Below are 112511 nucleotides of genomic sequence, written 5' to 3' on the forward strand. Positions count from 1 at the left end.
GACCCACTCACCCTGTACACGAGGCGGTGCTCGCTCGAGATACGACGAGACCACCAGCCCTTGAGCTTGAATTTCAAAGGTTCCGGCTTGCCGGCTCCCTTGAATGGCGTCCGCTTGATCTCCTTGATGAGGCTGTTGATGCGCGCGAGCGTGCCGTCACGCTGGTCCTGCCAGAACAGATAGTCGTCCCAGGCCTCGTCGGAGAAGACGATCCTCATTTCTCGACGGTCACGTCGGGCTCGTTCGGCTCGATCAGCGTCCGCTCGACGCCCTGTCCCGCTTCGAGCTGAGCGACCGACCGTAACAGCCGTCGCGCGTTGGCGGGCGTGCCGAGCAGGTGCAGCGTCTCGCGCAGGCTGTTCAACTCGGCGAGCGGCAGGATTGCGAGGGGCTCGTGACCCTGACGTGTCACCACCAACTCCTCCCGATCGCGCTCGACCTGGTCGAAGTGGCTGGCGATGTTCTGGCGGAGATCCGTGAGGCTGACGTGAGCCATATGCGACCTTATCTGTACATAAAGTTGTACATAAGGCGAAGTGCGCCCGGCAGCAAGCCAATCGTACTCAATCGTCGATTGAGCCGCATTTTTTCGACGAGCCGGTTTCCATCTCGTCGATGAACACCCTATCGCACCTGCCCCCAGCGCCGGACCGTCACCCGCTCCAGGCTCGCGAACACCACCGTCTCGACCACGAGGCCGATGGCGATGACGAGGAGCAGGCCGGCGAAGACCCGGTCGGTGTAGAGCTCGTTGCGGTTCTGGAAGATGTACCAGCCGAGGCCGCCCCGGCCCGACGAGGCGCCGAAGACCAGCTCCGCCGCGATCAGCGTGCGCCAGGCGAAGGCCCAGCCGATCTTGAGGCCCGACAGGATCGCCGGCAAAGCCGCCGGGACCAGGATCCGGCCGACGTAAGCGAGGCCTTCGAGTCCGTAGTTGCGCCCGGTCATGCGCAGCGAATCCGGTACGGCCTGGAAGCCCGCATAGGTGTTGAGCGCCAGCGGCCACAGCACCGCGTGGACCAGCACGAAGATCAGGCTGCCCTGGCCGAGCCCGAACCACAGCAGCGCCAGCGGCAGGAGCGCGATCGCCGGCAGCGGGTTGAACATCGCGGTCAGCGTCGAGAGCAGGTCGCGGCCGAACTGGGTCGAGACCGCCAGCGAGGTCAGCCCGAAGGCGAGGAGGACGCCTAAGCCGTAGCCCTGCGCCAGCACGGTCAGCGAGATCCGGGTCCGCTCCAGGATCTCGCCGGTGGCGAGCCCGTCGACCAGGGCCGACAGGGTGGCACCGAAGCCCGGCAGCAGCAGGTCGTTGTCCTGCCAGCGCGCCAGCCCCTCCCAGAGGAGGGCGAGGGCGACGAGGATCAGGCCGCGGCGCAGCCAGCCCTGCTGCCACAGGCGGGTCGGCAGCGGCAGGCGGCGCTCGACCGGGGCCTCGACGAAGGGCGCCAGGACCCGGTCGTATTCCGGACGGATCGGCGGCGAGAGAACCTGGTTCATCGGGCCGTCGCCTCGGGAACGGGCTCGAACAGCCGGTCGTGCAGGCGCTGCACCGCGGCCTGGAAACCCCGGCTGCCGAGGCTCGACAGGTCGAACTCGTGGCAATTGTACTCGCCGCGGACCCGGCCGGGATGGGGCGAGAGCAGGGCGACCCGGTTGCCGATCACCAGGGCTTCCTCGATCGAGTGGGTGACGAAGAGCAGCGTCATGCGGGCCTCGTCCCACAGCGCCAGCAGCTCCTCCTGCATCTTGCGCCGGGTGAGCGCGTCGAGGGCCGCGAAGGGCTCGTCCATCAGGAGCACCTTCGGCTGCATGGCCAGCGCCCGGGCGATGGCCACGCGCTGCTTCATGCCGCCGGAGAGCTGGTGCGGGTAGCTGGCGGCGAAGGCCGTGAGACCGACCTTGTCGATCGTGGCGCGCGCCCGCTCCAGCGCCTCGGCACGACCGAGCCCGCGGGCCGTGCGCAAGGGAAAGGCGACGTTCTCGACCACGGTCTTCCAGGGCGGCAACTGGTCGAATTCCTGAAACACCACGATCCGGTCGGGGCCGGGCTTGCGCACCGGCACGCCGCCGAGCGTGATCTCGCCCTCGACCGGGGCGATGAAGCCGGCCACGGCCTTGAGCAGGGTGGACTTGCCGCAGCCCGATGGTCCGAGCAGCACGAAGCGGTCGGCCTCGTAGACGTCGAGGTCGATCCGGTGGGCCGCCCGCACCACGCGGCCCGGGGTGCGGTACTCGAGCGACACGCCGGCGATGCGCAGGAGCGGGTCGGGCAAGGGGTGCGGCGTCTCGCGCGGTGCCGCGAGCGGTTGCGCCGCCGCCACGGGCGCATCGCGTTCCATCACCAGCGCCATCGGATTTGTCCTCAACCGCCCGCCGCGACGCGCGGATTGACGAAGAAATAGTCGCTCAAGGACTTGGGCTCGTTCTTGATCGCGCCGACCCGGTGCATGAACTGGCCGAGGCCGAGCGTGTTCTGCGGCTCGATCTTGAAGCTCACCTCGGGGCTCTTGATCACCTTGAGCAGCAGGGCGCGGTCGATGCGGCTGCCATTGGCCTTGAGGTAGATGTCGGCGGCCCGCTCCGGATCCGCGGTGATGAAGCGCGCGGCCTCGTCCAGGGCGTCGACGAAGGCCCGATAGGTCTTCGGGCTATTTTGATAGAACTTCTCGGTGGCGTAGAGCACGGTCGAGGAGGCCGGGCCGCCCTGGACGTCGTAGGAGCTGAGGATCACCCGGGCGTTCGGGTTCTCGGCCAGTTCCTGCTCCTGGAACGGCGGATTGCCGAAATGCGCCGTGATCTCGGTGCCGCCCTTGATGATCGCGGCCGCCGCCTCGGGGTGGGGCACCGCCACGCTGTTGCGGTCGAGGCGGGCGAAGTCCTTGTCGCCCCACAGCTTGGCCGAGGCCATCTGCAGGATGCGCGCCTGGACCGAGACGCCGACCGCCGGCAGGGCGATGCGGTCCTTGTCGGTGAGGTCGGCGATCGACTTCACCTCGGGGCGGTTGCTGACGAGATAGTACGGAAAGTTGCCGAGCGAGGCGACGCCGTGGACGTTCTGACGCCCGCGGGTGCGGTCCCAGAGCGTGAAGAGCGGGCCGATTCCGGCGCTGCCGATGTCGACGCTCCCCGAGAGCAGCGCATCGTTGACCGCCGAGCCGCCGGAGAGCTGGAGGTACTCGACCTTGATGTCGAGGCCGGCCTCTTTGCCGTGCTTCTCGATCAGCTTCTGGTCCTCGGCGACGTTGAGGAGCAGGTAGACGACGCCGAACTGCTTGGCGATGCGCAGCTGTCCCTCGGCCGCGGCAGCCGGGCCGGCCGGCAGCGCCGCCAGCAGGACCAGGCCGCCGAGCAGGACGGCGGCGTGCCGGCGCAGGAGCCGGGCGCGTTGCTTCATCATCACCATGGTCTCGTCGCTGGCGGGGGCCTGGATACGCTCGATCCGGCACGCAATATCTGGCGTTCTCCGGTCATGTCGTCAACCGGAAGCTTGTTTTACCTTTTCACCGATGAAGAGATCGGACTTGTTCTCTTGGCGTGCCTTGCCAGAATATTATTTTTATTTCTGCGCCGCTTGCAGCGCGTCACGCCAGAAGCCGGAGCCTGCGGCCGAGGCGGAGCGTGACGGTGATGCCGACGAGCATCGCGATCCCGAACACCCAGCCCGACACTGCGCCCGCCATGATGCCGGAGAGCAGGGTGCCGATGCTGCAGCCGAGCCCGGTCATCGCACCCCAGCCGAGGAGGAGCCCGCCGGACGGGCCGCGCAGCCCGTGGCCTCGCCCGGGCCGGGCCGGACGGAACCGGCCGGCCGCGAGCGCCGCCGCGAAGGAGGCCACCACGAGCCCGCCGACGAACAGGCCGTTCGGGGTGAGGAGCCCGTCGCGGAAAGCCGTGGCGCAGCCGCGGAACCCGTCGGGCCCTTCCGGAAGCGCGCTGTCATGCCAATGGCGGCGACCAAGCCATGGCCACCTGACCCACGACAAACAGCCTCCGACAAACCCGGAGCGATTCAAGCCTGATCCGCCCTCACCTCGGGCGGCACCGCGTCGGTCGGGCCGTGTCGAGCGTACTCGCCGACGCCGCGTCGGCCCTCCGCCACAGCCGCGGCCTGCTCACCCGCGCACAGGCCGGCCGGTGTCGGGGAGCGCCAGAAGATCCCGGTGCCCGATCTCCGCTCCGGTGCCGGGCCGCCGCCGGGCCGCCGCCCACTCCGCCGCGTCCGCGGCGCGGACCCGCCCGGTCTCCGCCGCCGCCCGCGCCGTGCCCGCGGCGAGCTCCTGCAGCAGCGCGGCCTCGCCCGCGCCGAGGCGCCAGGGGCTCGCGGCAGTCGAGACGGCGTAGCCGTGGTGCTGGAAGGCCGTGGCGAGCGCCGCCGTCGCGCCCGGGCCGGCGGCCGGCCCGAAGCCCTTGTCGCCGGCCTGATGGGCGAGGAAGGCGGCGTGGATCGCCGCGTCGGCCGGATGCGGCGGAGTCCAGCTCTCCTGCCCGTCATAGGTGAGGGCGGTGTAGAACGCGGCGCCGGCCCGCGCGACCGCGCGCGCCACCTCGGCGATCCAGGCCTCCGAGGCGAGGTCGAACAGGGCCGCTGCGGTGACGAGGTCCGGCCCCTCCGCGAGGGCCGCCGCCGGGTCGGCGGCGAGGTCGAGGGCGCGCAGGCGCACGGCGATCCGCGCTCCGCCGCGATGCAGGACCAGGCCGTCCCCGGCCTCCTCCACCCGCTCCGCCCAGGCCGACAGGCGCTCGGCTGCGGCAGAGAGCAGGGCGGGGTCGTGGTCGACGAGCAGCCACTCCTGCCGGGAGCCCAGATGCGGCGCCAGCGCCCGCAGGTTCGAGCCGGTGCCGCAGCCGAGATCGACCGCCCGCATCGGCTCCGGCAGCGCCCGCGCGAGGGCGGCGACGAGGCTCGCGTCGCGGGCGGCGTGGTCGGCGGGCTCGCGCAGGGCGAGCCAGTCGGGGCTGAAGCCGCTCATGCTGTCCTCGGGGTCGGGTCGCGCAGGGCCGCGGCGACCGCCGCTGCGGTATCGGGCCAGTCCGGCAGGTGCCGGCCGGCGGCCCAGGACGCGGCGGCGGCCCCGGCGCGGCGGGCCGGATCGGCGATGAGCGCGCGCAAGGCGCCGGCGAGGGCGGGGGCGTCGCCGGGCGGCACCGCGAGGCCGGCCCCCGCCGGTACCGTCTCGGCCGCCGCTCCCCCGGAGGTCGCGACGAGGGGCAGGCCCCGGGCCAGGGCTTCCGCGAGCGCCATGCCGTAGCCCTCGAACAGCGAGGCCGAGACCGCGAGGTCGGCCTCGGCATAGAGGCGCTCGAGCGTCCCCGGCGTCACCGCGCCGGCCAGCGCGACACGGGCATCGAGGCCGGATGCGGCGATCTGGTCGCGGAGGGACGCGGCGCAATCCGGCGCCCGGTCGAGGCTGCCGGCGACCGTCAGCGACCAGTCGAGGTCGGTGAGTGTCGCGAGCGCCCGCACCAGGACGTCGTAGCCCTTGCGCGGGGAGACGGTCCCGACCGAAAGGAGCCGGACCGGCGGGCCGGGCCGGGCTGCGACCCGGGGGGCGGGGGGCGTGCCGGGCTCGGCGACGGCGATCCGCTCCGGCGCCACGCCGAACTCGGCCGCGAGCAACCGTGCGGTGTAGCGGCTCGTCGCGACGATGCGGGACGCGAGCGCCAGAGCGGCGCGCTCGCCCGCGACCAGCGCCGCCGCCCGCTCCGGCGGCAGGCCGGTCTCGTAGCCGAGGGGATGGTGCACCAGAGCCGCCACCGGGCGCCCGGCGGCGCGGATCACCTCCGGCGGCAGGGCCCCGTAGGCGAGGCCGTCGACGAGGAGCGCGGCGTCGGCCGGCACCGCCGCCAGGAGGGCGGCGGTGCGGGCGAGGTCGTCGGAACTTGGATCCGGGAACCCGCCCGGCAGGGCGAGATGCGTCGCCGCCACCCCATGCGCCGGCAGGTGCGCCAGGAGCTGGCGGGCATAGGCGTAGCCGCCGGTCGGCGCCGACAGGTCGCCCGGGACGGCGAGGACGAGGTGCATCAGGCGAGCGGAGCCTCGAACCAGGCCCGGGCCAGGTGGGATTCGTGCAGGGTCACGCGCAGGCGGCTCACCCCCTCGCCGCCGGGGCCGAGGGCGCCGGCCCGGGTCGCGGCGGCCATCGTTCGGTGGATGTGGCCGCACAGGAACTCGGTCGTGGTGTTCTCTCCGGAGAATTCCGGCAGGTCGTCGAGGTTGCGGTAGTTGAGCGGGGCCAGGATCGCCTTCAGCGCCTCGCTCGCCCGGCCGATATCGACCACCACCCCGTCCGGGGTCAGGCTCTCGCGGAAGAACGCCACGTCGACCACGAAGGTCGCGCCGTGCAGGGCTTGCGCCGGCCCGAACAGCTCGCCGCGGAAGCTGTGGGCGATCATCACGTGGTCGCGGACCTCGACGGCGTACATGGGCGGCTTTTCCTTCAGTAGCGGATCACGGTGCACAGGCCCGGCGCGCCGGGACCGAGCAGGCGCGGCAGTGCGGCGGGCAGGTCGTCGAAGGCGACCTCCTCGGTGAGGAGGGCGTCGAGGCGGTCGTCGCGCAGCAGGTCGAGGGCCTTGAGGAGGCGCCGCCGGTGGCTCCAGCGCGGGCGGCGCGAGGCCGCCACCGCCCCGACCTGGCTGGCGACGAGGCGCAGGCGCTTCGCGTGGAAGGCGAGGCCGAGGGGGGCAGCCACCGGGGTCTCGCCGTACCAGCTCAGCTCCACGATCGCCGCCTCCTCCCCGGCGAGGGAGAGGGCCAGCGCCAGCCCGGCCTCGCTGGCGCTGGCATGGAAGACGATGTCGGCCTCGGGCGGCGCCGCCTCCGGCAGCGCGAAGGCGAGCCCGAGGGCCCGCGCCGTGTCCGCCCGGGCGGGATCGCGGTCGATCAGGCAGACCTCCGCCCCCGGCAGTCCGGCGCAGAGATGGGCGACGAGGAGCCCGACCACGCCGCCGCCGACCACCGCGATCCGGTCCCCCGGCCCGGCGCCGGACTCCCACAGGGCGTTGAGCGCCGTCTCCATGTTGGCGGCGAGCACCGCGCGGCGCGGCGGCAGGCCCTCCGGCAGCGGGCAGAGGGCGGCCCGGGGGGCGTTGAACGCCTCCTGGTGCGGCTGGAGCGCGAAGACGCGCTCGCCCGCTTCCGTCTCCGCCACCGCGCAGTAGCCGTACTTGACCGGGAACGGGAACTCGCCCTCTTGCGCCGGCGCCCGCATCCGCCCGGCCACCGCGTCCGGCACGCGGCCCTCGAAGACCAGCCGCTCGGTGCCCCGGCTCAGGGCCGTCCACAGGGCGCGCGCCCGCACCTCGCCCTCGCCCGGTGGGGACAGGCGCTCTTGCCGCAGCTCCGCCTGGCCGGCTGCGCTATACCAGAGCGCCCGCACGACGTCCGCCGTGCCGCTCCCGGATGCCTGACGATGCCGCAAACCGACTCCTCGGTGGTCACCCTCGCGGAGGGAGCGTCCCGCGCTCCTCTCACGACGCCGACGGGCCTGCAAGCCTGCATCGCCTTGCGTCGCCGGCGCTGGCTGGTGCTCGGGCTCGTCCTCGCCACCACCTTGGGCCTCGCGGCGGCCCTGGCGGTTGTGCTGGCGCAGGACGGGTTCGACGCCCTCGACCTCGCGCTCCTCGCCTGCGGCCTCGCCACCCTGCCCTGGACGGTACTGGGATTCTGGAACGCCGCGATCGGCTTCCTGCTCCTGCGGGCCGGGCCGGCGGGCGTGCTGGCGGCCGCCCCCCACGCCGCGGCGGGGGAGGGGGAGGCCCCACTCCATCTCGCGACCGCCGTGGTGATGACCCTGCGCAACGAGGACCCGGCCCGGGCCCTGGCGCGCCTCGCCCTGGTGCGCGAGAGCCTGGAGCGCACCGGCCACGGCACCGCCTTCCGCTACCACGTGCTGAGCGACAGCGACGATCCGGGCGTGATCCGGGCCGAGGAGGCGTGGGTCGCGGGCTGGCGCGCCGGGCTGCCCGACGGGGAGGCGGCCCGGATCCATTACCGCCGGCGCACCGACAATGCCGGCTACAAGGCCGGCAACCTGCAGGAGTTCTGCGCCCGCAGCGACGCCGACCTGATGCTGCCCCTCGACGCCGACAGCCTGATGACCGGACCGGCGATCCTGCGTCTCGTGCGGATCATGCAGGCGCATCCGCGCCTCGGCATTCTGCAGAGCCTGGCGGTCGGCGCGCCGGCGGGCAGCGCCTTTGCCCGGCTGTTCCAGTTCGGCATGCGCCACGGCATGCTGCCCTACACGCTGGGGGCGGCCTGGTGGGGGGCGGAATGCGGCCCGTTCTGGGGCCACAACGCGCTCGTGCGCATCGCTCCCTTCGCGGCCCATTGCCGGCTGCCCTCCTTGCGCGGCGGCGGGGCGGTCCTGTCGCACGACCAGGTCGAGGCGGTGCTGATGCGCCGGGCCGGCTACGAGGTCCGGGTGCTGCCGCTCGAGGAGGGCAGCTTCGAGGACAACCCGCCGACGCTCCTCGACCACCTCACCCGCGACGCCCGCTGGTGCCGCGGCAACCTCCAGTATCTGCGCCTGCCCCGGCTCCCGGGCCTCATGCCGATGAGCCGGTTCCAGCTCGCCTGGGCGGTGATGATGTTCCTCAACCCGCCGGCCCTGACGCTCGCCCTCCTGCTCCTGCCCTGGCGGGCCGCGACGCAAGGCGGCCCCGCGACGGGCGCCGCCGCCCTCTATCTCGTCTGGCTCCTCCTCTCGCTGGCCCCGAAACTCGCCGGCTACGCCGCCGTGCTGGCGGACCGCGAGGCCCGGGCGGCCCATGGCGGAGGGATGCGCTTCCTCGCCGGGATGGCGGCCGAGATCGCGGCCTCGTTCCTGTTGCTCGGCGCCTCGTCGGTCCGGCTCACCGGAGTGATGATCGGGCTCGCCCTCGGCCGCGCCGGCTTGTGGAACGCGCAGGACCGGGATGCGCGGGGCGTGCGCTGGGGCGAGGCTTTTCGCGCCCTGGGCGGCGTCACCCTGTTCGGGATCGTCGTGTGCGGGGCGCTCGCTCTCGTTTCGCCGGCGCTCCTCGCCTGGAGCCTGCCACTCACCCTCGGCAGCCTGCTCGCGGTGCCGTTCTGCGTCCTCACGGCGGCGCCGGAGGTGGGGCGGGCGATGGTCCGGGCGGGCTTGTGCGCGACGCGCGAGGAGATCGCGCCGCCGTGGGAGATCGCGGAGCTGTGCGAGGGGGGCAGCGGTGTCGCGATGGCTTCGGTCCGGTGAGCCGGTGGCCGAGACGTCCGGCGCTCCCCGGCGCTCCCGCAAGGGGCCGCCGAGGGCGGGGAGCGGCGCGTGCGCGCCATGTCCAAGACTGAATGTCCCGCGTCCAGCCCGGCCGTGACGTCACGTTGACTGCTGCACCAGGCTGCGCGCTCCCGTTCGGCAGATCGTATCGCCGGTGTAGGTCGGGCGAGCTCTACAAGGCGTGGCGCAGCGCCTTGACGCAGCGCTTCACGTCACCCTCGTCGGCCCAGACATGCGGGCTGAGGCGCAGGGCCCCGGATCGTTCGCTCGCGAAGATCCCCGCCTGCCGCAGCTGGTCCGCCAGGCCGGGTGGCAGGCCGCCCGCCGCGCGGAGGCCGAGGATGTTCGGCGAGCGGAGGTGCCTCGCCGCCGCGGAGACGCCGAGCCCGACGACGCCCTCGGTCAACTGGTCGGTGAGGCGTCGCAACCGGGTCGCCACCGCCGACGCGTCCCAGGACAGGACCAGCTCCAACCCGGTCGCCGCCATCGGCAGCAAGATCGGATCGTTCAACTCGCCCCGGTCGTAGCGCCGGGCACCCGCCGCGGGCGGGCGGTTGCCGATGTTGTCCTCGATCGGTGCGCCGCCCTGCCGGTGCGGTGCGGCATACAGAAAGGCGAGCCCATAGGGACCGAGCGCCCACTTGTAGGTCGGGAAGGCCAGGAAGTCGGGGCGCCAGCGACCGACGTCGACCGGCAGGGCTCCCGCCGCCTGGGTCGCGTCGATCACCAATGCGGCACCCGCGGCGTGGACGGCCGGTGCGAGCCGATCGAGGTCGATCAGCCCGCCGTCGGTCCAATGGAGGGGCGTCAGGGTTGCGACCGCGACGGGCGGTGCTCCTGCGCGTCCGAGCGCCGCGAGCAGCGCCGCCGTCCAGTCGCCGTCCCCGGGGCGCGGCACCTCCTCGACGATCAAGCCCCTGGCCGTGGCGAGCCGGTCGAAGGCGTAGCGTAGCGACGGGAACTCGTCGGCGACGCGCAGCACGCGCCCGCCCGGCGCGACGGTCAGGTTCGCGGCGGCAGTGGCCATCGCGTGGCTGACGGACCCCATGATGGCCACGTCGTCCGTGGTCGCGCCGATGAGCCGAGCCGCCGCCCTCCGCGCCCGCTCGGCCTGGGCCGGCACCGCCTCGCGCGGGTGATCCCAGGGCCGGGCCTTCACCAGCAAGCCCGCTTCCCCGGCCTCGCGCACGGCCCGCGGCAGCGGCGACCACGCTGCCGCGTCGAGGTAGCTGATGTCGTCCGGGATCTCGAACAGGTGCCTCTGGCAGGGCAGGTGGTCAGTCGCGTCCATGCTAGCGCACCTGTATCCGCGCTCCCGGATCTGGGCGCGGGCTGCGCATGGTCGTCGAACGGAGGAGGGCGGCCGAGCCCGTCGCGATCCTGCCGCAACGAGGTCCGGAGCGGTTCATGGTCTCGCCGGGGGCCTCCGGTCCACCCGCGACACTCCACGAGCAGGAAGAAGCGGCTTGCGCCCGTTGCACGACGATCCTAGCCCTCGAAGTCCCGCTTCAACCCCCGCCGCGTCCGGTGCCGCTCCAGCGCCAGCTCCACGAGCCGCGTCAGCAGTTCCGGATAGGGAACGCCGGAGGCCTCCATCATCTGCGGGTACATGCTGATCGAGGTGAAGCCCGGCAGGGTGTTGACCTCGTTGAGATAGAAATCACCCGTCTGTCGGTCGAGGAAGAAGTCGACGCGGGCCATGCCGCTGCATTCGAGTGCCTCGAAGGCCTGGAGCGCCAGCGCGCGCACCCGCTCCATCTGCGCCGGCGTGATGTTGGCCGGGAGATCCACGCTGGCGCCCTCGGGGTCGAGATACTTGGCGGCGTAGGAGTAGAAATCGTGGTGGGGCTGCGGGTTCAGCTCGCTCGCGACGCTGACGAAGGGCGGGTCGCCGTCGAGCACCGCCACCTCGACCTCGCGGGCGTCGATGCCCTGCTCGACCAGCACCTTGACGTCGTACCGGAAGGCGTCGGCGAGCGCCGCGGGCAGGTCCTTCCACTCCTTGACCTTATGGATGCCGACGCTGGAGCCCATGTTGCAGGGCTTGACGAAGACCGGCAGCGTCAGGGTCGCGGCGATGTCGTCGAGGGAGACCGCGCCGCGCTCGTAGGCGCGGCGGGTGAAGGCGTGGTAGGGCGCGATCGGGATGCCGGCGAGGCCGGCCAGCCGCTTGGTGACGTCCTTGTCCATGCCGACCGCCGAGGCCATCACGCCCGAGCCGACATAGGCGGTCTCGGTCAGCTCCAGCAGGCCCTGCAGGGTCCCGTCCTCGCAGAGCGGCCCGTGCAGGACCGGGAACACCACGTCGATCTCGGCGCGCGCCGGCGCGCCGTCGAGGGCGACCACGGCGGCACGTCCGCCGGCTCCTTCGCCGATTCCTGGCGCCAGCCGCACCTCGGGGCTTTCCGGCGGGATCGACAGGCTCTCGTCGCCGGTCTGGGTGATGCGGCGCAGGTCGTGGCGCTGCCAGCGGCCGGCCTTGTCGATGCTGACCGGGATCACCTCGAAGCGGTCGCGGTCGAGGTGGCGGATCACCGAGGCGGCGGAGCGCAGCGAGACCTCGTGCTCGCCGGATCTGCCGCCGTACAGGACGGCGACGCGGGTCTTCTCGGTCATGCGCGAACCCTCGATCACCTGGAATCCAACAAACCTCACGCCGCGCGGGCCCCGCGCGGCGGCCCTGATTATCGCCGGATGAAGATTTCAGAAACCCTACGGGGCGGCCAAAGGGTCCCGGGGCAGGACCCCGGGGTCCAGGCCCGCACCGCCCGCAGGGCCGGATCCTCCGGGGATCTTGGATGTTCAGCGGCGCCGGCCCCTGGGGTGAGGGTGTGATTTACCGCTCGCGTCGACCAAGGGGCGGCTGGACAGCCCTCCGCCTCGGCCATACCCCAATTCCGCTGAATCCCCGGAAGCCCGCCGAATCCCTGGGCCTCGATCGGACCCGACCGCCATGCCGCACGACCGGCCGCTTGACCAGACGTCCCCCGGCCAGACCGCCCTCGGCGCCGCCGTGATGGCGCGCCTCGACGCCCTCGCCGCTTTCAGCGCCGACGCGGACGGGCTCACCCGCCTCTACCTCACCCCCGCCCATGCGGCGGCCGCCCGGCAGGTGGCGGCCTGGATGGAGGAGGCCGGGATGACGACCCGGCTCGACGCCGCCGCGACCGTGGTCGGCCGCTACGAGGCGGCGGTGCCGGGCGCCCCGACCCTGCTCCTCGGCTCGCACATCGACACCGTGCGCCATGCCGGCCGCTACGACGGCAATCTCGGGGTCGTGACGGCGATCAGTGCGGTCGCGGAGCTGCACCGGCTCGGCGAGCGCCTGCCCTTCGCGATCGAGGTGCTGGCCTTCGGCGACGAGGAGGGGGTGCGCTTCCCCGTGACCCTCACGGGCTCGCGGGCGCTCGCCGGGCTCGTCTCGCCCGACGCCCTCGCGTGCTGCGACCGCGACGGGGTGAGCCTGGCGCAGGCGCTCCGCGAGTTCGGCGGCGATCCCGACGGCGTGGCGGGCCTCGCCCGCGATCCGGCCTCCGTGCTCGGCTACCTCGAGGTCCATATCGAGCAGGGGCCGGTCCTGGAGGCGGAGGACTTGGCCGTCGGCATCGTCACGGCGATCGCCGGGGCGAGCCGCCTCGTCGTCACGGTCGAGGGCCGGGCGGGCCATGCCGGCACGGTGCCGATGGCCTTGCGCCACGATTCCCTGGCGGCGGCGGCCGAGATGGTGCTGGCGATCGAGGCCGAGGCGAAGGGCACTCCCGACCTCGTCGCCACGGTGGGCCAGATCGAGGTGCCGCGGGGCGCCGTCAACGTCATCCCGGCGCTCACCCGCTTCAGCCTCGACCTGCGCAGCCCGAGCGACGCCGTGCGCCACGCCGCCCTCGCGCGCCTCTCCGCCGCCTTCGCGGCCATCGCGGAGCGCCGCGGCGTCGCGGCGAGCGCTCAAGGCAGCTACGACGAGCCCGCCGCTTCCTGCGCGCCCGGGCTGATGGCGGCCCTCGCCGAGGGCATCGCGCGCCTCGGCCTTCGCCCCCTGCACCTGCCGAGCGGGGCTGGCCATGACGGCCTGGCGCTCGCCGGCCTGTGCCCGATCGGCATGATCTTCGTGCGCTGCGCCGGCGGGCTCAGCCACTCCCCAGCGGAATCCGTCACCGCGGCCGATGTCGACGTGGCGACGCGCCTGCTCGTCGACGTGCTGCGCCGCCTGCGGCCCGAATCCTTGGCCCGGCCCTCGCTTGAGGGGCCGGGTCCGCTTCTCGACCACCCACCAGGAGACATCCCGTGAAGGAACTGAAGATCAAGGCCGGCCCGTTCGACCTCGTCGGCCGGCTCGAGCTCGAGAAGGCGCCCCAGACCTGCGCCGCCTTCCTCAAGGCGCTGCCCTTCGTGAGCGAGGTGATCCACGTGCGCTGGAGCGGCGAGGGCGTGTGGATGCCCCTCGGCGACCTCGATTTCGGCGTCGGCTACGAGAACCACACCAGCTACCCGGCGCCGGGCCAGATGATCCTCTATCCGGGCGGCATCAGCGAGACCGAGATCCTGCTCGCCTATGGCGGCGTGCACTTCGCCAGCAAGGTCGGGCAGCTCGCCGGCAACCACTTCCTGACCATCACCACCGGCATCGAGCACGTGTACGACCTCGGCCGCATGACGCTGCTGAAGGGCGCCCAGCCGATCCGCTTCGAGGCGATGTAGTCCACTTACCGCTACGCTTGCTCTCACAAGATCCACTTGCGGCGGGGCTGTCCGCCCCGTACGCCTGACGGACGGCCCGCCCGGTCGGGCCGTCCGCGACTCCCGGAGGGGGCGCGGGGCGCGGGGCGCGTGTGAGATGAACCTGAAACGGTCCTACCGTTCTCTCGTGGGCGGCGTCTGGGCGGGCGTGCTCACGACCTGCCTCGGCCTCGCCACGGTCACGGTCTGGACCGACACCCGCGACTACGAGCGCACGATCCGCGACGCGCAGAGCACCGCCGAGGCGGTGGTGCAGGCCCTCGGCCAGGAGGCGAACCGCCTCGTCTCCTCCGTCGACATGCTGCTCAGCGCCGCCGCCGCCCGGGTCGACGCGCACACCTTCGGGGCGAGCCAGAACTACACCCGTCAGCTCCTCTCCGGCCTGATGGCCCACATCCCGGCGGTGATGGCCGTGCGGGTGCTCGACGCCAGCACCACCGGCGTGCTGTTCGCGCAAGGCGGGGCGGCGGCCGAGGGTCGCGCCACCGATGCCGAGCTCGTCCGCGCCGCCCTGTCGGTCGGCCAGTCCGAGCTCGCGGTCGGCTCGCCGACCCGGGTCGGGCCGGCCGATTCCTGGTTCGTCAGCGTCGCCCGCCTGGTGGTGCCGCGCCCCGGCGAGACGCCGCTCGTGGCGGTGGCCGACCTCTCGCTCTCCGAGCTGCAGCGGCTCTACGGGCGGCTCGACCTCGGGCCCAACGGCGCCATCGGGCTCCTGCGCAGCGACGGCGTGATCCTGGTGCGCCATCCCTACGTGCCCGACAAGGTCGGCCGCAGTGTCGCTGGCGGCACCCTGATGCGGGCCGCTGCCAGCGCCGCCGGCGGCACCTTCGGGGGCAACGCCTCGCCGATCGACGGCGTGCCGCGCTACGGCAGCTTCCAGCGCGTCGCCGGCGCCCCGCTCCTCGTCACCACCGGCGTCGCGAAGGACGAGACCCTGGCGGCCTGGCGCGAGGGCGTGCAGCAGGACGCCGCGGTGGTGCTCGGGATCAGCACCGTGCTGGTCGGCCTCGGCTTCGGGCTGACCCGGGCGCTGATGCGCCACCGCGACCTCGAGGCGGAGGCGCGGCGCGCCGCCGGCATGCTCTCGGCCGGCGAGGCGCGCTACCGGCTGCTCGCCGAGAACACCAGCGAGCTGATCGTGCTCGCCCACGACGACGGCCGGCGCAGCTACGTCTCGCCGGCGGTGCGGCGCCTTCTCGGCTACACGCCGGAGGAGGCCGTGGCGATGCGCCTGCGCGACTGCGTCCACCGCGAGGATCTCGCCCTCCTGGTGACCCAGGCCCGCCGCCTCGCCGCCGGCGAGACGCAGGTGAGCGTCGTCTGCCGCGCCCGCCACCGCACCGGGTCCTGGGTCTGGGTCGAGGGGGCGTTCCGGCGCATCCCGGGCGCGGCGCCCGGCGAGCCCGCCATCATCGCGACCTTCCGGGACGTCGGCGAGCGCCAGCGCCACGCGCGCGCCCTGGAGGAGGCGCGGATCACCGCCGAGCGGGCGAGCCAGGCCAAGACCGACTTCCTGGCCTCGATGAGCCACGAGATCCGCACGCCGCTGAACGGCGTCATCGGCTACGCCGACCTCCTGCTCGCCGACCGCACCCTGCCGGGCCGGCACCGGCGCTACCTCGACCGGATCGCCTCGGCGGGCGGGGCGCTGCTCACCGTCGTCGACGACATCCTCGACTTCTCGCGCATCGAGGCCGGCGGCATCGCGCTCGCCGAGGTGCCGTTCGCGCCGGCGGCGCTCGTCGACAACGCCGCCTCGATCGTGCGCGGCCTGTCCGAGCCCAAGGGCCTCGCCCTCGACGTCACCCTCGGCGACACGGTCCCGGACTGGGTCCGGGGCGATCCCGACCGCCTGCGCCAGATCCTGCTCAACCTGCTCAACAACGCCGTCAAGTTCACCCCCGCCGGCCGGATCGCGCTGCGGGTCGAGGCCGAGGACGACGCCTTGCGCTTCTCCGTCTCCGACACCGGCATCGGCATCGCCCCCGAGCAGCACGGCCGCCTGTTCCAGCGCTTCAGCCAGGTCGACGGCTCGATCCGCCGGCAATACGGCGGCAGCGGCCTAGGCCTGGCCATCTGCAAGGGCCTCGTCGAGCTGATGCACGGCACGATCGGTCTCGAGAGCCGGCCGGGCGCCGGCTCGACCTTCTGGTTCCGGGTGACGCTGCCGGCCTGCCCGGCGCCGGCGGCGGAGGCCGCGGAGGGCCGGCCGGAGCCGGTGCGCCCGGCCCGCCTGCTCCTGGTCGAGGACGTGCCGATCAACCAGGACCTCGCCCGGGCGGTGCTCGAATCCGAGGGCCACAGCGTCGACGTCGCGGGCGACGGCGCGGCCGCGATCGAGGCGGTGCGGGCGAAACCCTACGACCTCGTGCTGATGGACGTGCAGATGCCCGGGATGGACGGGATCACCGCCACCCGCACCATCCGGAGCCTGCCCGGCCCCACCGGCACCGTGCCGATCGTCGCGATGACCGCCAACGTGCTGCCGGCCCAGCTCGAGACCTTCCGGGCCTCCGGGATGGACGGCCATGTCGGCAAGCCGTTCAAGCGCGCCGAGCTCGCCGCCGCCATCGCCCGCCACCGCGCCGACGGCGGGCCCGCGCCGCTGCCGGCGCTGATCGATTTCGAGGCCTTCGCGGCCGCCCGCACCCTGATGGGCCCGGAGCGGATCGACGGCCTGCTCGGGATGCTGGCGGCGGAACTGGAGCAGCGCTTCCGCGCCCGCAGCGGCGACCGCGCCGGCCTCGCCCGCGACGCCCACGCGATGATCGCCGCCGCCGGGCTCCTCGGCTTCACCGGCCTGTCCGACCTCTGCCGCGAGATCGAGGGCGCCTGCCTCGCCGGCGCCGACCTGCCGGAGCTCCAGCGCCGGATCGAGGCCGCGCGGGCGGCGGCTTTGGAGCAGATCGAGACGTTGCGGGCGGCGTAGAAATCAGAACCACATATAAAATATACTATATGCGATTTTTGCCGCCCGTGTCACTGTCCGATGGGAGGGCAAATTGCTTGATGCCTACTCGGAACCATGGATTATTTTAAGTTCCTGTCGACGCCTGCTCTCGCCGGCTAGCAAAATGCTCTTTGCTGCTTTTTCTGCCGCCTCTTCAGGGGATGGGGTCTGCTCGCGTCTATTAATTAATCCCATGGCGGATCTAGGGCTGCGCTCGGGGTATTCGATGCTTTTGCGCTTTCCTGATACCATTGCCGCCTCCACCGCTGAACGATCTTCTTTGCAGGAAATCAGGGTTTAAGTCAAGATCGAAATAATGTTTCCTGTTTATCCACACAAAGCCATCGCTTTTCGATATTATTGCTACATCGATCTCTCCTCCTACCGACTCGACAGCGGAGGCAAATCTTCGCCGCAATGCTGTTATTTCGACCATCGCTCTAGCCATGTATGCCATTTCTTCTTTAGGAAGTGCGCGAATGGTATCTAAAATTGGTTTTATAAAAGCTTGCCGTCGATAATCCTTGAATTGCTTTCCAAAATCTTCAATCATAGATTTAATTTCTTTACTTTGTATAAATTTTTCAACTATTCTTTCGTCTGCATCTAAAACCAAATCATCTATCATTTTATCAGTCTTACCTCTTAAAACTTGCACGAAAGTTTTTGAAAGGAATCTTAAATACTGAGGCGCAATTCCCTCAAGAAATAATTGAGCAATATCTGCTTGTGCAAAAGGTATGATCGCAGCATCTTGATTACGTTTTTTATTTAAGTCAAAACATTTGTTTGATCTCCATGTTCTAGTAAGCCCCATGCATTTACCATCGAAGACATGATGAGATATACTTGGAAATAACTCTTCCCGTCCATATCCTGCGATGACAACTCCCGTATAATATTCTGACTCTATCTCGTGGCTTATGACAAGATATAGATATCTTATCACGGCTTCCAGAGGATAATTGCCAATACCCATACCAAATTCTTCGATAACAAGATCCTTTATCAATTTCTTAAAATATCTTTTAAATTTCAAATAATCGAAGGGAACATTTATCTCTGTCGAATTATGAATATTCCTTTCGAGTCTGCTAATTTTATTTAAAATATCATCTTGTATTTCTGATCTAGCATTATATTTATTCTCACCCCTTAGATCTTCGAGAGATTCTGCAAATATAAGTGCAAAACTTACCTCCTCGAAATCATGAGATGCAAATTTATCTGATTTAACAAAACTTACAAACTCATCAGCAAAATCATTAAGATTATCAAAAATTCTATCTTTGACTTTATACTTAAATTCCTTCACAATAACTTCCCATGGAACGCTCAAAAAATCTCCGCTATTGTAGATCATTACTCCTATGTCATTGGCAGGTCCGAAAGAAAACAATTTATTTGCGTGTTTCCAGACTCTATTTTTTCCGATTGTAACTGCACTATCTGCAGCAAGCGCAACTGCTTGCTGATTGATAATAACGATTTCTGCCGTCATGTTTTCTCACAAAAATTACCGACCGGAAGAGCTGGTGATGATTTTCTTTGTGATTGTTTTTAAATCGGGATACCTCGCTTTATTTTACCTGTGCCTCAAGACTGCCGAATGTGCAGTTTGTCGCATAAATATCTTAATGTCGAGTCCGGTATGTTTACCAAAAAAAGCAGCGACAAGAGATTTTTTATAGTATTGCGACAGATTAGATATATTTACTTATAAGCATAAAATAGATAAAAAAATATAATAATAATCTATTAATTTAATATTAAATATGTACACAAGTAGTGATCCTGTAATTTTTATCAACTCAGATCATACGCTGTCAGATCCCGTCGCACCGCCCCCGCCCCCGCCACCGTCCCCCCGGCCGCCTCGATCGCCCGCCGCGCCGCCTCGACCCAGTCCCGGTTGCTCCACGCACTCCCCCAAGGCGCGTCCTCCAGCCCGACCCGGACGTGACCGCCCCGCGCCACCGCCGCCGGCACCAGCGGCAGGATGTCGACGCCGAGGCCCGCCACCATCCAGGGCGCGCCCGGCGCGCATTCGGCCAGCAGCGCCAGATGCGCGGCGAGATAGGCCTCCCGCGGCGGAAACCCCCAGGCGAACTCGTCGGAGAACATGAAGCGGTAGACCGGCACCGGCGGGCGCGGCTCAAGGGCGGCCAACGCCGCGCCCAGCCGCGTGAAGCCCGGCTCGTAGATGGCGTAGCCCGGGCGGATGCGGTGGGTGCGGGCGATGCGCAGGCCCTCGCGGATGTCGGCCATCGGATTCTGGTAGAGAAAGCCGCTCGCCTCGGCCGAGACCTCGTCGTAGCGCAGGAAGGTGGTCGAGCCGGGATCGCACACCGCCCACTCGATCAGGCCGCGCCGGGCCAGCTCCTCGGTATGGGCGTAGCGCTTCGCCGCGCTCGCAGCGTAGTCCGAGCCGGCGAGCGGGATCGTCGGGTAGACGATCACGTCGGCCTTCGCCCGGATGCCCTCGATGATGCGGGCATAGGTCTCCCAGGCGTCGTTCTGGCGTCCGGTCTCGGGGTCGTAGGCGTGGACGTGGACGATCGCCGCCCCCGCCTCGGCGGCGGCGAGCCCGTCGGCCACCACCTCCTCGACCGTGATCGGGATGCCGGGCTGGCGCTCGCGCCCCCACGGCCCGTTCAGGGCCGCCTCGATCCAGATCTCCGCCATCGCGTACCTCCCGTCATTTTGCCGGCATCATGCGCCGGCCGCGGGGCGCTGTCTCCCGTGGCGGCTCGGCTCTTGCCCTCGGCTCGGCTCTTGCAGGAGTCGAGGAGCCAACACCCCGGGAGGATCCATGCCGACGCACCACGAGATTCCCGCCACGCCCGACACGATGGTGCTGGGCTACTTCGACGCCGCCCTGCCGCCGGTGCTGACGGTGGAATCCGGCGACACCGTCACGCTGCATTCCCATCCGGCCGGCGGGCGGGCCTCGCTCCATCCCGATCCCGCCCGCCACCCGGCCGATTACCTCGCCGCCCTCGACGCGCTCTCGCCGGGAATCGGCCCGCACTTCGTCACCGGGCCGGTCCATGTCCGCGGCGCGGTGCCGGGCGACGTGCTGCAGGTCGACATCCTCGACCTGAAGTTCCGGATGGATTGGGGGTTCGTGGCGATCCTACCGCTCCTCGGCACGCTCCCGGACGAGTTCGAGGATTACGAGACCATCCACCCGGACATCGATGCGGAGCGCGGCGTCGCGGTGCTGCCCTGGGGCACGGAGCTGCCGCTCGATCCGTTCTTCGGCATCCTCGCCACCTCTCCGCCGCCGGCCTGGGGCAGGGTCACCTCGCCGGTGCCGCGCCGCTTCGGCGGCAACATGGACAACAAGGAGCTGAAGGCCGGCACCACCCTCTACCTGCCGGTCCTCGCCGAGGGTGCCGGGTTCTATGCCGGCGACGGCCATGGGGTGCAGGGCGACGGCGAGGTCTGCATCACCGCGCTCGAGACCGGGCTGACCGGCACGTTCCGGCTGACGTTGCGGAAGGATCTCGCCTTCGACTGGCCCTTCGCCGAGACGCCGACCGACCTGATGTCCATCGGCCTGCACGAGAGCCTGGACGAGGCGATGCGCCAGGCGGTGCGCGAGATGATCCGCCACGTCTGCGCCCGCACGCACCTCACCCGCAACCAGGCCTACATGCTGTGCTCGCTCGCCGGGAACCTGCGCATCACCCAGACGGTGGACGGCAACAAGGGCGTGCACATGCTGCTGCCGAAGAGCGCCTTGCCCGCAAACCCTTCGCCCGCAAGCCCTTCGCCCGAAAACTCCTTGCCGAACGGCGCGAATCCCGGGACGCTGTGAGCGCATGGACCTCCGCTTCGACGAACTCCCGCCCCGCGACCGCTACCGCCTGCTCACCGCCCTGGTGACGCCGCGGCCGATCGCCCTCGTGACCACGCGCTCGGGCGACGGCACCGACAACGCGGCGCCGATCAGCTTCTTCCAGGTGCTCGCCGAGGAGCCGCCGATCGTCGCCTTGAGCTTCAACCTGCGCTCCGACGGCACCCAGAAGGACACCCCCCGCTACATCGCCGAGACGGGCGAGTTCGTGGTCAACCTCGTCGACGAGGCGATGGTGCCGGCGATGAACATCTGCGGCGCCGAGTTCCCGCACGGGGAGAGCGAGATCCCGGCGGCGGGGCTGACGCTTCGGCCCTGCACCGGCGTCGGGCCGGGGCGGATCGCCGAGGCGCCGGCGAGCCTCGGCTGCCGCACCCACACGGTGATCGACCTCTCGCCCGAGCGCCGGATCGTGCTCGGGCAGGTGGTGTCGCTGCACGCCCGCGACGATCTCTTCACCCCGGACGGGCGCCACCTGCGCGATGGTGCCTTCCTGCCGGTCGCCCGGCTCTACGGCGACCTCTACGCCCGCACCGGGGACCGCTTCGCGGTGCCCCGGGTCACGCCGGAGGACGTGAGGGCGTTCCGCCTCAGCCCCTGACCGCGTCCGGCACCCCGAACACCGCCAGCGTGGTCTCCCCGGCCGAGAGCCGCTTCTCCCAGCCGATCTCGGCCTGGGCCCGCTCCTCGGCCCTGGCGATCAGGTCTTCCGCCGCCTCGCGCGGGATCACCACGACGCCGTCGTCGTCGCCGAGGATCAGGTCGCGCGGGCGCACCGGGGCGCCGCCGATCGTGACCGGGGCATCGACCGTGCCGCCGTCCTTCGAGGCCGGGCCGCGCGCCGTGACGTGGCGGGTGAACACCGCGAAGTCGCTCCAGCCGCCGAGGATGCCGGTGTCGCGCACCGCCCCGTCGGCGACGAGCCCGACGATGCCCTTGCGCCGCGCGGCCGTCGAGAGCAGGTCGCCGATCATCGCGACGTCGCCGCGCCCGCCGGCATCGATCACCACCACGTCGCCGGCCTCGGCCACCGCGATCGCGTGGTGGACGGCGCCGTAATCCTTCGGATCGCAGGACGCGGTGACGGCGCTGCCCAGCAGGCTCGGACCGCCGGCGATGCGCCGCAGCGGCCGGATCGCCGGATCGACCTGGGTGCGGCCCTCCAGGAGGTCGACCACCACCGCCACCGGCACGGCGGCGAAGCGCTTGATCAGGTCGGCGGACAGGCGGGGCGGGGTCTCGGCGATGATGCGGGTCGGCATGGCGTCTCCTCTCGCGGCCGTCTTCGCTTTGCGGCCGGTCTCCGATCTCTATAGGCTGACCCGCAACGCGCCGACAGGCGCGAGGACAACATGGCCCCCTCAGGGAGCCGCAAGGGAGGACGACATGGCGGAGGGCGGAAGCGCCCCGGGCTCGCGGCGGCTCGAGGGCAAGGTGGCTCTGCTGTTCGGCGCCGGCTCGGCGGGGCCGGGCTGGGGCAACGGCAAGGCCGCGGCGGTGACCTTCGCGCGCCACGGCGCCCGGGTGGTCTGCGTCGACGTGCGCCGCGAGGCGGCCGAAGAAACCGCCGAGATCATCCGGCGCGAGGACGGCGCCGCCACGGCCGCGTCGTGCGACGCCACGAACTCGGAGGCGGTCGCGGCCCTCGTCGCCGAGGTGATGGCGGCGCAAGGGCGCATCGACGTGCTGCACAACAACGTCGGCTACGCGCAGATGGGCGGCCCGGTCGAATTGAGCGAGGCCGACTGGCACCGCACCCTCGATCTCAACCTGACCACCTGCTTTCTCACCTGCAAGCACGTGCTGCCGCACATGCTGGCGCAGCGCGCGGGCAGCATCGTCAACATCTCGTCGGCGGCGGCGATCCGCTACACCGGCTATCCGTACGCCGCCTACTATGCCGCCAAGGCCGCGGTGAACAACTTCACCTTGGGACTGGCGCTGCAATACGCGAAGGACGGAATCCGGGCGAACGCGATCATGCCCGGGCTGATGAACACGCCGCTGATCCACCAGCAGATCTCCGGCCAGTACCAGGATCCGGAGGCGATGGTGCGCGCCCGCGACGCCGCCTGCCCGATGGGCCGGATGGGCACCGCCTGGGACGTCGCCAACGCGGCGCTCTTCCTGGCCTCCGACGAGGCCGCCTACATCACCGGCGTGGCGCTGCCCGTCGATGGCGGCCTGACCGGGAGAGTCGCGTGACACGTCAGGCCGCCTCGGACCTGCTCTGGCGCCACTGGCGCGAGGGCCGGTTGCTTGATGCGATCCCGCCGGACCTCGCGCCGACCGATCGCGGGGAGGCGTACCGGATCCAGGCGCTCCTGGAGCCGCGCAGCGCTGAACCCCTCTACGGCTGGAAGATCGCCGCGACGAGCCTCGCCGGCCAGCGCCATATCGGCGCCGACGGGCCGCTCGCCGGGCGGCTCCTGGCCGAGCAGGTCCTGAGCGCGGACGCGGTGGTGCCGCTCGCCGGCAACCAGATGCGGGTGGCCGAGCCCGAGGTGGCCTTCCGGATGGGATCCGACCTGCCGCCGCGGCCGGAGCCCTACACCGTCGACGAGGTGATGGCGGCGGTGGCCGGCGCCCATCCGGCGATCGAGTTCCCGGATTCGCGGCTCGCGGCCTTCGAGAGGGCAGGGGAGGCGGCCTTGATCGCCGACAATGCCTGCGCCCACCTCTTCGTCCTCGGCCCACCCGCGCCCGAGGGCTGGCAGACACTCGACCTCGCCGCCATGCCGACGCGGATCGGGGCCGAGGGGCGGGCGCCCCATGAGGGCCGCGGCGGCAACGCCCTCGACGACCCGCGCCTCGCGCTGACCTGGCTCGCCAACGCCTTGTCGGGGCAGGGCATCACCCTGCGGGCTGGGGAGATCGTCACCACCGGCACCACCACGGTGCCGCTGCCGATTGCGCCGGGGGACGTGGTGCGGGCGGAGCTCGGGGGTCTCGGCGAGCTGACGGTGCGTGTCGGGGCGTAGCCGCCGGTGCACGGGGTTGCATGGGGCTGCAACCTTGGATCGATGGCATTCGGTGGTCGACGATGTCGGCGCCGTCCCCGCGCCTTCGTGCTCGCGCCGGACGGGTCCTGGGGCTCCGCCAATTCCGGGACCGATCCGCTCCCGGCGCTCCTCGCCGGGTGCCGCGCCAAGGACCCGGCCTGCCGCCCCTACGCCGTCGACGGCGACGTCGTCTGGACCGCGAATGCGGGCGGGCCCCCGCAATGAGAAAGGGGGATGCGGCGCCGGCCGCATCCCCCTTGCTGCATTCTCGTCCGTGAAGGCCCGGCCTCAGGCCGCCTTCACCCCCTTCAAGAACTCCGCCACCTCGCGCTCCAGTTCCCCGGCATAGCGCCCGAGCCGATCCGCCGCGCCGAGCACCTCGGCTGCGGCAGCGCCCGTGCTGCCGGCCTCGCGCTGCACCGCCACGATGCCGGTCGTCACGGCCTGCGTGCCTTGCGCCGCGTGCTGGACGTTGCGGGCGATCTCCTGGGTCGCCGAGCCCTGCTGGTCGACGGCGCCGGCGACGCCCTCGGCGATCTCCGACATCCGCTCGATCACCCCCGAGATGTCCCGGATCGCCTGCACGACGCCGCCGGTGGTCTCCTGGATGTGGCCGATCTGCTGGGCGATCTCGGCGGTGGCGCGGCTCGTCTGGCTCGCCAGGTCCTTGACCTCGGCGGCGACCACCGCGAAGCCGCGGCCCGCCTCGCCGGCCCGGGCCGCCTCGATCGTGGCGTTGAGCGCGAGCAGGTTGGTCTGGGAGGCGATCGAGGAGATCAGCGCCACGATGTCGCCGATCTGGTCGGCGGACTTCACCAGCCGCTGCACCGTCTCGTCGGTGCGGCGCGCCTGGTCGACCGCGTCGCGGGCGATGTCCGAGGACTGCGCCACCTGGGCGGCGATGCCGCCGATCGAGACCGAGAGCTCCTCGCTCGCTGCCGCCACCATCTGGACGTTGGCGAGCGTCTGCTCGGCGGCGCCCGCCACCTCGACCGAGCGGCCGTTGGTGGTCTCGGCGGCCTGGGTCATGGCCCGCGCCGTCGTCTCCATGCCGGAGGCGGCCTCGGCCAGGGTCTCGGTCATCGCCACCACGTTGGCCTCGAAGGAGCGGGTCACGGCGTCGAGCCGCTCGGCCCGCTCGGCCTTGGCGGCGGCCTCGGCGGCCGACGTCCGGTCGGCCTCGTCCTTGGCGATGAGCGCCTCGCGGAACACCCGCACGGTGCCGGCCATCGCGCCGATCTCGTCGCGGCGGTCCTGCGCCGGCACCTGGGTGCCGAGGTCGCCGCCGGCCAGCGCCCGCATGGCGCCCGACAGCTGGTCGATCGGCCGGGTGATGCCGCGCCCGATCAGGAGGGCGAGCGCCGCCCCGATGGCGCAGGCGAGGCCGACGCCGCCGGCGAGCAGCCACACGGCCCGCTCGCGCTCGGCGGCGAGCTGGGCGAGCTCGCTCGCGCCGATGCCCTGGGCCGCCGAGACCAGCTCGGCCGCGCGCCGGTCGAGGTCGGCGAAGATTTTTGCCTGCGCCTCGTTGGCCTTGACGATCTCCGGGATGCTGTCCTTGAACGCCCGCACCTTGGCGCCGAGGTCGCGCAGGACCGCCTGGGCGGCGGTGTCGATGTCGCCGTACTGGATCGTCTCGGCCTGGTCGATCAGCGCGGCGGCGGTCTCGTCGAGGGCCTTGGCGGCCTCGGCGTCGCGGGCCAGGATCAGGCGCTGCTCCAGCCGCTCGGCCTCCTTGGCGGCGGTGATCGCCTTGCCGCTGGCGACGAGCAGGCTCGTGCCCGAGGCGACCTTGTCCTGCTGCTGGCGCAGCGTCACCTGGGCGGCGGTCTGGGCGTTGTTCTGCGCCTGCTCGACCTGGCGCAGGCCGACGATCAGCCCGCCGAACAGCGGCGCGAGCTCCTCCGACCGCTCCGCCTTGCCCCCCGGTCCCAGCGGCTCCTCGAGCTTGGCGCGATACTCGTCGAGGGCCTTCACCGCCGGCTCGACGGCCTCGGTCGAGGTCATGGCGCCGAGACGGCGGAGCAGCACCGCGACCGAGTTCACCTTCGACTGGATCTCGAGCTTGCCGTCGTCGCCGTCGCCCGCGAGGTAGCCAACCTGCAGCACCTGCATCTCGAGGGCCGAGCGGATCGCGAAGGCGACCACGACCCCGGTGTTGGTGGCGCTCTTCTGGTCGGCCAGCGCCCGTTCGAGCGCCTTGCCGGCCTCCGCGAGCTGGGCTTCCTGCGCCGCGCCGATGCCGGCGACGTTCGTCTGCAGCTCGGTGATCAGGGCGGCGTGGCGGTCCTGGAGCCCGCTTTTCTCGCTCTTCTGCGCGCCGAAGGCCTTCACGGCGGCCTCGAACCCGTCGAGGGCGCTGCCGATCCCGGCGGCGGCCGCCGCCGCCTTCGGGTCGCCCGCGAGGCGGCCCGAGAAGGCGCCGGCGCTCGCCCGCACCCGGCCGATCGCCGCCTTGAGCGCGTCGTCCCGGCGCGCGTCGTCGCTCTTGAGGGCGCGGTCGGTGGCGAGAGCGAGTTCCCCGATCTCGCCGGCCAGCAGCTGTGCCGCGTTCGCCGTGTCGACCCGCCGGGCGAAGCCCGTCAGGCTCTGCCAGCCGATCGCCGCGACCGCGACCGTCAGAAGGAGGATCAGCCCGAACCCCCCGAATACGCGCGCCCTGATGGACATTCTCACATGTCTCCTTGTCAGAGCCACGGTACCGACAGGGTCTGAAGCAATCCCTACTATATCGCAACAACCTAAGGTTGATCTGACGTATTCTGCTGCCGAGGATCCGGCGCCGGGGGCGCCGGATCCTGTCAGGGGATCAGCCGGTCGGCGCGCAGGCGCCCGAACAGGTCGAAGAAGGCGTCGTCGGTGGGCTGGTAGTCGAGGAAGCCGAGGCGGCGGCTCTTGCTCATGTCGGTGACGACCTCGATCGGCCGGCCGAGATCGGCATCGGTGTGCCAGGGCGAGGCGAGGCGGTCGAGGTCCGGCTCGGCGAGGCCATGTTTCCTGGCGATCTCGGCCCAGAGGGGAGCGTCGCCGGCCATCTGCTGCTCCAGCGGCCGCACCGTGCCGTCGAAGGGCGCCGGCTCGATCCCGAACCAGGCGGCGATGCGGCCCCACATCCAGCTCCAGCGGAAGACGTCGCCGTTCACCACGTTGAAATCCTGGTTCTCGGCCTGGGGGGCGGTCGAGGCCCAGAGCAATTGGCGAGCGAGGAGCCGCGCATCGGTCATGTCGGTGAGCCCGTTCCATTGCATGGGCGAACCGGGAAAGCGGAACGGCCGGCCGGTCTCGCGGCAGAGCGTGGCGTAGACCGCGAGCGTAGTGCCCATGTTCATCGCGTTGCCGACCGCCTTGCCGATGATCGTGTGCGGGCGGTGCACGCTCCACGCGAAGCCGTCGCGCTTGGCCGCGGCGAAGACCTCGTCTTCCTGCGCGTAGTAGAAATTCTCGACCGGCAGCCGGCCCTGCTCCTCGCGGAACGGGGTCTGGGGCACCGCGCCCTTCCCATAGGCCTCGAACGGGCCGAGATAGTGCTTCAGCCCCGTCACCAGGGCGACGTGGCGCACGCTGCCGGCCGGTTGCAGGGCGTCGAGGAGATTCTTCACCATCGCGCCGTTGACCCGGATCATCTCGGCCTCGGTCGGCCGGCGCATCCAGGTCGAGAGCACTACCCGGGTCGGCCGATGCGGCGCGAGGGCCTGTTTCAGGCTGTCGGGATCCTGGAGGTCGGCGGCGACCGGCACCACGCCGTCCTGCGCCGGCGGCTTGCGGGCGAGCCCGAGCACGCGCCAGCCGGCCTCCCCCATCACCGTCGCCGCGGCGCTGCCGACGATCCCGCTTGCGCCGACGATCAGCACGGTCTCCGTCATGTCCGGTTCCTCTGTTCGTTCCTGGTCGGCGGGACAACGCCCGTCGGGCGGGTGGGTCCCGCGGGAAATTCCGCGTTGCGGTCGGCGGCCGTGCCGAACCGTCTCGCCGTCGTCCTTGTAGGGTCCGCCGAACGCGCCTATCTGGAGACAGCGCCGAGTGTTTCGGCCGGTCGAGAGGCCGTCATGGTCGATGTGGCAACGACAGTGCTGTCGACGGTGAATGCTCCCTACGGAGCCGACCTCTCCGCGCGGCAGCTCGCCGCCAGAATCGTCGATCCGGCCAGCGTCAGCGCCAACGATGCCTCGGTCTTCGCGTTCTTCTCGGAGGTGCGCGAGGATCTGCAGAGGCAGTTCGTCGATGCGATGGGCATCGATCGGGACCAGGTGCAGACGGTGGCCACTCAGTTCGCATCCAAGGCGGGTTACCGGCTGCCTCTCGCCGGTTGAGACCGTGCCCGTCCCGCGACAGAGCCAGTGGGGGCGGCTGCTCGATCTGGCGCTCGGCATCCTCGACCAGGCCATATCCGCAACCTACCCGTTCGATTGGACGTTTGGCGGCGGTACGGCGTTGATGCTGCAGATCGATCATCGTGAGAGTCACGATATCGATCTTTTCTTCGACGACCCGCAGCTGCTGCCGTTTCTGAATCCGGCAACGCTAGACTATCGGTTGAGCAGGCAGCCGGACGGCTATCGGAGCGACGGCTCGCGTGTTGCGAAGCTGATCTTCGACGGCATGGGCGAGATCGATTTTATCTGCTGTGGCTCCGTCACGACCGCGCAGGCTCGTCCGCATGAGATCGCCGGGCGGACCATTCGTCTCGAGACGCCCGGCGAGATCGTCGCAAAGAAGATCCGGTACAGGGGATCTCGGCTCCAGCCCCGCGACATGTTCGATGTGGCGGCCGTCATCGACCGTTGCGGTGAAGGGTACGTCGTCGATGCGATGAGGGCGTGCGGACCGGAGCGTTGCTCCGATGCCCTCTCCGTCGTCGATGCGATGGACCCGACCTTCGCATCCGCCGTGATGGCGCAGCTCATGCTGAGAGAGCAGAGTCGGCATCTGTTGCCCAAGGCCCAGTCAGCGACCCGGGCCGTCCTTCACGCCGCACTCGGCCCTTGAGACCGGCGGCCGTCTCTGATCATCGGCGGCGGGACAAGGGTTGCGCCCTGCCGCCAGGGCATAGCTTCTTCGCCCTAGGCCATGACCGGGTGGAGCCCGGCGCCGAACTCCGCGTTCCTTGACGCGGCAGCGGGGCCTTGAGCGCCCGGGCATGCCGGCGGAGGCGACCCGTGGGCCAGCTCATCGGCACGGAGGACGAAACCTCGTCGAACGCGGCGTCGGCCCAAAGGGCTTCGGCACACGAGCCGAAGCGGCGGCTGAAGCCCGCCCTGCTCCTCGGCGCCCTCGGGGTCGTCTACGGCGATATCGGCACGAGCCCGCTCTACGCCTTCAAGGAGGCGGTGCGGGCGGCCGGGCACGGCCAGGCCGAGCCGGCCGCGGTGATCGGCGCGGTGTCGCTGATCCTGTGGGCGCTCATCATCGTGGTCTCGCTCAAATACGCGGTGCTGATCCTGCGCGCCGACAACCACGGCGAGGGCGGCATCGTGGCGATGCTGGCCCTGCTCGGCGCCCGCCACGCCGAGCCGCGCAGCTGGGGCGGCCTCCTCCTCATCGTCGGCCTCGTCGGCGCCGCGCTCCTCTACGGCGACGGGGCGATCACCCCGGCGATCTCGGTGCTCAGCGCCGTCGAGGGCCTGAAGGTCGAGGCACCCGGCCTCGCCCGCGCGGTGCTGCCGATCACCCTCGTGATCCTGGTCGGGCTGTTCCTGATCCAGAGCAAGGGCGCGGCCTTCATCGGGCGGATCTTCGGGCCGGTGATGCTGGTCTGGTTCTGCGTCCTGGCGCTGCTGGGCCTAGGCGGCATCCTGCAATCGCCGCAGATCCTGGCCGCCCTCAACCCGCTGAAGGCGGTCGACTTCCTCACCCATGCGGGCTTTGGCGTCAGCTTCGCGATGCTCGGCGCCGCCTTCCTGGCGGTGACCGGCGGCGAGGCGATGTATGCCGATCTCGGCCATTTCGGCGCCCGGCCGATCCGGCTCGCCTGGTTCGCCCTGGTGCTGCCGGCCCTCGTCATCAATTATTTCGGGCAGGGCGCGGTGCTGCTCGCCGAGCCCGACGCGATCGAGAACCCGTTCTACCGCCTCAGCCCCGACTGGGCGCATTATCCCCTGATCGGGCTCGCCACGCTCGCCACCGTCATCGCCTCGCAGGCGATCATCTCGGGCGTGTTCTCGCTGACCCAGCAGGCGGTGCAGCTCGGCTTCCTGCCGTATATCCGCATCATCCACACCGCGCGCGACGAGCGCGGCCAGATCTACGTGCCGATCGTCAACTGGCTGCTCGCCGCCGCGACCTTGAGCGCCGTCCTGATCTTCGAGACCTCCGACGCGCTCGCCGGCGCCTACGGCATCGCGGTCTCGCTGCTGATGGCGATCACGACGCTGCTCGCCGGGCTGATCGCCCGGCGCTGGGGCTACAACCTGATCCTCGTCCTCGCGGTCAACGGCCTGTTCCTGGTGATCGACCTCGTGTTCCTGTCGGCCAACAGCGTGAAGGTGTTCGAGGGCGGCTGGTACCCCCTGGTGCTCACCGCCATCGTCGCCACGACGATGCTGACCTGGCTCCAGGGCACCCGGCTGATCGAGGCCTACCGGGTCGGCGCCCGCCAGGACGAGGCCGTGTTCCTGGCGCGCCTGCGGGACGACCCGCCGATCCGCCTGCCCGGCGCGGCGGCGTTCCTGTCGGCGGCCACCAAGGGCATCCCGCTCCACATGACCCGTTTCCTGGAGCGCAGCCACGCCCTGCCGGAGCGCTGCACCATCGTCACCGCCCTCTACGAGGAACTGCCGGTGGTGCCGGCCTCCGAGCGCGCCGAGGTGACGCAAATCGCCCCCGACCTCTACCGGGTGACCCTGCGCTACGGCTTCATGGAGGAGGCCTCGATCCCCGAGGGGCTGGCCTGCGCGGTGGCGCATCGCGGCCTGCCGGCCGACTTCGTCGAGGACGTCACGGTCTTCGTCGGCCACGAGACCGTCATCCCCAAGCGCAACCACCAGGGCATGGCGACGTGGCGCGAGACCCTGTTCGCCTTCATGATGCGCAACGGCGAGCGCACCGGCGCCTTCTTCTGCGTGCCGACCCGGCAGGTGGTGGAGGTGGGGACGGAGATCGAGATCTGAGGGAGGTTCGGCACACGCCGCTTCATTGCGCGCGGCAGAACTGACACACGCCGAGTCACTCCGGGCTCCGCTGCACGGCCCCGGAATGACTCTGTGGATTTTGAGCGGCGTCAGCCCGGTTCCTCCAAGGAAACGTGGTGCGTCTCTCACGCACCCACCGGCCGCTCCCCCAGCTTCGCCCCGAGCCGCAGCAGGTAACCATCCGGATCCTGCACCAGGAACTGGCGCTGGCCGACCTCGATCGCACCGGCGCGGTACCACGCATCCTCGACCGCCATGAAGAGCGGCCACCCGGCCGCCTCCAACCGGTCCAGGATCGGCTCCACCGCCGCGACCTCGATCTGGAGGTTGATGCCCCGTCCCAGCGGCCGCTCCATCGAGCCGGTCAGCCAGTGCCGGGCGGACGGGTTGTACTGGTCCAGCATCACCTGTGCCCCGTCGCGGTCGAGATAGGCGAAGTGGTTTTCCGGCCGGTCATAGGCGATCCGGAAGCCGATCAGATCGACCCAGAATCGCAGGCTGGCCGCAAGGTCGGCGACCACGAGTTCCGGAACCAGCGTCGCGCGCGTCAGCGTGATCGTCATGCTCAGCCCCGCCCGACTTGGTCTCGGGCCACCGGCCGCCGTCCGAGGCTCGCGGCGGGGCGCAGCAGGTAGCCGTCCGGATCCTGCACCAGGAACTGGCGCTGCCCGACCTCGTTGCCGCCGGCCCGGTACCACTTGTCCTCGACCGCCATGTAGAGCGGCCAGCCGGCCCGCTCCAGACGGCTCAGGATCGGCTCCACCGCCGGGACGCCGATCTCGAAGTTGATGCCGCGCCCGAGCGGCGCCTCCAGCGGACCGGTCTCCCATTGCCGCGCGGCGGGGTTGCGCGTCTCCAGCATCACCTGCGCCCCGTCGAGGTCGAGATAGGCGAAGCCGTCCTCGGGCCGGTCGTAGGCGACCCGGAACCCGATCAGGTCGACCCAGAAATGCAGGCTGGCCGCGAGATCGGTGATCAGGAGTTCCGGGGTCAGCCGCGCGAAGGTGAAATCCATGCCTCTCTCTCCCTCCCGGCCCGCGCCCGGCGCCGGTTGACCTCAGGCTGCCGATCCCCGACGGTTCCCGCAACGGCGCCCGCTGAGCGCCGAACGATCGGGCAGGCGGCCTTAAAGGCCGCCCAGGGAGGGGACATGAGCCTGTACCACAAGCTCGCCGCGCGGGCGGAGGCCGGAAATCCGGTACGCATCGGGGTGATCGGGGCCGGCAAGTTCGGCTCGATGTTCCTGTCGCAGGCGCCGCGCACGCCGGGGCTGCACGTCGTCGGCATCGCCGATCTCGCTCCGCAGCGGGCGAAGGCGGCGCTCGCCCGGGTCGGCTGGCCGGCGGAGCGTTACGCGGCGAGGAGCGTCGCCGAGGCGATGCGGGAGGGCACCACCTTCCTCACCGACGACGCCGAAGGGCTGATCGCCGCGGACGGGATCGAGGTGATCGTCGAGGCGACCGGCCATCCCGGCGCCGGCATCCGCCACGCGCTCGCCTGCTGCCGGCACCGCCGCCACATCGTGATGGTCAACGTCGAGGCCGACGCGCTCGCCGGACCCCTGATCGCCCGCCGGGCGGCGGAGGCCGGCATCGTCTATTCCTTCGCCTATGGCGACCAGCCGGCGCTCATCGCCGAGATCGTCGACTGGGCCCGCACGGCGGGCTTCCGGGTGGTCTGCGCCGGCAAGGGCACGAAGTACCTGCCGGTCTACCACGCCTCGACCCCCGATACGGTCTGGGGCCATTACGGCTTCTCGGAGGAGCAGGTCGCCGGCGGCGACTTCAACCCGCAGATGTTCAACTCCTTCCTCGACGGCACCAAGTCGGCGCTGGAGATGGCGGTGGTGGCCAATGCCTGCGACCTGACCCCGCCCCCCGCCGGCCTCGCCTTCCCGGCTTGCGGCGTCGACGACCTGCCGACCCTGCTGCGCCCTCAATCCGTCGGCGGCATCCTGCCGGTCGACGGCACGGTCGAGGTGGTGTCGTCGCTCGAACGCGACGGCCGCCCGGTCTTCCGCGACCTGCGCTGGGGCGTCTACGCCACCTTCGAGGCGCCCTCCGACTACGTCCGCAAGTGTTTTTCGGAGTACGGCCTGAAGACCGACCCGAGCGGGCGCTACAGCGCGATGTACAAGCCCTACCACCTGATCGGGCTCGAACTCGGGCTCTCGGTCGCCAGCATCGCCGTGCGGGGCGAACCCACCGGCACGACACGGGGCTTCTCCGGCGACGTGGTGGCGACGGCCAAGCGCGACCTCAAGGCCGGCGAGCGCCTGGACGGGGAGGGGGGCTACACCGTCTACGGCAAGCTGATGCCGGCTGCCGATTCGCTGAAGGCCGGCGGCCTGCCGATCGGGCTCGCCCACGGCCTCACCCTCACCCGCCCGGTCGCCGCCGGCCATCCCGTGAGTTGGGACGACGTGTCGTTCTCGGCCGACGACCCGGCGATCCGGTTCCGGCGCGAGATGGAGGCGGTGTTTCGGGGCGAGGCGGGGTAATGCGAACGGCCGTTGGTTCCGTTGCCGCATGGTCGCCAAGCCAGAGGTAGCCCAGGTCTGAACTCGGCATCGACAATGCGAGGCCGTTGATATCGGTTCGTCACCGGCTTCGCCGTCCCTCGCGGACGCAACACGAGGCATGGCGAAGGTGCCGTCGGCGGAGAAATCGGTTCGTCTATGGTGCGCCGGACCTCGCGCAGCGGTCCAGGCGGCCTGGTCGGGATTCGCGGTAAGACGAGCGACCTCGAGGCGCAGTTCGAGCGCCGGCGCGGCCCGAAGAAGGTGATCCGTACCGTGGCCGCCGCGATGCTGACGGCGGTCGACCCCATGATCGAGCCCGGCGCGCCTGACGTCGATCCCGGGGCCCGATCACGTCCGCGAGGCTGTGCCGCCCGCCATGCCCGCCGGTCGAAGTCCGGGTCGTGCCTCACCTTTCCACCTCCGCCATCGGGGAGGGGGATCCCGCGCGTCCTCGGTGCCGGAGCGGACAGGACAAGACCGAGGGCGCAGTATCAAGCGGGACCGCCGGGCCCGACGCCCGGCGGTCCCACCCCGCCTCAGCCCGCCTTCGCCGCTCCCGCCGCGACCGCGGTCACCGCCGTCATGTTGACGATGCCGCGCACGGTGGTGGTGTGGGTGAGGATGTGGACCGGGGCGGCGGCGCCGAGCAGGATCGGGCCGACGCTGATGCCCTGACCCGCCACCACCTTGAGCGCGTTCAGCGTGATGTTGGCCGAATCCAGGTTCGGCATCACCAGGAGGTTGGCCTCCGCGGTGAGGCGCGAGTCCGGGAACACCCGCTCCATCAGCGGCCGGCTCAAGGCCGCGTCGGCCTGCATCTCGCCCTCGACCTCGAGGTCCGGCGCCCGCTCGGTGATGAGCGAGAGCGCTTTGCGCATCTTCTCGGCCGAGGGGTTGCGGGCGGTGCCGAAGCTCGAATGCGAGACGAGCGCCACCCGCGGGGTCTGGCCGAAGCGGCGCATCTCGGCCGCGGCCAAGAGCGTCATGTCGGCCAGTTCCTCCGCGCCCGGATCGAGGTGGATGTAGGGGTCGCAGATGAACAGCGTGTGCCGCGGCAGCTGCAGGAGGCTCATCGCGGTGAGCGCCTTCACCCCCGGCGCCATCCCGATCACCTCGCGCACGTGGCGCAGATGGCTGTGATAGGAGCCGGTGCCGCCGCAGAGCAGGCCGTCGACCTGGCCGAGCTTCAGCAGCATCGCGCCGACGAGGGTCGGATTGCGCCGCGCTTCCGCGAGCGCGACCTCGCGCGACAGGCCGTGGCGCCGGCGCTGCGCGTAGTATCCTTCAGCGGCCTGGGCCTGGAAGCCTTCGTCGTCGAGGTCCTGCACGTCGACGTCGCGGCCGACCTCGATGCGCAGGCCGAGCGCCTTCATCTTGTCGGCGATCACCTCGCGGCGGCCGACCAGCACCGGCCGGGCCAGGCCCTCGTCGACCACCACCTGGGCGGCCCGCAGCACCCGGTCGTCCTCGCCCTCGGCATAGGCCACGCGGGCGCGGGCCGCCTCGCTCGCCGCGGCGAAGACCGGCTGCATCACCGTGCCGGAGGTGTAGACGCGGGTCTCCAGCGAGCGGCGATAGGCCTCGACGTCGAGCATCGGCTTCGTCGCGACGCCGCTCTCGGTGGCGGCGAGCGCCACCGCCGGGGCGACCTTGGTGATCAGCCGCGGGTCGAAGGGACGCGGGATCAGGTAGTCGGGGCCGAACGCGATGTCCTGCGTGCCGTAGGCCGCCGTCACCACGTCCGACTGCTCGGCCCGGGCGAGTTCGGCGATGGCGCGCACCGCGGCGAGCTTCATCTCCTCGTTGATCGTGGTGGCGCCGACGTCGAGGGCGCCCCGGAAGATGAACGGGAAGCACAGGACGTTGTTGACCTGGTTCGGATAGTCCGAGCGGCCGGTGGCGATGATCGCGTCGGGGCGGACGGCCTTGGCGGCTTCCGGCCGGATCTCGGGCTCGGGGTTGGCCAGCGCCAGGATCAGGGGCTTGTCGGCCATGCCCTTGACCATCTCGGGCGTCAGCGCGCCGGCGGCCGAGAGGCCGAGGAAGATGTCGGCGCCCGGCACCGCGTCGGCCAGCGTGCGGGCGTCCGTGACCTGGGCGTATTCCGCCTTCTGGGCGTCGAGGTTGTTGCGGCCCTGGTAGATGACGCCGCGGCTGTCGGTGACGAGAACGTTCTTCTTGTCGAGGCCGAGGCTCACCAGCAGGTTGAGGCAGGCGATGGCCGCCGCACCGGCGCCCGAGCAGACGACGCGCACCTCGCCGATCTTCTTGCCGACCACCTCGAGGCCGTTGAGGATCGCGGCGGCGGCGATGATCGCGGTGCCGTGCTGGTCGTCATGGAAGACCGGGATCTTCATCCGCTCGCGCAGGCGGGTCTCGATCACGAAGCATTCCGGCGCCTTGATGTCCTCGAGGTTGATGCCCCCGAAGGTCGGCTCCAGGCTCGCGATGATGTCGACGAGCTTGTCCGGATCGGTCTCGTCGATCTCGATGTCGAACACGTCGATGCCGGCGAACTTGCGGAACAGGCAGCCCTTGCCCTCCATCACCGGCTTGCCGGCGAGCGCGCCGATGTTGCCGAGGCCCAGCACCGCGGTGCCGTTCGAGATCACCGCCACGAGGTTGCCGCGGGAGGTGAGCTCGGCGGCCTGGGCCGGGTCCTTCTCGATGGCGAGGCAGGCGGCGGCGACGCCCGGCGAATAGGCGAGCGCGAGGTCGCGCTGCGTGCTCATGTCCTTGGTCGGCAGCACGGCGATTTTGCCGGGCGTCGGGAAGCGGTGGTAGTCGAGGGCGGCCTTCTCGAGTTGCTCGTCCATGGCGTGGCCTCCTGATGTGTCGTGCGGGATGGCGGGCGCGCGAAACCGTTTCCCGGCCGGCGCCATTCGGGGGCGCCGTTCGGAATGGCAACGCTCAAGGTTGGGGTCGTGATCCCGCTGAAGATGGCGGGAAGCGAGAAACTATAGACCTGTCAAACAGGCTCGAGTGACGCAGACGATATCGAATGAGGCGCAGGCTTCCCCTCCCCCCTCTGCGGGGGAGGGTGCCCGGCAGAGCCGGGCGGGAGAGGGGCAGCGCGACGCTGATTCAGCTCGCTCCTGTCAGAACGGCTCCGCTCTATTCGGAAGCGGCGCCCCCTCTCCCGGCTCGCTCCGCTCGCCACCCTCCCCCGCAGAGGGGGGAGGGGGAATGGTCACTCTCCGTGAGGATATCCGGGAGCGGGACGGCGGCGTGGCCGTCGCCCCACAAGCCCTACCTCAATGCGCCTTCTTCTTCGGCATGTAGAGGTCGGTGATCGTGCCCTCGAAGGCCTCGGCCGCCATGCCGACCGTCTCCGACAGGGTCGGGTGCGGGTGGATGGTGAGGCCGATATCCTCCGCATCCGCCCCCATCTCGATGGCGAGCGCCGCCTCGGCGATCAGGTCGCCGGCCGAGGGGCCGACGATGCCGCAGCCGACGATGCGGTTCGATTCCTCGTCGAACAGCACCTTGGTCAGGCCCTCGTCGCGTCCGAGCGACAGCGAGCGACCGCTCGCCGCCCAGGGGAACACGCCCTTGCCGACCTTGATGCCCTTGGCCTTGGCCTCGGTCTCGGACAGGCCGACCCAGGCCACTTCGGGATCGGTGTAGGCCACCGACGGGATCACCTTGGCGTCGAAGAACGAGTTCTTGCCCGCGGCCGCTTCCGCCGCGACCTTGCCCTCGTGCACCGCCTTGTGGGCGAGCATCGGCTGGCCGACCACGTCGCCGATGGCGAAGATGTGCGGCGCCGTCGTGCGCATCTGCTTGTCGACCGGGATGAAGCCCCGCTCGTCCACCGCGACGCCGGCGGCCTCCGCGCCGATCAGCTTGCCGTTGGGACGGCGGCCGACCGAGACCAGGATCTTGTCGAAGGTGTCGGTCGCCGGCGCCGAGCCGCCCTCGAACGTCACCTTGAGGCCTTCCGGCAGCGCCTCGACGGCGGTGACCTTGGCCTTGAGGTGGATCGCCTCGTACTGCTTCGAGATCCGCTTGAAGAGCGGCGTGACGATGTCCTTGTCGGCGCCCGGGATGATCTGGTCCATCAGCTCGACGATGGTCACCTTGGACCCGAGCGCGTGGTAGACCGTCGCCATCTCGAGGCCGATGATGCCGCCGCCGATCACGAGGAGGCGCTTCGGCACCCCGTCGAGTTCCAGCGCCCCGGTCGAGTCGATCACCCGCGGATCGTCATGCGGGATGAACGGCATCTTGATCGGCTCGGAGCCGGCGGCGATGACCGCGTTGTCGAAGCCGATGATCGTCGTCTTGCCCTCGTGCTCGACCTCGATCTGGTGCGGGCTGACGAAGCGGGCGGTGCCGGTGACGACGGTCACCTTGCGCTGCTTGGCCAGGCCACCGAGGCCGCCGGTCAGGCGCTTGACCACGCCTTCCTTCCAGCTGCGGAGCTGATCGATGTCGATCTGCGGCGCGGCGAAGCTGATGCCGTGCGAAGCCATCGCCTGGCTCTCGTCGATCACCTTGGCGGCGTGGAGCAGGGCCTTCGAGGGGATGCAGCCGACATTGAGGCATACCCCGCCGAGGCTCGGCCAGCGCTCGACCAGGATCACCTTCTTGCCGAGGTCGGCGGCGCGGAACGCCGCCGTGTAGCCGCCGGGACCGGCGCCGAGCACCAGCACCTCGGCCCGCATCTCCTCGCCGGAGACCGGGGCCGCGCCCTTGGGGGCGGGTGCCGCGGACGCACCCTGCCCGCCGGCGGTGGCGGGCGAGCCGTAGCCGGCCTGGCCCGTTCCCGCCGCGAGCGGCGAGCCGCCGGCCGCCGCGGGAGACGGCGCCGCCTTGTCGGCGACCGCGGGCTTCGCTTGCCCGGCCGCGGCCGCACCCTCCAGCACCAGGAGCAGGTCGCCTTCCGTGACCTTGTCGCCGGGCTTGACCTTCACTTCCACGACCTTGCCGGCCACGGAGGAGGGGACGTCCATGGTCGCCTTGTCGGATTCCAGGACGACGATGGTCTCGTCGACGGCGATCGTGTCGCCGGCCTTGACCAGCACCTCGATCACCGGAACGTTCTTGAAGTCGCCGATGTCCGGCAGACGGACTTCGTTGCTCATCGGATCACCTCGTTACTCTGGTCTCGACGTCAGACGACGAGGCGCCGGACGTCCTCGAGGACGTGGGCGAGGTGGCGGGTGAAGCGCGCGGCCAGCGCGCCGTCGATCACGCGGTGGTCGTAGGAGACCGACAGCGGCAGCATCAGCCGCGGCTTGAACTCGGAGCCGTTCCAGACCGGGGCCATCTTGGAGCGCACGACGCCCAGGATCGCGACCTCGGGGGCGTTGACGAGCGGCGTGAAGCCGGTGCCGCCGATGCCGCCGAGCGAGGAGATCGTGAAGGTGGCACCCTGCATGTCGCCGCTGCCGAGCTTGCCGTCACGGGCCTTCTTCGACAGCGAGCCCAGCTCCTGGCTGATCTCGACGATGCCCTTGCGGTCGGCATCCTTGACCACCGGGACGACGAGGCCGTCCGGCGTGTCGACGGCGACGCCGATGTTGTAGAACTTCTTCAGGATCAGCGCGTCCTTCTCGGGGTTCAGCGACGAGTTGAACTCCGGGTGCTGGCGCAGGGCCGAGACCGCGGCCTTGATCAGGAACGACAGCAGGGTGACGCGGTAGCCCTTGTCCTTGCCGGCGGTGTCGAGCTCCTTGCGGTAGGCGTCGGTCTCGGTGATGTCCGACTCGTCCGAGTGGGTGACGAGCGGCACGTTGAGCCAGGCGCGGTGCAGGTGCGGGCCGGAGATCTTCTTGATCCGCGGCAGCGGCCGGATCTCTGTCGGGCCGAACTTCGAGAAGTCGACCGCCGGGATCTCCGGAATGCCCATGCCGCCGGTCGGGGCGGCGGCCGGGGCGGAAGCGGGGGCGGCGGAGCGCACCAGCGAGCCCTTCACGTCCTCCTTGGTGATCCGGCCCTTCTCGCCGGAGCCCTTGAGTGCGGTCAGGTCGACGCCGAGCTCGCGGGCCAGCCGCCGCACGGCGGGGCTCGCATGCACGTTCGAGAAGTCCGGCGCAGACGAGGCCGGGGCGGAGACCGGGGGAGCGGCGGGCTTGGCCGGATCCGGCTCCTGCTGCGGCATCAGGGCGGCGGTGTCGGCCGAGGGGGCCGCGCCGGCATTTGGGGTCGCGGCGGCCGCGGCGGCGGGCGCCTTCTCCTCGCCCTCGCCCTTCAGCAGCAGGACCGCGCTGCCCTCGCTCACCTTGTCGCCGACCTTGACCAGGATCTTCTCGATCACGCCGGCCGACGGGGAGGGCACCTCCATCGTCGCCTTGTCGGATTCGAGCGACACGATCGGGTCCTCGGCCCCGATGGTGTCCCCCTCCTTCACCAGGATCTCGATGATCGGGATGTCCTTGAAATCGCCGATATCGGGGATCTTCACTTCGATCGACACTGCGCGCTCTCCCGAATTCTTTGCTATGCTTGACGCAGGTAATGCGTTGTCCGACGGCGTGGACACCGGTTCGTCGTCAGAAACGCGGCAACATCAAAGGCCTGGAGCAGTGCTCGACGGCGATGCGATCGGGCGCCGCTCCGGCAGGTGACGGGCGCGCGAGGCCGTCCCCTCCCGCGATGCGGGAGAGGAGGCTTCGCGGTGCGTCGTCAGACCGTCCAGGGGGCCGGCTTCTCCGGGTTCAGCCCGTACTTGGCGATCGCCTCGGCGACCTTGGCGGCCGGCACGGCGCCCTCCTCGGCCAGGCTCTTGAGTGCCGCGACGGCGACCCAGTAGCGGTTGACCTCGAAGAACTCGCGCAGGCGCACCCGGTAATCCGAGCGGCCGAAGCCGTCGGTGCCGAGCACCTTGTAGCGGCCCGGCACGTAGGGGCGGATCTGGTCGGCGAAGAGCCGCATGTAGTCGGTCGCCGCGATCACCGGGCCCTGACGGCCCGTAAGGCAGGTCTCGACGTAGGACTTCTTCTGCGGCTCGGTCGGGTGGAGCATGTTCCAGCGCTCCGCCGCCATCGCCTCGCGGCGCAGCTCGGTGAAGCTCGGGCAGGACCAGATGTCGGCCGAGATCCCGAAATCCTGCTCCAGCAGCTCGGCCCCGGCGATGACCTCGCGCAGGATCGTGCCCGAGCCCATCAGCTGGACCTTGAGCTTCCCGCCCTCCTTGCCCTCGCGGAACAGGTACATCCCCTTGAGGATCCCGGGCGCCGCCCCGTCGGGCATGCCGGGATGCTCGTAGTTCTCGTTCATCACCGTGATGTAGTAGAACACGTCCTCCTGCTCGGCATACATCCGGCGCAGGCCGTCCTGCACGATCACCGCCACCTCGTAGGAGAAGGTCGGGTCGTAGGAGACGCAGTTCGGGATGGTGGCCGAGATCAGGTGGCTGTGGCCGTCCTCGTGCTGCAGGCCCTCGCCGTTGAGGGTCGTGCGGCCGGCGGTGCCGCCGATCATGAAGCCGCGGGCGCGCATGTCGCCGGCGGCCCAGGCGAGGTCGCCGATGCGCTGGAACCCGAACATCGAGTAGTAGATGTAGAACGGGATCGTCGGCGCGTCGGAGTGGGAGTACGAGGTCGCGGCCGCGATCCAGGACGACATCGCGCCGGCCTCGTTGATGCCCTCCTGGAGCATCTGGCCCTTCTCGTCCTCGCGGTAGTACATCAGCTGGTTGGCGTCTTCCGGCCGGTAGAGCTGGCCGACCTGGCTGAAGATGCCGAACTGCCGGAACATGCCCTCCATGCCGAAGGTCCGGCTCTCGTCGGGCACGATCGGCACGATGCGGTTGCCGATGTTCTTGTCGCGCAGGAGCGTGTTGAGCACCCGCACGAACGCCATGGTGGTGGAGATCTCGCGGCCCGCGGTCTCCTTCAGCTGGGCCGAGAAGGCGTCGAGCGGCGGGACCTGCAGGGCCTGCGATTGCTGCCGGCGGGCCGGGAGCGGACCGCCCAGCGCCTTGCGGCGGGCCATCAGATACTCGTGCTCCGGCGACCCCTCGGGGAAGCGGATGAACGGGATCTCGGCGATCTGGTCGTCGGACAGGTCGATCTGGAAGCGGTCGCGGAACTGCTTGAGGACCGCCTCACCCATCTTCTTCTGCTGGTGGGTGATGTTCTGGGCCTCGCCGGCCTCGCCCATGCCGTAGCCCTTGACGGTCTTGGCGAGGATGAGGGTCGGCTGGCCCTTGTGCTTCACCGCCGCCGAATAGGCCGCGAAGACCTTGCTCGGGTCGTGGCCGCCGCGGGTGAGACGCCAGATGTCGTCGTCGCTCCAGTCCTTCACCAGGGCGGCGGTCTCCGGGTACTTGCCGAAGAAGTGCTCGCGGATGTAGGCGCCGTTCTTCGACTTGAAGTCCTGGTACTCGCCGTCGACGCACTCCTCCATCAGGCGCGCCAGCATGCCGGTGGTGTCGCGGGCCAGCAGCTGGTCCCAGCCCGAGCCCCACAGCACCTTGATGACGTTCCAGCCGGCGCCGCGGAAGTTGGCCTCGAGCTCCTGGACGATCTTGCCGTTGCCGCGCACCGGGCCGTCGAGGCGCTGCAGGTTGCAGTTGATGACGAAGACCAGGTTGTCGAGCTTCTCGCGCGAGGCGAGCGAGATCGCGCCCAGCGACTCCGGCTCGTCCATCTCGCCGTCGCCCATGAAGGCCCAGACCTTGCGGCCGTCGGTGTTGGCGAGACCGCGATGGTGCAGGTAGCGGAGGTAGCGCGCCTGGTAGATCGCCATCAGGGGCCCTAAGCCCATCGAGACGGTCGGGAACTGCCAGAAATCCGGCATCAGCCAGGGATGCGGGTAGGACGAGAGGCCCTTGCCGCCGACTTCCTGGCGGAAGCTCAGCATCTGCTCCTCGGTCAGGCGGCCTTCCAGGTAGGCGCGGGCGTAGATGCCCGGCGAGGAATGGCCCTGGACGTAGATCAGGTCGCCGCCTCGCTCCCCCTCGGCGCCGTGCCAGAAATGCATGAAGCCGGTGTCGTACAGGGTCGCGGCGGACTGGAAGCTGGCGATGTGGCCGCCGAGCTCGGACGAGTCCTTGTTGTTGCGCAGGATGATGGCGATCGCGTTCCAGCGGATCGCCGAGCGGATGCGGTGCTCGATCACCCGGTCGCCCGGATGCGGGTCCTGCTTGTCGGCCGGAATCGTGTTCAGGTACGCGGTGTTGGCCGAGTACGGAACCGGCGCGCCCTTCTTGCGGGCGCCCTCGATGACCTGCTCGATGAGGAAGTGCGCCCGATCCGGGCCTTCGACCTCCAGCACGCCGTCGAGCGAGTCGAGCCACTCCTGGGTCTCGACGGGGTCGAGATCGCGACTGCGTTCCACGTTATCCTCCCTAAGGTCATACTCGATCGGCGGGTCGAGCTGCCGCAGGCGTCAGCATTGTTCGTGCCACCGCTATGCTTCCGCAACCCGACTGATATTGCAAGGGTTTAGCTCACCCGGCGGCGGCCGATGTTCTGAGCATCCGCATCATCCGCGTCGTTGCAGTGCGGAAACCCGGAACCGCCGCGGGCTCGACAGACATCACGGCTTCGCGCCGTCTTCAAGACTCGGATTTGGTCGTGGGGGGCGTCGATGCCCCGAAGCCCTGCTGGAACATCTTGAGGAACATGTTCTGCATCTGGTCCGCGCCCTGGGGGAAGACGGTGAACCAGCTGCGCATGATCGCGTCGGGCGAGAAGCGATCCATCTCGGCCATCATGCGCCGCTCGACCTCGGCCATCACCGCCGCCTGGAGCGGCTCGACGTTGGGAAGACCAACGAACTGGCGTGCCTCGACCGGGGTGCAATCGACCTCGACGCGGAACTTCATCGCATACTTCCTTACTCGGTCCCCGCATCGAGCTTAGAGCACCTTTTGACCCGTCTGGGAACCGGGCCGGCCGCAAAAAAATGCGGTGATATCAAGGACCTAGTCTAACAAGACGGAAGTGGCCGCACGTCGCGCGGCCGCCCTGGGTTCTACGACGAAGGTCGTATGCGCCCCCTCGGCGATTCCGAGGCCGTTGTAAAGCCGCATTGTTACGGGTCGGCCATTCTGTAACCCGGGCCGGTGGACGATTCGGCCGCTGCGGGCTCGGCCGACCGCGATCCTGCGGCCCAGGGCGCTGCCGCGAGCCGGCGCTCCAGGAACGCCACCAGGGCCGTCACCCGGGCCGGCCGGGCGGCGCCCGGCGGCATCAGCAGGTTGAGCCCGACCGCAAGCGGCGACCAGCCCGGCATCACCCGCTCGAGCCGTCCGGCGCGCAGGTCGTCCCAGACCAGGAAGTCGGGCTGCACCGCGAGGCCGAGGCCCGCCCGCAAGGCCGGCGTCAGCGCGTCGGCGTTGTTCGCCCGCAAGCGCCCGGCGGGCGTCACCGTCGCCTCGGCGCCGGTCGCGTCGTGGAAGTGCCAGCGCTCCGGGTTCGGCAGGTAGGCGTAGCCGAGGCAGGCATGGGCCGAGAGGTCGCGCGGGTGCTCCGGCCGTCCGGCCCGGTCGAGATAGGCGGGGGCGGCGACGAGCGAACGCCCGACGGCGCAGAGGCGGCGCAGGCGCAGGCTCGAATCGGCGAGCGCCGCGATGCGCAGGCCCAGGTCGAAGCCGTCGCCGACGAGGTCGACCTGCGCGTCGCTCAGGTGGAGGTCGACGGCGACCTCCGGATGCGCGGCGAGGAACTCGGGCAGGAGCGGCGCCACGTGGGCGAGGCCGAACGACATCGGGGCGGCGAGGCGCACCAGGCCCCGGGGCGTGGCCGATTGCGCCAGGGCCTCCGCCTCCGCCGCCTCGCCCGCCGCCAGGATGCGGGCGGCCCCGTCGAGGGCGAGCCGCCCGGCCTCGGTGAGGGCGAGCCGCCGCGAGGTGCGGTGCAGGAGCGAGGCGCCCAGGCGCCGCTCGAGCCGGCTCACCGCCTTCGAGACGGTCGCCTTCGACAGGCCGAGCTCGGTCGCGGCGCGGGAGAACGACGCGGTCTGGGCCACCCGGGCGAAGATCGCCCAGGCTTCGAAATCGGGCAGCGCCATGGGCCATGTCCGGAAACGATGGGTTTCGATTGTTTCTATTTCTGGCCGCCAGGGCAACCCCTAGATTGCCCTCATCGCGGCGCCGCCGGCCGCTTTCCCCGCCGGCCCGCCCACCGGGAGTTCCCGACCATGACCACCACCACGACCGAAGCCGTCTCCGCCGGCCTGCACCACGTCACCGCCATCTCGGGCCCGGCGCGCCGCAACCTCGACTTCTATACCCGCATCCTCGGGCTGCGCCTCGTCAAGAAGACCGTCAACTTCGACGACCCCGGCACCTACCACCTGTATTACGGTGACGCGGACGGTGCGCCCGGCACGATCCTGACCTTCTTCCCCTGGGAGTATGTCGCCCCCGGCCGGGTCGGGGTCGGGCAGACCGAGGAGACGGCGTTCCGGGTGCCGGCGGGCTCGATCGGCTACTGGACCCATCGCCTGGTCGCGGCCGGCATCGCCTTCGAAGCACCCGCCAAGGTCTTCGGCGAGACGGTGCTGCCGTTCCGCGATCCCGACGGGATGCGGCTCGCCCTGGTCGGCGTCGCCGGCGCCGAGGCCGAGCCGGCCTGGGGCGGATCCGACGTGCCGGCCGAGCACGCGGTGCGGGGTTTCCACGGCGTGACCCTGATGCTGCGGGACGCCGCGCCCACCGCCCGGGTGCTCACGGAGGTGTTCGGCTGGACCGAGACGGGACGGGAGGGCTCGCTCACCCGCTACACCGGCGCGGCCGGGCTCGGCGGCCACGTCACCCTGCGGGAGGCCGGCGACTTCCTGCCCGGTCGCTCCGGCGGCGGCTCGGTCCATCACATCGCCTTCCGGGCCGCCGACGACGCGAGCCAGGGCGCGATGGCGGAGCGGGCCGGGGCGCTGGGCCTCCAGGTGACCGAGCAGCGCGACCGCAACTACTTCCGCTCGGTCTACTTCCGCGAGCCCGGCGGCGTGCTGTTCGAGATCGCCACCGACGCGCCGGGATTCGCCGCCGACGAGCCGGCGGAGGCCTTGGGCGAGGCGCTGAAGCTGCCGGCCTTCCTCGAGCCGCACCGGGCCGAGATCGAGCGGGTGCTGCCGGCGCTGGCGTGAACCCGGAACGAGCCTGGGCCTCCACGGCCCGGGCCACATTGGGGCGGCGCCCGAGCGGGTGCCGCCCCATCTCATTGATTTCGCTAAGATTTTTGCGAAGGACCGGTGTCCGCGTGGTCGAGCGACGCCCTCGCTGCCGCCCGCGCGTGGTAACCATCGGTTAAGCAAACATGGTTACCCAAATCTTCCTGGATTTCTGGGAAGCTCGGGTCATGGTGGATCAGAACGACGTCGCCGGCGCGCCGGCTCCGGCCGGTGCGGCGCCTGCCCCGGACGGCGCGGCGCCGAGCCCAGCCGGGGTGCCGGCCAAGCGCAAGTTCGCCGGCCTCCCCGGATTGCCGAAGCTGAAGACGACGACCCTCGCCGGTCTCCTCTGCGCGGCCTGCCTCGGTGCCCTGGCGGGCGGCGGCACGGTGGCGCTGATGGGGGCGGTCCAGGGCGGTGGGTCCGGCATCCCGCAGGCCGAGTGGGCGCGGCTCGGCGGCCGGGTCGAGGCCGCCACCGCCGAATCCGCCCGGCTCGCCACCGACCTGTCGCTCCTGCGCGACCGCACCATCCAGGCCCACGATTCCGCCGACAAGGGCCGCGCCGAGGCCGGCGCTCGCCTGGGCCAGATCTCCGAGCGCCTGGAGCGGTTGCAGCGCCAGGACGGCGACCTCGCCGGCAAGGTCGCGGCCGTGGCCGAGCGCCTCGCCGCTCTCGCCGAGCGCCAGGAGCATGCCGACCGCGAGCAGGCGGTCCGCCTCGCTGCGCTGACCGACAAGCTGGAGAAGCGCCAGGGCGCAGCAGCGCCGGTCGCCGCGGTGCCGGTTGCACCGAACCCGGCGCCGATGGCGGCGGCTCCCGCGCCGGCCCCGAAGCATGTCGCGGCCGCGGAGCCGGTCCTGACCGGCAGCCTGCCCGACAAGCCGGCGGCCACGGCCAAGCCGGGCACCATCGAGGGCTGGGTGCTCCGCGACGTCTATGACGGGATGGCGATGATCGAGAACCGCAACCGACGCCTCGTCGAGGTCGGCCCGGGCGATACGCTGCCGGGCGCCGGTCGGGTCGAGGCGATCGAGCGCCGCGGCCGGTCATGGGTCGTGGTGACCAGCAAAGGCGTGATCACCCCGCAGGCCTGGTAGGCGCCGCGCTCAGGCGTGCTGCAGGGCCGGCGCCGCCTGCCCGGTCGGGGCGGGACCCTGCGCCGGCAGGAAGCCGGCGGCAGCGCGCCGGCGACCGCGGGCCTTGGCCTCGGTCCGGGCGGCCTTGGTGGGATGGAGAAGCTCGGCGAGGCGGGCGAGGCTCTCGGCGTCGTCGAGGTTCCGTGACTCGAAATCGGGCATGATTGTCCCCCGGGCACGCGGCCCGTGGCTGGTGGGGGGTACGCATACTCACGCTTGAGAACCAGTAACGGTGAAGAACTTGTACAGTTCCGCACCACGCGTCACGCTGCAAGAAAAAGTTTCGGCCTACCACCCAAAGACGGTATCCGCCCCTTGCAACACTGCCGGAGGGTCTAACCGCGCGCCGGCATGATCGGCGTGCGCCAACGCACGCCGGGCGTTGTGCGGCGCATGATGATCGTGTGTGCGTTGCGATGCAGAGAAACGGCGCAGCGCGTCGGACGGCCGCGAATACCGAATCATCCGTGGGACGCTACACGTGAAAGCTTAGCCGTTCGTGCCGTGGCCGAATGTCGGTACGGTGCGATCCGGGATGCCCCCATGGGCGATACCGCCGACGCCTAGCCGCGCACCCCAACCACGATCCACGCGAATCGGTTCCATCGGCCTTGGCAAGCCTGTCCGGTCAGGGGAGGCAGCGACCTACTGGATACGTCCGCGGCCGGCCCTGCCACCCTCCGCGTCATTCCGGGGCCGCGGAGCGGAGCCCGGAATCCAGAAACGTAGGTGATTCAGAAGAAGGCGGAGCGGTCTGCGCCTAATCCTGGACATTCCGCGGCTCTGGATTCCGGGCTCCGCTACGCGGCCCCGGAATGACGCCGAGGGGGTCAAGACTGTCGAGCAGGTCAAACAAGCTCTCAGCCCCGCGATTCCGACGCGGCGCGGGCCGACTGGGCCATGCGGATCAGGTCCCGCACGGTGAGTTCGTGATGCTCGGGCGGCTCCGCCTCGGCCGTCCGCGGGGTGGCCTCGCGGGCCAGCACCGTGCGCTGCGTGCGCCGGGTGAGCCCGGTTCGCCATGCCTGCGCCAACGCTATCATGGGCGCCCCTCCCGTGATCGTTCAATAAAAACTAACAAACCTTCGCCGTTCGATAAAGTCTTGACAGGACGATTGTCGTCACAGCCGGGTCGGCAAGGATTGCCGCCCGGCCTGCCAAGCGCTTGCTGCTGCCTCGTTATTTATGCGAGGGCGACGCGCCGCGGATCGCAAGAATTCTGTCCTGGCCTATGCTGATTCGCGCGAGGCCGACCAGGCAGCCGGCGAATCAGCGGGTATCCTCGCGCAGGAGCTCGGTGTTGATGGCGAAGGCCGCCATCGCGCCCTCGGCGGCGGCCACGATGGCGAGCTGGACCCGCCGCGAGGCGTCACCGGCGACGTAGAGCCCCGGCACGTTTGTCTCCTCGTACTCGCCGGTCGGCACCGTGCCCTTGCGCGAGAGGTCGCAGCCGAGCCGCTCGACGAGCGGGGAGGGGATGCAGGGCCCGGTGACGAAGAACAGGGCGGCGCAAGCGAGCGCCGTGCCGTCGCGCAGGCGCACCCGGGCGAAGCGTCCATCCTCGCCCTCGAGCCGGGCGACCGCGCGCTCCTCGATCCGAATGCCGTGGCGGGCGAGGCGGTCGCGCTCCGGAGCGTCGAGGCCGCAGGGCCCGTCGGTGAAGAGAGTCAGGTCGCGACTCCAGGCGGTGAGTTCCAGCGCCAGCCCCATCCCGGCTCCCTTGCCGGCGGCGCCCGGGCCGTAGACGGCGAGCGGCCGGTCGCGGTTCTCGTAGCCGTCGCAATAGGGGCAATGATGGACGCCGTGGCCCCAATACTCCGAAAAGCCCTCGATGGCCGGCAGGTCGGTGCGCAGGCCGGTGGCGAGGATCATCCGGCGGGCATCGGCCCGGCGCTGGTCGTCCATCACCACCCGGAAGCCGTCCGGACGGCGCACCGCGTCGGCGACGCGCCCGTCCCAGATCTCCACCGTGTCGTAGGCGGCGAGCTCCCGCCGCCCCTCGTCGCACAACGCGCCGGGGGCGCGGCCGTCGCGGCCGAGGAAGCCGTGCATGCGCGGCGTCACGGCGTTGCGCGGGTGGCCGGCATCGATCAGCAGCACCCGGCGCCGGCAGCGGCCCAGGATGAGCGCCGCCGACAGGCCCGCCGGCCCGCCGCCCACGATGATCACGTCATGGATGATGACGTCGTGCATGTCGCTGTCCCGAGAACCGTCACTCGGGAATAGACGCATCGGCGGCAGGCCGGGTTCGCCGCACCGCCTACGAAAACGGGCGCTTGCGCGCCCGCTTCCAACGACGACGGGCGCTTGCGCGCCCTCCTGCAACGAAAAAGGGCGCTCGCGCGCCCCCTTCCGATCAGCGATTGACGCCGCTGGATCAGGCCGCGGCGGTGCTGGTGGCGATGCCCTTCTCGGTGAGCAGCTGCTGCAGCTCACCGGACTGGAACATCTCGCGGGTGATGTCGCAGCCGCCGACGAACTCGCCCTTGACGTAGACCTGCGGGATGGTCGGCCACTGCGAGAAGGCCTTGATGCCCTCGCGGATCTCCATGTCCTCGAGCACGTTCACGCCCTTGAACGGCACCCCGAGGTAGTTGAGGATCTGGGCCACCTGGCCCGAGAAGCCGCACATCGGGAATTGCGGCGTGCCCTTCATGAACACCACCACGTCCTGGGACTTGATCTCGGTCTCGATGCGGCTGTTGACGTCGGTCATGGGCTCTACCTTCCGTGTGTACCGTAGCTAGTGATGGTCGCGCGGGTTTTGCAAGGCCGCGGCGAGGCGCAGGAGCGCCCAGTCGAGGGTGAAATCCTCGGCCACCAGCTCCTCGGGGGTGAACGGGTTGCGGTCGGGCAGGCCGAGCGCCAGCGAGTCGCCCCACACCGCCAGCTCTGCCGCGGCCTCAGCCTTCGCGTCGTGCCAGAGGGCGTCCCAGTCGACCCGCTGCCGCATCGACCGCGTGTAGCGCCGTCGCGCCGTCGCGTGGAATGCGACGATCTCGGCCCGCCACGAGCGCACAGACTGAGCCCTCGGGCAGGACAGATACTTGAGGACGTGGACCAGCATCACCTGCAAGGTGCCCTCGAGGGATCTGATCTCCGATCGACCCACGTCCTCGACCTCCTCGACGATGTTCTCCCAATCGAGGACGTTCGAGAGTTCGGGCCGCGCCGCCAGAGCGCGAAGGGCCGCCGCCTGCTGCTCCGCCCAGGCGACGACGTCTTCGTCGTAGAGGCTCGGCTGATCCGTGCGGATCTCGTCCATGCGGCGGTCCTCGGTGTCGTTCAATCCTGCGGCACGCCGGTGGTCAGGGCAAGGGCGTGCAGCACGCCGCCCATGCGCCCCTGGAGCGCGCCGTAGACCATCTGGTGCTGCTGCACCCGCGACTTGCCCTTGAACGCCGCCGACACGACGGTGGCGGCGTAGTGGTCGCCGTCGCCGGCGAGGTCGCGGATCTCGATCGTGGCGTCGGGGAGGGCCTCCCGGATCATCGCCTCGATCTCGCGGGCATCCATCGGCATCGGGTCGTCTCCTGTTCAGGCCGCGTCGGCGGCCGGGCCCGCCATATAGGTCGGCAGCCAGCCCTCATGCGCCTGGCGCAAGGTCTCGAGGTCGACGATCTCGTCGCCCGGCAGGGTCAGCGAATCGGCGCCGGTGACGCCGATCACCGCCGCGTCGATGCCCTGCGCGCTCGCGCTGTAGAGCAGGTCGGCGACCGCGTCGGGCTCCACCGCCAGGAGATAGCGGCCCTGGTCCTCGCCGAACAGGTAGGCGTGGCAGGGCACCGGCAGCGGGCATTCGGGGAGCACCGCGCCGATCTTGCCGGCGAGCGCCATCTCGGCCACCGCCACGGCGAGGCCGCCGTCCGAGAGGTCGTGGACGGTGTCGACGAGGCCCGAGGTGATCAGCCCGCGCACGAAGTCGCCGTTGCGCTTCTCGGCGGCGAGGTCGACCGGGGGCGGCGCCCCCTCCTCGCGGCCGCAGACCGTTGCGAGGTAGGCCGACTGGCCGAGCCAGCCCTTGGTCGCGCCGATCAGCACCAGGGCGTCGCCGTCGCGCTTGAAGGCGATGGTGGCGATCCGGTTCACGTCGTCGACCACGCCGACGCCGCCGATCGTCGGGGTCGGCAGGATGCCGACGCCCTCGGTCTCGTTGTAGAGCGAGACGTTGCCGGACACGACCGGGAAGTCGAGGGCGCGGCAGGCCTCGCCGATGCCCTGGATGCAGCCGACGAACTGGCCCATCACCTCCGGCTTCTCCGGGTTGCCGAAGTTGAGGTTGTCGGTGATCGCCAGCGGACGGCCGCCCACCGCCGTGATGTTGCGCCAGGCCTCGGCCACCGCCTGCTTGCCGCCCTCGACCGGATCGGCCTCGCAGTAGCGCGGCGTCACGTCGGTGGTGATGGCCAGCCCCTTCGGCCCGTCCTCGACCCGCACCACCGCGGCGTCGCCGCCGGGCTTCTGCACGGTGTTGCCGAGGATGAAGTGGTCGTACTGCTCGTAGACCCAGCGCTTCGAGCACAGGTCCGGCGAGCCGACGAGCTTGGCGAGGGCGTCGACGTTGCGCATCGGCGCCGCCACGTCCTCGGCCTTGATCTCGGGCTGGTAGGCGTTCTGGCGGTGCGGCCGGTCGTAGAGCGGCGCCTCGTCGCCGAGCTCCTTGATCGGCAGGTCGGCGACCGTCTCGCCGCCGTGCTTGATGACGAAGCGGAGCGTGTCGGTGGTGTGGCCGATGATCGCGAAGTCGAGGCCCCACTTCACGAAGATTCCTTGCGCCTCCGCCTCCATGCCGGGCTTGAGCACCATGAGCATGCGCTCCTGGCTCTCCGACAGCATCATCTCGTAGGCCGTCATGCCGGGCTCGCGGGTCGGCACCGCGTCGAGGTTCAGCTCGACGCCGAGATTGCCCTTGGCGCCCATCTCGACCGCCGAGCAGGTCAGGCCCGCCGCGCCCATGTCCTGGATCGCGATCACGGCGCCGGACTGCATCAGCTCCAGGCAGGCCTCGAGCAGCAGCTTCTCGGCAAAGGGGTCGCCGACCTGCACGGTCGGACGCTTCTCCTCCGACGAGGCGTCGAAGGCCGCCGAGGCCATGGTGGCGCCGTGGATGCCGTCTCGGCCGGTCTTCGAGCCGAGATAGACGATCGGATTCCCGACGCCCGTGGCGGCGGCGTAGAAGATCGCGTCGGTCCTGGCGAGGCCGACCGCCATGGCGTTGACCAGGATGTTGCCGTCGTAGCGGGTGTGGAAGCCGACCGCGCCGCCGACCGTCGGCACGCCGAACGAGTTGCCGTAGCCGCCGATGCCCGCGACGACGCCCGAGACGAGGTGGGGCGTGCGCGGATGGTCCGGCGAGCCGAAGCGCAGGGCGTTGAGCGCCGCGATCGGCCGCGCACCCATGGTGAAGACGTCGCGTAGGATGCCGCCGACCCCGGTGCCCGCGCCCTGGTAGGGCTCGATGAAGCTCGGGTGGTTGTGGCTCTCCATCTTGAACACGCAGGCGAGCCCGTCGCCGATGTCGATGACGCCGGCATTCTCGCCCGGGCCCTGGATCACCCACGGCGCCTTGGTCGGCAGCGTCTTCAGGTGGAGCCGCGAGGACTTGTACGAGCAATGCTCGTTCCACATCGCCGAGACGATGCCGAGCTCGGTGATGGTCGGCTCGCGCCCGATCAGCCCGACGAAGCGCTGGTACTCGTCCTCGGTCAGGCCGTGCTGGCGCACGAGCTCGGGCGTGATGGAGACGTCGTTGCGGATCATGCGGCATCCTCTCGCCGGTCGGGCGGCCCTGCTGCCCGTGCGCTTAATGCCTGATGGGACCCGAAGGCAACTCGCGACGACGCGTTGGACCGCTCGGTTATGCGGCTTGCACCGCCGCGGCCGCGTGCCGGCGCCGGCTGCGGCGCCGGCCGAGATAGAGCAGCAGCCCCGTCACCCCGAAGAGCGGCATCGCCAAAGCCGCCAGCAGGAAGGCGATCCGGCCGGCGAGGCCGAAGAACCGCCCCTCGTGCAGGGCGAGCATGCTGCCGGTGAGCCGGGCGCCCAGCGGCCGCTCGGCGTAGAGGTCGCGGGAGTCGAGGGTACCGTCGGGCCGGAAGCGCCACTCGTCGCGGGCCTGGGGGTGGGCGGCGTCCGGCGCCACCGCGCGGATGCGGATCGTCTCGCCCTCGCGGGCGGGGGCGAAGGAGGCGGTGGCGTAGCGGCCGTTCGTGGCCGCCGCGAAGGCCGCGAAGGCGGGATCGAGGGGGCCGGGCGCGGCCTCCTTCTTCTCCATGCCTTTCCTGTCCATGCCCCGGGCGGCGGCCGCGGCGGCCGGGCGGCCGGCGAGGAGCATCGTCACCCCGTCGCGGTACCAGCCGTAGGACCACCACAGGCCGGTCAGCGCCATGACGAGGTAGAGCACCAGCACCCAGGTGCCGACGACCGCGTGCAGCGACCAGTACAGCGCCCGGCCGCGGCGGGCGAGCGCCGGCTTCAGCCAGATCCGCCAGTCGCGCCGGCCCTTCGGCCAGCGCAGGTAGAGGCCCGACAGCGCGAGGTAGACCATCGCCAGGGTCGCGGCGCCGGTAAGGGTGCGGCCCCAGCCGTCGCCGTTGCCGGGCAAGAGCAGCCACCGATGCAGCCTCCGCACGGTGCCGAAGAACGCCTCGCCCCGGGCCGGGCCGAGGATCCGGCCGTCATAGGGGTCGACATAGGTCTCGGTGCCGCGGCCCGGTCCGTCGGCGAGCCGCACGCGCGCCGCGCCGTCGGGCGCGCCGCTCAACGTCATCAGCGTGACGCGGCAGCCCGGCGCCTCCTCCTTGAGGCGGGCGACCAGCGCGTCCGGCGTGAGGCGCGGGGCCTCCCGCGCCGGCACGGTGACGATGCCGGGGCTCATCAGGCCCGTGACCTCGTCCTCGACGCTGAGGATGCCTCCGGTCACCCCGACCAGCATCAGCACGAGGCCGGCGGTCAGGCCGAGGAACCAGTGGAGCTGGAACAGGACGGGTCTCACCGGCAAGCCCCCGGGACGGCCGTGGTCGCGGGCGCGGAGCCTGCCTCGGGCTGAATCATGATCCGTATTCCCGCGTCGCGCGCCGGGCTGATCGATCGCTGCCGCAAGATCGTCGGCCGATAGTCCTCGTCGCGGTGACGCTTATGCGCCGGGTGAAGCGGGTGTCAATGATTCCGGCGTGGATCGTATGCGGAATTTTCTTTTAATAATTCCAGACAGAGCGTGAATGCAAGTCGATGCTCAAATTAGTCTTCGGAGACTGGTGCATCTCACATGTAAGGTGCCAGCAACGGCGAACGGGCGCAGTTTCGGCTTGACGAGTCTCTCTCCCGCACCGGACTCTCACCCTCGGCAACGCGACGCCGGCCCTGACGGGCCCGAGACGATCGCGACCGAGAGGAGAGGAAGCATGACGTCCATCCGCGAGGCGCTGCGTGGCGCCGTCGTCGCCGTATCCCTGTGCGGCCCGTCCGCCATCCTCGCGCTCGGGGGAGGCGCCGCGACCCTGGCGCTCGCCGGCCCGGTCCTGGCGCAGGAGACCGTGAAGATCGCCTTCATCGATCCGCTCTCGGGCGGCGGCGCGCCGACCGGCGAGGCTGGTTTGCGCCACTTCCAGTACATGGCCGAGGTGCTCAACGCCCGCCAGAAGCAGTTCCGCTTCGAGGTGCTGGCCTACGACAACAAGGTCAACCCGCAGGAGACCCTGATCGCCGCCCAGAAGGGCATCGATGCCGGCGCCCGGGTGCTGGTGCAGGGCAACGGCTCCTCGGCCGCGGCCGCGCTCACCGACTTCGTCGCCAAGCACAACGAGCGCAACCCGAACCGCCAGGTCATCTACATCAACTACTCCGCCGTCGATCCGTCGCTGACCAACGAGAAGTGCAACTACTGGCACTTCCGCTTCGATGCCAATTCGGACATCAAGATGGAGGCGCTGACGAACTTCATGAAGACGCGGCCGGAGATCAGACGAGTCTACCTGATCAACCAGGATTACTCGTTCGGCCAGTCGGTGCGGTCCCAGGCTCGCGCCATGCTGAAGGCCAAGCGGCCCGACATCGAGATCGTCGGCGACGAGGTGACGCCGCTGCAGAAGGTCAACGACTTCTCGCCCTACGTCGCCAAGATCAAGGCGTCGGGGGCGGATGCGGTCATCACCGGCAACTGGGCCCAGGACATCAACCTTCTGCTCAAGGCCGCCGCCGAGGCCGGGCTCCAGGCCAGCTTCTATACCTATTACGCCGGCGGGACCGGCGGACCCTCGGTGGTGCGCCAGACCGGGCTCGCCCACCGGGTGTTCGAGGTCTCGCAGGGCGCCGCCAACGAGGGCGATGCAACTGCTCAGGACTTCGAGACCGCGTTCCGGGCCCGCACCGGCATCGGCTCGACCTATCCGCGCGCCTTCAACGCGATGAACGCGCTCCTGACCGCGATGCAGGAGGCCGGCTCGTCCGAGGCGCGCAAGGTGGCGCCGAAGCTCGAACAGGCTCGCTTCAAGCCGCATCTCGGCAGCGAAGGATACGTGCGGCCGGACGACCACCAGTATTTCCAGACGATGTTCGTCCACTCCTTCGGCCCGATGGAGCCCGGCATGCGCTTCGACGAGGAGGGCACCGGCTGGGGCTGGAAGATGGTCGGCCGCGTCGAGACCAAGGACACGCTGGTGCCGACCACCTGCCGGATGGACCGGCCGAGCTGACGCTCGATTCGACCTGCTGCATCCATCGACCTGGCGCCGGGCCGACACCTCTCCGTGTCATCCCGGGGCTCGCCGCAGGCGAGAACCCGGGATCCATAACCGCTGACGATGCAGGATCAGGCGGCACGCAAACCGCTTCATCCTCAGGCGTTGGCGGCTATGGATCCCGGGCTCCGCTTTCGCGGCCCCGGGATGACGCGGAGGGTTCAAGGTCGGTCAGCGAGTTCCCGCAAGCTGTCAGACTCTGGAGCGGATGAGCGCTCCTACGAAGCCCGGTCCGCCTCGGTCAGCGCATCGAGGAAGGCGTCGAGCATGGCGGCCGCGAAGGCCTCCATGTTGGCGGCGCGGTCACCGTGGCCGGTCTCGCGGGTCAGGCGGCGGGTGACGGGGCCGGCCACCGCCAGGCAGGTATGGCCGGCGGCGTCGCCGTAGCGGTTGCCGCCCGGCCCCGCGGCACCGGTCTCGCACAGGCCCCAGACCGCACCGTGGCGCTCGCGCACGAGGGCGGCCACGCGCTCGGCATAGGGCTCGCTGGCGCTGCGCAGGCCCGCCATCCCGGCCTCGTCGAGCCCGATCAGGGCGCGGCGCGCCTGGGCCGTGTAGACCACCGCGCCGCCGAGATAGTAGGCGGAGGCGCCCGGCACGGCCAGAAGGGCTGCGGAAACGAGGCCGCCAGCGGAGGATTCGGCCACCGCGACGGTCTCCCGCCGGGCCGTCAGCCGGGCGGCGACGAGCCCGGCCTTATCCATCAACTCGCGCAAGCCGCGTCCTCCTGCTGAAGGGAGGAGCCTAGCCGGTCGAATCCTACTCCGCCAGCGCGCCCTCGTCGTCGGCGCCGGTCGGCGCCAGCCGCACCCAGGCGTCGAGGGCCCGGCCGATGCCGAGGCCGACGAGGCCGCAGAAGCTCAGCGACAGGCCGATATGGAGGAAAAGGGACGCATCAGACATTGGACTCACCCGACTTGAAGGATCAGAGGTGAACCGCGAGAGGCTACGCCTCCCGTGGTTCCGGTTCATGGGCTCCCTGTGGCTTGGGGCGGTGCTACTTGAGGCGGTGCTACGAGCACCACCTTCGAGGGCTGGCAGCGCCTGCTTCGAGGGATGCGGGCATCCCGGTCAGGAGAGGTGTCGCACCGCCTTTGGGCGGAACGATGGTCCTGATGTGGCGCCAGGCTAGCCCGGGCCGGCCCCGATCGGCGGTGTGCTCCCGCACCTTGACCGTCCGGGCCATCACGCCCCCTCCGCGAGCACCCGCTCGGCGAGGGCGAGGCCGCTCACGTAAGCGAACTCGACCCGCGGCCCGAGGCAGCCGTCGCCGGCGAAGCCGAGGCCGGCCTCCGGCGCGAACAGGCAGGGCTCGCCCACCGCCCGCTCGACCGCGGCGTAGCGCCAGCGATGGGCGGCGCGGTGGCGGATCTCCCCGACGGGGATACGGTCGCGCAGGGCGGCGACGAGGCGCTCGGCGACGTCGTCCGCCGTGCATTCGAGGTTGGCGCGAGACCAGGACGGGGAGGCGTGCGCCACCAGCGTGGACGCGCCCTCGCGCCCGGGCTTGCTGTCGTTCCGGGCGATCCAGGCGAGGATTGCCTCCGGATCACGGTCCTCGCGCACCGGGGGATTCGGCAGGGAAGGGCCGTCATGAGCCAGCATCAGGGTCCAGCACGGGGCGTAGCGCACCTCGGCGACGCCCGGCAGGTCCTGCTCCGCGCTCGCCAGGAGCGCGAGGCTCTGCGGCGACGGGCAGGTGAGAAGAACGTGCGAGAAGGTGGCGTCCGCGGCGAGGGCCGTGCCGTCGGCCTCCGCCAGGCGCCAGCCACTCTCCTCCCGCACGAGGCGGCCGACGGCGCGGCCGCAGCGCAGATCGATCCCGTCGAGGAGGTCGCGCACCGGCGCCGACATCCCGGGCACGCCGACATGCCGGCCTTCGCTACCCCAGGGGCCCGCGACGCCCCGCGCCGTCCAATCCTCGACCAGGGCGGCGAAACGCGGGTCGCGGGCGGTGAAGTACTGGGCACCGTGGTCGAAGCGCAGGGAATCGGGGCCGCGCCGCGTCGCCATCCGGCCGCCGGGGCCGCGGCCCTTGTCGATCACGACGACCCGCCGGCCCGCATCGCTCAACCGGCGCGCCGCCGCGGCGCCGGCGATACCCGCCCCGACGATCGCGATGGTCCCGTCCTGGTCCAATCCCGCCGCTCCCACGCTGTCGCCTCGCCATCAGACGCTGCGTCAACGCACGACAATCCCTGTGGTGCCAATCAATCGTGCGAAATCTCTTATGGCGAAGCCTGGAACTTGTCGCGGCTCGCTTGAGGCCCCGAACTTGCAGCGATAAGGCCACGCTTCACTTGACCCTCCCGTCTCCTGCCTCTGAGGATCCCCGTTCCGTGCCGAATCTCGAAACCGTCGTGAGCGAGATCGCCGACGAGATGCGCCAGCGTCCCGACCGCGGCGAGGTGGCGCGCTACATCCCCGAACTCGCCCGGGTCGATCCCGGCCATTTCGGCCTCGCGGTGATCGCCGCCGACGGGACGGTGGCGGCGGCCGGCGATTGCGACGTGCCGTTCTCGATCCAGAGCATCTCGAAGGTCTTCACCCTGACGCTGGCGCTCGGCATGGTCGGCGACAAGCTGTGGCGGCGGGTCGGGCGCGAGCCCTCGGGCAGCCCGTTCAACTCCGTCGTCCAGCTCGAATACGAGCGCGGCATCCCCCGCAACCCGTTCATCAATGCGGGCGCGATCGCCGTCACCGACCTGATCCTGTCGCGCCACCAGCCGCGCGAGGCGCTCGGCGAGATCCTGCGCTTCATGCAGTTCCTGGCCCAGGACACGAGCATCACCATCGACGAGGCGGTAGCGGCCTCCGAGCAGCGCACCGGATTCCGCAACGTCGCGCTCGCCAACTACATGAAGTCGTTCGGGGTGATCGACAATCCGGTCGAGTACACGCTCGGGGTCTACTTCCACCACTGCGCCATCAGCATGACCTGCCGGCAGCTCGCGGTGGCGGGACGGTTCCTGGCCCATTCGGGCCGCGATCCCAGCACCGGCCTGTCGGTGGTGCAGGCCGAGCGGGCCAAGCGCATCAACGCCGTGATGCTGACCTGCGGCCACTACGACGGTTCGGGCGAGTTCGCCTACCGGGTCGGCCTGCCGGGCAAGAGCGGCGTCGGCGGCGGCATCCTGGCGGTGGCGCCGGGCAGAGCCTCGATCGCCGTGTGGGCGCCGGGGCTGGATGCCGCCGGCAATTCCCATCTCGGGCGCATCGCCCTGGAGCGGCTGACGAAGCGCCTCGGCTGGTCGATCTTCGGCGAGTAGGGCGTCCGCCCCGCCTGCTTACGGCTTGCGCGCGCGCTCCTCGCGGATCGCCTCGTCGTGGTAGCCGCCGCTCGCCGGCATGATCTGCGGGCCGCGCTCGCGCGGGGCCGGGGCGGGCAGCGCCCAGTCGTTGCGGCCGCCGCGGCTGCGGCCGCCGGCCGGGAACGCGTAGATCTTCGCCGTGATGCGCGGGCCGGTGGTGCTCATGGAGATGGCCTCCCGTGAGGGCCGTGCGGTCTCGCGACGGCCTCTGAGATTCGTAACGAAGTGTGCCCGGGAAGTGCGCCGTTTGACCACGGAAAAATCAGTGGTTGGCTACAATTCGTGCATGCCTCCGCTTGCGCCGTCGCGCGAATTGGCGGGTGTGGCGCTTCGCTGTGCGTCCTGATGCTCTGGCGCGCAACCGGGCAGGGCACCGCTTCGACGCCCGCGGCAGAGGGTGCCGCCGGGTCGCCCCCTCCGTCGGGGGAGCTCGAAAACGTTTCGTTCCTGCGATCGTTCCGCGCTCGGGCGGGATTGGCACGGGACGTGCAAGCCAGGGGATGCCGCTGGCGGGTGATGGGCGCCGACGAGGAAGCCGGGCTCCATCGGAACCTGAAGAGAGACGCGAGATGACCAAATACAAGCTCGAGTATATTTGGCTTGACGGCTATACGCCGACCCCGAACCTTCGCGGCAAGACCCAGATCAAGGCCTTCGACAGCTTCCCGACCCTCGAGCAGCTCCCGCTCTGGGGCTTCGACGGCAGCTCGACCCAGCAGGCCGAGGGCAGCTCCTCCGATTGCGTGCTGAAGCCCGTCCGCCACTTCCCCGACCCGGCCCGCAGCAACGGCGTCCTGGTCCTGTGCGAAGTCATGATGCCGGACGGCAAGACCCCGCACCCGTCGAACAAGCGCGCCACCATCCTCGATGACGAGGGCGCCTGGTTCGGCTTCGAGCAGGAATACTTCTTCTACAAGAACGGCCGCCCGCTCGGCTTCCCCGAGACCGGCTACCCGGCGCCGCAGGGCCCGTACTACACCGGCGTCGGCTACTCGAACGTCGGCTCGGTCGCCCGCCAGATCGTCGAGGAGCACCTCGACCTCTGCCTCGCCGCCGGCATCAACCACGAGGGCATCAACGCCGAGGTGGCGAAGGGCCAGTGGGAGTTCCAGATCTTCGGCAAGGGCTCCAAGCGGGCCGCCGACGAGATGTGGATGGCGCGCTACCTGATGCAGCGCCTCTGCGAGAAGTACGAGATCGACATCGAGTACCATTGCAAGCCGCTCGGCGACACCGACTGGAACGGCTCGGGCATGCACGCCAACTTCTCGACCGCCTACATGCGCGAAGTCGGCGGCAAGGAGTACTTCGAGAAGCTGATGGCGGCCTTCGGGGATGCCCGCGAGGACCACATCGCCGTCTACGGCCCGGACAACCACATGCGGCTGACCGGCAAGCACGAGACCGCCTCGATCCACACCTTCAGCTGGGGCGTGGCCGACCGCGGCGCCTCGATCCGGGTGCCCCACAGCTTCGTCAACAACGGCTACAAGGGCTACCTCGAGGATCGCCGTCCGAACTCGATGGGCGACCCCTACCAGATCGCCTCGCAGATCCTGAAGACGATCTCGACCGTCCCGACCGAGGTCTCGGCCGCGGCCTGAGCCTTCTCGGAGTGGTGAGAGACTGAGCGGCGCGGGTCCGAAGGGGCCCGCGCCGTTTTTCTATTTTGCACTCTCCTGTACACGGCAAAGTTGAGCCGACGTGAATTGTCGTGCCGCTCCGCCCTTTCCCGGACGACTGAAACGAAGTGGAAGGAGATCCGGGATCCAGCGCAAGAAGTCGCGAAGCGTCTTTATCTCTGTAACGTTGTAACAGACAGAGCCGCTTCGCGGCACTTCTTTTGCTGGATCCCGGATCTCCTTCCGCTGACGCTCCAGTCGTCCGGGAAAGGGGGAGAGTTACGACGGCGCGCGAGCGGCGGGCACGGCGTCTTTGCCGAAACGCACGTGCCGGCGCCGCCTCACGGGCTGAAGATCAGCGTCAGGTAGGTCAGGAACACGACGAGGTGCACCGCGCCCTCCAGCACCGTGGTGCCCTGGCGCGAGAAGGTGATGACGCTGAGAAGCAGCGTCATGGCGAGCACCGCCATCTCGGCGGGCGCCAGCCCCAGCACCACCCGCTGGCCCGAGATCAGGCCGATGCCGAGCACCGCCGGCACGGTGAGGCCGACGGTCGAGGTGACGGCGCCGAGGCAGAGGTTGATCGCGCGCTGGAGCTGGTCGCGGCGGATCGCCTTGACGGCGCTGATGCCCTCCGGGGTGAACACGATGGCGGCGATGATGACGCCGCCCAAAGCCGAGGGCGCGCCGAGCGCCTTGATGCCGTGGTCGAGGATCGCCGCCAGGCTCTTCGACAGGAGCACGATCGGCAGGAGGCTGGCCAGCAGCAGGCCGGCATGGCGCAGGATCGCGCCGCGGCCGGCATCCGGGTGGGGCGCTTTCTTCTCCACGGTGGCGCCCGGCGCGACGAAATCGGTGAAGAAGTCGCTGTGCCGGCCGGTCTGGAGCAGCAGGAAGATGCCGTAGAGCACCACCGTCAGCACCGAGAACGCCACCGCCTGCAGGGCGGTCAGCGAGCCGTCCGGGGTCGAGGTGGTGAAGTTCGGGAGGATGAGCGCGATGGTGGTGAGCGGGATGATCGCCGCCAGGTAGGCGCTGGCGCCGTCGAGGTTGTAGTTCTGGCGGTGGTGGCGCAGGCCGCCGAGGATCAGCCCGAGGCCGACGAGGCCGTTCATCACGATCATGATGACGGCGAACATCGTGTCGCGCCCCAGCGTCGGGGCGGCCTTGGCGCCGAGCATCACCGCGGCGACGAGCGCGACCTCGATGACCACGATCGACAGGGTCAGGATCAGGGTGCCGTAGGGCTCGCCGAGGCGGTCGGCCAGTTCCTCCGCCTCGTGCACCACCCCGAAGGCCGACCACAGGATGACGGAGAACAGCCAGGCGAACAAACCCGCCGCCACCAGCGGCGCGTCGAGCCCCCCGAGCCAGCCCCCGCCGAACACCGCGAAGGCCGCCACCGTCGCCCACGCCATCCCGAGCCGCACGATCATCATGTGCCTGAAAGCCCCCGAACTGCCCCGCTGGCTCAAGGGTAGGGCAGGGACCGGGGGCGTCCAGGCGTCAGCAAGGGTAGAGGAAGGCGTCAGCTCGGGCAGGAAGCGTCAGCCCCGGTGGGCGAAGGCCCAGTACAGCTCGCGGGCCTTGCGGAAGAGCGGCCCGGGCGCGAAGGTCCGCTCGTCGAGGGCGGTCACCGGCACGACCTTGGCGAAGTTGCCGACGGAGAAGATCTCGTCGGCGCCCATCAGGTCGTCGACCGTGAGGGTTCTCTCCACCACAGTCACTCCGGCCTCGCGCAGGAGCGCGATCACCCGGCCGCGGGTGATGCCGGCCAAAAACGTGCCGTTCGGCACCGGCGTATGGACCACGCCGTCACGGGCCATCAGCACGTTGGCGGTGGCGAACTCGGCGACGTTGCCCAGAGCGTCGCGCATCAGGGCGTTGCCGAAGCCGCGCGAGGCCGCCTCCGCGATCGCCCGGGCGCTGTTCGGGTAGAGGCAACCGGCCTTGGCGTCGAGGGGGGCGGAGTCCGGCGTCGGGCGCCGGAACGGCGACACGGTGGCGGTGAAGCCGGTCGGCGGCGGCATCGGCGCCTCGTAGAGGCACAGGCACCAGTTGGTCGAGGCCGGGTCGAACCGCACCGCGCCCCCCAAGCCCCCTTCGGCCCAGTACATCGGCCGGATGTAGAGCGCGGCGTCGGGCGCGAAACGCCCGAGCCCGTCGCGGACCAGTTCGGCCCAGGTGCCCTCCGCCACCACCGGTTCGAGGCCGAAGGCGGCGGCCGAGCGGTTGATCCGGGCGAGGTGGAGGTCGAGGTCGGGGGTCACGCCCTCGAAGGCCCGGGCGCCGTCGAACACCGTCGAGGCGAGCCAGGCGGCGTGGGTGCGCGGCCCCATCATCCGCACGTTGCCCGGGTGCCAGGCGCCCTCGAAATAGGTCCAGGTGTCTTCGGTGAAACGGTCGTCGGATCTCGTCGGCTCGGCCATCGCGCACTCCCAACTCTCGCTGACCCCATGATCGCGCGCCCCGGCGGGTGCTGTCCACGCGGGATGATCGTCCGGGAGAGAGAGGGGCGGGAGAGAGGGGGGATTGAGCGCGACGCGTGTCGGGCCGGGCTCGTGTCAGGCGAGGGTTGCGTCAGGCGACATCGAAATCGCCCGAGCGCCGGGCCAGCAATTCGAGGGTGCGGATCACCGCCATGCCGACGCGGTCGGCATCGAACATGCCGTCGTCGGTCGCCGGCTCGACGCCGACCGGGCCGACCTGTCCGCCGGGCGTGTCGATCACGACCTGGTAGACGTCGCCGCGCAGGGCCGAGCGGGTGCGCACGAGCGACACGGCATGCGTGCCGACCTCGCCGTAGGTCTTGATGTACTGCACGGGAGCGCTTGCCGCGGGTTTTCTCCCGTCCTTCGCTCGGGCCTTGGCCGCACGCTGGAAATCCGGACGGATGACGTTGTCCATCTGCCTCTCCCGCTGGTTGCCGTTTCAGTCCGTCATGGTTGCTCTTCGGTTGGGTCGATCGTGCCGTCCGGCCCGTTGCCGGATCGGTCGGCGGCGACGATCCCGCCGCGGCGCGTTTCCTCGCAATGTTCCGGCAGGGGGTCGGTTCCTGCCGAGCTTCATCACGTATTCCGGTATCGCATGGCCGGATTGCGTGCAGATTGCGCGGAATGTTGCGCGCGCCGGACGCAACAATGCCGCCCGCGGCGGGAGCCGGGGCGGCATTGTGAGAGGAAACGGGAGGGAAGGGGACCTCCGCACCGTTCGCGCCACGCGGACGGTGCGGAGCCGGATCAGTCGTCGCGGCGGTGGCGGTGCATCCCCGGATGATGGCGCGGCCCCATCGGCCGGGTCAGCATGGCGGCACGCTGCTTCTGGGCCTGGTCGAGGGTGGCGTAGAGCGGCTGCGAGGCGTCGGCGAGCTTGCGCAGGGCGTCCGAGCGTGCCGCGAGCGCGTCGGCCCGGGCCCGGATCGCGTCGGGCGCGGCCTCGGCCACGGGATCGCGGTCGCGCCCGCGCCGGGCCTCGCGCTGGTCGCGCCGGACCTTGGCGAGGTTGCGCATCGCGTCCTCGACCGGCGGCCACAGCTTCTCCTGGTCGGGGGTGAGCTTGAGGCCGGCATGCAGGGCCGCGACGCGCGCGTCGGTGAAGGCCTGGACGTCCTCGGCGCTGAGGCGGTGCGGGCCCTGCCTATCGCCCGCATGGGCGATCTGCATCGGCTTTTGCGCGTCCGGCGCCTGCGCCAGGGCGCCGCCGAGCATCCCCGCCCTCAAGAGTCCCGCCAAGATACCCGCCAAGGCGCCGGTGGTGAGAAGGCGTTGCATGACTCGAAGGTCCCCGTGCGGCCGCCCGTCGGGCCGCCGAGACCGCAGATTGCGCGCCGCCGGATGGCCCGGACCTCGCCGCCGGATTACGGTTTCGTCACCCGGCGCCGGTCGAGGACCTGGCAGACGACGATCACCGAGCAGAACACCGGCGCGACCGGCGTGGCAGCCGTCTGGCCGCTGCGTCCCTGCCCGCCATCCGCGGCCGCGCGGAGTGGTCCGAAGAAGATCGTGGTCATCCCCAGCCTCTGTCGTCCCCACGGCCGTCCCGCCGAACACGGGCGGCGATCGTAAGCCTTGCCGATCGGGCTTTGCCGATCATGAGCCCTGTCATCGGCAGACGACACGTTAGCGACGGTCGGCGTAACCTCACCGATGGGCGTAGCCTCGGGCGCGAACGGAGCAGGACGCCGCCAGTGCGGCCTCTCGCCGGCGCCACGCGTCCGCCGGGGCGATTCTCATGCGCTTCGTGTTTCCTGCGATTCGCGAAAGGCGACGCTGAAACCCCCTCTTTCGCCGTGACGTTAGTGCTTGCTCCCAGGGCCGCGATCGAGGCTGTTCCGCATCCGAGAGCGTCCGTTGACCAGGGGGTCCACCGCGTAGAGCAAGGTGTCCCATGCATCGTCGTCTCGCACTGACCGCCATCGCCTCGGCCGTGGCGATCCCCTCCTTCGCCACCATGGCGCTCGCGCAGCTGCAGGGCGGCCCGACCGCGGCGGCCACCGGCAACAGCGGCGCCCGGATCGGCGAGGCCGAGGCCCGCGCCATCGCCGACACCCTCGCGGCGGGGTCGGCCTCCCTCGCGGCGAGCCGCGTCGCGCTCACCAAGGCCTCCGACGACGACGTGAAGCAGTTCGCACGCTTCGAGGTCGCCGAGCAGGAGACCATCGCCGACGTGCTGAAGGCGATGCGCGACCCAACCCAGACCGCGTCCGGCCAGGTGAAGCCGCCGGCCGAGCCCGACGTAACCGGCCAGCTCGACCCGAAGGGCAAGGCGATGCTGGACAAGCTCGAACAGGCCAAGTCCGGCAAGGCCTTCGACAGCGAGTACATCCGTGGCCAGATCGAGGGCCACCAGGCGCTCCTGAAGATCCAGGAGGCCTATCTCGGCAGCGGCAAGGACCGCGAGATGATCGGCGTCGCCAAGCTCGCCCGCGGCCAGATCCGCGAGCACCTGGCGCTGCTCGCCGACATCGAGAAGGACCTGAAGGACTGAACGACGAGAAGCGCCCCCGGGCCTTCGGGCTCGGGGGCGCATCCACTCGTCCGACTCGTCCCGACGAACGCCGGAGCCTTCGCCCGGCGCCGAGGGCGGAGCCTATCCCTCGGCGCCGCCGCCCATCATCCGCTGCATCTGGGAGAGCTGCGAGAGGTGCAGCCGGATCAGCGGCATGGCCCCGGCGGCGATGCGGCGCAGGGCCGGATCCTCGCCGCTCTGGGCGTAGGAGCCGTGGATCATCTGCGCCTCCCGGTGGCCCTGGAGCGAGGCGTTGACGAAGGCGGCGTCGTATTGCGGACCGCCCTGGAGGCCGGAGAGCTGCGCCTGGATCTGGGCCTTCTGCTCGTCCGAGGTCATGCCGCCGGGAGCCGCCCCGCCGCCGGGAACCCCGAGCACCCCGCCGACAGTGCCGACCGCCGCGCCGGCGACGCCGCCCGCGACCGCCAGCGGTGCTCCGACCAGGCCGCCGACGAGACCGCCGGGACCCGGCCGGCCGCCGCCGACCGGTACCGCGACGTCGCCGCCGGTCACGCCGTCGATCTTGTTGGCGAGGTTGACCTGCTCGGTCACCTCCGCCCGCGCGAAGCGCTTGACCCGCGGGTTGCCGGTCTTGGCGAAGGCGTCGCGGGCGGTGTTCTCAAGGAAGAGGCCGCCCTTGGTGGCCATCGCCAGGTAGACGGGCGTCGGCATGGCGCCGGCCGGCGTCGGCTGGGCCACGGCGGTGCGGGTGACCGCGAGGGCGGCGGTGGCGGAGAGCATGCTGACCAGGACGTCGCGACGATGCATGGATGGGGCTCCTGCGGAGGGCACGCATTCCGGCGCCCATGGGCCCGGATGCTCGGGGGGGGTAAATTTCTCGCCCGACCGACGTTCCGTTCCACCACAGCCCCGATCGCAACCGCGGCGATATCGCGCAGGTCCCGAGCGGGCCCGACCCGGGCGTCAGGCCCGCCGCGGCCAGGGTTCCGCCCGCTTCCGCCGCGTCCAGCGCCGCCACGGCCGGCTCATCAGGACGAAGGCCAGCACCACGCCGGCGGCGTACCAGGCGTGCATGCTCTCGTAGCCGCCCTCCGGCGTCCAGGCGAAGCCGCCCAGGAACACGTAGGAGACGGCCGCCGCCAGGGCGCGGAAGGCGAGCAGCCAGGGATGCTGCAGGAGCGGGTCGTCGTTGAAGGCCGCGAGCCCGAGCCCGGTCAGGGCGAAGAGCAGGCCGCCGAGCGGCAGGCCGAGGAACAGCGAGAGCACGGCGCGCAGGAAGAGGCCCGGCCAGTCACGGCGGGTGCGGGCGGGCGCTGGGGTGTCGGTCACGGTCGTGTTCGGCATCGGCTTTCGGCGCTGGCGGGCCGCGCCGACATCCGGGTGGGATCGGCGCGGCCGCGACGGGACAAGCCACCAGCGTGTAGCCCAACCCGCGCCCCTGGCTCCAGGGTGTCGCGCGGTCAGCCGGTCAGGTTCGGTGTGCCCGGCCCCGGCGCGGCTGCCAGCGCGTGTCCCGGTAGAGGTCGGCGACCCGGTCCCTTGCGCGCGCAGCGACGACGCCCGCCTCCGCTCAGGTCTCCAGCTCGCTGTCCCAGTACAGGTAGTCGATCCAGGTGTGGTGGTACTGGCGGTGGTCGAATTCCGGCTGGCGGCGGTGCAGCTCGTGGCGGCTCGGCCGGCGCGGCTCGTTGAGGAGGGGCATCTCGGCCTCCTCGGGGGTGCGGTTGGCCTTGCGCAGGTTGCACGGGCTGCACGCTGCGACGACGTTCTCCCAGCTCGACAGGCCGCCGCGGGAGCGCGGCACCACGTGGTCGAAGGTCAGGCCGCCCGAGGGCAGGCGCAGGCCGCAATACTGGCACGAGAACGTGTCGCGCAGGTAGATGTTGTAGCGCGTGAAGGCCGGGCTGCGCGCCATGGCGACGTAGCTCTTGAGCGCCACCACGCTCGGCACCTGCAACGAGCGGCTGGGCGAGCGCGCCTCGACGTCGTAGCTCGCCACCAGGGTGACGCGGTCGAGGAACAGGGCCGTGAACGCATCCTTCCACGACCACAGCGAGAGCGGATTGTACGAGAGCGGCCGGTAATCCGCGTTGAGCACGAGGGTTTGAAGGTCCAGCATCATCCTGCCCTGGCGACGGGCCGACCGCAGCGAGGGGAGCCGGCATGATGCCGGTCCTCGCGGTGCTCGCCAGGAGAGGGGATGGGGACCATCGCCTATCCTCCGAGCCGGTCGGGAAGAGTGGGGGGAAGAGTGGGGGGACTGGGCATATGCCCGCGCCGGCCGCCCGGGGAGCGGACGCCGGGGGGCGCGGCCGGGATGCGATCCGGGCGCCGTCTGGGCTGCTGATGAGGGGCGATCACCGACATCCTCCCGCAGCAGAACGAAAAGGCCGAGTCCATTGGGGCTTAGTCTAATAGCAGCATGACAGGGTTGTGAAGGTTTCGGGCCGGGGCGTCTCGTCACGCCTCACACGAATCTGCCGCCTCCGGGATTCCGGGGCGGGATCCCGCCCTGGAGGCGGCGGGCGGCCCGGATTGTCGCCCCCGGATTTTCGCCCCCGGATTTTCGCCCCCGGATTTTCGCCCCCGGATTTTCGCCCCATTGATCCGCGATGCCGCGGACCGTCTCGTTTCCCTGGTCCGGTTCCCTCGTCCGGACGGATGACCTAGGTAGACGGCTCGAACCGACCCATCGCGAGGACAGCCGGCCGCCGCGCCGCTCGCCTCGCCGTGACCGACGGGCCGGGCCGCCGGGAGACGAGCCCGACACGCGGGTGAGAAGGATTGCGCATGAGACAGCTCCGCCGATGGACGATCGCCCTGGCGGCCGCTTTGCTGAGCCCCGGGCTCGCGGCGGCGCAGGGACAGGTATCACCGGGACATGCGGCGAAGCCGGAGCGGGCGTTAGTCGCGCAGGCGCCGGCGCCCGCCGGCAAGGGGGACGCGAAACCCGCCGCCGCGCCGGCGGACGCTCCCAAGGAAGCGCCCAAGGAAGCGCCCAAGCCCCCGCCGCAGACCCCGATCTCCGAGCAGATCAAGCAGATCCGCGCCCAACTCGACGCCGAGAAGGCCGACCTCGACCAGCGCGAGCAGGCGCTCACCCACCGCGAGCTGAACAAGGACGACCTCGCCCTCCTGCGCGAGGGCATCCCGCCGGTGGCCGACCGGCTGCGCCAGGTCGTCGACCAGCTCGGGCCGCGGCTCGACGCCGCCAAGGAGCGGCTGACCCAGCTCGGGCCCAAGCCCAAGGAGCCCGAGGGCGCCGACGTGGCGCAGGAGCGGGCCCAGCGCGAGGCCGGGGTCGCCGAGATCGACGACACCCTCCGGCTCGCCCGCTCGCTCCTGGTCCAGAGCGAGCAGATCACCGACCAGATCAGCAACCGCCGCCGCGCCGCCTTCACCCGCGCCCTGTTCGAACGCACCGACGGGCTGGTGAGCCCGAACCTGTGGATGCGCGCCACCAACGACCTCAGCCGCGACCTGCGGGCGCTGAAATCCTCCCTCGACGACTCCGTGAGCCAGGTCCAGCGCCGGGGCACGGCGCTCAACCTCTTCCTGCTGGCGCTGGCGATCGGCGTGTCGGTGGCGCTCTATGTCGGGCGCCGGCACATCGCCCCGCGGATCGGCCACCGCTCGTCGAAGACCGCGCAGCCGAGCCGCTACGTCCGGGTCATGGCGGCCTGGCGGGTCTTCCTCGTCGGCGCGGTGCCGGCGGTGCTCGGCAGCTTCCTCGTCGGCTACACCCTCGACCTCACCGAGCTCCTGCCGGTGCGCCTCATGCCGGCGGCCCACCGGATCGTCGCCTCGCTCGCCTTCGTGGCGGTGGTCGAGGCGATGGCCGACGCGCTCCTCTCGCCCGACCGGCCGGCCTGGCGCCTCGTCGCGATGACCGACGCCACCGCCGAGCGGCTGAACCGCCTCGTCATCGCCATCGCCTCGGTGATCGCGGTCGGCCGCACCATCGAGGGGCTGAACGAGGGCATCTCGCTCAGCCTGCCGGTCACCATCGTCACCAAGGGCGTCTTCGCCGCGGTGGTCGCGGTGGTGCTGGCCGAGGGCCTGCGCCGGTTCGCGGCCCGCGCCGAGACCGACGAGGCCTGCCTCGGCCCCTACATCGCGGCCGAGTCGACTACCGGCATCGGCGGCCCCTTGCGCATCCTCGGCTGGATCGTGGTGGCGGCGATCGGCGTCTCGGCGCTGGTCGGCTACATCGCCCTGTCGTCGTTCCTGATCGACCAGCTGATGTGGACCGCGATCGCCGCGGCCATCCTGTACCTGGCGATCTCGAGCGTCGACGCCGTGGTGGCCTCCGCCCTCCAGGACGATTCCCGCATCGCCACGGCGCTCCAGGCCAATACGGGCCTGCGCAAGCGCTCGCTCAACCAGATCGCGGTGCTGATCTCGGGCTTCGTCCGGGTGCTGCTGCTCACCGCCGCCGGCGTGCTGCTGCTCGCCTCCTGGGGCGTCGACTCCACCGACATCTTCGCCTGGGCGCAGGCCGCCTTCTTCGGCTTCACCGTCGGCGGGGTGACGATCTCGCTCTCGACCATCGCCATCGCGATCGGGCTGTTCACGCTCGGCCTCGTCATCACCAAGGCGGTGCAGCGCTGGCTCGAGAACACCTACCTGCCGGCCACCGACCTCGATCCGGGCCTGCGCAACTCGATCTCGACGGTGAGCGGCTATGTCGGCTTCCTGCTCACCATCGCGCTCGCCTTCTCCTACCTGGGCCTGAGCCTGGAAAAGCTCACCATCGTGGCCGGCGCCCTGTCGGTCGGTATCGGTTTCGGCCTGCAATCGATCGTCAACAACTTCGTCTCCGGCCTGCTGCTGCTCTGGGAGCGGCCGATCCGGGTCGGCGACCTCGTGGTGATCGGCGACAACGAGGGCTATGTCCGCCGCATCAGCGTGCGCTCGACCGAGATCCAGACCTTCGACCGCTCGGCGGTGATCGTGCCGAACTCGAACCTGATCTCCGGCGTGGTGAAGAACCGGGTGCGCGGCGACCGTACCGGCCGGGTGACGATCACCGTGAGCGTCCTGCGCAACCAGGACCCGGTCCACGCCGCCGAGCTGATCGCCGGCTGCGCCAAGGCCCATCCGGAGGTGCTGAAGGAGCCGCCGCCCCGGGTGGTGTTCCGCAAGATCGGCGATCCCTTCCTCGAATTCGAGCTGATCGCGATGATCACCGACGTCGGCTCGCAGGCGAAAGTGCAGAGCGACCTCAACTTCGCGGTGTTCAAGACCTTGTCGGACGAGGGTCTCATCCCCAATCTCGGACCCGGTGCGAGCATCGTCACGGTCCAGGGGCTGGATGCGATGCAGGACGCCATGGGGCAGATCGCCCGCATGACGAGCCCTGCCGCCTTCCGCCCCGAGGCCCGGAACGAAGCGCGCCTGGAGCCCGAAGCCGAGCGTCGTCGAACCCCCGAGACCGTGCCGTGATCCTCCGTCCCGCCGCGCTGAAGCGCCTGACCAGTCTGGCCCTGCCGCTCGCCCTCGCCGCCTGCTCGGCGAGCGAGGCGACGCGGGTCTCGACCGGGGCGGCGGGACCGAGCCTGTACTGGCCGATGGCGGCGACGGGCGCCGAGATCGATGCGGGCGCCGCCCGCGACATGATCGCCGCCTACCGCCGCAACAAGGGGCTGCCGCCCCTCGCCCTCGATCCCGGCCTCCAGCGCCTCGCCGAGACCGAGACCGCCGCGATGGCCGCCGCCGGCCGGCCGAGCCAGGCCGACATCGTCAAGACCGTGGCGGCCCGGATGGGCTATCCGGAGCCGGCCGCCAACCTCTCGGCCGGCTACCACACCCTGGCCGAGGCCTTCTCGGGGTGGCGCGAGAGCCCGTCGCACAACGCCGTGATGCTCGATCCCGCGGCGACCCGGATGGGGATCGCGACGGCCTACGCGCCGGGCTCGAAGTACAAGGTGTACTGGGCGCTTCTGGTGGCGAAGTAGCCGTGGTGAAGCGGCGGGACCCGTCCGACCCGGCATGAGGACCGGAGTTCCGCGAACCGCACGCCTCACCGTCCCGCAGCGACGCTCCTTTCCAGGCCGTATCCGGTCCTCGAAGCGCAGGTGACCAAGAGACACCGCGCACGTCATATCGTCCGGGCACCTTCGCGCCGCCGGCGAACGACCCCGGTTAAGACAATATTCGGCATCGGAGGAGGTGAGGCGTTCTAAAGCGGCCGTCTTCGCCCTACGTCATGAGCCTCGATGGAGGGACGGCACGTGGCATCGCAACCTGATTACAGTGACTCGGTCTGGGACGACTACGAGACCGAGGAAGCGAACGGCACGACCCGCACCTCGCTGCCGCCGCTCGTCCGCATCGGCATCGCGGTGCTTGTCGTCGCCCTAGCGGTCCTGGCACTGTCGCGGCTCTGAGGGCGGCAGCGATTTCGGGCAGCCTCGCTCGACGGGGTCCTGCCCCGGACGAGGTCCGGAAGGAGCGCGAGCGGCCGAGACGCCAGCAGCTCCTTTACGGAAACCCCACCCCCCGCGGTGTCGGCGGCGCCTCGTTGAGCAGCGTCACCGTCACCCGGCGGTTGGCCGGCAGGTAGGGGTTGTCGGGAAACAGCGGCTCGGTGTCGGCCTTGCCGGAGACGGCGGCGAAGCGGTCGGCGGACAGGCCGCTGCCGGCCAGGATCTCGCGCACGCTGACCGCGCGGCCGGCGGAGAGTTCCCAGGGCGGCGCGGCGGCGCGGCGGCCGGGGCGGTCGGCGGCGGTGTAGCCGGTCACAGCGATGCGGTTGGGCAGGCGGCGCAAGGTGGGGACGATCCGCTCCAGCACCTGGCGCGTACGGTCGTTCGGCCGGGTCGAGCCCTCCGGGAACATCGAGCGGTTGTCCTGGTCGACGAGGGAGATGTCGAGGCCCCGCGCCGTCACCTCGATCACGATGCTCTTCGACAGCTCGGCGATCTCCGGCAGGTCCTGCAGCGCCTGGCGCAGGGACGTCACCGCCAGGGCGAACCCGTCCTTGTAGGAATTGCGCTGGGTTCCGTCGGGCAGCACCTCGTCGGGGCTGGGCGGCTCGGGCCGGTCGGTGGACTTCTCGGGCGCGACGTCGCGGGTGTCGCGCGGCCGGGTCGCGCCCGGCAGGCCGTTCTTCTCGATGATGCCGTTGAAGCGCGACTCGCGGTTGTTGCCGAAGGCGTCGCGCATCGAGCCGGCCACCGCCTGGAGCTTCTTCTGATCCTGCGTCGAGTAGGCCGCGATCATCACGAAGAAACTCATCAACAGCGCCATCAGGTCCGCGAAGGTCACGAACCAGCCGTGGCCGCCATGGGCCCCGCGCTTCTTTCTAGCCACCGCTCAGGTCTCCTCGAAGCGCTCGCGCCGGAGTTCGCTCACGCCGCCTCGGCGGCCAGTTCTTCACGGTCCATCAGGCCGCTTCGGCGGCCATGTCTTCTCGATGGTTGTGCGGCAGGTAGGCGATCAGCATCTCGCGCACCAGCGAGGCGCTCTTGGCGTCGCGGATCAGCAGCACCCCGTCGATGATGAGCGTGCGCGAGACGTCCTCCTCCTCGAGCTTGACGTGCAGCTTGTCGGCGATCGGCAGGGTGATCATGTTGGCGATCAGCGCGCCGTAGAGGGTGGCGAGCAGCGCGGTCGCCATGGCGGGGCCGAGCTTCGAGGGGTCGGACATGTTGGCGAACATCGTCACCATGCCGAGAATCGTGCCGATCATGCCCCAGGCCGGGGCGCAGTCGCCGAAGGCGCGGTAGACCTTCGAGCCCTCGTCGAGATGCATCAGGAAGTTGTCGCGGTCGCGCTCCATCGTGTCGCGGATGAACTCGCGGTCGTAGCCGTCGGCGATGTAGCGCACGCCCTGCGCCAGGAACGGGTCCGAGATGTCGAGGTTCTCGATCGCCATCGGACCCTGGCGCTTCACCACGTCGGCGATCTTGGTGATCTCGTCGATCAGCTCGCGCGGCCGGATCGCCCGCATGTTGAAGGCGTAGCGCAGGCCCATCGGCACGCCGTGGACGATGACCGAGAAGGGAAAGCGCAGCATGGTGGCGGCGGTGGCGCCGCCGAAGATCACGATGACCGCGTGCTTGTCGAAATAGGCGGCGAAGTTGCCGCCGTCGATCATGATGAGCACGAACACGACCGCGATGCCGCCGACGAGGCCGGCGCCGGTTGCGATATCCATCTGAGCTCGGCCCCTTCATGCGCCGTCGCACGGCCCCGGTCGCGGCACCGGACGGTCGCGTGTGTCCTGGCCCGGAGGTTACGGGCAACAGGGTCAACGAACGGTAAAAATGCCGCTGCCCCGGACCCTCGCCGTCATGCGCCGTTCAGCGAGGATCTGTCATAGAGATGACCATGCGATCGAACGGCCGCCAAACAGGCCGCGCGCGGGGCAGGCGGCGGGCAAGCGTCCGGGCCGCACACAAGGGCATCTCATCAGGGTTCACCGTCGATGCGGTTGATCAGGCTCTACGTTCGGGTCATGGGCCAACTCGGGTCCGATCTGCGCCTCGGGGCGCTTCTCGCCGCCGCCAACGTCGCGCTCGCGGTGGCGGCCTTCGCCGAGCCGGTTCTGTTCGGCCGCATCATCGACCGCCTCACCCACCTGCCGGCCGGCGGCGCCGGCACGTCGAGCCTGCTCCTGCTGGTCGGCGCCTGGGTGGGCTTCGGGCTGTTCTCGATCGGCGCCGGCGTGCTGATCGCCCTCCACGCCGACCGGCTCACCCATCGCAGCCGGCTCTCGGCGATGGCGAACTACTTCGAGCACGTCCTCGACCTGCCGCTCGCCTTCCACTCCGCCAACCATTCCGGCCGGGTGCTGAAGGCGATGCTGGAGGGCACGAGCGGCATGGCCGCCACCTGGCTCGGCTTCTTCCGCGACCATTGCGCCGCGCTCGTCTCCCTCGTCGTGCTCCTGCCGCTGACGCTGTTCCTCAACTGGCAGCTCGGCTCGATCCTGGTCGCCCTGATGGTGGTCTTCACCACCCTCACCACCTTCGTCCTGCGCCGCACCGAGTCGCTCCAGGGCCAGGTCGAGGCGTACCATTCCGGTCTCGCGGCGCACGCCTCGGACGCGCTCGGCAACGTCGCGGTGATCCAGTCCTTCACCCGCGCCAAGGCCGAGAAGGAGGCGATGCACGGCATCATCCGCGACCTCCTCGCCGCCCAGATCCCGGTCCTGTCGTGGTGGGCGCTCGCCTCCGTCGCCACCCGCGCCTCGGCGACCCTGACCATGACGGCGATCTTCGTCACCGGCATCGTGCTGCACGGCCACGGGATGGCGACCGTCGGCGACGTGGTCTCGTTCATGAGCCTCGCCACCATGCTGGTCGCCCGGCTCGACCAGGTCGTCGCCTTCGTCAACGGCGTCTTCCTGCAGGCGCCGAAGATGCAGGAATTCTTCGAGATCCTCGACACCGTGCCGGCCGTCCACGACCGTCCCGGCGCCCGGTCGGTGGCGCGGCTCGCAGGTGACGTGTCGTTCGAGGACGTGCGCTTCTCCTACGACGGCCGCCGCCCGGCCCTCGACGGGGTGTCCTTCACGGCCCGCGCCGGCGAGACCGTGGCGCTGGTCGGCACCACGGGCTCGGGCAAGTCGACGACTTTGGGGCTCCTGCACCGCGCCTTCGACCCCGATGCCGGCACGATCCGCATCGACGGCGAGGATCTTCGCGATATCGGCCTCTCGTCCCTGCGCCACAACATCGGCGTGGTGTTCCAGGAGCCGATGCTGTTCGCCCGCTCGATCCGCGAGAACCTCCAGGTCGGCCGTCCCGACGCCACCGACGCCGAGATGCTCGATGCCCTGGAGCGGGCCCAGGCCGCGGAATTCATGGCGCGCCAGCCCGACGGGCTCGACACGGTCATCGGCGAGCGCGGCCGCTCTCTGTCCGGCGGCGAGCGCCAGCGGCTCTCGATCGCCCGGGCTCTGCTCAAGAACCCGCCGGTCCTGATCCTCGACGAGGCGACGAGCGCGCTCGACGCCGCCACCGAGCGCAAGCTCCAGGGCGCGCTGGAAGCCGTGATGGAGGGGCGCACCACCTTCGTGATCGCCCACCGCCTGTCGACGATCCGCGACGCCGACCGCATCCTGGTCTTCCACGAGGGGCGGATCGTCGAGAGCGGCACCTTCGACGAACTGGTGGCCGAGGGCGGCCGCTTCGCCGAACTCGCCCGGGCCCAGTTCATGGCGGCCGCGCCGGAGCCGGATTACGCGATGGCGGCGTGAGGCAGGTCTGCCCCCCGGTCCATCATACCCTCCGCGTCATCCCGGGGCTCGCCGCAGGCGAAAACCCGGGATCCATAACCGCGGAGGGTTCCGGACGATGCGGCCGCCCTTCCGCTCTATTCTGAATCGTCAGCGTTTATGGATCCCGGGTTCCGCTTTCGCGGCCCCGGGATGACCCGGAGGGTTGGCATTCAGCGTCGAGGGGGCCCCCGGATCTGGCTGAGCCTGCCTTAGTCCTCACATCAGCTTCACCGTGTCCCGCCGGGTCTGCGCCCGCGCCTGGAGCCTCCGGCGGCGGGCGGCGATCACCGTGCCGTTGATCTCGCCGCCGAACAGGAACATCGCGGCGAGCCAGTAGACGAAGACGAGGAACACCATCGCGGTCGCCAGGCCCCCGTAAGTCGAGACGTAGGCGCTCGAGAACCGGTCGAGATACAGCCCGAAGCCGAGGCCGGCCAGCACCCACAGCCCCAGGGTCACGGCGATGCCGGGCAGCACCATCGTGACCGGCCGGCGCCCGGCGGCGATGAACTTGTGGGCGATCACCAGCACGCCCGCCACCAGCAGCACCGTCACCGTCACCCGGCCGACCGCGATCGTCAGGCCGAGCGGCTCCAGCCCCGGCGCCACCAGCACCAGCCCGCGCCAGACCAGGGGCCCGAGCACGACGAGGAAGGTGAAGGCCAGCATCGCGAAGGCGGCGCAGATGACGTAGCCGATCGATTCGAGCCGCGTCAGCCACCACGGCCGCATCTCGCGCAAGCCGTAGGCCCGGTTGAGCCCGACCCGCAGGCTCTCGACCCCGCTCGACGAGAAGTAGAGCGCCAGCACCGCGCCGAGCGTCAGGAGGCCGCCGCGCTGCTCGGTCAGCACCCGGTGGACCTCCCCGGCGATCGGCCCCGCGACCTCGCTCGGCCAGATCTCGAACAGGAGGTTGCCGGCCTCGTCGGCGAGCGACTTGGTGCCGAACACGCCGGCGAGCGCCGTGAGCAGGATCAGGAACGGGAACAGCGAGGTCAGGAGCGAGAGCGCGATGTGGCTGGCGATCGCCCAGCCGTCATGGGCGACGAAGCGCTGCGCCGCGATCGCGGCGATCTCCAGGGCGGTGCGGGGACGGATCACGGCGCGCGGGCTCTCGGGCTGGACGACGTCATGAAGCCCTCCGGTCTTCCGGCTTCCGGCGGATCTCGCGATCACCGGCAGACCGCTCGCCCGGCGGGCCTTCCTCTCCGGCAGGCATACTGTCGCCGGCGGACTCGTTGCCTCAGGTAGAGCGCGCGCCCCCGTCCTGGAAAGCCGGGCGGCCAGAAATCCGTCGCCAGCGTCCTTCCGGGCACGGCGGCCGCGTTCACCCCGAGGCCTGCGCCGGGGGCGGGGCGAGGTGGCCAAGGTGCCGGTTGCGGAACGGCCGCGCTCGTGCTCGTTGCGCAGGCATCATGAGCCGCCTTCTGCCCCCGTCCGATGCATCCCTCTCATAAGGCAACCTGGCCCACCCGCCTGGCGCCGGGCCTGTTCGTCCTGATCTGGGCCACGGGCTTCGTCGTCGCGCGGCTGATCGCGCCCCATGCCGAGCCGCTGACCTTCCTGGCCGTGCGCTTCGGCCTCACCGCGATCGTGCTGACGGGGATCGCCCTCGCGGTCGGCGCGACCTGGCCCCGGGGCTGGCGCGGCTGGCGCGACGCGATGGTGGCCGGCATCCTGATCCACGGCCTCTACCTCGACGCGGTGTTCTGGGCGGTGCATCGCGGCCTGCCGGCCGGCATCGCCGCCCTGGTGGCGAGCCTGCAGCCGCTCCTGACCGCCGCGGTGGCCGGGCCGCTCCTCGGCGAGCGGGTCTCGGGGACACGCTGGCTCGGCATCGCGGTCGGCCTCGTCGGCGCCGGGCTGGTGCTGGCGCCGAGGATCGGCGCGGCCGGGGCCTCCGGCGGCATTCCGCCGGAGGCCCTCGGCGTCTGCTTCTGCGGCACCATCGCCATCACCCTCGGCACCCTGTGGCAGAAGCGCACGGCCGCCGCCGTCGACCTGCGCACCAACGCCGCGGCGCAGTTCGTCGGCGCCCTGCTGCTCACCCTGCCGCTGGCGCTGCTGACCGAGCGGGGAGAGTTCGACCTCTCGGTGCCGCTGCTCCTCGGCCTCGCCTGGGCGGTGCTCGGCTTGTCGGTTGGCGGCATCCTGATCCTGCTCGGGCTGATCCGCCGCGGCGCGGTGGCGGGGGTCGCCGCGCTGTTCTACCTCGTGCCGCCGGTCTCGGCCGCGATGGCGTTCGGGCTGTTCGGCGAGACCCTGGCGCCGGTCCAGCTCCTCGGCATGGTGGTGGCGGTGGTCGGGGTGGCGATCGCGAGCCGCGGTTAAGCCCCTAGTGGGATTCGCGGCTTTAGGCTGGCGGCGCCTCGGAGATCCGCCCGCATGCTGCGCCACGCCCTGATGATCCCGGTGCTCGCCGCCGGCTTGGTGCCCGCGGGTTCGGCGCCCGCTGCGGCGGATGGCGCGTCCGAGGCGTATCGCCCGGCGCCCGCCGGTCAGGTCCGGGTGCATGTGAGGGACGAGCGGTACCGGCCGGCCGTGCGGCATGTCCGCCAGCATGGCCGGCCGGGGATTCCTCGGCTCGTCGCCGCCCCGGTCCAGCCGGTTTCCTACGGCGAGACCGACGGCACGGTCTTCCACGCCTGGTTGCCGCGCAACACCAACCTGCCGATCTACAACATCCCGCCGCCGTACTTTCCGGAGCCGTGACGGGCCGCCCCAGTCGATCGACGGTCATGCCACTCTCCATGTCATTCCGGGGCCGCGCAGCGGAGCCCGGAATCCAGATCCGCAGGTGGTGAAGAACGAAGCGTACCGCGCTTCGCTTTACCCTCAACGATCAGAGGTTCTGGATTCCGGACTCCGCTCCGCGGCTCCGGAATGACGCGGAGGATCCTGAATAGCTGGAGGCCAATCAAACAGGTTTTGACAGAGTCCGCCCAAGCTCCGAGCCGCCATCGTCCAGCCCTGACGATCGGCCTGGATCGAAGCGGGGCATCGCGGCGTTAGACCTCTCGTGGAAGTCCGCCAGGGAGCAGAGCCGTGCCCGAGCCGTCCGTGCCCGATGCGATCGCACCAGCCCGCGATCTCGCACCGCCTCCGTCGATCCTGCCGGACCCCGACCTGCGCCTGATCGACCTCGCGGCGCCGGCCCAGCCCGACCGGCTCGACGAGGACGCGCGCGCGCACCTCGCCCGCGCCGGGCAGGACGCCCTCGACGATTGCCTGCGCCGCTTCGCGCCCGAGGAGCGCGCGGCGTTCTGGCGCGCGATCTGCCGGTGCTACAACCGGCCGTACAATCCCGTGGACGCCGCGCCGGAGGAGATGGGAATCGCGATAGCCCCCGTCGTCGCCGCGCAGCAGGAATCCGATCCGCCGCTGCCCGATCCGCACGTGATCGAGGCCGTGCGGCCGGGCCGCGAGGGCGCGGCTCCCGACGCCGCCCTGTGGTGACCGTGCGGTCCCGGTGAGCGGGCCGCCCGCCGCGCCGCATCCCGTGCCCGCCCTCGACGAGCAGGCGCGACGGGTCGCGGCGGCCGGCCGGGTCCTCGCCTGCGAGATCGTCCTCCTCGGCCTTGCCGTGCAGAGCGCCTGGTTCGAGGCCTGGGCGCAACCGCTCCTCGACGCGGCGGAGGCGCGGGCCGCCTTCCTCGCGCGCCGGGCCCGCCGCGACCGGCTGATCCGCCGCGGCGTGCCGGCCCACCTCGCCGGCGAGGCCCTGCGGCTCGTGCCGCGCGGCGGCCGGGCCGACCGGGCGGCGGCGGATCAGCTGCCGTAGCTCTGCACCAGCGAGCCGGCGACCAGGGTCCAGCCGTCGACCAGCACGAAGAAGATCAGCTTGAATGGCAGCGCCACGGTGGCGGGCGGCAGCATCATCATGCCGACCGACATCAGGATCGACGCGACCACGAGGTCGATGATCAGGAATGGAATGAACAAGAGGAAGCCGATCTCGAAGGCCCGGCGCAGTTCCGAGATCATGAAGGCGGGGGTCAGCACTTCGAGGCCGACCGCGTCGGGCGTCGCCGGCGTCGGGGCCCGGGCGAGGTCGAGGAAGAGCTTCAGGTCCTTCTCGCGCACGCTGCGCAGCATGAACGCCTTGAACGGCTGGCTCGCCCGCTCGAAGGCCTGGGTCTGCTGGATCTGCCCGGCGAGCAGCGGCTCGATGCCGGTGCGGTAGGCCTCCCGCGCCGTCGGCGCCATCACGAAGGCGGTGAGGAACAGCGACAGGCTGACGATCACCGCGTTCGGCGGCGCCGTCTGGGTGCCGAGGGCCGAGCGCAGGATCGACAGCACCACCACGATGCGGGTGAACGAGGTCGCCATCACCAGCACCGAGGGCGCCAGCGCCAGCACGGTGATGAGGGCGACGAGCTGCAGGGCCCGCTCGGTGACGCCGCCGCTCGGGCCGAGATCGACCGTCAGGCTCTGCGCCACGGCCGTCCCGCCCGACAGGAGAAGCAGGGCGAGCGCCGCGCGGCAGAGCGTCGCGAGACGGGGAATCGGAAGGGAGCGTGAACGGGGAGGCGCCATGGCGGCGCACCCTGGGCCGCCTCGGTGCGGCCCGCAAGCGCCGCGCCCGCCTCAGCCACCGAGGGCGGGCGGGCGCGGTTCCGGTGCAACAGCCCGGAGGCCGGACGGTCAGCGCTTGTCGAGCGGCCGGCCGAGGAGGCGGGCGAACTCGGCTTCGATCTCCTCGACCGAGAACGGGTTCTGGACCGAGGCCGGCTTCGCAGGCGGGGCCGGCTCCTCCGGCGGCGGCGGTGGGGGAGGGGGCGGCGGCTCCGGGATGGGCTCCGGCTCCGGCGGAGGCGGCGGGGCCGGCTCGGGCTCGGGCGGCGGGGGCGGCGGCTCGGGCAGCGGAAGCGGCGGCTCCGGCGGCGCGGGCTCCGGTTCGGGTTCCGGCGGAGTCGGAGGCGGGGCCGGCTCGTGTCGGGGAGGCTCCGGCAAGGGGGGCACGGGCAGGGGCGGCACCGCGACCGGCTCCGGCGGCGGGCTCGCCACCGGGGCGGCCGGGCGGGCCGGCGCCACCGCCGAGGAGGGACGGCGCAGGGCCTCCTCGAGCTGGCGGGCCATGTCGTTGAGGATCGCCGCGTCGACGTTGCGCGGCTCGGCCCCGCGGGTGCCGGCCGGGGCGGGCGCCGGCTCGGGCGGCAGGACCGGCTCCGGCATCGGCGGTGGAACCGGCACCACCGGCGGCACGGGCGCCGTGAAGGCGGGCGGCTCGGCGGGCGGCACTTCGAGGGGCGGCGGCGTCTGGCGGGCGGCGCGCAGGCTCGGCGGCTCGACCCGGCGCGAGGCGTTGAAGCGCGAGGCCGGCCGCGACGGCTCGGGCCCGAGATCGGGCATCGGGACGTCCGGCCGTGGGCCCGGGGCGAAGGCGGCGGCGACCCGCTCCGGCTCCGGCGCGGACGGCCGCGGCAATTCCGGCTCGGGGAAGGGCGGGGGCAGCGGCGCCGGCTCGGTGCCGGCCGGCAGAAGCGGGGCCTCGGCCTCCGGTTCCGGGCGGTCGGCCAGCTCCGCCGAGACCCGGGCGGCCCCGGCGCGCACGATGTTGCGCTCCACCACCACGTCGTTGGGACCGCCGACCAGCAGCAGATGCTCGGTGTTGTCGCGCCGCAACAGGATTAGCTGGCGCTGCCGGTCCAGCTCGTAGATGTCGACGATGCCGAGCCGCGGCTGCCGGCTGCGGCTGGTCCCGCCATTGCCTCCCAGGGTGAGGCGTCCCCGGGCGAACCGTTTCGCCCCGAAAGCGAACAGGCTGAGGAGCACGACCATGATCAGGAAGACGATCAGGTAGGAGAGCAAGGGCGAACCGTCCGTCCCGAGGATCGAGGAGAGCAAAGCGCGGTCTCTCAGATGAGGCGCACCCGGGGTACGCCGACGATGGGGAGCCTTCTAGCACGGCTGTGGCCGGCCTGCGCAGGGGACGTTTACATATCGTTAACAGCTTTGAGAGGTGTTGCGGATCAGCCGTGCGGGACGCGCGGACAGGCATCGTCTTAACCAGGTTTTAACCATGCGCTAGGCAGATTGTGCCGGTCGAAACCCGGAAGGCCCGCCCGTGTCGGTCACCGATCTCCCCCTCGTCGCGATGTTGCGCAACCGGATGCAGTGGCAGCAGACGCGCCAGAAGGTCCTGGCGGAGAACGTCGCCAATGCCGATACGCCCGGCTTCCGGGCGCGCGAGCTCAAGGCGCCGCGCTTCCGTCCCGACGGCAGCCTCGCCGCCGCCGGCCTGCCGGGCGTCGGCATGGAGCGCACGAGCCTCGTGCACCTCGCCGGCACCGGCCAGGCCGCCCCGGCCGAGGAGCGGACCGGCACGCGCTTCGAGATGATGCCGAGCGGGAACGCGGTGAGCCTCGAGGACGAGATGCTGAAGGCCGCCGGCAACCAGGGCGACTACCAGCTCGCCAGCCTGCTCTATCGCAAGAGCCTGCAGACCCTGCGTACCGCGGTCGGCAAGTAAGCCGTCCGCCGCCGTCGCCGGCCTGCCACGACCGGCCGTCCCCCGTTTCCGTCGTCAGCCCGACCCGAGGTGGGTTCCATGGATTTCAACAAGGCGATCGGCATCGCGGCCTCCGGGCTCAAGGTCCAGTCGGGCCGGATGCGGGTGATTTCCGAGAACATCGCCAACGCGGATTCGGCACCGGCCAGCGCCGCCGCCGAGCCCTACCGGCGCAAGATCCCGACCTTCACCAACCACGTCGACCGCGAGCTCGACGCCTCGGTGGTGGATCTCGGGCGCGTGCGCCGCGACCAGGGCCCGTTCCGCTCCAAGCAGGATCCGGGCAACCCCGCCGCCGACGCCAACGGCACGGTGCGGATGCCCAACGTCAACGTCCTCGTCGAGACCGTCGACATGCGCGAGGCCCAGCGCTCCTACGAGGCGAACCTCAACATGGTCACGCTCACCAACCGGATGGTGTCGCGCACCATCGACATCCTGAAGGCCTGACCATGACCAGCAACGCTTTCGCCGCCGGCGCCTACGCGGCGATCCAGAACATGGCCCGCACCCCCGTCTCCGGCGTCGCCGGCGCGGGGGAGGGCGGCTTCACCCAGCTCCTGTCCTCCGCCTTCGACGGGGTGGCGGAGGCCGGCAAGCGGGCCGACGAGCAGGCGCTCGCGGTCGCCGGCGGCAAGGCCAACGTCGTCGACGTGGTGACCGCGGTCGCCGAGAGCGAGACCGCGCTCCAGACCCTGGTGGCGGTGCGCGACCGGGTGATCTCGGCCTACGAGGATATCATGCGGATGCAGATTTAAGGATTCGTCTCCGCCGATGACCGGCCTCGCCATCCTCGACGTCGCGCGCGACGGCATCGTCACCTTCCTGAAGGTCGCCGGCCCCCCGATGGTCGTCGCCCTGGTGGTCGGCCTGGCGGTGTCGCTGTTCCAGGCCCTGACCCAGATCCAGGAGCAGACCCTGATCTACGTGCCCAAGATCGTCGCGGTGCTGGCCGCGATGATGCTGATGCTGCCCTTCATGGGCGACGCGCTCGCCGGCTACATGACCCGGATCGCCGCACGGATCGCCACGGGGGGGTGAGCTGGCGCGGCCGCGACCGGGGAAAACACGCTGTGTCGTCCTTTCACGATGGAGCCTGAAGCCCTCCGTGTCATCCCGGGGCTCGCCGAAGGCGAGAACCCGGGATCCATAGCCGCCGAGTGGGCAGAACGGGGCGGAACGCGTTACGCCCGATCCTGGACATCCTGAGTGTCTGGATTCCGGGCTCCGCTGTCGCGGCCCCGGAATGACCCGGAGGGTTTCAACTCCGTCGCGCAGATCGAGTAGGCTCCCGAATCACTTCTTCCGGTCAGCCCCGACGTGAACCTCCTCCTGCCCGGCCTCGCCTCGGCCTACCTCCTCACCTTCGCGCGGGTCGGCACGCTGGTGATGCTGATGCCGGGCATCGGCGAGGCGATGGTCAGCCCGCGCCTGCGCCTCGCCTTCGCGGTGCTGCTCTCGCTCGTGCTGTTCCCGGTCGCCCGGCCGCTGCTGCCGGGGGGCGCGGGGCCGGAGCCCGGCGGCGCCGGCACGGCGCTGATCGGCGTGCTGATCGGCGAGATCGCGGTCGGGCTGGTGCTGGGCTTGAGCGTGCGGGCGGTGATCGCCGCGCTCCAGACCGCCGGCACCATCATCGCCCAGCAGCTCGGCCTCGCCTACGCGATGACGGTCGACCCCGCGCTCGGCAGCCAGCAGGCGACGCTCGGCAGTTTCCTGAGCCTGCTCGGCCTCACCCTGGTGCTCGCCGCCGACCTGCACCACCTGGCGCTCGCCGGCATCCGCGATTCCTACGCCCTGATGCCGCCGGTCGGCATGCCGTCGACCGGCGACGCCGCCGCCTTCGCGGTGCAGGCGGTGACCCGCGGCTTCACCCTGGCGGTGCAGATCTCGGCGCCGTTCATCGCCTTCGGCATCCTGTTCAACCTCGGCCTCGGCGTGCTCTCGCGCCTGATGCCGCAGATGCAGGTGTTCTTCGTCGCCACCCCGGCCTCGATCCTGATCGGCATGCTGGTCTTCCTGGCCACGGTCGGGGTGATCATGGGAGTGTTCGTCGACGATCTCGGCCGCTTCCTGGCCGATCTCGGGAGGGCGTGAGGGATGTCGGAGCAGGCCGACCAGGAAGACCGCACCGAAGACCCGACCCAGCGACGCCTCGACGACGCGATCAAGCGCGGCGACGTCGCCACCAGCCAGGAGGTCAACACCTTCCTGATGTTCGGCGCCTTCACGCTGGTGCTGATGATCGCCGCCGCGCCCCTCGCCCGCGGCCTGCTCGCCGACCTGCGCGGCCTCCTCGCCCACCTGCACGAGGTGCCCTCCGATCCCGCCGGCTACCTCGCCTTCGGCCGCCGGGCCCTCGTCGCCGGGCTCCTCGCCCTCGCGGTGCCGATGGGGGCCGTGGCGGCGGCGGGCCTCGTCGGCGGCCTGTTCCAGCACCCCCTGGTCTGGACCACCGAGACGCTCGCGCCGAAATGGTCCCGCGTCTCGCCGATGGCCGGGGCCAAGCGGCTGTTCGGCCCGGAGGCGTGGTTCCAGTTCGGCAAGGGCGTCGTCAAGATCCTGCTCGTCGGCGTCGCCGCCGGCCTCGTCCTGTGGGGCGACCGCGACCGGCTCGAGGCCTTCGCGCAGCTCGAGCCGCAGGGGGTGCTCCAGGCCACCCTGACCCTGTGCCTGCGGCTGATGGGCGCGGTGCTGGCGGCCTACGTCGTCGTCACCCTCGGCGACGCGCTCTACCAGCGCTTCCGCTGGCGGGCGCGCCTGCGGATGTCGAAGCAGGAGCTCAAGGAGGAGATGAAGGAGCAGGACGGCAACCCGGAGGTGAAGGGGCGCCTGCGCCAGATCCGCATGCAGCGGGTCAAGAAGCGCATGATGGCGGCGGTGCCGAATGCCAGCGTGATCGTCACCAACCCGACCCACTACGCGGTGGCGCTCCGCTACGAGGCCGGGATGGCCGCGCCGGTCTGCGTCGCCAAGGGCGTCGACGCACTGGCCTTGCGCATCCGCGAGGTGGCGCGCGAGCACGGCGTGCCGGTGGTCGAGAACCCGCCGCTGGCGCGCGCGCTCCACGCCACCGTCGAGATCGACGCCGCGGTGCCCCCCGAGCATTACCGCGCCGTGGCCGAGGTGATCGGCTACGTGCTGCGCCTGCGCCGGCGGCACTGAGGAGCGGAACCGAGCGCGCTTCAAGGCGGGAGTGTCGCGCGGGGCACTGATCCGGCGGATCCGCGCCCGGAACGAACCGGGTTCATTCCACGGAAACGCCGCGCCTGCTAGGGAACGCGGGAGACCGGCCGATGGCCGTGACGGGATCGGGGCCCGAACGCCAAGTCCGGCCCCTGGGGAGTGTCGAGGCGACATGCCGGAGTTGAGCTCATCCGCGGCGGAGGCCGCCCTCGACCGCTCCGAGCGGCCCGGCCGGGTCAGCCTGCTCCTGCTGCTCGCCGGCCTCCTCGTCGGCGCGGCGGTGGGCCTGAGCTTCGTCGCCAACGAGCAGGCGCAGCCGATCATCCTCGGCCTGCTGGCGCTCCTCGCCATGGCGGGCGTGTTCTGCCTGTTCGCCTTCGCCATCGGGGCGATCCAGCTCACCGGCCAGGGCACCCGCAACGACGTCACCAAGGCGGTGGTCGACGCCGCCCCCGACGGCATGATCGCCATGGAGGAGGGCGGCCGGCCGATCTACGCCAACGCCGCCTACCTGAAGCTCGCCGGCAGCGACACCTTCACCAACCTGCGCCCCGTGGAGCGGGTCTTCGTCGGCTCGCCGGAAGTGTCGGAGGCGGTCTACCGCCTGGCGCAGGCCGCCCGCGAGGGCCGCTCCCTGTCGGAGGAGATCCGCATGGCGCCCCCGCCGGGCGGGGCGGCGGAGCGCGACTTCGCATGGTTCCGCATCGGCGTGCGGCCGCTGCCGCTGCCGCGCCGGCCGGTCTCCCTGTGGAGCGTCGCCGACATCACCCACGAGCGCGAGCGCCAGGAGAACGTCTTCCAGGAGCTCCAGCACGCGATCGACTACCTCGACCACGCGCCGGCGGGCTTCATGGCGGTCGATCCCAAGGGGTCGGTCGTCTACATGAACGCGACGCTCGCCGCCTGGCTCGGCCACGACCTGGCGCAGGTCGGCTCGGGAGGCCTGCGCCTCTCCGAGATCCTGCCCGACGATCTCGGGCCGGTGCTGATCGGCGGCAACGGCCGGCCCGGCGAGGTCCGCACCGACCGCTTCGACCTCGATCTGCGCCGCCGCAACGGCCACCCGCTCTCGGCCCGGCTCTACCACCGCGTCGCCTACGGCCAGGACGGACGGCCGGGCGATTCGCGCACCCTCGTGCTCAACCGCTCCGCCGGCGGGGAGACCGACGATCCCCAGCAGGCGGCCGAGCTGCGCTTCGACCGCTTCTTCAACACCAGCCCGGTGGCCGTCGCGACGCTCGCCGCCGACGGGCGGCTGGTGCGCGCCAACGCCTCCTTCGCCCGCCTGTTCGGCACCCTGCCGCGCACCGGGGACGGCAGCGAGCTGGGTCCGCCGGTGCGCGACTTCGTGGTCGAGCGCGACCGCCACGTGATCGAGGCCGCGGCTCTGGCCGCGGCGGAGGGGCGGGGCGACGTGCCGCCGGTCGAGGTCGGGGTCTCGGCGCCGGTCAACCGCTCAGCCCGGATCTGGCTCAGCCCCGCCGGCAGCGCCGGCGGCGCGGAGGGCGCGGTGATCCTCTACGCCCTCGACACCACGGCCCAGCACCAGCTCCAGCAGCAGGTCAATCAGGCCCAGAAGATGGAGATGGTCGGCCAGCTCGCCGGCGGCATCGCGCACGACTTCAACAACGTGCTGCAGGCGATCATCGGCTACTCGGACCTGCTGCTGGCGAGCCACCGGCCGACCGACCCGGCCTTCCAGGACATCATGCAGATCAAGCAGAACGCCAACCGGGCCGCGAGCCTGGTGCGGCAGCTGCTGGCCTTCTCGCGCCGCCAGACCCTGCGGCCGGAGGTGATCCATCTCGGCGAGGCGCTCTCCGACCTCACCCTGCTGCTGAAGCGCCTGCTCGGCGAGCGGGTCGAGCTCGACCTCAAGCACGGCCGCGACCTCTGGCCGGTCAAGGCCGACGTCAATCAGTTCGAGCAGGTGATCGTGAACCTCGCGGTCAATGCCCGCGACGCGATGCCCGAGGGCGGTCGCCTGCTGATTCGCACCGCCAACATGACGGCGGAGGCCGTGGGGGCGCTGCGCCTCAACGGCCTGCCGGGCGCCGACCACGTGCTGATCGAGGTCAGCGACACCGGCACCGGCATGACGCCCGAGGTGATGGAAAAAATCTTCGAGCCGTTCTTCACCACCAAGGAGGTCAACAAGGGCACGGGCCTCGGCCTCTCGACGGTGTTCGGCATCGTCAAGCAGTCCGGCGGCTACATCGACGTGCGCTCGACCGTCGGCCAGGGCACGGTCTTCGCCATCTACCTGCCGCGCCACGTGCCGGTGCCGGAGGTGGAAGCGCCCGAGGCGCTGCCCGAGATCGCCCCGCCCGCGCCCGGCGCCGCCCCGGTGGCGGCGGCACCCGCACCCGCGGCGGAGCCCGCGAAGGCGCCCGCCCGCGACCTCACCGGTGTCGGCACGATCCTGCTCGTCGAGGACGAGGATCCGGTCCGCGCCGTCAATGGCCGGGCACTGACCGCGAAGGGCTACACCGTGCTCGAGGCGGCCTCGGGTCTCGAGGCGTTGCAGATCATGCAGGAGCGCGACGTGCCGGTCGACCTCGTCGTCTCCGACGTGGTGATGCCCGAGATGGACGGCCCGACCCTGCTGCGCGAACTCCGCAAGACCCACCCGGCCCTGAAGGTGATCTTCGTCTCCGGCTACGCCGAGGACGCCTTCCGCAAGAACCTGCCCGACGGCGAGGAGTTCAACTTCCTGCCCAAGCCCTTCAGCCTCAAGCAGCTCGTCGAGACGGTGAAGACCACGATGGCGGGGTGATGCAGCCCCGCATCCTTGTGGCCGCCGCCCGCCGCGCTTACATTCATGTATGTAACGAGGAGGCGGCCATGAAGAGCGCGATCAGCATGCGCGAACTCCAGAAGATGTCGGCCGGCGCCATCCAGGCGCTGCCGCATGCCGTGCCGATCAAGAACGGCACCCAGACCGTCGGCATCCTGCTGCCGATTCGTAGCGTGCCTCCGGAATACATGCGCAAGGTGCTGGCCGACATTGATGCGGCGGCGGCGCGTCGGACACCAGAGGAGAACGCCGCAATCGATCAATTGCTGGCGGAGCGCGGTATCGAATGACGATCTGATTGATCGTCTTTGTGGGCATGCCGCGTCCTCCCTCCCCATTCATCGTCGTTGATGCGAACATCATTCTAGGTGTCATCCTGGGACGACGGTCCCGCGCTGCCTTCGAAACAATCCAGGCACGCCGAAAACTCATCACGTCGATTCGCACCGCCGATGAGGTTCTCGGTGTGCTGCGCGCCTTGCCGGGTGTGCGGGGGGAAACGACGGCGCAGGCGGAAACGCTTCTGAGCGGCCTCGCGGTGGTCGAGGCCGTAGGCTATGCCGAATTACTGCCAGAAGCAGCCCGCGTGCTCTCGGACGCCGTCGCTTCCCGCAACGGCTCGGCCAGCGACGCCCACGTCCTCGCCTGCGCTTGGCTGCTCGACGCCGACATCTGGAGCCACGACCGCGACTTCGCCGGGACCGGCTGGCCGTCCTGGTCGAACGCCAACCTGCTGCGGGCCCTCGAGAGCGCCTGATTCACTGACGAATTCACCGGCGATGTCTCCATCCGCCCTTGCCGAATGAGAACAAAACGGGTACATAAAACCCAGCCGCGCGATTGAGACTTGCCGCCCCTCCTGCCATAAGGACCCGCCGAGATGGCTCAGCCCCAGATGCGACTGGTGGAAAACCCGACCATGGACAAAGACAAGTCGAAGGCGATCGACGCCGCCCTCGCCCAGATCGAGCGCGCCTTCGGCAAGGGCTCGATCATGCGGCTCGGCAAGGGCGACAAGGTGCAGGAGGTCGAGGTCGTCTCGACCGGGTCGCTCGGCCTCGACATCGCGCTCGGCGTCGGCGGCCTGCCGCGCGGGCGGGTGATCGAGATCTACGGCCCCGAATCCTCCGGCAAGACCACGCTCGCCCTCCACACCATCGCCGAGGCCCAGAAGAAGGGCGGCGTCTGCGCCTTCGTGGATGCCGAGCACGCCCTCGACCCGGTCTATGCCCGTAAGCTCGGCGTCAACCTCGACGACCTGCTGATCTCGCAACCCGATACCGGCGAGCAGGCCCTCGAGATCACCGACACCCTGGTGCGCTCCGGCGCCATCGACGTGCTGGTGGTCGACTCGGTGGCGGCCCTCACCCCGCGGGCCGAGATCGAGGGCGAGATGGGCGACCAGCAGCCGGGCCTCCAGGCCCGCCTGATGAGCCAGGCCCTGCGCAAGCTCACCGGTTCGATCTCGCGTTCGAACTGCATGGTCATCTTCATCAACCAGATCCGGATGAAGATCGGCGTGATGTACGGCAGCCCCGAGACCACGACGGGCGGCAACGCGCTGAAGTTCTATGCCTCGGTGCGCCTCGACATCCGCCGCATCTCGACCCTCAAGGACCGCGACCAGCCGATCGGCAACAGCGTCCGGGTCAAGGTGGTCAAGAACAAGGTGGCGCCGCCGTTCAAGCAGGTCGAGTTCGACATCATGTTCGGCGAGGGGGTATCGAAGGTCGGCGAGCTGATCGACCTCGGCGTCAAGGCCGGCATCGTCGAGAAGTCGGGCGCCTGGTTCTCCTACGACAGCCAGCGCCTCGGCCAGGGCCGCGAGAACTCGAAGGGCTTCCTGCGCGACAACCCCGACATCGCCAACAAGATCGAGGCCTCGATCCGGCAGAATTCAGGCCTCGTCGCCGACAAGATCCTCGAGAACGCGACCCCGACGGCCGACGACCTCGACGAGGGCTCGGCCTGATCCGACGGATCGGTTCTGATGGTCATCGGGGCCGCCGCGCGACGAGCGCGGCGGCCCTTTTTTCGTCACGGAACGCCCGGCCCGGCCCAGCCGAACAGCCCGGCGAACACGAAGCCGATGCCGACCATCGCGATGCCCCAGACGAGGGTGCGGATCCACGGGATGCCGAAGCCGTAGATCGGCAGGTAGAGGAGCCGGGCCCAGAAGTAGAGCTCGGCCCCCCACGCCACCGCGCCGCCCTGCCGCCCCGAGACCGACGCGGCCAGCACCAGGGCGGCGAAGAGCGGGAAGGTCTCGATGAAGTTGGCCGATGCCCGCTTCAGCCGGGCGGCGGCCCCGGTGACCTCGCCCTCGCTCTCGCGGTTGCCCGCTGCCCAGGCGAGCCCGCCGCGCTGGGACAGCCCGGCGGTCGAGGCCGCCATGACGTGGGCGAGGCCCAGGGCGGCCGAGAAGGCGAGGAGGCGGATTTCGTCGGTCATGGGGCACGGGTCCTGCCGGGCGGGCCGGCGGCCGCGCTTGCGTCAGGCTCAGATAGCGGCCCGGGCCCGCCTCGACACGGGGGGAGCGCGTGACTAAAGACACGCGGATGCATCCGCGGGCCGCCCGCGATGCGCCGATGTCCTGAGCCCGCCCGGCCCGCCTTCCGCAGAGACGATTCTTCCCATGAGTGGCGTCAACGAGATCCGGTCCACCTTCCTGGACTACTTCGCCAAGCACGGCCACGAAGCGGTGCCGTCCTCGCCGCTGGTGCCGCGCAATGATCCGACGTTGATGTTCACCAACGCCGGCATGGTGCAGTTCAAGAACGTCTTCACCGGCGTCGAGAAGCGGCCCTATCAGCGCGCCGTCACGGCCCAAAAATGCGTCCGCGCCGGCGGCAAGCACAACGATCTCGACAATGTCGGGTACACCGCGCGCCACCACACCTTCTTCGAGATGCTGGGCAACTTCTCGTTCGGCGACTATTTCAAGCCGCTGGCGATCGAGCTGGCCTGGAACCTCGTCACCAAGGAATTCGGGCTGTCGCCCGAGAAGCTCCTGGTCACGGTCTATGCCGACGACGAGGACGCCGCCACCCTGTGGCGCAAGATCGCCGGCTTCTCCGACGACCGCATCATCCGCATCGGCACCTCCGACAATTTCTGGCAGATGGGCGATACCGGCCCCTGCGGGCCGTGCTCGGAGATCTTCATCGACCAGGGCCCGGAGCTGTGGGGCGGCCCGCCCGGCAGCCCGGAGGAGGACGGCGACCGCTTCCTCGAATTCTGGAACCTCGTGTTCATGCAGTACGAGCAGATCGAGCCGGGCAACCGGGTCGACCTGCCGCGGCCCTCGATCGATACCGGCATGGGCCTCGAGCGCATGGCGGCGATCCTCCAGGGCGTGAAGAGCAACTACGACACCGACCTGTTCCGCAGCCTCATCGACGCCGTGGCGCATCAGGTCGGGCGGGCGCCCGAGGGCAAGCAGACGGCGTCCTACCGGGTGATCGCCGACCACCTGCGCGCCTCGTCCTTCCTCGTCGCCGACGGGGTGCTGCCGAGCAACGAGGGCCGCGGCTACGTCCTGCGCCGGATCATGCGCCGCGCCATGCGCCACGCCCAGCTCCTCGGCTCCCGCGACCCGATGATGTACCGCCTGGTGCCGACGCTGGTGCGCGAGATGGGCCAGGCCTATCCCGAGCTCGCGCGGGCCGAGAGCCTGATCGCCGAGACCCTGCGGCTGGAGGAGACGCGCTTCCGCCGTACCCTGGAGCGCGGCCTGTCGATCCTCGACGCCGAGACTCGCGACCTCTCGGAGGGCCAGAGCCTGTCGGGCGAGACCGCCTTCACCCTCTACGACACCTACGGCTTCCCCCTCGACCTGACGCAGGACGCACTGAAGTCCCGCGGCATCACCGTCGACACCGACGGCTTCTCGGCCGCGATGGGGCGCCAGCGCGCCGCGGCGCGCGCGGCCTGGTCGGGCTCCGGCGAGGCCGCGACCGAGACCCTGTGGTACGCGTTGCGCGAGCGCACCGGCGCCACCGAGTTCCTCGGCTACGACACCGAGGAGGCCGAGGCGGTCGTCACCGCGCTGGTGCGCGGCGGCGCCGAGGTCGAGGGCATCGCGGCCGGCGAGGAGGGCCTTCTCGTCGTCACCCAGACGCCGTTCTACGGCGAGTCCGGCGGCCAGGTCGGCGATACCGGCACGATCACCGGCCAATCCTCCAATGGTTCTGGTCTCAAGGTCCGCGTCACCGCGACCGAGAAGAAGCTCGGCGACCTCTTCGTCCACCACGTCGCGGTGGAGGAGGGATCCTTGAGCCTCGGCCAGGCGGTCGAGCTGAAGGTGGATCACGCCCGCCGCTCCGCGATCCGCGCCAACCACTCCGCCACCCACCTGCTGCACGAGGCGCTGCGCCAGGTGCTCGGCGACCACGTCGCCCAGAAGGGCTCGCTCGTCGCCCCCGAGCGCCTGCGCTTCGACATCAGCCACCCGAAGCCGATCGAGGCCGACGAGCTGACGAAGGTCGAGGAGATTGCCAACCGCGTGCTGCTCCAGAACGAGCCGGTGGTGACAAAGCTGATGGCGGTCGACGACGCCATCGCGTCGGGCGCCCGCGCGCTGTTCGGCGAGAAGTACGGCGAGGAGGTGCGGGTCGTCTCGATGGGCCGCGATCAGGCCCCCGACGGCCGGGCCAAGACCTTCTCGATCGAATTGTGCGGCGGTACCCATGTCGGGCGCACCGGCGATATCGGCCTCGTGACGATCCTCGCCGAGAGCGCCGTCGGCGCCGGTGTGCGCCGGATCGAGGCGATGACCGGCGACGCCGCCCGCCGCCACCTCGCCGGCGAGAGCCGCCAGCTCGCGGCGCTGGCGGGCCTGCTCAAGGCGTCGGTCGCCGAGGCGCCCGAGCGTCTGGCGGGCCTCCTCGACGAGCGCCGCCGGATGGAGCGCGAACTCTCCGATGCGCGCCGCAAGCTCGCCATGGGCGGGGGCGGCAGCGGGGGCGAGGACGCCGTGCGGGACGTCGCCGGCACCAAGCTGATGGCACGCGTCGTGCAGGGGGTCGAGATGCGCGACCTCAAGAGCCTGGCCGACGAGGGCAAGAAGCGGCTCGGCTCCGGGATCGTGGCGATCGTCGGCGTGGCGCCGGACGGCAAGGCCGGCCTCGTCGTCGGGGTGACCGAGGACCTGACCGGCCGCTTCGACGCCGTCGCCCTGGTGCGGGCGGGATCGGAGCGGCTCGGCGGCAAGGGCGGCGGCGGACGCCGCGACATGGCTCAGGCCGGCGGTCCGGACGGCGCGGCGGCCGAGGCGGCCCTGGAGGCGATCACGGCGGCCCTCGCGGCTGCCTGAGGCGGACATGCGCCGCGAGGGCGGCCGGTGGCCGACATCGAAGCGTCACGCGTGATGCTCTAGGGCTACAGGCCGCCTCGCGCGGCGCGGACGGTGCGGACGCGGCTGGGCGGGATCGCCCGGCTGCGGCCATATCCTTCTGTTCAACGAGCGCCACGCGCCGCCATCGCAAATATTGCCGCGATGATCCCGCAATGGCGCTCCGCCGAGAGCCGGCTCTGCGCGCGGCGCGCCGGCCGGGATGCAGTGTCGCCTCTTGCGGTTGGCCCCGGTCGCCGGCAGCCGACCTTGCTCATCTCGCCCTATCGAAGTAGAGGCTGCGGGACTACGCCCCTGGCAGGGCCGGCCGACGCGGTGATGCCATGATTGTGGCGCATGAGCCCCGGCATTCGCCAGGCCGTGCGATTTCGGAAGGTGGTCAGGAATGCAGGTCATCGATCAGGCGATCCCGGCGGTGAAGCTCGTGATCCCGAAGCGCCACGGCGATGCGCGCGGCTGGTTCTCGGAGACCTACCGGGCCGACATCCTGGCGGCGCACGGGATCGAGGACCACTTCATCCAGGACAACCAGTCCTTCTCGGCGCAACAGGGCACCGTCCGCGGCCTGCACTTCCAGCGCCATCCCTTCGCCCAGGCCAAGCTGATCCGGGCGCTCTCGGGCGCGATCCTCGATGTCGTGGTCGACCTGCGCCGGGATTCACCCACCTACGGCCAGCACGTCGCCGCCCGCCTCGACGCCGCGAGCGGCCACCAGCTCTACGTGCCGATCGGCTTCGGTCACGGCTTCTGCACCCTCGAGCCGGACACGATGGTCGCCTACAAGGTCGCCGGCGGCGTCTACAGCCCCGAGCACGACGGCGCCCTGCTCTGGAACGATCCGGATCTCGGCATCGACTGGCCGGTGAGCGAGGCCGAGGCCCAGCTCTCGGCCAAGGACAAGGTCGCGCCCCGCTTCGCCGACCTGCCCCCGCTGTTCTGAGCTCCTGCCGTTCCGGCGGCGATCGATTACAATCAGAAGGCGAGTCGGCTTGTCTCGTTTCCCCGCGCCGGCTCAAGCGACACGGCTTTCCAGGAGATCACCCACCCCATGCGCATCCTCGTCACGGGCGGCTGCGGCTTCATCGGCTCGGCCCTGGTCCTGCACCTCGTCCAGGACCTCGGCCACGAGGTCCTGACCCTCGACGCGCTCACCTACGCGGCGAACCCGATCTCGCTGATGCCCCTCAAGGGCGACAACCGGCACCGCTTCGCGGAAGGAGACATCTGCGACCACGAGACGGTCTCGCGCCTCTTCTCGGAGTTCCGGCCCCAGGCCGTGATGCATCTCGCCGCCGAGAGCCACGTCGACCGTTCGATCACCGGCCCGGGCGCCTTCATCCGCACCAACGTCGTCGGCACCCAGGTGATGCTGGAGGCGGCCCGCGCCTACTACAACACCCTGGACGGCGCGGAGCGCGACGCCTTCCGCTTCCTCCACGTCTCGACCGACGAAGTCTACGGCTCGCTGCCCCCGGGCGGCTTCTTCACCGAGGACAGCCGCTACGACCCGCGCTCGCCCTACTCGGCCTCGAAGGCGGCCTCCGACCACCTGGCGCGGGCCTGGCACGAGACCTACGGCCTGCCGGTGCTGGTGACCAACTGCTCGAACAATTACGGGCCGCGGCACTTCCCCGAGAAGCTGATCCCGCTGATGATCCTCAACGCGCTGGAGGGAAAGAACCTCCCCGTCTACGGCGACGGCCAGAACGAGCGCGACTGGATCCACGTCGAGGACCACGCCCGCGGCCTCGTCGCGGTGCTGGAGAAGGGCCGGATCGGCGAGACCTACCTGCTGGGCGGCCGCTCGGTGCGCAACAACCTCGACGTGGTGAAGACGCTCTGCGCGATCTTCGACCGGCTCCGCCCCGAGGCCGGCCCGCACGAGCGCCTGATCCAGTTCGTCACCGACCGTCCGGGCCACGACCGGCGCTACGCCATCGACCCGAGCAAGGCCGAGGCCGAGGTCGGCTACAAGCCCTCCCGCACCTTCGAGCAGGCGCTCGAGGACACCGTGCGCTGGTACCTCGACAACGAGTCCTGGTGGCGCCCGATCCGCGAGGGCCGCTATTCCGGCGAGCGCCTCGGCCTCTCGGCGGAGTGAGATCATGACGCGGGAGATCCTCGTCCTCGGCGGCGGCGGCCAGGTCGGCACCGAGCTGCAGCGGCAATCCTTCGGGGAGGACGTGGTGATTCACGCCCCGACCCGGGAGGCCCTCGACATCACCGACGAGGCGGCGGTCGCCCGCGCCGTCGCCGAGCGCGCTTACGCGGCCGTGATCAACACCGCCGCCTACACGGCGGTCGACAAGGCCGAGAGCGACGTCGCGGCGGCCTGGCGGCTCAACGCCCTCGCTCCCGCCTACCTCGCAGCCGAGACGGCCAGGGCCGGCATCCCCCTCATCCACGTCTCGACCGACTACGTGTTCGACGGCTCGGGGAAAGGCGCCTACGCCGCCGACGCCCCCGTGAGCCCGGTGAGCGTCTACGGCGCCAGCAAGGCGGCCGGCGAGATGGCGGTGCGCACCGGCAACCCGCGCCACGCGGTGGTGCGCACGGCCTGGGTGGTGAGCCCGCACCGGGCGAACTTCGTCAAGACGATGCTGCGGCTCTGCGCCGAGCGCGACAAGCTGACGGTGGTCGACGACCAGCGCGGCTGCCCGACCTCGGCCGGCGACCTCGCGGCCGCGCTCGGCGTCATCGCCCTGCGCTTCGCCGAGGACGCGGCGGCGCCCGCCGGCACCTATCACTGCGTCAATGCCGGGGCGACGACCTGGTACGACTTCGCGAAGGCCATCATGGCCGGTGCGGCGGCGCGCGGGGCCCGCGCGGTGCCGGTCGAGCCGATCCCCAGCACGGCGTTCAAGACCCCGGTCACCCGGCCGGCCAATTCCGAGCTCTCGACGCAGACCCTGACCCGCGCCTTCGGCCTCGTGCCCCGGCCGTGGGGCGAAGCCCTCGACGACATCCTGGACCAGCTGATCGGTCCCGCGGCGAACCGCGCCTGAAGGAGAACCATACCATGAAGGGCATCGTGCTCGCCGGCGGATCCGGCACGCGGCTGCACCCGGCGACGCTGGCGATCAACAAGCAGCTGCTGCCGGTCTACGACAAGCCGATGATCTACTATCCGGTCTCGGTGCTGATGCTGGCCGGCATCCGCGACATCCTGCTGATCTCGTCGCCGGAGCACATCGACAACTACAAGCGCCTGTTCGGCACCGGCGAGCAGTTCGGCATCAATATGTCCTACGCGCTGCAGCCGAAGCCCGAGGGCCTGGCCCAGGCCTTCGTCATCGGACGCGAGTTCGTCGGCGACGATTCGGTCGCGCTGGTGCTCGGCGACAACCTGTTCTTCGGCGCCGGCATGCGCCAGCTGCTCGCCAAGGCCCGCGAGCGCGAGACCGGCGCGACGGTGTTCGCCTACCACGTCGACCAGCCGGAGGCCTACGGCGTCGTCACCCTCGACAAGCAGGGCCGGGCCACCAAGCTCGTCGAGAAGCCGAAGAACCCGGAATCGCCCTGGGCGGTGACCGGCCTCTACTTCTACGACAACCAGGTGCTGGACATCGCGGCGGCGGTGAAGCCCTCGCCCCGCGGCGAACTCGAGATCACCGACGTCAACCAGGCCTATCTCGACCGCGGCCAGCTCCACGTCGAGTGCATGTCGCGCGGCTATGCCTGGCTCGACACCGGGACCCACGACAACCTGCTCGAAGCGGGCGAGTTCGTGCGCGTCATCCAGCACCGCCAGGGCATGCAGGTCGCCTGCCTGGAGGAGATCGCCTACCTGCAGGGCTTCATCACCCGCGAGCAGGTGGTGGCCCGCGGCCAGCTCTTCGCCAAGACCAATTACGGCCAGAGCCTGCTGCGCCTCGCCCGCGAGGAGGAGCCGGGCCAGGGTCTCTCCTGATCCGAAACGTCGATTACCGGATCGAGGGCCGCGCCACCCCCGCGAGGGGAGGGCGCGGCCCTCGTCCGTTCCGGCCCGGCGAAAGCCTGTGCGAGACCTGCGCCTCGCCCGAAAAGACCGTGTTTTCGCCGCGCCCCGGCGCGTGCTAAGGCCGCTTCACTGCCAAGTCTGACGCGGGGCAAGTCCCCACGTCGGCAGCCTCTCCGGCGGGCGCGCGACTCTTCTTCAGGAATGGGCGACAGCATGAAGGACATTCTCGATCGGCTCGACCAGCGGCGCGCGCAGGCGCGGGTCGGCGGCGGCGAGAGCCGGGTCGCGGCGCAGCACAAGCGCGGCAAGCTCACCGCGCGCGAGCGCATCGAGCTCCTCCTCGACTCCGGGTCGTTCGAGGAGTTCGACATGTTCGTGCAGCACCGCTCGATCGATTTCGGGATGGAGAAGCAGAAGATCCCGGGCGACGGCGTCATCACCGGCTGGGGTACCATCAACGGCCGCGCCGTCTTCGTGTTCTCCAAGGACTTCACGGTCTTCGGCGGTTCGCTCTCGGAGGCGCACGCCCAGAAGATCATCAAGGTCCAGGACATGGCGCTCAAGATGCGCGCCCCGATCATCGGCCTGTTCGATGCCGGCGGCGCCCGCATCCAGGAGGGCGTCGCGGCGCTCGGCGGCTACGGCGAGGTGTTCAAGCGCAACGTCACGGCGTCCGGCGTGATCCCGCAGATCTCGGTGATCATGGGGCCCTGCGCCGGCGGCGACGTCTACTCGCCGGCGATGACCGACTTCATCTTCATGGTGCGCGACACGAGCTACATGTTCGTGACCGGCCCGGACGTGGTCAAGACCGTGACCAACGAGGTGGTGACGGCCGAAGAGCTCGGCGGCGCCAAGGTCCACACCTCGAAATCCTCGATCGCCGACGGCTCCTACGAGAACGACGTCGAGGCGCTGCTGCAGATCCGGCGCCTGATGGACTTCCTGCCGGCGAACAACCAGGCCGGCGTGCCGGAACTCGAGAGCTTCGACGATCCCTCGCGCCTCGACCGCAGCCTCGACACCCTGATCCCCGACAACCCGAACAAGCCCTACGACATGGGCGAGCTGATCCGGCGGGTGGTCGACGAGGGCGACTTCTTCGAGATCCAATCGGCCTACGCCCGCAACATCATCACGGGCTTCGGCCGGATCGAGGGCCGCACCGTCGGCTTCGTGGCGAACCAGCCGATGGTGCTCGCCGGCGTGCTCGACTCGGACGCCTCGCGCAAGGCCGCCCGCTTCGTGCGCTTCTGCGACGCCTTCTCGATCCCGATCGTCACCTTCGTCGACGTGCCGGGCTTCCTGCCGGGCACCGCGCAGGAATATGGCGGGCTGATCAAGCACGGCGCCAAGCTCCTCTTCGCCTACAGCCAGGCGACGGTGCCGCTCGTCACCGTCATCACCCGCAAGGCCTTCGGCGGCGCCTACGACGTGATGGCCTCGAAGCATGTCGGCGGCGACGTGAACTACGCCTGGCCGACGGCGCAGATCGCCGTGATGGGCGCCAAGGGCGCGGTGGAGATCATCTTCCGCCAGGATCTCGGCGATCCGGACAAGATCGCGGCCCGCACGGCCGAGTACGAGGAGCGCTTCATGTCGCCCTTCGTGGCGGCCGAGCGCGGCTATATCGACGAGGTGATCATGCCGCACTCGACGCGCCGGCGGATCGCCCGGGCGCTCGCCATGCTCCGCACCAAAGAGAGCGAGCAGCCCTGGAAGAAGCACGACAACATCCCGCTGTGAGGAGTTCCCCGGTTCCTCGACGGACTTGATACCCGCCGACGTCATCCCGGGGCCGCGAAAGCGGATCCCGGGATCCGCAACCGCCGAGTTCCGGGAAGAAGTCGGAGCGTGCTCCGCTCCATCCTGCGTCGTCAGCGGTTATGGATCCCGGGTTCTCGCCTTCGGCGAGCCCCGGGATGACATCGCGTGTTGTCGAGCGGGTTGCTCTCTCTCCCGCGTTCTCTTTTCGGCGTCAGCCGGTCTTCAGGAACTTCTCGACGCTGCCCGTCAGCCCGCCCGAATGGCCGGCCAGGCTCTCCGACACCATCCGGACAGATTCCGCGATCCGGCCGGTGGCGCTCGCGGCGTTCGAGACCGCCACGATGTTGGTCGAGACCTCCTGCGTCGTGGCCGCCTGCTCCTCGACGGCGCTGGCGATGGCGAGCGTCAGCCGCGACAGCTCCGCCACCGCGTTGGTGATGGTGGCGATCGCCGCCACCGCCTCGCCGGTCGCGCCCTGGATGTCGCCGATGCGCTGGGTGATCTCGCCGGTCGCCTTGGCGGTCTGGCCGGCGAGCTCCTTGACCTCCGCCGCGACCACCGCGAAGCCGCGCCCCGCCGCGCCGGCGCGGGCCGCCTCGATCGTGGCGTTGAGCGCGAGCAGGTTGGTCTGGTCGGCGATGGTCGAGATCATGCCGACGACCGAATCGACCTCGCGCGCCTTGGTCGAGAGGGTGCGCACCGTGGCGTCGGTCGCCTCGGCCTGGGCGGCGATCTGCTGGGCCCGCTCGGAGACCCGCCCGACCTGGTTCGAGATCTCCTGGATCGAGGCGGTCATCTCCTCGGAGCCCGCCGCCACCGTGGCGGCGCGCTCGCGGGCCTCATCGGCCGAGTGGCCGAGGCCGGCGGCGGAACGCTGCATCTCCTCGACGGCCGCCCCCATGGCGCTCACCACCTGCGACACGTCGGAGGCCATGTTCACCTGTGCGGTCACCACCGCCCAGGTCAGCATCGGTCCGAGATAGGTGCCGTCCGGCCCCATGATCGCCGAGACCTGGAGGTCGAGCGTTTCCGGCCCGAGCTTGATCTTGGTCCGGTGCGGCAGCCGGCTCGCATCCTTCAGCATCCGGCGCTGGTGCGAGGGGTCCTTGTGGAACACGTCGATCGAGGTGCCGACCATCAGGTCGGTCGAGACCGGCAGGTACTGCCCCAGCGGGCCGAGCGTGCGGCGCGAGGCCTCGTTCATGTAGTCGATGCGGAATTCGTTGTGCGGGTCGGCGGTCATCACCGCCACCGGCATGCCCTCGATCATCGTCAGCAGGCGGCTGATCTCGTTCTTCTTCTTGGTGATGTCGGCGGCGAGCTTGACCACCTTGACCGGCTTGCCGGCGGCGTCGAGGACCGGGTTGTAGGTCGCCTCGAGCCAGATGCGCTTGCGGTTCTTGCCGAAGCGCAGGAACTCGTCGGCGAAGAACTGACCGCTACGCAGCTTCGCCCAGAACTCGGCGTAGTCCGGCGCGGCGGCGGCCTCCGGATCGACGAACATCCGGTGATGCTGCCCGACGATCTCCTCGAGCCGATAGTCGAGCAGGCTCAGGAAGTTGGCATTGGCCTTGATGACCGTGCCGTCGAGATCGAACTCGATGATGGCCAGAGACTTGTCGAATGCGGCCAACGTCGCGTCGGACACCGTCTCACGTTGCTTCCGGAACATGCCGCACTCTTGGCTGGGATCAAAAATCACTCAAAATCTGGACGGGAAGGCTTAAGTTAGCCTTAAAAGGACAGTTTTGGATTTATTCCTAGTGGCGCGCGGACCGGTGGCGCGGTCATCGCGCGGCGCGCGTAACGCCCGGACATTTCAGGAAAAAGTTCCGCCGACATCGTGCGGCGATACTGCCGCAGGGTTTGCGGCGCGGCGATCCGCCGGCCACCGGTTAACTGTAACGTCACACGCGCCTGGAGCGAAGACCGGCCTCGCCGGAGGGAGGCCGGACGGTCGGGGGATCGTCTCCCGCCGCCGGTCCGGCTCGTCATGCGATGTCCGACTGATCGCTCGGCGATTGCTGCGCAATCGGTTTCGCGATGCGGAAATCGGCCTCGCTCACGCGTGTGGAGCCGGAGGCTCCACCGCGCGGGCTGGTGATACGATGTCCGAACCGACCGTCCGGAAAGCGTGTCATACGATTTCCGATTGATCGCTTCGCGATGCGGAAATCGGCTTCGCTCAGTCGCCGCGCGGGCTCGCGATACGCTTTCCGGAAGGAATCTTCCGGAAAGCGTATCAGACGGCCGTCAGGCCCTGCTCGCGGATCCAGGCCTGGGTGCGGTCGAGGGCGGTGCCGAGCCGGTCGAACAGGGTGTCGATCTCGTCCGGGCGGATCACCAGGGGCGGGCAGACCGCGACGCGGTCGCCTGTGAGGAAGCGCACGATCAGACCCTCCTCCTGCGCGAAGGCGACGCAGCGGGCGGCGACGCCGGCCTTCGGGTCGTACTGGCGCTTCGTCGCCTTGTCGGCGACGATCTCGAGGCCGCCGATCAGGCCGAGGCCCTTCGCCTCGCCGACGAGCGGGTGCTCCTCCAGGGCCGACAGGCGGCGCTGGAAGTGCGGCGCCTTCTCGGCCGCGCCCTCGATGATCTTGTCGCGCCGGTAGATCTCGATGGTCTTCAAGGCCACCGCGCTCGCCACCGGGTGACCCGAATAGGTGGTGCCGTGGCCGAAAGTGCCGATCTTGCGGCTCTGGTCCTGCATCGCCTGGTACAGAGTCTCGTCGACGGTGACGCCGCCGAGCGGCATGTAGGCCGAGGTGAGCGCCTTGGCGAAGGACAGGCTGTGGGGCTTCATGCCCATGGCCTCGGAGCCGAACCAGGTCCCGAGCCGGCCGAAGCCGCAGATCACCTCGTCGGCGATCAGGCGCACGTCGTAGCGGGCGAGCACCGGCTCGATCGCGGCGAAATAGCCCTTGGGCGGCACGATGGCGCCGCCGGCGCCCATGACCGGCTCGGCGATGAAGGCCGCCACGGTCTCCGGGCCCTCGCGCAGGATCATCTCCTCGAGCTCGCTCGCCAGGCGCGCCGAGTAGGCCTCCTCGCTCTCGCCGTCATGGGCCCCGCGGTAGTGGTGCGGGCAGGCGGCGTGCAGGAAGCCCGGCAGCGGGAGGTCCCAGTCGGCGTGGTTGGCGGTCAGCCCGGTGAGCGAGGCCGATGCCACCGTGACGCCGTGATAGCCCTTGTGCCGCCCGATGATCTTCTTCTTCTGCGGCCGGCCAAGCGCGTTGTTGAGGTACCAGGTCAGCTTGACCTGTGTGTCGTTGGCCTCCGAGCCCGAGGAGGTGAAGAACACCTTCGAGACCGGGATCGGGGCCAGTTCCTTCAGGGTCTCGGCGAGCTCGATCGCCGGGTCGTGGCTGCGGCCGGAGAACAGGTGGGTGAAGGGCAGCCGCGACATCTGCTCGCGGGCGGCCTCCACCAGCTCCTCGTTGGAATAGCCGAGCGCGGTGCACCACAGGCCCGCCATGCCCTCGAGATAGGGCCGTCCGTCGGTGTCGTAGACCCAGACGCCGTGGCCGCGCTCCAGCACCAGCGGCCCGGTCTGCCGGAAGGCCGCGAGATTGGTGTAGGGGTGGATCAGGGTTTCGACGTCGCGGGTGGCGAGGTTCGAGAGCATCGTCTCTGTCACTTTCCTTGTCGCGAGGAAGCGCCGGACGGTGCCGGCGCCGCCTCAGATCCGGGCTCGGACCGAGCCCTGTCGCGGCGGAGCAGAATTCGCTTGCGCCGTCACACTAGCGGCGCGATGCCGACGCACAACCCGGGCCGCTCTCGCGGGCCGCCCGCACATTCCTGGTCAGACCGACGCGCATGCTCGACCCCGCCCAAATCGTCTCGACGCCCGCGCCCGGCCGGGCCTGCGGCGCCTGTACCCTGTGCTGCAAGGTCTACGACGTGCCGGCGGTGGAGAGCGTGGCGGGGGAGTGGTGCCGCCACGCCAAGCCCGGCCGCGGCTGCGGCATCCACGAGACCCGGCCCGGCCATTGCCGCGCCTTCTTCTGCCTCTGGATGACGGAGGCCTGGCTCGGTCCGGAATGGAAGCCCGACAAGGCCAAGATGGTGCTGAGCCTCGACCCGACAACGCGCTTCCTGCACGTCCAGGTCGATCCGAGCCAGCCGGCCGTCTGGCGGCGGGAGCCCTATTACGGCCAGCTCAAGCGCTGGGCGGCCGCCTCCCTGGCGCAGGGCCGGCACGTCCTGGTCTTCGTCAATTACAGCGCCACCGTGGTGCTGCCGGACCGGGACGAGCCGCTCGGCGTCTTCCTGCCCGGCGACCGGCTGTTCTCCCGCGAGCGGATGACGCCGAACGGGGTCGTCATCGAGGTGGAGAAGCGGACGGTGACGTGAGGCGCCCCGACGCGGGGTCAGCCCCCGTCGGCCCGGGCGGCGTCGCGCCAGGCCAGCACCACCCGTTCCAGTTCGGCGACGTCGCCGGGGGGCAGGCGGCCTAGGGTCCGGGTGACGTAGGATTGCTGGGCCGCGATGCCGGTGCGGGCGAGCGCCAGCCCGGCCTCGGTCAGGTGCAGGGCGTGGGAGCGCCGGTCGCCGGGGATCGGGCGGCGCTCGACGAGACCCGCCTCGACCAGGCGGTCGATCAGCCCCGAGACGTTGCCCTTGGTGACGTAGAGCCGCTCGGCCAGGTCCTGCTGGGTCAGGCCCTCGCGCTCGGACAGGGTCGAGAGCACGTCGAATTGCGGAATCGACAGCCCGACGGCCTTGAGCTCCGCCGCCACCGCGGCCGAGACGCGCCGGTGCAGGCGGATGAAGCGGAACCAGACCCGCAGCGGGTCGGCCTCGGCCGGGGCGTCTGCCCCAGCCGCTCGGTGGGGGCGCGAGGATGCGGTCATCGGGATAGTTTACATCAGAACCATCCCGACGCTACGTCTTACACCATCATAAGGCAAAGAGGGTGACGACCGGGGCTGCGCCACTTGGGTCCCTAGCCAGTGCAGGTTCAAAGCCTTGCGCATTGGTCACACGTGCGCTGCGAGTAGAGCTTGGTGAAACCGGTGATGAGACGAGCGAGAGGTCGCTCTCTCTCTTTGTTTGATGCCGAGATCGACTCAGCGGGCGAAGTTGGTTCCTAGAGTCATCTCAGCCGCTTCCGGTCGTATGACGACCGGTCGGATCTTCAAATTCCTACTCCTTTTTGCTGTCAGTTTTATTTTTGTGACAGTGTAATTATATGTTTTTATATTAAAAACCTAGAATAAATCTTTGCGTATTGGATTTATTTAGCTCGCGGGCAATATCAGCAATATTATTTTGCGCGTTTCTAACATTGGCTGCCTCAATTGATTGTGTGCCGGACAAGAGGCGAGCTGTTTCCGACGGTGGAATAGCTCTTCTGTTTCCATCCTTAAGCGTCACGTCAGTTGTTGTTAAAGTAACAATTACTTTATGTTGATCTTCTCTGAAATTTTCGTTCGTGAAGCCGATGCTGCTTGCGCCAAAGCCAAGTCCTACAGGGTTGTATGCAATCCCAGCGTTCGCCTTCCCTGAAATTTTTGTCGTGAACGTGATGGTGTCAGCCATTTCACGGATGGCGGGCGCCGTCTTGGTTCCTTGAATCCCCGAGCCCGTCTTCGCTCGTAATTCAGTCCATTGATTGAGTTTTATGTATGTTGATACAAGATCTCTAATTGGCATTCTTCCTACAGCGGGATATAAAATATTAATTCCTGGCTTTGGATCGCAATATAGAGCTTTTATTTTTGTAGCCAATGTCTCAAAGCTGTCCTGTAATATGAATATGCGACTATTTTCGCGCGTTCTATCAGCTGCACCACCTAGGCTGATTGTATCAGCACGCCGAATAAACTGATTTATTAGCCCAATATTGGCGCCTTGTATATTATTCTCCTGCATTCTCAGCGTGAATTCATATGTAACTTGCGTTGATCTATAGTATTGAAGCCTATCCATAAGTTTTTTTTCAGTAATTGAATTAAAATCGAAATTGCCAAATCTTACGTCATCGCGATCAAAAGCGTCTGCAAGTTCGACCCCCGTATATTTGGCGGTTATTGGTATGTTGCCATATGAGCGAAATTCCTCAATAGTTGTTTGCCTAACAGCGCTTCTAGCTTGACATCTGACATTCGCAACTATGTCATCCGTATCGACGCCTGTAATATCTTGAGGTAACGGGTAATGAGAGCATGCACTTGTCGTGCCGATGACGGCGATTGCACATAAAAGATGCTGAATCGACATTATAAGCGCCCTTGTTAGCTTTTGTTCTAATGCGGATTAATAATGCATTAGGCAGAATTTTTTGATGTAGCGCTGCTGCAACACAAAAATTCCAATTTGGCGCGTGCTGTGCCGGATTGTCGATTGGTAAAGCAGTAATACAAGTCGGCCCGCATGGGCGCACTGATGAGTTTCGTTGAAATAAGTTGTCTTTATTTAAAGCGACGCCGCAGCGAGGACGTTGCTAGCGCGCGATGACCGCCGGTTGCTGGGATCCGGCGATTGATCACCGATCCGGCCAGCGCGCTCTAGCCGCCCTTCCATCACTGCCGTAAGCTAGGACCTTGAGACCGTGGTCCTGCGAGGCCCCGGCGACGAGGGCCGCGACGACGAGCGCGGCTCCCCTGAGGAAGCCCAAGGGAAGGACGACACGCCATGCTCGGCCTGATGCAGGACTGGCCCCTGCTGATCCACCGCATCATCGATTACGCCGCGATCCAGCACGGCGCCCGCCCGGTCATCTCGCGCTCGGTCGAGGGACCGATGCACACGACCACCTATGCCGACATCCGCCAGCGCTCCCTGCGCCTGTCGAAGCGGCTCGCCGCCGACGGCATCCGCCTCGGCGACCGGATCGCGACGCTCGCCTGGAACACCTGGCGCCACCTGGAGGCCTGGTACGGCATCACCGGCATCGGGGCGATCTACCACACGGTCAACCCGCGGCTGTTCGAGGACCAGATCGCCTACATCATCAACCACGCCGAGGACCGGATCCTCCTCCTCGACCTCACCTTCCTGCCCCTGGTCGAGCGGCTGGCGGACAAGCTGCCGACGGTCGAGCGCTTCGTGATCCTCACCGACGGCGCCCACATGCCGCAGACCGCCTTACGCAACGCCGTCGCCTACGAGGACTGGCTGGCCGAGGCCGACGACGACTTCGCCTGGGCCACCTTCGAGGAGAATACGGCCGCCGGCCTGTGCTACACCTCGGGCACCACCGGCCTGCCGAAGGGCGTGCTCTACTCGCACCGCTCGAACGTGCTGCTCGGGCTGATGGTCAACAACCCGGCCTTCATCGCGCTGAAGCCCACCGACATGGCGATGCCGGTGGTGCCGATGTTCCACGCCAATGCCTGGGGCTTCGCCTTCGCGGCGCCGATGTCCGGCGCCGGGCTGGTCATGCCGGGGGCGAAGCTCGACGGCGCCTCGGTGCTCGACATCCTGGAGACCACCGGCGTCACCGTGACGGCGGCGGTGCCCACCGTCTGGCTCGGCCTGCTCCAGCACCTCGACGCGACGGGCCAGCGCCTGACCCACCTCAAGCGCGTGGTGATCGGCGGCTCGGCCTGCCCGCGGGCGATGACCGAGCGCTTCGAGCGCGACTACGGCGTCACCGTCGACCACGCCTGGGGCATGACCGAGATGAGCCCGATCGGCTCGTACTGCTCGCTCAAGCCCGAGGTCGCCCATCTGGAGGGCGAGGAGCGCCTCGACCTCAAGATGAAGCAGGGCTACGCCCCGTTCGGCGTCGACTTCCGGCTCACCGACGACGCGGGCCGCGACCTGCCCTGGGACGGCACCACCTTCGGGCGGCTCAAGGTCGCAGGCTTCGCGGTGGCGAAGGCCTATTTCCGCTCGGACGAGCCGATCCTCGACGATCGCGGCTTCTTCGACACCGGCGACGTCGCCACCATCGATCCGAACGGCTACATGGCGATCACCGACCGCTCGAAGGACGTGATCAAGTCCGGCGGCGAGTGGATCTCCTCGATCGACCTCGAGAACCTGGCGGTCGGCCATCCGGACGTGGCGGAGGCGGCGGTGATCGGCGTGCAGCACCCGAAATGGGACGAGCGCCCGCTGCTGATCGTGGTGCCCAAGGAGGGCCGCACCCCCGACAAGGCCGACATCCTGGCCTTCATGGCGCCGCGCATCGCCAAGTGGTGGATGCCCGACGACGTGGTGGTGGTGGAGGCGATCCCCCACACCGCCACCGGCAAGATCCAGAAGACGACGCTCCGGGACCAGTTCCGCGACTACCGGCTGCCCGGGGCGGCGTGAGCGTCGGGGCGGGCGTCTTCGGATGCCCGCCCCGCGGCGGGCCGGCGCATCCGGCCGATCATCCTGCGGCGCGACCTTATCGCGCGTCCGGCCCATCCTGACGAACCTCCCCGCGCGCCCATCTCGATCGAGGTGAACCTTGCGGCAGCGGCGGGAGGGTGAGCGTGCCGGACGATCTGACCGTCTACTACGATGGGGCCTGCCCGCTCTGCCGGACCGAGATCGGGCATTACCGGGGCTGTGCCGGGGCCGAGCGGGTGCGCTTCGTCGATCTCGCGACGGTGCGCGACGACGCGTCCCTCGGCCCGGGGCTCGACCGGGCCGCCGCGCAGGCGCGGTTCCACGTGCGCGAGGCGGATGGGCGCCTGGTGTCCGGCGCGGCCGCCTTCGCGCATCTGTGGCGCCGTCTGCCGGCCTGGCGCTGGCTCGGCCGGCTCGTCGAGGTCCGGATCTTCGGCTTCCGTCCCGTGCTGCTCCTCGCCGAGGCGGCCTACCGCCTCTTTCTCCCGCTGCGGCCGCACCTGGCGCGCGGCTTGAGCCGCGGCGGCGTTCTGCGGAATTCGGCGTGAGGCCCGGATCCGGCGGAGTACCGCGCGGGTGCCTCGTCCCCTCTCAGGAAGGTGTCGCATGAGCAGCGCGGTCGTCGTCGGCGCCTCGGGCGGAATCGGGGGCGCCCTCGTGGCGGCGCTCGCCGCATGCGGGGCGCATGAGACGGTGTTCGCCCTGTCGCGCGCGCCCGCGTCGCAGCCGGATCCCGTGCGGTCCCTGCCCGTCGACGTGACCGACGAGGAATCCATCGCGGCCGCGGCGCGGACGATCGGCGAGGCAGGGCCGGTCGGCCTCGTCATCGTCGCGAGCGGGATCCTGCACGGGCCGGGCGTCTCCCCCGAGAAGGCGATCCGGGCGCTCGATCCGGCCGCGATGGCCGCCGTGATGGCCGTCAACGCGATCGGCCCGGCACTCCTCGCCAAGCACCTCGTGCCGCTGATGCCGCGCAAGGGGCGCAGCGTCTTTTCCGCCCTCTCGGCGCGGGTCGGCTCGATCGGCGACAACCGCCTGGGGGGATGGTACGCCTACCGGGCCTCGAAGGCGGCCCTGAACCAGGTCCTGCGCACGCTGGCCGTCGAGACGGCGCGCACCCATCCGGAGCTGATCGTGGCCGGCCTCCATCCCGGGACGGTGCAGACGGCCCTGTCCCGGCCGTTCCGCCCGGATCCGGGGCCCGGCCTGTTCGCGCCGGAGGAGAGCGCCGCCCATCTCATGCGGGTCCTGGACGGGTTGCGGATCGGTGAGTCCGGTGGGGTCTTCGCCTGGGACGGGCAGCCGGTCCCGCCCTGAGGCGAGGGCCCGGCGGTCGCGCCGCGTGCAACCAACGGCGGGCTCGCGCGCTTGTCCCAGAATGAAATCCCTGACGGAGAGCGCAATGCCAGTCTGGAAAACCGTCGCCGAACTGGCGACCGAGCGCAACATCGACCTCGCGGCCGCCCAGGCCCTGGTCGACGCGGCCAACTGCCCGAAGGTGTTCGGGCTGCACGGCACCGTCTACCTGATCTGATCGCCGCCGCACCGGCCGGGCGTGCCCGCGGGCATCGCCCGTCGGCTTCCGGCCGGATCACCGTTAGCGGTCGGCTTCGCCCGGTCGCGGTGCGCTGCCGATCCCGATTTTTGTAAAGGTTTAATTCCGGCCGGTTACCGTGGGCGGCGTCACCATAGCGTATAGCGTCCCGGAATCATGAATAGCGGCACGGCGAAATTCGGATCGCTCGAAGACAGCACCGCTCTCCTGCAGAGTCACGTATTGGCGATCTCCGAGGCGATCGCCCGGACGCGGCAGGAGATCGCCGAGATCCGCGAGGAGCAGGATGCCGGGCGCACCCGCGACGAGCTGAACGCCGTCGTGCGCGGCACCGAGCAGGCCACCGACACGATCCTCACGGCCTCGGAGACGGTCGACGCGCTGGCCGGCGGAATCGCCCGGCGCACCGGAGACGACGCGACCCGGGACGACGCCCTGGCGATCCAAGCCCAGATGCAGACGATCTTCGAGGCCTGCAACTTCCAGGACCTGACCGGCCAGCGGATCGCGAAGGTCGTGCGGACCATCGTCCTCGTCGAGGAGCGGGTCGCCGAGATGATGCGGCTGTGGTCCAGCTCGGCCTCGCCGTCGAAGCCGGCCGCGGAGCGGCGCCAGGGCGAGGATTCCCTCCTCAACGGCCCCGCGCTTCCCGGCGCCGCCGCGGTCTCGCAGGACGCCGTCGACGCGATGTTCCCGTAAGGGGTCGCGGTCGCACCTCAGGGTGAGGGCGTGGATGGGACGAAGACCATCGATCGAAGCGGACAGGCTTCGGGAGTTGTCGAGAGTGCGGCTTCGCCTCGTACCGGCACCGGCCAGAGTCTCTGCTGCATCCCGCCAGGATGCGCGGGTCGTCCGTCCATGACCGGACCGGGTGGCGGGCTGTGGACCCGCAGGTTCGGCCGCACGGTGCGGGCGGCCGCCTGACCCCGTCGGGGCACACCCGCCGCGCCGGCGAGAATGACGGGCGACGGCCTGTGCAGAAGGCGGATGCAGGGCTCGGGGCGCCGCCCCGGCGCCCGGAGCGCTTGACGCTGGGCCGCCGATTCCGGACCATGCATTGCACAATCCAAAATTCCCGCCCACATCTCCCCGATGCCCCTGATCGCCCGCCTTCGCGCCTATGCCGCCGAGATGTTCGGCGCGCCCGCCACGCCGCCCGACCCGGAGGCGGAGCAGCACCTCGCCGCCGTGGCCCTGCTCGTCCACGTCGCCCGGGTCGACGGCACGCTGGCCGCGGTGGAGCGCGACCGGCTCGCGCGCCTCCTCACCCACCGCTTCGCCCCCGACGAGGCGCGGGCGCGGGCGCTGATCGAGCGGGCCATCGGCTTCGACGACGAGACCCGCGACGTGGCCGAACTCGTCGAGATGATCGGCCGCGACGTGCCGGAGGAGGAGCGGCGCGGGCTCCTCGGCCTCGCCTGGGCGGTCGCTGCCGCCGACGGGCAGGTGCATGAATTCGAGGACGACCTCGTCTGGCGTGTCGGCCAGCTTCTCGGCTTCGACGACGCCGCGATCACCGCCACCCGGGCGGTCGCCCTGGCGGGGCTGCCGCTGCCGCAGGTCCCGGTCCGGTAACCGGCGATGGTCAGCCCCTTCGTGATGCCGCAATCCGGGCGGAAGCCCGTGCTGCTGGTCCTGCACCAGGAGCAATCCACCCCCGGCCGCCTCGGCCGGCTGCTCCAGGAGCGCGGCCATCTCCTCGACATCCGCCGCCCCCGCTTCGGCGATCCCCTGCCGGAGACGATGCGGGACCATGCCGGCGCGGTGATCTTCGGCGGGCCGATGAGCGCCAATGACGGCGACGACTTCGTGCGGCGGGAGATCGACTGGATCCAGGTGCCTCTGCGCGAGGAGCGGCCCTTCCTCGGCCTGTGCCTCGGCGCGCAGATGCTGGCGAAGTGCCTCGGCGCCACGGTCTGCGCCCATCCCGACGGCAAGGCCGAGATCGGCTACTATCCGCTCCTGCCGACCGCGGCGGGGCGCGACTTCGAAGGCGAGATCGGCCAGCCCTGGCCGTCCCACGTCTATCACTGGCACCGGGAGGGCTTCACCTGCCCGGCCGGCGCCGACACGCTCGCCACCGGCGACGACTTTCCGACCCAGGCGATCCGGGTCGGGCCGGCGGCCTTCGGCCTCCAGTTCCACCCCGAGGTCACCCACGCGATGATCTGCCGCTGGACCGTGCGGGCCGCCGAGCGCCTGCGCCTGCCCGGCGCGCAGGACCGGGCGCGGCAGATCGAGGGCCGGCTGATGCATGACGGCCGCGTGGTGGCCTGGCTCGACGCCTTCCTCGACCATTGGCTGGCGGGGGCGGGGGTTCCAGCGACGACATGATCCTCAGCCTGACGCTGCTGCTGCTCTGCCAGCTCGCCGGCGAGATCCTCGCCCGCACCTTCGCCCTGCCGGTGCCGGGCCCGGTCCTCGGCATGGCGCTGCTCCTCGGGGTGCTCACCTTGCGTGACCGGCGCCCCGGCGGGCTGCCGGCGCCGCTCACCGACGGCACGCTGGAGCGCACCGGCAAGGGGCTGCTCGCCCATCTCTCGCTGCTCTTCGTGCCGGCGGGCGCCGGGGTGATCGGCCGGCTCGACGTGCTGGCCGCCCACGGCCTCGCGCTCGCGGCGGCGCTGGTGGTCTCGACGGTGCTGGCGCTGATCGCCACGGTCTACACCTTCGCCTATGTCGCGCGGCGGACCGGGCGGTGACGGGGGACTTCGCCCTCTGGGTGTTCCTGTCGCGCACGCCGCTCCTGTGGCTCACCGTCACGCTCACCGCCTACGTCGTCGCCGACCGGATCTCCGCCGCCACCGGCCGCCACCCGCTGGCGAACCCCGTGCTGCACGCGATCTGGATGGTCGGCCTGGTGCTGATCGTCACCCGCACGCCCTACGCCGTCTACTTCGAGGGCGCGCAGTTCGTGCACTTCCTGCTCGGCCCCGCCACGGTGGCGCTGGCGATCCCGCTCTACGAGCACCGCAAGACCGTGACCCGGGTGCTGGTGCCGATGCTGGCCGCCCTCGTGGTCGGCTCCACGGTCGCCCTCATCACCGGCATCGGCACGGCGAAGCTCCTCGGCGTGCCGGATGCGATCCTTATCGCGCTGGCGCCGAAATCCGTCACCGCCAGCGTCGCCATGGGCATCACCTCGGCGCTCGGCGGCGACCCGACGCTGACCGCCGTGCTGGTGATCCTCACCGGCATCCTCGGCGCCATCGTGGTGACGCCGCTCCTCGACCGGCTGGGCATGAAGGATTACCGCGCCCGCGGCTTCGCGGCGGGGCTCGCCGCCCACGGCATCGGCACCGCCCGCGCCTTCCAGGTCAGCGAGGTCGCCGGCACCTTCGCGGGCATCGCCATGGGGCTCAACGCTTTCCTGACGGCGGTGCTGGTGCCGCTGGCGCTGGCTTTGCTGCGGTAGGGTTCGTCGAAATAGCCGGTGGAGATTCCATCCTCCCTCGTCATTCCGGGGCCGCGTAGCGGAGCCCGGAATCCATACGCTCAGGTTGTACAGGAAGAGGCGGAGAGCATTCCGCTAGATCCTGGACCATCCGCGGTTCTGGATCCCGGGCTCCGCTGCGCGGCCCCGGGATGACCCTGTGGGTCGGGACCGTTGTC

The 112511-nt window shown here is 70.2% G+C and carries 108 protein-coding genes (1 of these 108 only partly in view); 53 read left to right on the forward strand and 55 right to left on the reverse strand.

Going from position 1 to position 112511, the window contains the following annotated elements; translation table 11 throughout:
• The 10 genes from BM430_RS06710 to BM430_RS06755 form a co-directional block, all read right to left on the reverse strand.
• On the reverse strand, positions 1 to 218 hold the 5' portion of the coding sequence (locus BM430_RS06710) for a Txe/YoeB family addiction module toxin (RefSeq protein WP_093566480.1). Its footprint begins 55 nt before the window's first position; 218 of the gene's 273 nt are visible here — the first part of the coding sequence; it begins with the start codon at positions 216 to 218; its stop codon lies beyond the left edge, outside the window.
• Positions 215 to 496 carry a type II toxin-antitoxin system Phd/YefM family antitoxin gene (locus tag BM430_RS06715; protein WP_093566481.1) on the reverse strand — a complete coding sequence of 94 codons (282 nt, stop codon included), beginning with the start codon at positions 494 to 496 and terminating at the stop codon, positions 215 to 217. Before BM430_RS06715 ends, BM430_RS06710 begins: the two co-directional genes overlap by 4 nt.
• Positions 497 to 624: 128 nt before the next feature.
• Positions 625 to 1497, reverse strand: a complete 873-nt coding sequence (locus BM430_RS06720; protein WP_093566482.1) for an ABC transporter permease — start codon at positions 1495 to 1497, stop codon at positions 625 to 627.
• The gene (locus tag BM430_RS06725; protein ID WP_093566483.1) at positions 1494 to 2351 is read right to left on the reverse strand and encodes an ABC transporter ATP-binding protein; all 858 of its coding nucleotides are present in this window, start codon (positions 2349 to 2351) and stop codon (positions 1494 to 1496) included. The genes BM430_RS06720 and BM430_RS06725 overlap by 4 nt, the downstream gene beginning before the upstream one ends.
• 11 nt (positions 2352 to 2362) lie before the next feature.
• Positions 2363 to 3397 carry an ABC transporter substrate-binding protein gene (locus BM430_RS06730; protein ID WP_177302960.1) on the reverse strand — a complete coding sequence of 345 codons (1035 nt, stop codon included), beginning with the start codon at positions 3395 to 3397 and terminating at the stop codon, positions 2363 to 2365.
• Positions 3398 to 3581: 184 nt separating this feature from the next.
• Complete coding sequence (locus BM430_RS06735; RefSeq protein WP_348273076.1) at positions 3582 to 3983, reverse strand: YeeE/YedE thiosulfate transporter family protein; 402 nt, start codon at positions 3981 to 3983, stop codon at positions 3582 to 3584.
• A 129-nt stretch (positions 3984 to 4112) separates the two neighbouring features.
• The gene (locus BM430_RS06740) at positions 4113 to 4970 is read right to left on the reverse strand and encodes a class I SAM-dependent methyltransferase (protein ID WP_093566485.1); all 858 of its coding nucleotides are present in this window, start codon (positions 4968 to 4970) and stop codon (positions 4113 to 4115) included.
• Positions 4967 to 6022 (reverse strand): glycosyltransferase family 4 protein, encoded by a 1056-nt coding sequence (locus tag BM430_RS06745; RefSeq protein ID WP_093566486.1) that lies wholly within the window; start codon positions 6020 to 6022, stop codon positions 4967 to 4969. The genes BM430_RS06740 and BM430_RS06745 overlap by 4 nt, the downstream gene beginning before the upstream one ends.
• Positions 6022 to 6423, reverse strand: a complete 402-nt coding sequence (locus tag BM430_RS06750) for a 6-pyruvoyl trahydropterin synthase family protein (RefSeq protein ID WP_093566487.1) — start codon at positions 6421 to 6423, stop codon at positions 6022 to 6024. Before BM430_RS06750 ends, BM430_RS06745 begins: the two co-directional genes overlap by 1 nt.
• A 14-nt stretch (positions 6424 to 6437) precedes the next feature.
• A complete protein-coding gene (locus tag BM430_RS06755; protein ID WP_093566657.1) occupies positions 6438 to 7286 on the reverse strand; it encodes a zinc-dependent alcohol dehydrogenase in 849 nt (282 codons plus the stop codon).
• Positions 7287 to 7412: 126 nt separating this feature from the next.
• Here BM430_RS06755 and mdoH point away from each other — a divergent pair, with 126 nt between their 5' ends.
• Positions 7413 to 9218: a glucans biosynthesis glucosyltransferase MdoH gene (gene mdoH, locus BM430_RS06760; RefSeq protein WP_093566488.1), complete on the forward strand. Its 1806-nt coding sequence runs from the start codon at positions 7413 to 7415 to the stop codon at positions 9216 to 9218.
• Positions 9219 to 9411: 193 nt separating this feature from the next.
• Here the strand turns inward: mdoH and BM430_RS06765 are convergent, their stop codons facing one another.
• On the reverse strand, positions 9412 to 10530 hold the full coding sequence (locus BM430_RS06765; protein ID WP_093566489.1) for an aminotransferase class V-fold PLP-dependent enzyme: 1119 nt from the start codon (positions 10528 to 10530) through the stop codon (positions 9412 to 9414).
• Positions 10531 to 10727: 197 nt separating this feature from the next.
• Positions 10728 to 11855, reverse strand: coding sequence for a D-alanine--D-alanine ligase family protein (locus BM430_RS06770; protein ID WP_093566490.1), 1128 nt, complete (start codon positions 11853 to 11855; stop codon positions 10728 to 10730).
• Between the two features lie 337 nt (positions 11856 to 12192).
• On the opposite strand from BM430_RS06770, the gene BM430_RS06775 reads away from it, so the two are divergent.
• The 3 genes from BM430_RS06775 (at position 12193) to BM430_RS06785 (ending at position 16902) form a co-directional block, all read left to right on the forward strand.
• Positions 12193 to 13524, forward strand: a complete 1332-nt coding sequence (locus BM430_RS06775; protein WP_093566491.1) for an allantoate amidohydrolase — start codon at positions 12193 to 12195, stop codon at positions 13522 to 13524.
• Positions 13521 to 13934, forward strand: a complete 414-nt coding sequence (locus tag BM430_RS06780) for a DUF3830 family protein (protein ID WP_048450618.1) — start codon at positions 13521 to 13523, stop codon at positions 13932 to 13934. The genes BM430_RS06775 and BM430_RS06780 overlap by 4 nt, the downstream gene beginning before the upstream one ends.
• A gap of 136 nt (positions 13935 to 14070) precedes the next feature.
• Complete coding sequence (locus tag BM430_RS06785) at positions 14071 to 16902, forward strand: ATP-binding protein (RefSeq protein WP_093566492.1); 2832 nt, start codon at positions 14071 to 14073, stop codon at positions 16900 to 16902.
• A gap of 223 nt (positions 16903 to 17125) precedes the next feature.
• Here BM430_RS06785 and BM430_RS33840 read toward each other — a convergent pair whose 3' ends face one another.
• Together BM430_RS33840 and BM430_RS06790 are read right to left on the reverse strand one after the other, a co-directional pair.
• Entirely contained in the window at positions 17126 to 18424 is a 1299-nt protein-coding gene (locus BM430_RS33840) for a hypothetical protein (protein WP_143131970.1), read from the reverse strand.
• A gap of 305 nt (positions 18425 to 18729) precedes the next feature.
• Entirely contained in the window at positions 18730 to 19608 is an 879-nt protein-coding gene (locus tag BM430_RS06790) for a beta-keto acid cleavage family enzyme (RefSeq protein WP_093566493.1), read from the reverse strand.
• A 127-nt stretch (positions 19609 to 19735) separates the two neighbouring features.
• Here BM430_RS06790 and BM430_RS06795 point away from each other — a divergent pair, with 127 nt between their 5' ends.
• Together BM430_RS06795 and BM430_RS06800 are read left to right on the forward strand one after the other, a co-directional pair.
• Entirely contained in the window at positions 19736 to 20746 is a 1011-nt protein-coding gene (locus tag BM430_RS06795; protein ID WP_093566494.1) for an acetamidase/formamidase family protein, read from the forward strand.
• Between the two features lie 4 nt (positions 20747 to 20750).
• Positions 20751 to 21386 carry a flavin reductase family protein gene (locus tag BM430_RS06800; RefSeq protein WP_093566495.1) on the forward strand — a complete coding sequence of 212 codons (636 nt, stop codon included), beginning with the start codon at positions 20751 to 20753 and terminating at the stop codon, positions 21384 to 21386.
• Here BM430_RS06800 and BM430_RS06805 read toward each other — a convergent pair.
• A complete protein-coding gene (locus BM430_RS06805; RefSeq protein WP_093566496.1) occupies positions 21376 to 22047 on the reverse strand; it encodes an RraA family protein in 672 nt (223 codons plus the stop codon). The genes BM430_RS06800 and BM430_RS06805 overlap by 11 nt on opposite strands.
• Positions 22048 to 22171: 124 nt before the next feature.
• On the opposite strand from BM430_RS06805, the gene BM430_RS06810 reads away from it, so the two are divergent.
• The 3 genes from BM430_RS06810 (at position 22172) to BM430_RS34585 (ending at position 24012) form a co-directional block, all read left to right on the forward strand.
• Positions 22172 to 22990: an SDR family NAD(P)-dependent oxidoreductase gene (locus tag BM430_RS06810; protein ID WP_093566497.1), complete on the forward strand. Its 819-nt coding sequence runs from the start codon at positions 22172 to 22174 to the stop codon at positions 22988 to 22990.
• A complete protein-coding gene (locus BM430_RS06815) occupies positions 22987 to 23766 on the forward strand; it encodes a 2-keto-4-pentenoate hydratase (RefSeq protein ID WP_093566498.1) in 780 nt (259 codons plus the stop codon). The genes BM430_RS06810 and BM430_RS06815 overlap by 4 nt, the downstream gene beginning before the upstream one ends.
• 87 nt (positions 23767 to 23853) lie before the next feature.
• Positions 23854 to 24012 (forward strand): hypothetical protein, encoded by a 159-nt coding sequence (locus BM430_RS34585; RefSeq protein ID WP_177302961.1) that lies wholly within the window; start codon positions 23854 to 23856, stop codon positions 24010 to 24012.
• A 63-nt stretch (positions 24013 to 24075) separates the two neighbouring features.
• On the opposite strand, the gene BM430_RS06820 is transcribed toward BM430_RS34585, so the two are convergent.
• Both BM430_RS06820 and BM430_RS06825 read right to left on the reverse strand, forming a co-directional pair.
• Positions 24076 to 26457, reverse strand: coding sequence for a methyl-accepting chemotaxis protein (locus BM430_RS06820; RefSeq protein WP_093566499.1), 2382 nt, complete (start codon positions 26455 to 26457; stop codon positions 24076 to 24078).
• 131 nt (positions 26458 to 26588) lie between these two features.
• Positions 26589 to 27650, reverse strand: a complete 1062-nt coding sequence (locus BM430_RS06825; RefSeq protein WP_093566500.1) for an SDR family oxidoreductase — start codon at positions 27648 to 27650, stop codon at positions 26589 to 26591.
• Positions 27651 to 27740: 90 nt separating this feature from the next.
• Here BM430_RS06825 and BM430_RS06830 point away from each other — a divergent pair, with 90 nt between their 5' ends.
• The 3 genes from BM430_RS06830 to BM430_RS06840 all read left to right on the forward strand — a co-directional run bounded on the left by BM430_RS06830 (position 27741) and on the right by BM430_RS06840 (position 30893).
• A complete protein-coding gene (locus tag BM430_RS06830; protein WP_244539353.1) occupies positions 27741 to 28097 on the forward strand; it encodes a hypothetical protein in 357 nt (118 codons plus the stop codon).
• A gap of 4 nt (positions 28098 to 28101) precedes the next feature.
• Positions 28102 to 28773, forward strand: coding sequence for a nucleotidyl transferase AbiEii/AbiGii toxin family protein (locus BM430_RS06835; protein ID WP_244539354.1), 672 nt, complete (start codon positions 28102 to 28104; stop codon positions 28771 to 28773).
• A 257-nt stretch (positions 28774 to 29030) separates the two neighbouring features.
• Complete coding sequence (locus BM430_RS06840; protein WP_244539370.1) at positions 29031 to 30893, forward strand: potassium transporter Kup; 1863 nt, start codon at positions 29031 to 29033, stop codon at positions 30891 to 30893.
• 146 nt (positions 30894 to 31039) lie between these two features.
• Here BM430_RS06840 and BM430_RS06845 read toward each other — a convergent pair whose 3' ends face one another.
• Both BM430_RS06845 and BM430_RS06850 read right to left on the reverse strand, forming a co-directional pair.
• Positions 31040 to 31477 carry a bleomycin resistance protein gene (locus BM430_RS06845; RefSeq protein ID WP_093566503.1) on the reverse strand — a complete coding sequence of 146 codons (438 nt, stop codon included), beginning with the start codon at positions 31475 to 31477 and terminating at the stop codon, positions 31040 to 31042.
• 2 nt (positions 31478 to 31479) lie between these two features.
• Complete coding sequence (locus BM430_RS06850) at positions 31480 to 31929, reverse strand: bleomycin resistance protein (protein WP_093566504.1); 450 nt, start codon at positions 31927 to 31929, stop codon at positions 31480 to 31482.
• 135 nt (positions 31930 to 32064) lie between these two features.
• Here BM430_RS06850 and BM430_RS06855 point away from each other — a divergent pair, with 135 nt between their 5' ends.
• Positions 32065 to 33414 (forward strand): NAD(P)H-dependent oxidoreductase, encoded by a 1350-nt coding sequence (locus tag BM430_RS06855; RefSeq protein ID WP_093566505.1) that lies wholly within the window; start codon positions 32065 to 32067, stop codon positions 33412 to 33414.
• Between the two features lie 557 nt (positions 33415 to 33971).
• Here BM430_RS06855 and BM430_RS06860 read toward each other — a convergent pair.
• From BM430_RS06860 to BM430_RS06885, 6 genes are all read right to left on the reverse strand, one after another.
• Entirely contained in the window at positions 33972 to 36251 is a 2280-nt protein-coding gene (locus tag BM430_RS06860; protein ID WP_093566506.1) for an NADP-dependent malic enzyme, read from the reverse strand.
• Between the two features lie 438 nt (positions 36252 to 36689).
• Positions 36690 to 38522, reverse strand: a complete 1833-nt coding sequence (gene lpdA, locus BM430_RS06865; protein WP_093566507.1) for a dihydrolipoyl dehydrogenase — start codon at positions 38520 to 38522, stop codon at positions 36690 to 36692.
• Between the two features lie 29 nt (positions 38523 to 38551).
• Positions 38552 to 39883: a dihydrolipoyllysine-residue acetyltransferase gene (aceF, locus tag BM430_RS06870; protein ID WP_093566659.1), complete on the reverse strand. Its 1332-nt coding sequence runs from the start codon at positions 39881 to 39883 to the stop codon at positions 38552 to 38554.
• Positions 39884 to 40065: 182 nt separating this feature from the next.
• The gene (aceE, locus tag BM430_RS06875; RefSeq protein ID WP_093566508.1) at positions 40066 to 42723 is read right to left on the reverse strand and encodes a pyruvate dehydrogenase (acetyl-transferring), homodimeric type; all 2658 of its coding nucleotides are present in this window, start codon (positions 42721 to 42723) and stop codon (positions 40066 to 40068) included.
• 220 nt (positions 42724 to 42943) lie between these two features.
• A complete protein-coding gene (locus BM430_RS06880) occupies positions 42944 to 43213 on the reverse strand; it encodes a DUF6489 family protein (protein ID WP_093566509.1) in 270 nt (89 codons plus the stop codon).
• A gap of 209 nt (positions 43214 to 43422) precedes the next feature.
• The gene (locus BM430_RS06885) at positions 43423 to 44400 is read right to left on the reverse strand and encodes a LysR family transcriptional regulator (RefSeq protein ID WP_093566510.1); all 978 of its coding nucleotides are present in this window, start codon (positions 44398 to 44400) and stop codon (positions 43423 to 43425) included.
• A 129-nt stretch (positions 44401 to 44529) separates the two neighbouring features.
• On the opposite strand from BM430_RS06885, the gene BM430_RS06890 reads away from it, so the two are divergent.
• Together BM430_RS06890 and BM430_RS06895 are read left to right on the forward strand one after the other, a co-directional pair.
• Positions 44530 to 45477, forward strand: a complete 948-nt coding sequence (locus tag BM430_RS06890; protein WP_093566511.1) for a ring-cleaving dioxygenase — start codon at positions 44530 to 44532, stop codon at positions 45475 to 45477.
• 212 nt (positions 45478 to 45689) lie between these two features.
• Positions 45690 to 46601 (forward strand): hypothetical protein, encoded by a 912-nt coding sequence (locus tag BM430_RS06895; RefSeq protein WP_093566512.1) that lies wholly within the window; start codon positions 45690 to 45692, stop codon positions 46599 to 46601.
• Between the two features lie 9 nt (positions 46602 to 46610).
• Here BM430_RS06895 and BM430_RS06900 read toward each other — a convergent pair whose 3' ends face one another.
• The 8 genes from BM430_RS06900 to BM430_RS06935 all read right to left on the reverse strand — a co-directional run bounded on the left by BM430_RS06900 (position 46611) and on the right by BM430_RS06935 (position 53634).
• Positions 46611 to 46802: a hypothetical protein gene (locus BM430_RS06900; RefSeq protein ID WP_093566513.1), complete on the reverse strand. Its 192-nt coding sequence runs from the start codon at positions 46800 to 46802 to the stop codon at positions 46611 to 46613.
• Between the two features lie 698 nt (positions 46803 to 47500).
• The gene (locus BM430_RS06905) at positions 47501 to 47683 is read right to left on the reverse strand and encodes a hypothetical protein (protein ID WP_093566514.1); all 183 of its coding nucleotides are present in this window, start codon (positions 47681 to 47683) and stop codon (positions 47501 to 47503) included.
• Between the two features lie 226 nt (positions 47684 to 47909).
• Complete coding sequence (locus tag BM430_RS06910) at positions 47910 to 48833, reverse strand: NAD(P)/FAD-dependent oxidoreductase (RefSeq protein WP_244539356.1); 924 nt, start codon at positions 48831 to 48833, stop codon at positions 47910 to 47912.
• 184 nt (positions 48834 to 49017) lie between these two features.
• Positions 49018 to 49356, reverse strand: coding sequence for a Grx4 family monothiol glutaredoxin (gene grxD / locus BM430_RS06915; RefSeq protein ID WP_093566515.1), 339 nt, complete (start codon positions 49354 to 49356; stop codon positions 49018 to 49020).
• 27 nt (positions 49357 to 49383) lie between these two features.
• Positions 49384 to 49905, reverse strand: a complete 522-nt coding sequence (locus tag BM430_RS06920) for a DUF29 family protein (protein ID WP_093566516.1) — start codon at positions 49903 to 49905, stop codon at positions 49384 to 49386.
• A gap of 20 nt (positions 49906 to 49925) precedes the next feature.
• Positions 49926 to 50162 carry a BolA family protein gene (locus BM430_RS06925; RefSeq protein WP_048444429.1) on the reverse strand — a complete coding sequence of 79 codons (237 nt, stop codon included), beginning with the start codon at positions 50160 to 50162 and terminating at the stop codon, positions 49926 to 49928.
• A gap of 15 nt (positions 50163 to 50177) precedes the next feature.
• Entirely contained in the window at positions 50178 to 52400 is a 2223-nt protein-coding gene (purL, locus tag BM430_RS06930) for a phosphoribosylformylglycinamidine synthase subunit PurL (protein ID WP_093566517.1), read from the reverse strand.
• 97 nt (positions 52401 to 52497) lie between these two features.
• Positions 52498 to 53634, reverse strand: coding sequence for a PepSY-associated TM helix domain-containing protein (locus BM430_RS06935; RefSeq protein ID WP_244539357.1), 1137 nt, complete (start codon positions 53632 to 53634; stop codon positions 52498 to 52500).
• Between the two features lie 409 nt (positions 53635 to 54043).
• On the opposite strand from BM430_RS06935, the gene BM430_RS06940 reads away from it, so the two are divergent.
• Entirely contained in the window at positions 54044 to 55333 is a 1290-nt protein-coding gene (locus BM430_RS06940; protein WP_093566518.1) for a branched-chain amino acid ABC transporter substrate-binding protein, read from the forward strand.
• 263 nt (positions 55334 to 55596) lie between these two features.
• Here the strand turns inward: BM430_RS06940 and BM430_RS06945 are convergent, their stop codons facing one another.
• From BM430_RS06945 to BM430_RS06950, 3 genes are all read right to left on the reverse strand, one after another.
• On the reverse strand, positions 55597 to 56094 hold the full coding sequence (locus BM430_RS06945) for a CinA family protein (protein ID WP_093566519.1): 498 nt from the start codon (positions 56092 to 56094) through the stop codon (positions 55597 to 55599).
• A 43-nt stretch (positions 56095 to 56137) separates the two neighbouring features.
• The gene (locus tag BM430_RS34590) at positions 56138 to 56281 is read right to left on the reverse strand and encodes a hypothetical protein (RefSeq protein WP_177302962.1); all 144 of its coding nucleotides are present in this window, start codon (positions 56279 to 56281) and stop codon (positions 56138 to 56140) included.
• 282 nt (positions 56282 to 56563) lie between these two features.
• Positions 56564 to 57517 carry an NAD(P)/FAD-dependent oxidoreductase gene (locus BM430_RS06950; RefSeq protein ID WP_093566520.1) on the reverse strand — a complete coding sequence of 318 codons (954 nt, stop codon included), beginning with the start codon at positions 57515 to 57517 and terminating at the stop codon, positions 56564 to 56566.
• A gap of 200 nt (positions 57518 to 57717) precedes the next feature.
• Between BM430_RS06950 and BM430_RS06955 the strand changes: the two genes are divergently transcribed.
• Positions 57718 to 58647, forward strand: a complete 930-nt coding sequence (locus BM430_RS06955; RefSeq protein ID WP_093566521.1) for a glutaminase — start codon at positions 57718 to 57720, stop codon at positions 58645 to 58647.
• An 18-nt stretch (positions 58648 to 58665) separates the two neighbouring features.
• On the opposite strand, the gene BM430_RS06960 is transcribed toward BM430_RS06955, so the two are convergent.
• Complete coding sequence (locus BM430_RS06960; protein ID WP_093566522.1) at positions 58666 to 58854, reverse strand: DUF2735 domain-containing protein; 189 nt, start codon at positions 58852 to 58854, stop codon at positions 58666 to 58668.
• Positions 58855 to 59258: 404 nt separating this feature from the next.
• On the opposite strand from BM430_RS06960, the gene BM430_RS06965 reads away from it, so the two are divergent.
• Entirely contained in the window at positions 59259 to 60293 is a 1035-nt protein-coding gene (locus BM430_RS06965; protein ID WP_093566523.1) for a glutamine synthetase beta-grasp domain-containing protein, read from the forward strand.
• Between the two features lie 359 nt (positions 60294 to 60652).
• Here the strand turns inward: BM430_RS06965 and BM430_RS06970 are convergent, their stop codons facing one another.
• The 5 genes from BM430_RS06970 to BM430_RS34595 form a co-directional block, all read right to left on the reverse strand.
• Positions 60653 to 61750, reverse strand: a complete 1098-nt coding sequence (locus BM430_RS06970; protein ID WP_093566524.1) for a calcium:cation antiporter — start codon at positions 61748 to 61750, stop codon at positions 60653 to 60655.
• A gap of 108 nt (positions 61751 to 61858) precedes the next feature.
• A complete protein-coding gene (locus BM430_RS06975) occupies positions 61859 to 62740 on the reverse strand; it encodes a branched-chain amino acid aminotransferase (protein WP_093566525.1) in 882 nt (293 codons plus the stop codon).
• Between the two features lie 151 nt (positions 62741 to 62891).
• Positions 62892 to 63218 carry a hypothetical protein gene (locus tag BM430_RS06980; protein ID WP_093566526.1) on the reverse strand — a complete coding sequence of 109 codons (327 nt, stop codon included), beginning with the start codon at positions 63216 to 63218 and terminating at the stop codon, positions 62892 to 62894.
• Positions 63219 to 63550: 332 nt separating this feature from the next.
• On the reverse strand, positions 63551 to 64081 hold the full coding sequence (locus BM430_RS06985; RefSeq protein ID WP_093566527.1) for a Spy/CpxP family protein refolding chaperone: 531 nt from the start codon (positions 64079 to 64081) through the stop codon (positions 63551 to 63553).
• Between the two features lie 86 nt (positions 64082 to 64167).
• A complete protein-coding gene (locus tag BM430_RS34595) occupies positions 64168 to 64320 on the reverse strand; it encodes a hypothetical protein (protein ID WP_177302963.1) in 153 nt (50 codons plus the stop codon).
• Between the two features lie 377 nt (positions 64321 to 64697).
• Here BM430_RS34595 and BM430_RS06990 point away from each other — a divergent pair, with 377 nt between their 5' ends.
• Positions 64698 to 65297, forward strand: coding sequence for a DUF4142 domain-containing protein (locus tag BM430_RS06990; RefSeq protein WP_093566528.1), 600 nt, complete (start codon positions 64698 to 64700; stop codon positions 65295 to 65297).
• A gap of 102 nt (positions 65298 to 65399) precedes the next feature.
• On the opposite strand, the gene BM430_RS06995 is transcribed toward BM430_RS06990, so the two are convergent.
• The 3 genes from BM430_RS06995 to BM430_RS07005 all read right to left on the reverse strand — a co-directional run bounded on the left by BM430_RS06995 (position 65400) and on the right by BM430_RS07005 (position 67398).
• Positions 65400 to 66086, reverse strand: coding sequence for a DUF4142 domain-containing protein (locus BM430_RS06995; RefSeq protein ID WP_093566529.1), 687 nt, complete (start codon positions 66084 to 66086; stop codon positions 65400 to 65402).
• Positions 66087 to 66242: 156 nt separating this feature from the next.
• A complete protein-coding gene (locus tag BM430_RS07000) occupies positions 66243 to 66623 on the reverse strand; it encodes a hypothetical protein (protein ID WP_093566530.1) in 381 nt (126 codons plus the stop codon).
• Between the two features lie 226 nt (positions 66624 to 66849).
• Complete coding sequence (locus BM430_RS07005; protein WP_093566531.1) at positions 66850 to 67398, reverse strand: HNH endonuclease; 549 nt, start codon at positions 67396 to 67398, stop codon at positions 66850 to 66852.
• A 671-nt stretch (positions 67399 to 68069) separates the two neighbouring features.
• Between BM430_RS07005 and BM430_RS07010 the strand changes: the two genes are divergently transcribed.
• From BM430_RS07010 to BM430_RS34600, 3 genes are all read left to right on the forward strand, one after another.
• Positions 68070 to 70724 carry a DUF3772 domain-containing protein gene (locus tag BM430_RS07010; RefSeq protein WP_093566532.1) on the forward strand — a complete coding sequence of 885 codons (2655 nt, stop codon included), beginning with the start codon at positions 68070 to 68072 and terminating at the stop codon, positions 70722 to 70724.
• Complete coding sequence (locus tag BM430_RS07015) at positions 70724 to 71236, forward strand: CAP domain-containing protein (protein WP_093566662.1); 513 nt, start codon at positions 70724 to 70726, stop codon at positions 71234 to 71236. Before BM430_RS07010 ends, BM430_RS07015 begins: the two co-directional genes overlap by 1 nt.
• 276 nt (positions 71237 to 71512) lie before the next feature.
• On the forward strand, positions 71513 to 71668 hold the full coding sequence (locus tag BM430_RS34600; RefSeq protein ID WP_177302964.1) for a hypothetical protein: 156 nt from the start codon (positions 71513 to 71515) through the stop codon (positions 71666 to 71668).
• Between the two features lie 94 nt (positions 71669 to 71762).
• On the opposite strand, the gene BM430_RS07020 is transcribed toward BM430_RS34600, so the two are convergent.
• Together BM430_RS07020 and BM430_RS07025 are read right to left on the reverse strand one after the other, a co-directional pair.
• Complete coding sequence (locus tag BM430_RS07020; protein WP_093566533.1) at positions 71763 to 72593, reverse strand: OmpA/MotB family protein; 831 nt, start codon at positions 72591 to 72593, stop codon at positions 71763 to 71765.
• A gap of 73 nt (positions 72594 to 72666) precedes the next feature.
• Entirely contained in the window at positions 72667 to 73440 is a 774-nt protein-coding gene (locus BM430_RS07025) for a motility protein A (protein WP_093566534.1), read from the reverse strand.
• Between the two features lie 270 nt (positions 73441 to 73710).
• Between BM430_RS07025 and BM430_RS07030 the strand changes: the two genes are divergently transcribed.
• Complete coding sequence (locus tag BM430_RS07030) at positions 73711 to 75486, forward strand: glucan ABC transporter ATP-binding protein/ permease (RefSeq protein ID WP_093566535.1); 1776 nt, start codon at positions 73711 to 73713, stop codon at positions 75484 to 75486.
• A gap of 237 nt (positions 75487 to 75723) precedes the next feature.
• Here the strand turns inward: BM430_RS07030 and BM430_RS07035 are convergent, their stop codons facing one another.
• Positions 75724 to 76605 (reverse strand): YihY/virulence factor BrkB family protein, encoded by an 882-nt coding sequence (locus BM430_RS07035; RefSeq protein ID WP_093566663.1) that lies wholly within the window; start codon positions 76603 to 76605, stop codon positions 75724 to 75726.
• Between the two features lie 342 nt (positions 76606 to 76947).
• Between BM430_RS07035 and BM430_RS07040 the strand changes: the two genes are divergently transcribed.
• The 4 genes from BM430_RS07040 (at position 76948) to BM430_RS07055 (ending at position 79288) form a co-directional block, all read left to right on the forward strand.
• Positions 76948 to 77838, forward strand: coding sequence for a DMT family transporter (locus BM430_RS07040; RefSeq protein ID WP_093566536.1), 891 nt, complete (start codon positions 76948 to 76950; stop codon positions 77836 to 77838).
• 54 nt (positions 77839 to 77892) lie between these two features.
• The gene (locus BM430_RS07045) at positions 77893 to 78219 is read left to right on the forward strand and encodes a hypothetical protein (RefSeq protein ID WP_244539358.1); all 327 of its coding nucleotides are present in this window, start codon (positions 77893 to 77895) and stop codon (positions 78217 to 78219) included.
• Positions 78220 to 78552: 333 nt separating this feature from the next.
• A complete protein-coding gene (locus tag BM430_RS07050) occupies positions 78553 to 78963 on the forward strand; it encodes a hypothetical protein (RefSeq protein WP_093566537.1) in 411 nt (136 codons plus the stop codon).
• Positions 78964 to 78976: 13 nt separating this feature from the next.
• Positions 78977 to 79288, forward strand: coding sequence for a hypothetical protein (locus tag BM430_RS07055; protein WP_244539359.1), 312 nt, complete (start codon positions 78977 to 78979; stop codon positions 79286 to 79288).
• Here the strand turns inward: BM430_RS07055 and fliP are convergent.
• Together fliP and BM430_RS07065 are read right to left on the reverse strand one after the other, a co-directional pair.
• Positions 79276 to 80043, reverse strand: coding sequence for a flagellar type III secretion system pore protein FliP (fliP, locus tag BM430_RS07060; protein WP_093566538.1), 768 nt, complete (start codon positions 80041 to 80043; stop codon positions 79276 to 79278). The genes BM430_RS07055 and fliP overlap by 13 nt on opposite strands.
• A 108-nt stretch (positions 80044 to 80151) precedes the next feature.
• Positions 80152 to 81318: a hypothetical protein gene (locus BM430_RS07065; protein ID WP_143131971.1), complete on the reverse strand. Its 1167-nt coding sequence runs from the start codon at positions 81316 to 81318 to the stop codon at positions 80152 to 80154.
• A 256-nt stretch (positions 81319 to 81574) separates the two neighbouring features.
• Between BM430_RS07065 and flgB the strand changes: the two genes are divergently transcribed.
• The 10 genes from flgB to recA all read left to right on the forward strand — a co-directional run bounded on the left by flgB (position 81575) and on the right by recA (position 89970).
• Positions 81575 to 81979: a flagellar basal body rod protein FlgB gene (gene flgB / locus BM430_RS07070; protein ID WP_093566540.1), complete on the forward strand. Its 405-nt coding sequence runs from the start codon at positions 81575 to 81577 to the stop codon at positions 81977 to 81979.
• Positions 81980 to 82057: 78 nt separating this feature from the next.
• Complete coding sequence (flgC, locus tag BM430_RS07075; RefSeq protein ID WP_093566541.1) at positions 82058 to 82468, forward strand: flagellar basal body rod protein FlgC; 411 nt, start codon at positions 82058 to 82060, stop codon at positions 82466 to 82468.
• Between the two features lie 2 nt (positions 82469 to 82470).
• A complete protein-coding gene (locus tag BM430_RS07080) occupies positions 82471 to 82776 on the forward strand; it encodes a flagellar hook-basal body complex protein FliE (RefSeq protein ID WP_093566542.1) in 306 nt (101 codons plus the stop codon).
• A gap of 16 nt (positions 82777 to 82792) precedes the next feature.
• Positions 82793 to 83059, forward strand: a complete 267-nt coding sequence (fliQ, locus tag BM430_RS07085; protein ID WP_093566543.1) for a flagellar biosynthesis protein FliQ — start codon at positions 82793 to 82795, stop codon at positions 83057 to 83059.
• Positions 83060 to 83338: 279 nt separating this feature from the next.
• On the forward strand, positions 83339 to 84112 hold the full coding sequence (fliR, locus tag BM430_RS07090; protein ID WP_093566544.1) for a flagellar biosynthetic protein FliR: 774 nt from the start codon (positions 83339 to 83341) through the stop codon (positions 84110 to 84112).
• A 3-nt stretch (positions 84113 to 84115) separates the two neighbouring features.
• A complete protein-coding gene (flhB, locus tag BM430_RS07095) occupies positions 84116 to 85180 on the forward strand; it encodes a flagellar biosynthesis protein FlhB (protein ID WP_093566545.1) in 1065 nt (354 codons plus the stop codon).
• Positions 85181 to 85373: 193 nt separating this feature from the next.
• Positions 85374 to 87977, forward strand: coding sequence for a cell cycle histidine kinase CckA (locus BM430_RS07100; RefSeq protein WP_093566546.1), 2604 nt, complete (start codon positions 85374 to 85376; stop codon positions 87975 to 87977).
• Positions 87977 to 88288 (forward strand): hypothetical protein, encoded by a 312-nt coding sequence (locus BM430_RS07105; protein WP_143131972.1) that lies wholly within the window; start codon positions 87977 to 87979, stop codon positions 88286 to 88288. The genes BM430_RS07100 and BM430_RS07105 overlap by 1 nt, the downstream gene beginning before the upstream one ends.
• Positions 88289 to 88296: 8 nt before the next feature.
• Positions 88297 to 88755 carry a PIN domain-containing protein gene (locus BM430_RS07110; RefSeq protein WP_093566548.1) on the forward strand — a complete coding sequence of 153 codons (459 nt, stop codon included), beginning with the start codon at positions 88297 to 88299 and terminating at the stop codon, positions 88753 to 88755.
• Between the two features lie 123 nt (positions 88756 to 88878).
• Positions 88879 to 89970: a recombinase RecA gene (gene recA, locus BM430_RS07115; RefSeq protein WP_048449888.1), complete on the forward strand. Its 1092-nt coding sequence runs from the start codon at positions 88879 to 88881 to the stop codon at positions 89968 to 89970.
• A gap of 65 nt (positions 89971 to 90035) precedes the next feature.
• Here the strand turns inward: recA and BM430_RS07120 are convergent, their stop codons facing one another.
• Positions 90036 to 90449 carry an MAPEG family protein gene (locus BM430_RS07120; protein WP_093566549.1) on the reverse strand — a complete coding sequence of 138 codons (414 nt, stop codon included), beginning with the start codon at positions 90447 to 90449 and terminating at the stop codon, positions 90036 to 90038.
• Positions 90450 to 90633: 184 nt separating this feature from the next.
• Here BM430_RS07120 and alaS point away from each other — a divergent pair, with 184 nt between their 5' ends.
• The 6 genes from alaS (at position 90634) to BM430_RS07150 (ending at position 99037) form a co-directional block, all read left to right on the forward strand.
• A complete protein-coding gene (gene alaS, locus BM430_RS07125; protein WP_093566550.1) occupies positions 90634 to 93312 on the forward strand; it encodes an alanine--tRNA ligase in 2679 nt (892 codons plus the stop codon).
• 424 nt (positions 93313 to 93736) lie between these two features.
• Complete coding sequence (gene rfbC, locus BM430_RS07130) at positions 93737 to 94291, forward strand: dTDP-4-dehydrorhamnose 3,5-epimerase (protein ID WP_093566551.1); 555 nt, start codon at positions 93737 to 93739, stop codon at positions 94289 to 94291.
• 108 nt (positions 94292 to 94399) lie between these two features.
• Positions 94400 to 95452, forward strand: a complete 1053-nt coding sequence (gene rfbB / locus BM430_RS07135; RefSeq protein WP_093566552.1) for a dTDP-glucose 4,6-dehydratase — start codon at positions 94400 to 94402, stop codon at positions 95450 to 95452.
• Positions 95453 to 95456: 4 nt separating this feature from the next.
• Positions 95457 to 96356: a dTDP-4-dehydrorhamnose reductase gene (gene rfbD / locus BM430_RS07140; protein WP_093566553.1), complete on the forward strand. Its 900-nt coding sequence runs from the start codon at positions 95457 to 95459 to the stop codon at positions 96354 to 96356.
• Positions 96357 to 96370: 14 nt separating this feature from the next.
• A complete protein-coding gene (rfbA, locus tag BM430_RS07145) occupies positions 96371 to 97261 on the forward strand; it encodes a glucose-1-phosphate thymidylyltransferase RfbA (RefSeq protein WP_093566554.1) in 891 nt (296 codons plus the stop codon).
• Between the two features lie 243 nt (positions 97262 to 97504).
• The gene (locus BM430_RS07150; RefSeq protein ID WP_093566666.1) at positions 97505 to 99037 is read left to right on the forward strand and encodes an acyl-CoA carboxylase subunit beta; all 1533 of its coding nucleotides are present in this window, start codon (positions 97505 to 97507) and stop codon (positions 99035 to 99037) included.
• A gap of 232 nt (positions 99038 to 99269) precedes the next feature.
• Here the strand turns inward: BM430_RS07150 and BM430_RS07155 are convergent, their stop codons facing one another.
• Together BM430_RS07155 and BM430_RS07160 are read right to left on the reverse strand one after the other, a co-directional pair.
• On the reverse strand, positions 99270 to 100730 hold the full coding sequence (locus BM430_RS07155; protein ID WP_093566555.1) for a methyl-accepting chemotaxis protein: 1461 nt from the start codon (positions 100728 to 100730) through the stop codon (positions 99270 to 99272).
• 570 nt (positions 100731 to 101300) lie between these two features.
• The gene (locus tag BM430_RS07160) at positions 101301 to 102683 is read right to left on the reverse strand and encodes an aminotransferase (protein ID WP_093566556.1); all 1383 of its coding nucleotides are present in this window, start codon (positions 102681 to 102683) and stop codon (positions 101301 to 101303) included.
• A gap of 191 nt (positions 102684 to 102874) precedes the next feature.
• On the opposite strand from BM430_RS07160, the gene BM430_RS07165 reads away from it, so the two are divergent.
• Positions 102875 to 103411: a hypothetical protein gene (locus BM430_RS07165; RefSeq protein WP_093566557.1), complete on the forward strand. Its 537-nt coding sequence runs from the start codon at positions 102875 to 102877 to the stop codon at positions 103409 to 103411.
• 17 nt (positions 103412 to 103428) lie between these two features.
• Here the strand turns inward: BM430_RS07165 and BM430_RS07170 are convergent, their stop codons facing one another.
• Together BM430_RS07170 and BM430_RS33845 are read right to left on the reverse strand one after the other, a co-directional pair.
• Positions 103429 to 103911, reverse strand: coding sequence for a MarR family winged helix-turn-helix transcriptional regulator (locus tag BM430_RS07170; RefSeq protein ID WP_093566558.1), 483 nt, complete (start codon positions 103909 to 103911; stop codon positions 103429 to 103431).
• 349 nt (positions 103912 to 104260) lie between these two features.
• Positions 104261 to 105280, reverse strand: coding sequence for a hypothetical protein (locus BM430_RS33845; RefSeq protein ID WP_143131973.1), 1020 nt, complete (start codon positions 105278 to 105280; stop codon positions 104261 to 104263).
• Between the two features lie 414 nt (positions 105281 to 105694).
• Here BM430_RS33845 and BM430_RS07175 point away from each other — a divergent pair, with 414 nt between their 5' ends.
• From BM430_RS07175 to BM430_RS07210, 9 genes are all read left to right on the forward strand, one after another.
• Positions 105695 to 107323 (forward strand): long-chain-fatty-acid--CoA ligase, encoded by a 1629-nt coding sequence (locus BM430_RS07175; RefSeq protein WP_093566559.1) that lies wholly within the window; start codon positions 105695 to 105697, stop codon positions 107321 to 107323.
• Positions 107324 to 107481: 158 nt separating this feature from the next.
• Positions 107482 to 107892, forward strand: a complete 411-nt coding sequence (locus BM430_RS07180; RefSeq protein ID WP_093566560.1) for a thiol-disulfide oxidoreductase DCC family protein — start codon at positions 107482 to 107484, stop codon at positions 107890 to 107892.
• 58 nt (positions 107893 to 107950) lie between these two features.
• Entirely contained in the window at positions 107951 to 108661 is a 711-nt protein-coding gene (locus BM430_RS07185) for an SDR family NAD(P)-dependent oxidoreductase (RefSeq protein ID WP_093566561.1), read from the forward strand.
• An 85-nt stretch (positions 108662 to 108746) separates the two neighbouring features.
• Positions 108747 to 108878: a hypothetical protein gene (locus BM430_RS35530; protein ID WP_280142266.1), complete on the forward strand. Its 132-nt coding sequence runs from the start codon at positions 108747 to 108749 to the stop codon at positions 108876 to 108878.
• A 243-nt stretch (positions 108879 to 109121) separates the two neighbouring features.
• Positions 109122 to 109598 (forward strand): protein phosphatase CheZ, encoded by a 477-nt coding sequence (locus BM430_RS07190; RefSeq protein WP_244539360.1) that lies wholly within the window; start codon positions 109122 to 109124, stop codon positions 109596 to 109598.
• 393 nt (positions 109599 to 109991) lie between these two features.
• Complete coding sequence (locus BM430_RS07195) at positions 109992 to 110474, forward strand: tellurite resistance TerB family protein (RefSeq protein ID WP_093566563.1); 483 nt, start codon at positions 109992 to 109994, stop codon at positions 110472 to 110474.
• 6 nt (positions 110475 to 110480) lie between these two features.
• Complete coding sequence (locus tag BM430_RS07200; protein ID WP_244539361.1) at positions 110481 to 111233, forward strand: glutamine amidotransferase; 753 nt, start codon at positions 110481 to 110483, stop codon at positions 111231 to 111233.
• Entirely contained in the window at positions 111230 to 111601 is a 372-nt protein-coding gene (locus BM430_RS07205; RefSeq protein ID WP_093566564.1) for a CidA/LrgA family protein, read from the forward strand. The genes BM430_RS07200 and BM430_RS07205 overlap by 4 nt, the downstream gene beginning before the upstream one ends.
• Entirely contained in the window at positions 111598 to 112314 is a 717-nt protein-coding gene (locus tag BM430_RS07210) for an LrgB family protein (RefSeq protein WP_093566565.1), read from the forward strand. Before BM430_RS07205 ends, BM430_RS07210 begins: the two co-directional genes overlap by 4 nt.
• Positions 112315 to 112511 lie beyond the last annotated feature (197 nt).

It is taken from the genome of Methylobacterium sp. 174MFSha1.1 (assembly GCF_900116815.1).
Taxonomy (GTDB): Bacteria; Pseudomonadota; Alphaproteobacteria; order Rhizobiales; family Beijerinckiaceae; genus Methylobacterium.

Excerpts from the sequence above, each read along its gene's own strand:
- BM430_RS06715 (WP_093566481.1), bottom strand. The coding sequence starts at position 496 with ATGGCTCACGTCAGCCTCACGGATCTCCGCCAGAACATCGCCAGCCAC.
- BM430_RS06720 (WP_093566482.1), bottom strand. The coding sequence starts at position 1,497 with ATGAACCAGGTTCTCTCGCCGCCGATCCGTCCGGAATACGACCGGGTC.
- BM430_RS06725 (WP_093566483.1), bottom strand. The coding sequence starts at position 2,351 with ATGGCGCTGGTGATGGAACGCGATGCGCCCGTGGCGGCGGCGCAACCG.
- BM430_RS06730 (WP_177302960.1), bottom strand. The coding sequence starts at position 3,397 with ATGATGAAGCAACGCGCCCGGCTCCTGCGCCGGCACGCCGCCGTCCTG.
- BM430_RS06740 (WP_093566485.1), bottom strand. The coding sequence starts at position 4,970 with ATGAGCGGCTTCAGCCCCGACTGGCTCGCCCTGCGCGAGCCCGCCGAC.
- BM430_RS06745 (WP_093566486.1), bottom strand. The coding sequence starts at position 6,022 with ATGCACCTCGTCCTCGCCGTCCCGGGCGACCTGTCGGCGCCGACCGGC.
- BM430_RS06750 (WP_093566487.1), bottom strand. The coding sequence starts at position 6,423 with ATGTACGCCGTCGAGGTCCGCGACCACGTGATGATCGCCCACAGCTTC.
- mdoH (WP_093566488.1), top strand. The coding sequence starts at position 7,413 with ATGCCGCAAACCGACTCCTCGGTGGTCACCCTCGCGGAGGGAGCGTCC.
- BM430_RS06765 (WP_093566489.1), bottom strand. The coding sequence starts at position 10,530 with ATGGACGCGACTGACCACCTGCCCTGCCAGAGGCACCTGTTCGAGATC.
- BM430_RS06770 (WP_093566490.1), bottom strand. The coding sequence starts at position 11,855 with ATGACCGAGAAGACCCGCGTCGCCGTCCTGTACGGCGGCAGATCCGGC.
- BM430_RS06775 (WP_093566491.1), top strand. The coding sequence starts at position 12,193 with ATGCCGCACGACCGGCCGCTTGACCAGACGTCCCCCGGCCAGACCGCC.
- BM430_RS06785 (WP_093566492.1), top strand. The coding sequence starts at position 14,071 with ATGAACCTGAAACGGTCCTACCGTTCTCTCGTGGGCGGCGTCTGGGCG.
- BM430_RS33840 (WP_143131970.1), bottom strand. The coding sequence starts at position 18,424 with ATGACGGCAGAAATCGTTATTATCAATCAGCAAGCAGTTGCGCTTGCT.
- BM430_RS06790 (WP_093566493.1), bottom strand. The coding sequence starts at position 19,608 with ATGGCGGAGATCTGGATCGAGGCGGCCCTGAACGGGCCGTGGGGGCGC.
- BM430_RS06795 (WP_093566494.1), top strand. The coding sequence starts at position 19,736 with ATGCCGACGCACCACGAGATTCCCGCCACGCCCGACACGATGGTGCTG.
- BM430_RS06800 (WP_093566495.1), top strand. The coding sequence starts at position 20,751 with ATGGACCTCCGCTTCGACGAACTCCCGCCCCGCGACCGCTACCGCCTG.
- BM430_RS06805 (WP_093566496.1), bottom strand. The coding sequence starts at position 22,047 with ATGCCGACCCGCATCATCGCCGAGACCCCGCCCCGCCTGTCCGCCGAC.
- BM430_RS06810 (WP_093566497.1), top strand. The coding sequence starts at position 22,172 with ATGGCGGAGGGCGGAAGCGCCCCGGGCTCGCGGCGGCTCGAGGGCAAG.
- BM430_RS06820 (WP_093566499.1), bottom strand. The coding sequence starts at position 26,457 with ATGTCCATCAGGGCGCGCGTATTCGGGGGGTTCGGGCTGATCCTCCTT.
- BM430_RS06825 (WP_093566500.1), bottom strand. The coding sequence starts at position 27,650 with ATGACGGAGACCGTGCTGATCGTCGGCGCAAGCGGGATCGTCGGCAGC.
- BM430_RS06845 (WP_093566503.1), bottom strand. The coding sequence starts at position 31,477 with ATGACGATCACGCTGACGCGCGCGACGCTGGTTCCGGAACTCGTGGTC.
- BM430_RS06850 (WP_093566504.1), bottom strand. The coding sequence starts at position 31,929 with ATGGATTTCACCTTCGCGCGGCTGACCCCGGAACTCCTGATCACCGAT.
- BM430_RS06855 (WP_093566505.1), top strand. The coding sequence starts at position 32,065 with ATGAGCCTGTACCACAAGCTCGCCGCGCGGGCGGAGGCCGGAAATCCG.
- BM430_RS06860 (WP_093566506.1), bottom strand. The coding sequence starts at position 36,251 with ATGGACGAGCAACTCGAGAAGGCCGCCCTCGACTACCACCGCTTCCCG.
- lpdA (WP_093566507.1), bottom strand. The coding sequence starts at position 38,522 with ATGAGCAACGAAGTCCGTCTGCCGGACATCGGCGACTTCAAGAACGTT.
- BM430_RS06880 (WP_093566509.1), bottom strand. The coding sequence starts at position 43,213 with ATGAAGTTCCGCGTCGAGGTCGATTGCACCCCGGTCGAGGCACGCCAG.
- BM430_RS06885 (WP_093566510.1), bottom strand. The coding sequence starts at position 44,400 with ATGGCGCTGCCCGATTTCGAAGCCTGGGCGATCTTCGCCCGGGTGGCC.
- BM430_RS06890 (WP_093566511.1), top strand. The coding sequence starts at position 44,530 with ATGACCACCACCACGACCGAAGCCGTCTCCGCCGGCCTGCACCACGTC.
- BM430_RS06895 (WP_093566512.1), top strand. The coding sequence starts at position 45,690 with ATGGTGGATCAGAACGACGTCGCCGGCGCGCCGGCTCCGGCCGGTGCG.
- BM430_RS06900 (WP_093566513.1), bottom strand. The coding sequence starts at position 46,802 with ATGCCCGATTTCGAGTCACGGAACCTCGACGACGCCGAGAGCCTCGCC.
- BM430_RS06905 (WP_093566514.1), bottom strand. The coding sequence starts at position 47,683 with ATGATAGCGTTGGCGCAGGCATGGCGAACCGGGCTCACCCGGCGCACG.
- BM430_RS06910 (WP_244539356.1), bottom strand. The coding sequence starts at position 48,833 with ATGCACGACGTCATCATCCATGACGTGATCATCGTGGGCGGCGGGCCG.
- grxD (WP_093566515.1), bottom strand. The coding sequence starts at position 49,356 with ATGACCGACGTCAACAGCCGCATCGAGACCGAGATCAAGTCCCAGGAC.
- BM430_RS06920 (WP_093566516.1), bottom strand. The coding sequence starts at position 49,905 with ATGGACGAGATCCGCACGGATCAGCCGAGCCTCTACGACGAAGACGTC.
- BM430_RS06925 (WP_048444429.1), bottom strand. The coding sequence starts at position 50,162 with ATGCCGATGGATGCCCGCGAGATCGAGGCGATGATCCGGGAGGCCCTC.
- purL (WP_093566517.1), bottom strand. The coding sequence starts at position 52,400 with ATGATCCGCAACGACGTCTCCATCACGCCCGAGCTCGTGCGCCAGCAC.
- BM430_RS06940 (WP_093566518.1), top strand. The coding sequence starts at position 54,044 with ATGACGTCCATCCGCGAGGCGCTGCGTGGCGCCGTCGTCGCCGTATCC.
- BM430_RS34590 (WP_177302962.1), bottom strand. The coding sequence starts at position 56,281 with ATGTCTGATGCGTCCCTTTTCCTCCATATCGGCCTGTCGCTGAGCTTC.
- BM430_RS06960 (WP_093566522.1), bottom strand. The coding sequence starts at position 58,854 with ATGAGCACCACCGGCCCGCGCATCACGGCGAAGATCTACGCGTTCCCG.
- BM430_RS06965 (WP_093566523.1), top strand. The coding sequence starts at position 59,259 with ATGACCAAATACAAGCTCGAGTATATTTGGCTTGACGGCTATACGCCG.
- BM430_RS06970 (WP_093566524.1), bottom strand. The coding sequence starts at position 61,750 with ATGATGATCGTGCGGCTCGGGATGGCGTGGGCGACGGTGGCGGCCTTC.
- BM430_RS06975 (WP_093566525.1), bottom strand. The coding sequence starts at position 62,740 with ATGGCCGAGCCGACGAGATCCGACGACCGTTTCACCGAAGACACCTGG.
- BM430_RS06980 (WP_093566526.1), bottom strand. The coding sequence starts at position 63,218 with ATGGACAACGTCATCCGTCCGGATTTCCAGCGTGCGGCCAAGGCCCGA.
- BM430_RS06985 (WP_093566527.1), bottom strand. The coding sequence starts at position 64,081 with ATGCAACGCCTTCTCACCACCGGCGCCTTGGCGGGTATCTTGGCGGGA.
- BM430_RS34595 (WP_177302963.1), bottom strand. The coding sequence starts at position 64,320 with ATGACCACGATCTTCTTCGGACCACTCCGCGCGGCCGCGGATGGCGGG.
- BM430_RS06990 (WP_093566528.1), top strand. The coding sequence starts at position 64,698 with ATGCATCGTCGTCTCGCACTGACCGCCATCGCCTCGGCCGTGGCGATC.
- BM430_RS06995 (WP_093566529.1), bottom strand. The coding sequence starts at position 66,086 with ATGCATCGTCGCGACGTCCTGGTCAGCATGCTCTCCGCCACCGCCGCC.
- BM430_RS07000 (WP_093566530.1), bottom strand. The coding sequence starts at position 66,623 with ATGCCGAACACGACCGTGACCGACACCCCAGCGCCCGCCCGCACCCGC.
- BM430_RS07005 (WP_093566531.1), bottom strand. The coding sequence starts at position 67,398 with ATGCTGGACCTTCAAACCCTCGTGCTCAACGCGGATTACCGGCCGCTC.
- BM430_RS07010 (WP_093566532.1), top strand. The coding sequence starts at position 68,070 with ATGAGACAGCTCCGCCGATGGACGATCGCCCTGGCGGCCGCTTTGCTG.
- BM430_RS07025 (WP_093566534.1), bottom strand. The coding sequence starts at position 73,440 with ATGGATATCGCAACCGGCGCCGGCCTCGTCGGCGGCATCGCGGTCGTG.
- BM430_RS07030 (WP_093566535.1), top strand. The coding sequence starts at position 73,711 with ATGCGGTTGATCAGGCTCTACGTTCGGGTCATGGGCCAACTCGGGTCC.
- BM430_RS07040 (WP_093566536.1), top strand. The coding sequence starts at position 76,948 with ATGCATCCCTCTCATAAGGCAACCTGGCCCACCCGCCTGGCGCCGGGC.
- BM430_RS07045 (WP_244539358.1), top strand. The coding sequence starts at position 77,893 with ATGCTGCGCCACGCCCTGATGATCCCGGTGCTCGCCGCCGGCTTGGTG.
- fliP (WP_093566538.1), bottom strand. The coding sequence starts at position 80,043 with ATGGCGCCTCCCCGTTCACGCTCCCTTCCGATTCCCCGTCTCGCGACG.
- flgC (WP_093566541.1), top strand. The coding sequence starts at position 82,058 with ATGGATTTCAACAAGGCGATCGGCATCGCGGCCTCCGGGCTCAAGGTC.
- BM430_RS07080 (WP_093566542.1), top strand. The coding sequence starts at position 82,471 with ATGACCAGCAACGCTTTCGCCGCCGGCGCCTACGCGGCGATCCAGAAC.
- fliQ (WP_093566543.1), top strand. The coding sequence starts at position 82,793 with ATGACCGGCCTCGCCATCCTCGACGTCGCGCGCGACGGCATCGTCACC.
- flhB (WP_093566545.1), top strand. The coding sequence starts at position 84,116 with ATGTCGGAGCAGGCCGACCAGGAAGACCGCACCGAAGACCCGACCCAG.
- BM430_RS07100 (WP_093566546.1), top strand. The coding sequence starts at position 85,374 with ATGCCGGAGTTGAGCTCATCCGCGGCGGAGGCCGCCCTCGACCGCTCC.
- BM430_RS07105 (WP_143131972.1), top strand. The coding sequence starts at position 87,977 with ATGCAGCCCCGCATCCTTGTGGCCGCCGCCCGCCGCGCTTACATTCAT.
- recA (WP_048449888.1), top strand. The coding sequence starts at position 88,879 with ATGGCTCAGCCCCAGATGCGACTGGTGGAAAACCCGACCATGGACAAA.
- BM430_RS07120 (WP_093566549.1), bottom strand. The coding sequence starts at position 90,449 with ATGACCGACGAAATCCGCCTCCTCGCCTTCTCGGCCGCCCTGGGCCTC.
- alaS (WP_093566550.1), top strand. The coding sequence starts at position 90,634 with ATGAGTGGCGTCAACGAGATCCGGTCCACCTTCCTGGACTACTTCGCC.
- rfbC (WP_093566551.1), top strand. The coding sequence starts at position 93,737 with ATGCAGGTCATCGATCAGGCGATCCCGGCGGTGAAGCTCGTGATCCCG.
- rfbB (WP_093566552.1), top strand. The coding sequence starts at position 94,400 with ATGCGCATCCTCGTCACGGGCGGCTGCGGCTTCATCGGCTCGGCCCTG.
- rfbD (WP_093566553.1), top strand. The coding sequence starts at position 95,457 with ATGACGCGGGAGATCCTCGTCCTCGGCGGCGGCGGCCAGGTCGGCACC.
- rfbA (WP_093566554.1), top strand. The coding sequence starts at position 96,371 with ATGAAGGGCATCGTGCTCGCCGGCGGATCCGGCACGCGGCTGCACCCG.
- BM430_RS07150 (WP_093566666.1), top strand. The coding sequence starts at position 97,505 with ATGAAGGACATTCTCGATCGGCTCGACCAGCGGCGCGCGCAGGCGCGG.
- BM430_RS07155 (WP_093566555.1), bottom strand. The coding sequence starts at position 100,730 with ATGTTCCGGAAGCAACGTGAGACGGTGTCCGACGCGACGTTGGCCGCA.
- BM430_RS07160 (WP_093566556.1), bottom strand. The coding sequence starts at position 102,683 with ATGCTCTCGAACCTCGCCACCCGCGACGTCGAAACCCTGATCCACCCC.
- BM430_RS07165 (WP_093566557.1), top strand. The coding sequence starts at position 102,875 with ATGCTCGACCCCGCCCAAATCGTCTCGACGCCCGCGCCCGGCCGGGCC.
- BM430_RS07170 (WP_093566558.1), bottom strand. The coding sequence starts at position 103,911 with ATGACCGCATCCTCGCGCCCCCACCGAGCGGCTGGGGCAGACGCCCCG.
- BM430_RS33845 (WP_143131973.1), bottom strand. The coding sequence starts at position 105,280 with ATGTCGATTCAGCATCTTTTATGTGCAATCGCCGTCATCGGCACGACA.
- BM430_RS07175 (WP_093566559.1), top strand. The coding sequence starts at position 105,695 with ATGCTCGGCCTGATGCAGGACTGGCCCCTGCTGATCCACCGCATCATC.
- BM430_RS07185 (WP_093566561.1), top strand. The coding sequence starts at position 107,951 with ATGAGCAGCGCGGTCGTCGTCGGCGCCTCGGGCGGAATCGGGGGCGCC.
- BM430_RS35530 (WP_280142266.1), top strand. The coding sequence starts at position 108,747 with ATGCCAGTCTGGAAAACCGTCGCCGAACTGGCGACCGAGCGCAACATC.
- BM430_RS07195 (WP_093566563.1), top strand. The coding sequence starts at position 109,992 with ATGCCCCTGATCGCCCGCCTTCGCGCCTATGCCGCCGAGATGTTCGGC.
- BM430_RS07200 (WP_244539361.1), top strand. The coding sequence starts at position 110,481 with ATGGTCAGCCCCTTCGTGATGCCGCAATCCGGGCGGAAGCCCGTGCTG.
- BM430_RS07205 (WP_093566564.1), top strand. The coding sequence starts at position 111,230 with ATGATCCTCAGCCTGACGCTGCTGCTGCTCTGCCAGCTCGCCGGCGAG.